This is a genomic window from Fulverythrobacter fulvus, assembly GCF_037154085.1.
Lineage (GTDB): Bacteria > Pseudomonadota > Alphaproteobacteria > Sphingomonadales > Sphingomonadaceae > Andeanibacterium > Andeanibacterium fulvum.
In genome coordinates this window covers 852,251-961,050 of record NZ_JBANRM010000001.1, presented here as the reverse complement: position 1 = coordinate 961,050, position 108,800 = coordinate 852,251, and the positions used below count along the sequence as shown (strand labels likewise).

The window sequence follows — 108,800 nt, the reverse complement described above, 5'->3', positions numbered from 1 at the left end:
CCACCACGGAAATCAGCCATTTCCTGTCATCATTCGCCGCGCAGCTGGGCGGCGGTCAGCTTCGGCATTTCGCCGGGCCCGACAGTGAAGACATCGCGCCATTCGGGATGTTTGACGTAGCGCGCGCGGACATAGGGGCAGATCGGGATGATCCTGAACCCCCGTTCGCGGGCATCGGCGACGAGATAATCGACCATCGCCGCGGCAACTCCGGTGCCCTTCAACTCGTCCGGCGCGCCGGTATGGTCCGCGCTGATCAGGCCGGGGCCGCGATGCGTGAAAGTGATTTCAGCCTCGGCATCGATCCCCGCCACTTTCCCGACATAGCGGCCATGTCGTTCGCCATCCTCGATCGTTACAGTGATTTCGCGTGCGCCGTCGGCCATGGCCCTGCTCCTTTTGCGATTCGAAAGACAAAAAGGCCCGGAGGAAGCGGTCCCTCCGGGCATCTTCAGATCATGCCGGTGCGAGTGCGCCGAACCGGCCCGAGTTGAAATCCGCGATTGCCTGGCGGATTTCGGCCTCGGTATTCATCACGAACGGGCCATAGCCGAATACCGGCTCGTCAATCGGCTCGCCGGTCATCACCAGCAGCATGGAATCGCCATCGGCCCTGATCGCCACATCGGCGCCGTCGCGAGTGAGGCGGGCGATTTCCGCTTCGCCAACGCCCTTGCCGTCGATGGTCACATGGCCGGAAAGCACAGCCACCATCGTGGTGTGGCCATCGGGTACGGGCAGGGTGGTTTCCGCATTGGCCGCAAGCCGCACGTCCCACAGGTTGATCGGGGTGAAGGTGCTGGCCGGCCCCTTGGTCCCCCAGAAATCACCTGCGATAATCCGCGCGCGCCCGCCGTCGAAGCTGACTTCGGGGATCATGTCGCGCGTGATCGCCTGGTACTTGGCGGGAGTCGCCTTGTCCTTTGCGGGCAGGTTGACCCACAGCTGCACCATGCGGAACGGGCCGCCGGTCTTCGAATAGCCGGGGGAATGGAATTCCTCATGCAGCACGCCCGCTCCGGCAGTCATCCACTGGACTTCGCCGGTGCCGATCGTACCGCCGCCGCCGGACGAATCCCGGTGGCTGACTTCACCGTCATAAACGATGGTCACCGTTTCGAAGCCCTTGTGCGGATGTTCGCCTACGCCGCGCGGGTGGCCTGCCGTCGGTTCGAAATTCCACGGTCCGGCATAGTCGAACAGCAGGAACGGGCTGATCGGGGCGGTTTCGCCATGATAGCTGAACAGCGAACGCACAGGGAAGCCGTCACCCACCCAGTGAGCGCGGTCGTTGCGGAGGATCGTTTCGAGAGTCTTCATCGCATGTGCCTTTCAAGGGGCGTATTCTGCTCGTCCGCCCCGCCCCGGGGCCTTGCCTTCTTGTTGAACGAAACATATGCGGGCACTAACATATCAACAAGTACGGTCTTTCAGGATACCGTTGTGGACGCCCCTGCAAATACGACAGACCACTGGAATTGCCCTGCGGAACGGGCGCTCGATTTCCTGTCGGGCAAATGGCGCCCCATGGTGATTTACTGGCTGATGGACGGGCCGCTGCGCTTCAACGAATTGCAGCGGCGGCTGGGCGGGATCACGCACCGCACCCTGTCCAAGACGCTCAAGGAAATGGAGGCGGACGGCCTTGTCGCCCGCAAGGATTACGGCGAAATTCCGCCTCGCGTGGATTATGCGCTTACGCCGAAGGGAGCGAGCCTGCAGCCGGTGCTGATGGCGATGGAGAACTGGGCGAAGTCCTGGCGATAATGGGCTGAAATTCGCTTGAACTGACTTGGGCGCGCCCGCTACCTCCAGTCTATGGCGGGGCAACAACTGGATATCGGGATTGCCGGATGCGGCGTAGCGGGCCTGGCTTCGGCGGTGCTCCTCCATCGGCAGGGCCACCGAGTGACCCTATACGAACGCTTCGACCAGCCGCGCCCGCTCGGTTCCGGGCTGATGATCCAGCCGACTGGCCTTGCTGTGCTGGACCGGCTGGGGCTCGCCGGGCGTATCCTGCGCGATGGGGCGCCGGTCACTCGCCTGCTTGGTCGCAACGCGGATGGGCGGGTGGTGCTGGATGCCCGCTATGGCGACCTTTCGCGCCGCGGCGCGTTCGGCATCGGAATTCACCGCGCCAGCCTGTTCGCGGCCCTTTATGAAGCGGTGCAGGCGGAAGGGATCGCCATCCGCACCGGCCGGGAAGTCACGGGCTCCGCAATGGGCGATGGCGGGCGCAGGATCGCCTTTGCCGATGGCGGATCATCGCCCGACCACGATCTCGTTGTCGATACGCTGGGATTGCACACCACGCTTGCTCCGCCCACCGGCAGATGGCTGGATTACGGCGCCTTGTGGACTACGCTGGACTGGCCTGCGGGCTCGACCTTCGATCCCACACTGCTGGAGCAACGTTATCGCGCCGCCCGGCAGATGGTGGGTGTGCTGCCGACGGGGCAGGGCAGGCTTGCCCTGTTCTGGTCGCTACGGGCAGATGCGTTGGAAGGATGGAAGGCGGCGGGTCTTTCTGCCTGGAAGGACGAGGTGCTGCGCCTCTGGCCGGAATGCGCGGTGTTGCTCGACCGGATTGAAGATCCCGGCCAGCTGACCTTCGCCCGCTATGCCCATCGCACCTTGCCCCGGCCGGTCGATGAGCGGCTCATTCACATCGGCGATGCATGGCATTCGGCCAGCCCGCAACTGGGGCAGGGGGCGAATATGGCCCTGCTGGATGCCTGGGCGCTAGCCATGGCGCTGGGTGAGGAGAGGGCGGGCGGCGAGGGGGCATTGCAGGCCCGGCTGGAACGCGCGATCGCCTTCCGACGCGGCCATGTGAAGCTCTATCAATGGCTCACGGCCCTGTTCACGCCGCTCTATCAGAGCGATGCCGCCTTGCCTGCGCTGCTGCGCGACTGGCTGCTCGCACCGCTTTCGCGGGTCGGTCCCGGCGGGGCAGTGCAGGCTGTCCTGGTGGGCGGATTGGCGGGCGGCCCGCTGCGGCGGCTGGGGTTGGACATACCGGACTATCTCGGCCTGGCCGAACCCTCTCAGCCCAGCGTGACCGTGGCCGTCCCGGCATAGCCTTTCTCCGGGCTGCCGGTGAGGTGGATGGTCTGGGCTATCCGTTCCTCCTCCGGGCCGGAAAAGGCGAAGTCGCGCGTGGCGGGCCAGCGGGAAAGGTTGGCGAGGCTGGAGCCATAGTCGCTGCTCGCCTTGTATACCTTGGCGCATTCCTCCTCTGTGAAGGCTAGTTGGGAGACGAGCAGGCTGGCATGGCCGCTTGTCGCCGCGTCGAGGCTCTCGAAGGCTTCGATATGCACATGCGGCGCGCGGCCGCCATAGCAGCCGGGCACGATGGTGGTGAAGCGCACCACGCCGTCCGCATCGCTCACCTGCATTCCGCGCAGCCAGTTCACGTCCTCGCGATTATAGAGCGAATAATCGCCCGCCGCGTCGCATTGCCACAGATAGAGCGCGTGGCCCGCCAGCGGAGCGCAGCTTTGCGCGCTGACCAGCCGGATCGCGCAATCGAGCATCACCCCCGGCGCCTCGCCCGCCATTCCCGCGAAGCTGGTGCGGATATCTTGCCGCACGAGGCCCTGTTGGCCGAAGACCGACAGGGTCTGCCCGCTGGCACGCGTGCCGTCGGCGGGGAAGGGGCCGCGAATCTCGGTCGGCGTGAGGAGGCATGTCTCGCCACTTGCGGTGCGCGCTGCCACCGTTTCCTGGCAGGCTGCCACAAGCCCGCCCAACCCGAGCGCGGCCAGCCCCAGCGCCTGACGGCGAGAGGCAAGGGCGGCAAGATCGGTGACGAGGCGGGATGTCATGGTGTCAGCCCGCATTCCCCATGGCTTCGGCGATCAGGGCCTTGGCTTCCTCGCCCTCCCAGTCGAAGGCGCCGGTCACGCGGGCTACTTCCTTGCCGCTGGCATCGTAGAGGAACGTGGTCGGCAGGTCCGAAGCGCCGGAATTGAAGCTGAGGTCGCTCTTGGTATCTAGCCACGGCTCGAGATGGGCGAACTTGCCCTGTTCGAAGAAGGGCGTGACCACTTCGGCGCCCTTCATGTCCTGACTCACCGTCACTACGCGCAGCTTGCCCGCATGTTCGCCCGCAATCGCATCCAGCACCGGCATCTCCGCCTTGCACGGCGCGCACCAGGTGGCCCACAGGTTCAGCAGCACCGGCTGGCCTTTGAGGCTGGCAAGGTCCAGCACCTTGCCCGAGGGATCGGTGGCAGTGAATTTCGGCAGGCTCTCGCCCGCGAATTTACGGCTTACAGGCCCTTCCTTGGCGCTTTGAGTCGACGCTACGTCGCCCTGTGGTTGCGCGTCGGGGCCGCTTTCCCTATCGCACCCCGCCAGTGAGACGGCAAAGCCGAGTGCGAGCGCAAGCGTGACGGATAACGAACGGGACATGAAGAAAAGCTCCAATCAGATGTGGGGCGGGCGCTTTGCCGAGGGCCCGTCTGCGATCATGCGCGAAATTAACGCCTCGATCCCGTTCGACAAGGCACTGTGGCGGCAGGACATTGCCGCCAGCAAGGCCCATGTCGCCATGCTGGGCGCGCAGGGCATTGTCTCTGCGGAAGATGCCCTTGCGATCAGCGATGGGCTGGATCAGGTGGCCAACGAATATGCCGCCAATGGCGTTCCCGAAGATTGGGACCTCGAAGACATCCACATGACCACGGAAAGCCGCCTTGCCGAACTGATCGGCCCGGCGGCAGGGCGCCTGCATACCGCGCGCAGCCGCAACGATCAGGTGGCGACCGATTTCCGCCTGTGGGTGCGCGATGCGATTGACGAGGCCGATGCCGGGCTCGCCGCCCTGCAGCGCGCGCTGGTTACGCGGGCGGGCGAGCATGCCCATTCGATCATGCCGGGCTTCACCCATCTGCAGGTGGCCCAGCCGGTCACGCTCGGCCATCACCTGATGGCCTATTACGAGATGCTGCGGCGCGATCGCTCGCGCTTTGCCGATGCGCGCGCCCGGCTCAACGAATGCCCGCTGGGCTCGGCGGCGCTGGCGGGCACGGGCTTCGCCATTGATCGGCAGGCGACGGCCAGCGCCCTGGGTTTTGCGAAGCCGACCGACAACAGCCTCGATTCGGTGTCCGACCGCGATTTCGCGCTCGATTACCTGATGGCCGCCTCGCAATGCTCGCTGCACTTGTCGCGGCTGGCGGAAGAGATGATCATCTGGGCCAGCCAGCCCTATGGCTTCGTGCGTATGCCGGATGCGCTTTCCACGGGCAGTTCGATCATGCCGCAGAAGAAGAACCCGGACGCAGCCGAACTGGTGCGCGGCCATTCCGGGCGGATCGTGGGCTGCGCCACGGCGCTGATGATCACCATGAAGGGCCTGCCGCTCGCCTATTCGAAAGACATGCAGGACGATAAGCCGCCCGTGTTCGAGGCGGCTGGGCTGCTGGGCCTGTCCATCGCGGCGATGGAAGGGATGGTCGCCAATGCCACCTTCAATACGGCACGCATGCGGCAGGCGGCCGAACTCGGCTATGCCACGGCAACCGATCTGGCCGACTGGCTGGTGCGTCAGGCCAACATTCCCTTCCGCGAGGCGCATCACATCACCGGTGCTGCGGTAAAACTCGCCGAAAGCAAGGGGGTAGCCCTCGAAGCTCTCTCTCTGGACGAGCTTCGGGCGATCGATCCCCGCATCGACGAACGCGTCTATTCCGCGCTTTCGGTCGAAGCGTCGGTCGCATCGCGCGCCAGCCATGGCGGAACCGCGCCTTCCGAGGTAGAAAAGCGGATCGCACAGGCGCGCAGCGCGCTGGAAATGGACGCATGAAGCAACCCGCAACCCTTCTTCTCCTGCCCGGTCTCGCCTTGCTTGCTGCCTGTGGGCAGACGGCCGATCTGCGGCCGCAGGCGGGCAAGGAACTGCCTCAGGCGCCCTACGGCCGGGAAGAACGCCTGACCGCCGAAGAACTTATGGAGCCCGCTCCGCAGGCCGCACCCGAACGCAGCGTGGAATTGCGCCGCCGCTCCGAAGAACGCGAGGACGATCCCTTCGATCTTCCGCCCGAATAACAGGTAACCATGGATCATTTCGAACTCAGGAACGGCGAGCTTTACGCCGAAGACGTGCCGCTGGCCCGCATCGCGGCCGAAATCGGTACGCCCGTCTATGTCTATTCCCGCGCCACGCTGGAACGCCACGCGCGGGTTTTCCGCGAGGGCCTCTCGATCCTGCCCAAGGTGCATGTCGCCTTCGCGGTGAAATCGAACCCCAATCTGGCCGTGCTGAAGATCCTCCAGCGCGAAGGCTATGGCGCCGATGTCGTCTCGGGCGGCGAGTTGGAACGTGCTCTGCGAGCCGGCATGCCTGCGGAGGACGTAGTGTTTTCCGGCGTGGGCAAGACCGCGCGCGAATTGCTGCGCGGGATCGAAGCCGGGATCGGCCAGTTCAACATCGAATCCGAGGAAGAGGGCCGGGAACTCGCCGCCATTGCCGAGGCAATGGGCGAAAGCGCGCCTTGCGCCTTGCGCGTGAACCCGGACATCGATGCCGGAACGCACGACAAGATCTCCACCGGCAAGGCCGACAACAAGTTCGGCGTGCCGATCGACGAGGCGCCGGGCATCTATGCGCGGCTTTCAGCTCTGCCCGGCCTCGATATGCGCGGCGTCGCCGTCCATATCGGCAGCCAGCTTTCCGATCTCGCACCGCTGGAAAAGGCCTTCACGCGCCTTGGCCGCCTGATCGCGGAACTGCGCGCGGCTGGCCTCAAGGTGACCCATGCCGATCTCGGCGGCGGCCTTGGCGTGCCCTACAAGGCGGGCGAAGTCATGCCGAGCCCGGCCGAATATGGCGAAATGGTCGCCCGCGTGACGAAGGACTGGGATGTTACCCTGATGTTCGAGCCGGGCCGCGTGATCGCGGGCAATGCGGGCATCCTGCTCACTTCCGTGGTGCGGGTGAAGCGTAACGGCAATCGCGATCCCTTTGTGATCGTCGATGCGGCGATGAACGATCTTGCCCGCCCGGCGCTTTATGGCTCGTGGCACGATTTCGATGCAGTGTGCCCCAGCGGCGCGAAGATGACGGCCAATATCGTCGGCCCGATCTGCGAAACCGGCGACACTTTCGCCATGGGCCGCCACATGGACGCGCTGGAAGCGGGCGATCTCGCCGTGTTCCGCACGGCCGGTGCCTATGGCGCCACCATGGCATCTTCCTACAACAGCCGCGGCTTCGTGCCCGAAGTGCTGGTGGATGGGGACCGTTACGCCGTTGTGGCCGACCGGATCGCGCCCGAAGCCATTGCCGATGCCGAGCGCGTTCCGGACTGGCTGCTGGGCTGATGCAGTCTCTTCCGCTCTTCCACCGCATTGCCGGTCAGCCGGTGATCGTGCTGGGGGAAGGGCCCGCCGCCGAGCCCAAGCGCCGGTTGGTGGAACGGGCAGGCGGCGAAGTGATCGATACGATCGAACTGGGCTGGTCGCGCGGGGCGCGGCTGGCCTTCGTCGCGTTGGATAGCCAGGCGGCGAATGAAGAAGCCGCAAAGCGCCTGAAGGCGCGCGGCGTGCTGGTGAACGTGGTCGACCGGCCGGACCTGTGCGATTTCACGACGCCCAGCATTCTGGAACGCGATCCGGTGCTGGTGGCCATCGGCACGGGCGGGGCATCCGCCGGGCTGGCCAAGCAATTGCGCCTGCGGCTCGAATCGCTGCTGCCCGCCACACTCGGCACGCTGGCCGAATCGCTGCAATCAGCGCGGGAGCAACTGCGCGCACGCTGGCCTTCGCCCGCTGACCGGCGCCAGGTGCTCGATGCGGCACTGGGGCCGGGCGGGGCGCTCGATCCTCTGCGCGAGGAAAGTGCCGATGCGGTGGAAGGTTGGCTCGACGGGGCGGAGACGGAAAAGCCGCTCGGTCACGCGATTATTGCCCTGCGCAGCGCCAATCCCGACGATTTGACCCTGCGCGAGGCACGCCTGCTGGGCAGCGCGGACGTGCTGCTGGTGGGGCAGGGCATTCCGCAGGCGATTCTCGACCGGGCGCGAGCCGATGCCCTGCGCCGCCCACTGCCCTATGAGGGCGAATTGCCCAAGGGGCTGGTGGTAGAATTGCGGCGGAACTAATCCGTATCCGCCTGTCCTTCGACAAGCTCAGGACGAACGGGTGGGGGCTAAAACGCCGCCCCGGCCAGCGCATCGATCGCTCCCTGCAGGATCACCGCTGCCGCATGGCTGTCGATTCGCTCGGCGCGTTTTCCGCGGCTGAAATCCTGCGCGATCATGTCGCGTTCGGCGCTGGCGGTGGACCAGCGCTCGTCCCACAGCAGCACGGGCAGGCCGAGCGGTTCCAGATTGCGGGCATAGGCGCGGCTTGCCTGCGCGCGGGGTCCTTCCGAGCCGTCCATATTGAGCGGCAGGCCGATCACGATGCCCTTCACACTGCGCTCGGCGATCAGCGCTTGCAGCTTGGCCTTGTCGGCCGTGAATTTGCCCCGCGGCAGGGTTTTGCCCGCCGTAGCGAAGCTCCAGCCCGCATCGCAGAAGGCCGTGCCGATGGTCTTGGTGCCGACATCCAGTGCGATCAAAGCGCCGCCGCCGGGCAGGGCTTCGCGCAGTTCGGGGGCGCGGGTGGTGATCATGCCGGCGGCGTCCACTGCTTCACCCGCGCGGTCACGTCCTGCTGCAGGTTCTTCCAGAACAGCGGGATGTCATAGACGTGGTAATTATTGCCCGGCAGCACGGCGGGGCCCAGTTCGGGCGGATCGCCGATCAGCAATATGCCGCTGGCATCGCAGCGTGCAGGTATTGCCCCGGGCGTCAGTGTACCATCGGTCATCGCGGCATTGGGCACCAGCGTGCCCAGATTGGCGCTGGCGGGCGCAGAATCGGCTGATCTGCCGGTAAGCGGATTGCTGCACAGGATCGGGCTGCCCTTGCGCGACTGGCCGTCGAAACCCGCCGAGGCGTTATAGCGTTCGAGCATCTGGCCGGTATCGGCGGGCTCGGCAAAGCTCACCCAGCCCTGGATGCAGCCCGCCTGATGCAGGACTGAGCAGGCAGGCAGGCCCAGCGCGGGCAGATCGTGTTCCAGCGAGACGGGCCAGCCGATGGCATAGACCATGGCAATGCGCTTTTGCGCAGGGGTACCGCGAATATGTTCCGCCAACAGCCGCAGCAGATGGAGCGAGCCCTGGCTATGCCCGGCCAGCACGATCGGCTCGTCGGCGGGAATCTGGGTCAGGAAATAATCGAAGGCCAGCGTGACGTCGCGATAGGCTGCGTCCAGCGCCTTGTCGGCCTTGGGATCTTCGGTGAGGAACGATCCGAATGCTGCCTGGCGATAGCGCGGCGCCCAGATTTCGCTTGCCTGCCCGAAGGGGCTGGCCATGCCTTTCAGGAACAGGCGGGCGCGGTCATTCGCGGTCGCATCCTCGAGCGAAGCGTTCCACGATCCCTTGTCCAGATAGGATGTCGGGTGGACGAAGAAGACGGCAAAGCGCGTCTCGCCCGGTTTCTGCATCGCGCCGCCCGGCTGCCAGCGCACCAGATCGTCGCCCTTGCCGGGGCGGGCGAACCACATTTGCGGATCGGCATAGGCACTGGCGGCCAGCGGCTGCTGCTCCTGGAATTCGGCCGTGGGCACGAAGGCGAAGGCGGTCAGTTCGCTGGACCAGATGCGCAGGGCAAAGAAGGTCCCGATCACCAGCACGATACCGGTGGCGACGATGTAGAGGAAGATTCGCGCGGCTTTCACTGTGCCTTTGCCTTTATGCCGGGCCTAAGCCCCGGCCTCCTGCGCTTCGCGCGCAGCATCGTATTTGGCCGAGCGCCGCTCCAGCGCGACCTTGATCATCGCCACCAGCGGGTCTGCCAGGGCGAGGCCGAGAATCCCGAACATCACCCCCATCACCAGCTGCGTGGCCAGCACCAGCGCCGGGGCGAGGTCGACCGTCTTCTTGGCGATCAGGGGGACAAGGACGTTTCCGTCGATCGTCTGGACGAAGAAATAGACGAAGATGGTGTAGAGCCCCATCTCGGTGCCGCCGGAAAAGCCCACCAGCACCATCAGCACGCCCGAAATGACCGCGCCGACATTGGGGATGAAGGCCAGAGTGCCGGTGATAAGGCCCAGCAGCACCGCCATGGGCACCGGCACGCCATCGTTCACCAGCGCATATCCGGCAAGCATCGCCCAGGTGAAGATGCCTTCCACCACCATGCCGAACAGCCGCCCGCCCAGCAGGTGGCGCAGCTTGCGCGCCATCAGCGATCCGGTGACGTAGAAATCCTCGCGCCGGTTCTCGGGCAGCATCCAGGCGATGCCGCGCTCGTAAAGCCGGGGCTCGAGCGAGATATAGATGCCCAGGAAGCCGATCAGGATCAGGCTGGCGATTCCGCCCAGCAGGCCGCTGAGGGCCCGCGTAACCGTGCCCACGCCGCTGGCGAGCTGACTGCCGAAGCTCTGCAGCGAATTGGCGTCCACCGCCACCCCGCGCGCCTGTGCCCATACGGCCCAGGCGTGAATCTGTTCTTCCACGATTCGCGGCAATTCTGCCGCCTGCTGGGCAATCGTCGTCCCGGCATAGACTACCATCCCGATGAGGAAGGCGACGCCCAGGGTGAGGACGATGGCGATGCGCCAGCCGCGTCCGATCTTCAGCACGCGGCCCAGCAGGCGCGCGCCGCCATCGATCATCGCGGCAAAAACCATGCCGCCGAAGACGACCAGCAGCGAGCGGGCCATGTAGACGGTGAGGACGGCGCCGCCCACCACCAGCACCCACATGAAGGCGCGGCGCGCTTCATAGGCGAGTTTAGGGTCGGCGATCTGCGCGGGGCTGGAGCCTACCTTGCGTTCCCCGTCCTGCTGTTTCCCATCCCGCACGGGTTTTGCGTCACTTCCCGCCATCTCCACTCCCGTTGGCAACTGCCGGTTCGGCCTTCGCGGGGCGCAGGCTAGTCCAGGCGCGGCCGTCACGGAAGGCCTTGAACCAGGTGAGGGGATTCCAGGTCATCGAACCGTCGAGCGAGAAGGTGATGAACTCCGCCCGTCCGCCGATGCTGGACAGCGGAACCGGGCCGCCCAGGCCATTGGCGATGGGCTTGGCCGGCACGCGGCTGTCCGCCGAGTGATCGCGATTGTCGCCCATCAGGAAGACATGGTCCTCCGGCACGGTGATCTCGCCATAATCGTCGTTCATCTGGATCATGTCGTCGATCACCAGATAGCTGACGCCATTGGGCAGGGTCTCGCGATAGGTCGGCGGCTCGTAATATTCCCGGCCATCGGCATCGCGGACCCGGAAATTCTCGAAATCCTCAAGGCAGGGCCGGGCCACGCCGTCGCCATCCGGGCAGGTCTGCTGATCGACCGGGATGCGCACCGGCGATACCACCTGCCGGGGAACGAGCTTGCCGTTGAGGACGATTCGCCCGTTCACCAACGCGATCCGGTCGCCCGGCAGGGCGATCACGCGCTTGATGTAGTCCTCGGGCCGGTCTGGCGGCACCGCGATCACCACATCGCCATATTCGGGCACCCGGCTGGCGATCTTCCAGTCGCTGCGCGGCAGGAAATGGAACGTGGCCGAAACCCAGCTCCAGCCATAGGGATATTTGCTGACCACCAGACGGTCGCCCACCAGCAGGTTGGGCACCATGGAAGTGGAGGGGATGTAGAACGGCTTGGCGATCAGGCTGTGGAAGGCGAGTACCGCCAGCAGCATCAGCGCCAGCCCGCGAATCTCCGCAAACCAGTTGACCTTGGGGTCCTTCTTGTCCTCCGCAGCGGCTTTTGAGGCCGGAGTGGGGGAGGCCGGGGTGGAGGAGGCGGTCGCGACAGGATCGGCGGGAGCGCCCGATTGGGTTTCGTCTTCGGAATTCACAGCTTGCGCGCCTCTATCACGACGAAGGCCTGGGCCCATGGATGGTCATCCGTGAGCGTCAGGTGAACGATGGCCGCATGGCCTTCGGGGGTCAGTTCCTGCAGGCGGACGAGGGCGCCCCCCTGCAATTCCAGCGTCGGCGCGCCCGAACGGGCATTCACCACGCCGATATCCTTCATGAACACGCCCTGCTTGAAGCCGGTGCCCACTGCCTTGGAAAAGGCCTCCTTAGCGGCGAAGCGCTTGGCAAAGGTGCCGGCGCGGGTATGCGGACGGCGGGCGGCCTTGGCGCGCTCTATCTCGGTGAACACGCGCAGCTCGAAGCGTTCGCCCCAGCGGTCGAGCGAATTCTGGATTCGCTCGATATTGCACAGGTCGGAGCCCATGCCGATGATCATCCGCGAGCCTCGTCCATCAACTCGCGCATGCGCCGCACGGCGACGTCGAGCCCGGTGAAGATCGCTTCGCCCACCAGATAGTGGCCGATATTCAGTTCGGCGAGCTGGGGAATCGCCGCAATCGGCTGCACATTCTCGTAAGTGAGGCCGTGGCCGGCATGGGGCTCGATCCCGTTCCGGGCGGCGAGGGCGGCCATATCGGCGATGCGCTTCAATTCCGCCGCGCGCTGGTCGCCCGTGGCATGGGCATATTCGCCGGTGTGGAGTTCCACGATCGTGGCGTTCAGCCGCAGCGCCGCCTCGATCTGCTCGGGCTTTGCCTCGATGAACAGGCTGACGCGAATCCCCGCATCGAGCAGCTTGCCGACGATCGGGGCGAGTTGATTATGCAGCCCGGCTGCGTCCAGCCCGCCTTCGGTGGTGCGTTCCTCGCGCTTTTCGGGGACGATGCAGGCGGCGTGCGGCTTGTGGCGCAGCGCGATCTCCAGCATTTCCTCGGTCGCGGCCATTTCCAGGTTCAGCGGCAGGTCGGTCGCGGCCTGGATGCGGGCGAGGTCCGCATCGCGGATATGGCGCCGGTCCTCGCGCAGATGAGCGGTGATTCCATCGCCGCCCACTGCCGCCACGATCTCGGCCGCGCGCACGGGATCGGGATGATCGCCGCCGCGCGCGTTCCGGATGGTCGCGACATGGTCGATATTGACACCCAGCCTCAGGCGTCCGGGGTTGAGGATAGCGCTCACAATTCCGCTTTCTCGTCAGTCCTGGCGGCTGCCGGGCTTGGTAACCGGCCTGGCCGCGAGTTCGGGGGGCAGTTCGTCTTCCGCATAGGTGGGGAAGGAAAGTTCCACCAAGGGATAGAAAGGCACCTTGAAATCGACCGAACCGCCCGAACGGTCGACCAGCGAAGCAGCGGCGATCACCTTGCCGCCGGCGGCGCGGATCGCGTCCATCGCCTCGCGGCTGGAAAGGCCGGTGGTCACGACGTCTTCCACCATCAGCACTTTTTCGCCTTCCTTGAGGCCGAAACCGCGGCGGAACTCGAACGTGCCGGTCGGCCGTTCGACGAACATTGCCTCCACGCCCAGCGCGCGGCCCATTTCATGGCCGATGATGACGCCGCCCATGGCGGGCGAGACCACCTTGGAAATCTGCTGGCGCAGGTCGCGGGGCAGCTTGGCCGCAAGGGCCGCAGCCAGGCGCGACGCGCGCATCGGGTCCATAAGGACACGGGCACATTGCAGGTAATAAGCGCTGTGGCGGCCTGAGGAGAGCTTGAAATGCCCTTCAAGCAGCGCCTCGCTGGCGCGGAACTCGGAGAGGACCTCGTCTTCGGTCATGGATGATTCTCTGTAACCCTGTTGGTGTGAAGCAGATGCCCCTTGGTGCGACTGTGCACGGGGCTGTCGAAAATTATCCCTAGAAGCGCTTGAGGCGGGGGGCAAGCGCGCGTATAGGCCCCGGCAAAACCAGCCCCATACGGGGTTCCTACGGGCATGCTTGCCCCCAAGATAACGAGCGGAAAGCGTCAGACAGATGAACTTCGGCGAGACCCTTCGTACCACGGTCACTTCCCTGAAGGCCCTCTCGCTGGGCCTTGTCGGCGCAGCGCCCTTCGCCCTGCTGCCCAAGGCAGCCCTTGCGCAGGAGGCTGCGGCTCCGGTCGCCGCTACTGCGACTCCGGCTGCTGCCGATGCGGCGGCCCCGGTTGCCGATGCGGCTGCGGCCGCTGCTCCTGCGGCGCCGACCTACACCCCGCTTGGTCCCGACATGATCAAGGGCCAGCCCGAACCCGGCGGCATGTGGCTGCAGTCGCAGCATTCGCCCATCGGTCACGATGCCAGCTGGATGCACGACTATGTGCTGACCCCCGTGATCATCGCGATCGTGGTTCTGGTTCTCGCGCTGCTCCTGTTCGTGATTATCCGCTTCAACCGCCGCGCCAATCCGGTGCCGTCGAAGACCAGCCACAACACCCTGCTGGAAGTGCTGTGGACCGGCGTTCCGATCCTGATCCTGGTGCTGATCGCGGTTCCCTCGCTCAACCTGCTGGCCGAACAGTATAAGAGCGCTCCGAAGGATGCGCTGACCGTCAAGATCACCGGCTATCAGTGGTATTGGGGTTACACCTATCCCGACAATGGCGGGTTCGAAGTGATCTCGAACATGATGCCGGAAGAAGAAGCCAAGGCTAAGGGCTTCCCGACCCACCTCGAAGTCGATCACCGCATGGTCGTTCCCGTGGGCGTTCCGATCCGTATCCAGACCACTGCGGCCGACGTGATTCACTCCTTCGCCGTGCCTTCGCTGTGGTTCAAGCTCGACGCCGTTCCCGGCCGCCTGAACGAAAAGGTTCTGCAGATCGACGAGCCCGGCATCTATTACGGCCAGTGCTCCGAACTGTGCGGCGTGCGTCACGGTTACATGCCGATCGCGGTCGAAGCCGTCCCGCAGGAAAAGTTCGAACAGTGGATCCTGTCGCAGGGCGGTGAACTGCCGAGCAAGGCTGCAGCGGCTCCGGCCGCTCCTGCCGCCGCGGTTACTCCTGCCGCCGCACCGGCTCCCGCCGAAACCGCCACGCCGGGCGCTGCCTGAGCCGTTTGAAGATTAGATCAGAAGGTCGAAAGTAAAGCCATGGCAACCATAGCCGATACCTTCCAGGCTCACTCGGAAGAGCATCACCACGACGCCGACCACAAGCCGGGCTTCTTTGCCCGGTGGTTCATGTCCACCAACCACAAGGACATCGGCACGCTCTACCTGATCTTCGCGATCTTCGCGGGGATCGTCGGTGGCGGCATCTCGGGCATCATGCGCGAGGAACTGCGCGAGCCCGGCATTCAGGTGCTCGGCCATGTGGCGATGCTGCTTAACGGCGGCGCGGTCGATTTCGACCAGCAGCTCCACCTGTGGAACGTGCTGATCACCGCGCACGGCCTGATCATGGTGTTCTTCCTGGTCATGCCGGCCGTTATCGGCGGCTTCGGCAACTGGTTCGTTCCGATCATGATCGGCGCGCCGGACATGGCCTTCCCGCGCATGAACAATATTTCGTTCTGGCTCACCTTCATGGGCTTCTGCTCGCTGATGATCTCGCCCTTCATGTCGGGCGGCACGGGCAACGGCGCGGGCGTGGGCTGGACCGTTTATGCCCCGCTTTCCACCACCGGTTCGCAAGGCCCGGCGATGGACTTCGCGATCTTCGCGCTGCACCTTGCCGGTGCGGCCTCGATCATGGGCGCGATCAACTTCATCACCACCATCTTCAACATGCGCGCGCCGGGCATGACCCTGCACAAGATGCCGCTGTTCGTGTGGTCGGTGCTGGTCACTGCCTTCCTGCTGCTGCTGGCGCTGCCGGTGCTCGCTGCCGCGATCACCATGCTGCTGACCGACCGCAACTTCGGCACGACCTTCTTTGACGCTGCCGGCGGTGGTGACCCGATCCTCTACCAGCACCTGTTCTGGTTCTTCGGCCACCCCGAAGTGTACATCATGATCCTGCCGGCCTTCGGCATCATCAGCCAGATCATCTCGACCTTCAGCCGCAAGCCTGTGTTCGGCTATCTCGGCATGGCCTACGCCATGGTCGCGATCGGCGTCGTCGGCTTCATCGTGTGGGCTCACCACATGTATACGGTGGGCCTCGACGTGAACACGAAGATGTACTTCACGGCTGCCACCATGGTCATCGCGGTGCCCACCGGCATCAAGATCTTCTCGTGGATCGCCACGATGTGGGGCGGCTCGCTTGAGTTCAAGAGCCCGATGGTCTGGGCCATCGGCTTCATCTTCCTCTTCACCGTGGGCGGCGTGACCGGCGTCGTGCTGGCCAATGGCGGCATCGACGATGTGGTGCATGACACCTATTATGTGGTCGGCCACTTCCACTACGTGCTGTCGCTGGGTGCGGTGACCGCGCTGTTCGCCGGCTTCTACTACTGGTTCCCGAAGATGAGCGGCCGGATGCACAGCGAATTGCTGTCGCACATCCAGTTCTGGATTTTCTTCGTCGGCGTGAACATGATCTTCTTCCCGATGCACTTCCTCGGGCTGCAGGGCATGCCGCGTCGTTATCCGGACTACACCCCGGCCTACCAGCACTGGAACGAGATCGCGACCTACGGCTATTACATCATGGCCCTGTCGCTGGTGGTGTTCTTCATCAACATCATCTACGCTTTCACTGCCGGCAAGAAGGCGCCGAACAACTACTGGGGTGAAGGCGCAACGACGCTGGAATGGACGCTGACCAGCCCACCGCCGTTCCACCAGTTCGAAACCCTGCCGGTGATCAAGGACGAAGATCACCACTGATAGGGGCCAACGGCAGGGCAGGCGCCCGCCAGGCCGACTGACGGTAAATAGGGTGGGGCGCGCCGCAACGGTGCGCCCCTCCTTGTAACAAGCGGCCAGGCCGCGCTGAAAGACGTATGACGACCACCACTGCAACCCAGCTCCCGGCCGACTGGCGCGACTTCTTCGCGCTGACCAAGCCGCGCGTCATGAGTCTGGTGGTGTTCACCGGCCTGTGCGGCCTGCTTGCTGCGCCGGGCCATATCCACCCCGTGCTGGGCTTCACTGCCGTGCTGTGCATTGCCATGGCCGCGGGCGGGGCAGGTGCGCTCAACCAGTGGTGGGAAGCCGATATCGATGCGGGCATGAAGCGCACTGCGCGCCGACCGCTCCCGCAGGGCAAGATGGACCCCACTTCCGCTCGCGATTTCGGCGTCGGCCTGTCAGTGGCAGCCGTGCTGATCATGGGGCTGGCAGTGGGCTGGCTCGCCGGGGCGATCCTTGCCGCTTCGGTCGTCTATTACGCCGTGATCTACACCATCTGGCTCAAGCCGCGCACGCCGCAGAACATCGTGATCGGCGGCGGGGCAGGGGCCTTTCCGCCGCTGATCGGCTGGGTGGCCGTGACTGGCGAGATCACGCTGATGCCGGTGCTGCTCTTCGCGATCATCTTCTTCTGGACCCCGCCGCATTTCTGGGCGCTCGCGCTGTTCGTGAAGTCCGATTACGCCAAGGTCGGCATTCCGATGATGCCGGTGGTCGCGGGCGAGGCTTCCACGCGCAAGCAGATCCTGGCCTATAGCGTGCTGCTGCTGCCGCTGTCCGCCACGCCGTGGTTCATCGGCGGGACCGGGGCGCTCTACGGTATTGCGGCGCTGGTGCTTTCGGCCGTGTTCCTTGCCTTGTCCTTCCCGGTGGCCTTCCGCCAGCGCATGGGCGAGGAGGATGCGATGAAGCCCGAAAAACGGCTTTTCGCCTTTTCCGTATTCTATCTTTTTGCGCTGTTCGCGGCTCTGGTTGCGGACCGGCTGCTTTCCGTGCAGGGACTAATCTGATGACCATGACGCCCGAAGAACAGGCCGAATTCACCCGTCGCCGCAAGGGGCGCAACCTCGTGGTTGCGGGCCTGCTGGTGGGTTTCGTGGTGCTGTTCTTCTTCATCACCATCGTTCGGATCGGAGGCGCGCAATGACCAGCGTCGGGCATGATGCGGCACGGCGGAAGAACCGCAAGGTCGGCTTCATGGCCTTTTCGCTGGCCGTGGCCATGCTGGGGCTGGGCTATGCCTCGGTCCCGCTTTACCGCATCTTCTGCCAGGTGACCGGCTTCGGCGGCACGCCGCAGATCGCGAGCGAGGCCAAGGCGGCGGCGGTCAACGCCACGGGCGAGACGATCTCTGTCCGTTTCGACGGCAATATCGCGCCTGACGTGCCGTGGCAGTTCAAGCCGGAGCAGGTGACGGAAACCGCCCAGCTGGGTGAGCGCAAGATCGCGTTCTTCATTGCCCGCAACAATTCGGACAAGCCGGTGACCGGGCAGGCAAGCTACAATGTCGAGCCCGAACAGGCGGCGCCCTATTTCAACAAGATCCAGTGCTTCTGCTTCACCGAGCAGACGTTGCAGCCGGGCGAGGAAGTCCGGATGCCGGTGACCTATTACGTCGATCCCGCCATCCTCAAGGACGAGAATGCGAAGGGCGTCGAACAGATCACCCTGAGCTACACATTCCACAAGCAAGACGATCCGGGCTCCTAGGATACGACCTAAGCTCTGGACCACACGCGATCAGCAGATTAAGGGGCGCTCACAAGGCTCTGTCAGGGGCGCCACGCAAGACCAACCAGGAAGCAATCCATGGCCGGCACGAAGAACCACGATTACCATATCCTTCCCCCCGATATCTGGCCGCTGACCGGCTCGTTCTCGGCGCTTGTGTTCACCACCGGCATGGTGATGTTCATGCACGAGATGGCTGGCGGCCATCTGGTTGTCGGACTGGGGCTCGCCGGCCTGATCGCCACTTTCTTCAGCTGGTTTTCCAACATCATCAAGGAAGGCCGCGAGGGTCACCACACTCCGGTGGTGCAGCTGCATCTGCGTTACGGCATGATTCTGTTCATCGCTTCAGAAGTGATGTTCTTCGTCGGCTGGTTCTGGAGCTGGTTCGATTTCGCGCTGTTCCCCAACGCGCTTACCGAGGTTGTAGGTGGGCAGTTCCCGCCCAAGGCGATCGAGGCCGTGATGGACCCGTTCGCCCTGCCGCTGCTCAACACGCTGATCCTGCTCTGCTCGGGCACGACGGTTACCTGGGCGCACCACTCGCTGATCCACGGCGATCGCGCTTCGCTCAAGAAGGGCCTGTGGCTCACCATTCTCCTGGGCGTGCTGTTCAGCTGCATCCAGGCCTATGAATATATGCATGCGCCGTTCGCCTTCGGTGGCAACACCTACAGCTCGGCCTTCTACATGGCGACCGGCTTCCACGGTTTCCATGTGCTGGTCGGCACGATCTTCCTGATCGTCTGCCTCGTGCGTTCCTATAAGGGCGATTTTACCGCCAAGGAGCATTTCGGCTTCGAAGCGGCTGCCTGGTACTGGCACTTCGTCGACGTGGTGTGGCTGTTCCTCTTCGTGGTCGTCTACATCTGGGGCGGCTGGGGTGCACCGATCCACTGATCGGCCCCGAGGTGAACCAACCCGAATCTATCAAGGAAGGGCAGCCCGCCGCAGTGCAGGCTGCCCTTCTTGGTCTTTGCCCCAGATGCGGAGCGAAGACGCTGTTCGGCGGGCCTGCCCGCTTCGCGCCGCGCTGCACCAGCTGCGATCTCGATTTCGCCCAGTTCAACGTGGGTGACGGACCGGCCGCCTTCCTAACCCTGATCATCGGCGCGCTGGTGGTGATCCTGGCGCTGTGGCTGGAATTCTCCGTCCATCCGCCCTTCTGGGTTCATGCGCTGATCTGGATTCCGGTCATCGCCGGATCGACTCTCTGGGGCTTGCGCGTCAGCAAGGCTTGGCTGCTGCAGGCGGAATATTGGCGCAAGGCGAAGGAAGTCACCGGTAGCGACGTCGGCGACGACAGGGGAGGCGACGTGGGCGGTGCTGCTGGCGGCCAATCCGCGCAGGATGGGGCCGAGTGACCCGTCGCATCCCGATTTTTGCGACCGTCGTCGTATTACTCGCCGTCGCCACCATGGTGGGGCTGGGCGTGTGGCAATTGCAGCGCGCCAGCTGGAAGGAATCGCTGCTGGCGCATTACCGGCAGGCGCTCACCATGTCCTCGCTGGCCGAATGGCCGAAGGGCAAGGCAGAGGTGGAGGGCGTCCTCTATCGCCATTCCACTGTCCAATGCGCCCGGGTTATCTCGCTCGACGCCGCGGCCGGCCATAATCAGGCGGGCGAAACGGGCTGGGCGCAGGTCGCCCGCTGCGCGATTCCCGGCGCGGGGGAAGCCGATGTCGTGCTTGGCTGGTCCGCCAGCCCGCAAGAGCGGGTGCAATGGGCCGGCGGCGAAGTGCAGGGAATCATCGGGCCGGGCCGCGATGGCGAGGCCCGCCTGATCGCATCGCCGCCGCTGGCGGGGCTGCAGGCCAATGCCGCGCCCGATCCGGCCGACCTGCCCAACAATCACATGGCCTATGCCGGGCAGTGGTTCTTCTTCGCCGTCACGGCGCTGGTGATCTACGCCATTGCGCTGCGCAGGCGGTTACGGGGCAAATAGGGTTCGATAAAATAGTTTGCCAATCGGTAAACTGATCCGTATGGTTCACCATATGGAAAACAATACTTCATCCCTCGATCTGGCGTTCCATGCCCTGGCCGACCCCACGCGCCGCGCGGTGATCGGCCGCCTGATGGAAGGGCCTGCCCCGGTCGCCGAACTTTCCCGGCCTTTCGCCATGGGCCTGCCTGCCTTCCTCAAGCATCTTCGCGTGCTGGAGGAGAGCGGGTGGATAGCGTCGGAGAAGAAGGGCCGGGTGCGCACTTGCCACATGCTGCCGGACCGGCTGCGCGCGACGGAAGAATGGCTCACTGCCCAGCGCAAGATCTGGGAAGCCCGCACCGACAGGCTGGCCGCCTATGCCGAAACCCATATCGCCGGGGAGGAGCACTCGTGAGCGCCTTACAAGCCGATCTCGCCATCTCCCGCCTGATCAAGGCGCCGCCCGCTGCCGTATGGAAGGGCTGGGCCGAAGCCGAGCATTTCGACCGCTGGTGGATTCCCCAGCCGATGGAATGCCGCTCCATCAAGCACGACCTCCGCCCCGGCGGCGGGTTCGAGACAGTGATGCGCGAGCCGGGCGGCGAATGGCAGCCGCATATGGAGGCCTGCTTCCTCGAAGTGGTGCCGGGCGAAAGGCTGGTCTTCACTACCATGCTCGGCGAGGGCTGGCGGCCGATAGAGCCGTGGCTGGGCCTCACCGCAATCGTCACACTCACGCCCGAGGATGGCGGCACGCGCTATGCCGCGCGGGTAATGCACAAGACACCCGAAGATGCCGCGCGCCATTCCGATCTCGGCTTTGCCGATGGCTGGGGGACGGTGATCGAGCAGTTGGGGAAATTGGCTGCGGAGTGGTGAGGGGGAATACCCCTCTCCAAGCTCCGCTAGTCCGCCGTGCGGCCAAGCTGCGTTATCCTCTCCCGCAAGGGGAGAGGAGGGGCGCTAAACTCCTCTCCCCTTGCGGGAGAGGATACGCAGGCTCGCGAGCTTGCTCGCTAGCCGAAGTTGGAGAGGGGGCTTGTCGCCAGCCTACTTATACATCCCCTCCCGCAAATTGATCCCATGCTCGATCCACACCTTCAGCGCGCAGAGCATCTGGGTCCAGCCGTGGCAATTGCCGTAGGAGCCGCGCAGGCCGCCTGGCGTTTCGCGCCAGCCTTCCTCGGCCACTTCCACCAGGGTGCGCCCGTCTTCGAGCGGGCGGAATTCCATGGTGACGGTGGTTTCATATTCCGCGCGGCCATCCACGGCAGCATCGCCATCCTCTGGCGTGGCCTCATTCGCGGCCCAGCGCAGCACGATGCGCTTGTCAGGCACCACTTCCACCACATGCACCGGGAAGGCGCCGGGAAAATCGTGAAAGTCCCACATCACGGTGGCGCCGGTTTCCAAACGGCCCTTGGCGCCGCCTGTGGTGAAGTAGCCTGACAGCTTCTCCGGATCGGCCACGGCTTCGAACACTTCGTGCACTGGCCGCGCGATCCGCGCCGATACCCTGAATTTCAGTTCCATTGCGCCATCCTCTCTTGAGTCGCGCTCGATTATGTTATAAAAATATAACATGTCAATCGATGGGAATATGGACGCGGTCTTCAAGGCCCTGGGTAATGCCACCCGGCGCGCGATCTGCGACGAACTGAAATTGCGCCCGCTCACCACCAGCCAGCTTTGCTCCTGCTTTGCCGAGCTGGATCGCTGTACGGTGATGCAGCACCTCAAGGTGCTGGAGAAGGCCGGGCTGGTCGTGCCGGTGCGCAAGGGGCGCGAACGGTTCAATCATCTCGATGCCATGCCTATCCAGCAGATTCACCAGCGCTGGATCGGCCCTCACGCAGCGAGTGCGGCGGCGGGGCTGCTGGCGCTGAAGGGCGCGCTGGAAGGGGAGGGCGTGGGGGAAGAGGTGTAGGCGCATTTGGGTGACGAACCTCATGCCTTGTCACATCCGTCATGCTGAGCTTGTCTCAGCATCCATTCGGCCTTTCGTGCCTTGCCTGATCCCGAGAAATGGATCCTGAAACAAGTTCAGGATGACGGCAGGATCTTTCGCCAGCGTTCGTGCCCAAGCTGGTAACGCAGCATTTTCCTACACGGCCCCATCTGTGCCATGGCGCCTGCAAGCCGATTTCGCGGTGGCTGAGTTGACGCGTTGGCAGTGCGATTTAACCGGGTGAGGGGGAGCTGAATGAAAAGTCACACACTCATTCGCGAAATGCCCGGCAGGTCATTGTTCCTGAATGATAATTCCGGGAAAGGTCACGCAGTTTCGCAGGTCGTTTCGTGTCACCTTCGCGATGCGTCTTCATCTCTCCTGCACTGCCCGCCCCGGCGCCGCCTGAAAGCATCTCGCTGCCCATCCGGGGTTTCCTTTGCCGGGCGGTGCGATTAAGGCGCGCGCCATGCTTTACGTCTCCACTCGCGGCAGCGCGCCGGCGCTCGATTTCGAAGGTGTCACTCTGGCCGGGCTGGCCTCGGATGGCGGGCTCTATGTCCCCACCGAATGGCCCCGTTTCACTGAGGCGGAAATCGCGGCGATGGCCGGGCTTCCCTATGCCGAACTGGCAGTGAAGGTGATGCAGCCTTTCGTGGCGGGCAGCCTGACGGATGAGGAACTGCTGCGCCTGTGCCGCAGCGCCTATGGCACCTTCGCCCATGACGCGGTGACGCCGCTCAAGCAGTTTGACGAACAACACTGGCTTCTGGAACTGTTCCATGGCCCCACGCTGGCCTTCAAGGACGTGGCGCTGCAATTGCTGGGCCGCCTGTTCGAAACCTTCCTGTCCCGCCGGGAAGACCGGCTGACCATCGTTGGCGCGACCTCGGGCGACACTGGCTCTGCCGCGATCGACGCAGTGGCGAACCGCAAGAACATCGACATCTTCATGCTGCATCCGCGCGGCCGGGTGAGCGACGTGCAGCGCCGCCAGATGACCACAGTGCTGGCGCCCAATGTCTATAACATCGCCATCGAAGGCAGCTTCGACGATGCGCAGGCGATGGTGAAGCGCATGTTCGGTGATACTGCCATGACCAGCCGGTTCAACATCGCGGCGGTGAACTCGATCAACTGGGCGCGCCTGATGGCGCAGGTGGTCTATTACTTCGCCTGCGGCGTGCAGCTTGGCGCGCCTTACCGCAAGGTGGCCTTCTCCGTGCCGACCGGCAATTTCGGGGACGTGTTCGCGGGCTATGTCGCGGCCAAGATGGGCCTGCCGATCGAACGGCTGATCGTGGCGACCAATGTGAACGACATTCTCCACCGCGCATTGTCGGAAGGCGATTATTCGGCCGGAACGGTCACGCCCACTGCCGCGCCTTCGATGGATATTCAGGTCAGCTCCAATTTCGAACGCCTGCTGTTCGATTGCGGCGGGCGCGACGGTCTGGCCCTTGCCGAGCAGATGCGCGGCTTTGAAGCAAGCAAGGCCATGCGCCTCACCAATGCGCAGCGCGAAGGGGCTTCCGCCCTGTTCACCAGCGCCCGCGCCGATGGGGACGAGACCATGGCCGCGATGCGCTGGGCGGCGGACCATTGCGCCGAGATCATCGATCCGCACACTGCCATTGGCCTGCACGCCGCGCGCAATGCCGGGGTGGATAAATCCGTGCCCGTGGTGACGCTGGCGACTGCGCATCCGGCCAAGTTCCCCGATGCTGTGGAACAGGCAACCGGCACGCGTCCGGGCTTGCCCGCCCGCGTTGGCGATCTGTTCGAGCGTGAAGAACGCTATGTCCAGCTGCCGGGCGAATATGATGCCATCGCCGCCTATGTGGCGGAGCATGCGACGCCCAATTCGTAACAGGCCGCCCGTCCTGAGCTTGTCGAAGGACAGTCCTTCGTTCCTGAAGTCAGGCGTGACGGTGAAGTGAAAGGCTGCCCTTCGACAAGCTCAGGGCGAACGGGTGAAGGGAGGAACGCAGAGTGGCAGATCTCGCACTTGATCCCCTGATCCTGGCGGGCGAGGGCTGGGCCGATTACGGGCTGGTCGATAGCGGCCATGGCCGCAAGCTGGAGCGCTACGGTCCGTTCCGCTTCATCCGGCCGGAGCCGCAGGCCATGTGGACCCCGCGCCTTGCGGAGTGGGACGCGGATGGCGAATTCGTGCCCGGTTCGGACGAGGATGGCGGCGGGCGCTGGCATTTCTTCCGCGAAGTGCCGCGCGAAGGCTGGCCGCTGGAATGGGAAGAAGTGCGCTTTACCGCGCAATGCACGCCCTTCCGCCATCTCGGTTTCTTCCCGGACATGGCGCCGGTATGGCACTGGATGCGCGGGCAACTGATTGCTCCTCCCCCAGCGGGGGAGGGGGACCGTCCGCAGGACGGTGGAGGGGGATTGCATTCGGGCACGCCCCCACCGTCAGGCGCTGGCGCGCCTGCCACCTCCCCCGATGGGGGAGGATCTTCGACCCTCAACCTTTTCGGCTATACCGGCGTGGGCACACTGGCGCTGAGCAAGTGCGGCCCTGTCACGCATGTGGACGCCAGCAAGAAATCGGTCGCGGCGGCGCGGGAAAACGCCTTTCTTTCGGAGATGCAGGACCGCCCGGTGCGCTGGCTGGTGGACGATGCCGCCAAGTTTACCGCGCGCGAGGTGCGGCGCGGCAGGCGCTATGACGGGATCATTCTCGACCCACCCAAATTTGGGCGCGGGCCGGGCGGGGAAACCTGGCGGATCGAGGAGCATCTCGCTCCGCTGATCGCCGATTGCCGCAGCCTGCTGGACGAAGACAGTAGCTTCCTGTTCCTCACCGCCTATGCCGTGCGCATGTCGAGCCTGTCGCTGGCGGGGCTGCTGATGGAGTATTTCGCAGGCCTGCCGGGCCGGATCGAACATGGCGACCTGGCCGTGCGGGAAGACGGGCCGGATGGGCGCCTGCTGCCCACGGCGATCTTCGCGCGCTGGACTCGCGCCGAGTGAGCGGAACTCCCGAGCCTCATCCGCTCGATGTCGTGCCTCCGGCGCGGATCGCGGCACTGGTGGAAGAGGTCGGGGTTCGCAAGGTCGCGCTCGGGTTTATCGAAACCTTCACTCTGGCCGTCCTGGCCGGAGCCTTCATCGCCTTCGGCGCAATGTTCTACACGGCGGTCGTCACTGGCAGCGAACTGGGCTTCGGGCCCACCCGGCTGCTCGGCGGCATGGCCTTTTCGCTCGGGCTGGTGCTGGTGATTGTCGGCGGGGCGGAACTGTTCACCGGCAACAGCCTGATTGTGCTCGCCCGGGCGAGCGGGAAGATCACCACCGCCGCCTTGCTGCGTAACTGGGCGATCGTTTGGTTCGGCAATCTGGTGGGTGCGGTCGGCACGGCGCTTCTGGTGCATCTGTCCGGCGTTCTGGACATGGGCGACGGGGCCGTCGCGGCAACCGCCCTGTCAATCGCCGATGCCAAGCTCGCGCTCGATCCGGTGGAAGCCTTCGCACGCGGCATATTGTGCAATGTCCTCGTCTGCCTGGCAGTGTGGATGTGCCTTGCGGCCCACAATGTCTCGGGCAAGGTGCTGGTCATCCTCTTTCCGATCACCGCCTTCGTGGTGCTCGGCTTCGAGCATTCGGTGGCCAACATGTATCTGATCCCGGTTGCCATGCTTCATTCGGGCCTGTTCGACATGGCGGGGCTGGCGGCCAATCTCGCACTCGTGACGGCGGGCAATATCGTGGGCGGCGGGGTGCTGGTGGCGCTGGTCTACTGGCTGATTTACCGCCGGCCGCATTCCGCCTGACGGACCAAATTGCGGGTGCGATGCTGGACATCGACGCGTTCCGGTGCGAAGGGCGCGCAAATTCGTAAGCAGGGCAACGATGTCTGACAGCCTTTACCTCGAAGTCGCCGATTTCGAACATGACGTGCTCACCGGGATCTATTCGGAAGAGACCGGCAAAGCCCAGCCTTTGCGCTTCAGCCTGCGGGTGAAGCTCAAGGCGGCGGATCGTTACGAGCCGGAAACGCCGCTCGATGCGAGTCTCAATTACATGGACCTGAAGTTCGCCGCTTCGGAAGCGCTGGGCGATTCCCGCCACTATCAGCTGATCGAAGCCGTGGCGGAGCATATCTGCGACACGCTGTTCCTGCGCGACGAGCGCGTGGAGGAAGTCGTGGTCAAGATCGTGAAGCTCGCGCTGAGCGAGGCGAACGAGCAGATCGGCATCACGCTCACGCGGCAGCGCCGGTCCGCCTGATGCAGGCCGTGCTGCGCATTCAGGGCCTGCCCGAAGCGGCGCTCGATGCCGCGGCGGCCTTTCATGCGCGATACCTGCCTGCGGTCCGCAAGGAACTGGCCAGCGGCGCCGAGGCGCTGGCGCTGGTCTTTCCCGAAGCGCCCTATGACCACACCGGCTGGCGCAAGGCCGCCATTGCCGATCTTGCCCGCGAAGCCGCGCCCAAGCGCGTCAACGGTGTGGAAGGGCCGGAAGGCGAGGCGGTCGAGGCCGTGCTGCAATGGCTTGCTCATGCGCCGGGCATTACCGGCCAGCTTCTGCCCGTCGATCCCGCTGCCGGGAATCGCGAGGCAGGCAATTTCCCGAATTAGTGCTATATGACACTCGTGAGCACTTCTTCGGCCCCACTGGTGGACGCCTTCAACCGGCGGATCACCTATCTGCGCCTCTCGGTGACGGACCGGTGCGATCTGCGCTGCACCTATTGCATGCCGGAGAAGATGACCTTCCTGCCGCGCAAGGATGTGCTGAGCCTGGAAGAACTGCACAGGCTGGCATTGGGCTTTATCGATCGCGGCATCACCAAGATTCGCCTGACCGGGGGCGAGCCGCTGGTGCGGCGCGACGTGATCGAACTGGTTCGCGCGCTGGGCCGCAAGCTGGGCGATGGGCTGGAAGAACTGACCCTCACCACCAATGGCACGCAGCTTGAACAGTTTGCGGATGATCTGGCCGCTGCGGGTGTGCGGCGGATCAACGTCTCGCTCGACACGATGGATGGAGAACTGTTCCAGCGCCTCTCCCGCCGTGACAAGCTGAACGACGTGCTGCGCGGCATTGCCGCCGCACGCGAGGCCGGGCTGAAGGTCAAGCTCAACACCGTCGCGCTGAAGGGCCTCAATCAGGAGGAAATCCCCTTCCTCATCGAATGGGCCCATGCGCAGGGCCATGACATCACGCTGATCGAGACCATGCCGCTGGGCGAGGTGGAGGAAGAGCGGGTGGATCACTACCTGCCGCTCCCGGTTGTCCGCGACGAACTGGAAAAGCGCTGGACGCTGCTTCCCACAGACGCGACCACCGGCGGCCCGTCGCGCTATGTCGATGTGGCCGAAACCGGCGGGCGGCTGGGCTTCATTACGCCGCTGACCAATAATTTCTGCGCCGGCTGCAACCGCATCCGCGTCACCGCCACTGGCCAGCTCTATGCCTGTCTCGGCGGGTCGGAGCAGGTGGATCTGCGTGCGGCTCTGCGGTCTGACGATCCGGAACGGAATCTCTCCGAAGCGCTCGATCTGCTGATGCGGATCAAGCCGGAGAAGCACAATTTCCGCATCGAACGCGGCTCCGCTCCGGCCCTGCCGCGCCACATGTCGCTGACGGGCGGCTGATCCGATGGCAGTGAAGTTCGTCTTCCTCGGCAAGCTTGCCGATCTCGCCGGTACGCATGAGCGCATTTTCGCCGAAGCCGATGGCGTGGTCGACTGGACCGATCTGCTCGCCTGGCTGGAAGTCTGGAGTTCTCCCGCTCTTTCCGCCGCCGTGGCGGGAGAAAAGGTGCGAATCGCAATCAATGGCGAATTGCTGAAGGACAAGGCTGCGCTCGCCGCGAAGGATGGGGACGAGGTGGCCTTCCTTCCTCCCGTCAGCGGGGGCTGAGATGCGCGATGTGCGCCTGCTCGCCGAGCCATTCGATCCCGGCGCGGAGATAGATGCCTTTTCCGCTGTCCATGCCGAGGCTGGCGGCGTTGCGGCTTTCGTGGGCAAGGTCCGCCCCACCGATGGCTGCGAAGCACTGGAGCTTTTTCATTACGAGCCGCTGACCCTGCCGGGCATGGAAGCCCTGGCGGATGCCGCGCTGGCCCGATTCGAGTTGGCGGGCATTTTGCTGACTCACCGGGTGGGTGTGCTGGCCCCGGGCGAGCCGATCGTGCTGGCCGTGGCCGCCGCGCGCCATCGCCGGGCCGCGATCGAGGCGGTGGATTTCGCCATGGATCACCTCAAGAGCGATGCCTGGTTCTGGAAACGGGAAAAGCGCGCCGACGGCTGGCACTGGATCGAGCCGCGTGCGCAAGATCACTCGGATCTCGCACGTTGGCAGCAGCGCTGACGGCTGCGGTCAGTCAGCGACCTGGGAATTGAGCGAATCGAGCAGCCGGTCTTCTTCGGCGATGAGTTTTTCGACATCGGCGCGGGCCGATTCGACTTCGGCCAGTTCTTTTCCCTCGTTCTGGCCCTCAACAAAAAGCAGGTCGAGTTCGGCCAGCGGGATCATCGTTTCGCTGCGGATGCCCGTAAGATCGGCCAGCGCCACCTGTGCCACCGACCATTGTTCGGCGCCATTTGTCGCGCCGCGTGCTGCGACCACCGGACCGCGCGCCTTTTCGGCCGCGACCAGGAAGCGCTTGTGCGTCTCTTGCGCTTCGCTGCGCAGCCGCTGCACGCGATCCAGCGTTTCCGGGCCCTGAGGCGCAGGAACGAAGGGCTCTGCCTCCACCGGTCGGAACACACCGCTCACCCGTTCCGCCTCGCGGATGGCGAGAGAAGGATAGACGCCATCGTCTTTCGCGCATCCCGCCAGGGCAAGCGCGGCGGCGGTAAGGAGGGGCAGGGCAAACTGGCGTGAGGTCATGCGCGGAGCCATAGCATGGTGGGCATACCTTTCCAGCGTCTTGAGAAATGCGGCTCTGCGGCGTTGACAGGAAGGGGCGCTTCTACTAACGGCACCCATCTTTCCGGCGCCCTTCCGGGGGCGCGCGGCGCGTCGCTCAATGCTCGAGATTCGGTTTTCCGGATTTCGGTTAAAAGGCGGGGCGGCACAGCAGTAGAATGGATGCAGGTACCATGTTCGCAGTAGTGCGCACGGGCGGCAAGCAGTATCGGGTTGCCGCCGGAGACAAGATCGCGGTTGAAAAGCTCGCTGGCGAAGCCGGTGACACGATCGTGCTGGGTGACGTTCTTCTCGCCGGTGACGGCGGTGAACTGAGCGATGCCGGCAAGGTGACGGTGTCGGCCGAAATCATCGCCCAGGCGAAGAGCGAAAAGGTGATGGTGTTCAAGAAGCGCCGCCGCCACAACTATCGCCGCCGCAACGGTCACCGTCAGCAGATGACCCTGCTGCGCATCCTCGCCGTTGGCGAAGGCAAGGCTCCGGCTGCCAAGAAGGCTGCCGCGCCGAAGGCTGAAGAAGCCGCTCCCGCCGCTGAGGCCGCGCCGAAGAAGGCTGCTGCCAAGAAGCCCGCCGCCAAGAAGGCGGATCAGGAATAAGTCCCGAGTTACGGAGTAAGACGAGATGGCACATAAAAAAGCAGGCGGTTCGTCCCGTAACGGCCGCGACTCGGCGGGCCGTCGCCTTGGCGTGAAGAAGTTCGGCGGTCAGGAAGTGATCGGCGGCAACATCATCATCCGTCAGCGCGGTACCCGCGTCTATCCGGGCGTCAATGTTGGCATGGGCAAGGATCACACCCTGTTCGCGCTCGCGGAAGGTCGCGTGCGATTCCACGACGGCAAGCTCGGCCGCAAATACGTCTCTGTGGACGTAATGGCTGAAGCCGCCGAATAAGCGGACGGTTCATTGAAAGGGCCGTCCTACGGGATGGCCCCGCCGGAGTCTGAATCCGGCCGTCAGAGGGAGAGGGGCCCAGCCCGTCTCCCTCTTTTCATTTCACGTCTCCCTCGCAACGCTTGGCCGAAAAGCTTGTGCTTTCGGCAATAGTCCTGTCACGTTCCGCAATCAGTGGGGCGTGGCAGCGTGAGAGGAGAATGCCATGTTTCACCGTAGCGAAAGATTGCTGCTCAGGCCGGGCTGGCTGGAAGATGCGGGCGAGTTGACGGTTCGGATCGCCGATGAGGCGATCGTCCGGAATCTTGCCCGGGTGCCGTGGCCCTATCGGCGGGAAGACGCCGAAAGCTGGCTGTCGCGGCCTGCCAATCCCAGGCTCCCTTCATTTCTGGTGACGCTTCCCGGCGCCGGCGGCAGCCCGATCATCGGTTCCTGCGGCCTGCATGAGGAGGAGCACGGGCTCGAGATCGGTTACTGGATCGCGCGCGACTGGTGGGGCAGGGGCTTCGCCACGGAAGCGGCGCGGGCAGTGCTGTCGATTGCCAGTTCGCTGGGCCACAGGCGCGTCCACAGCTGCCACGCGGTCGATAATCCGGCATCCGGGCGCGTGCTGCGCAAGGCGGGCTTTGTTCCGACCGGGCGGGTCCGCACGATCCATAGCCTTGGCCGGGGCGCCGACCTTTCGGCCATCGAGTTCGTCACCGAACTGGATGGCTGTGTAGGCGGTGACGATCCTGCCATGATGCCGCGAGCGGCCTGACCCCCTCTCCCTGAAACTCGCTTCAGTGTGAGCGGGGGTCGCGCTCGCGCGCGAAATCGCCTCAAGCGGCGGCGGAAGCCTCGCGGAAAGGCGCTGCCGTATCGGGCATCACCGCGTCCGGATATTCGCTGTCATAAAGCTGGATAAGCGCGCGGTCGTCGGTCTTCCATGGGTGGAAGCCGGGCAGAAAATACGCCAGCCAGCCGGGAAAGATGCAGCGCAGCACGCCTGGGCGCCCGACAAGATAGAGCCCGACGCGCCATTTCCACTTCCAGCCGGTAAGTCCGTCCTGAGCCAGGAAATCCAGCGTATCGAGAATCCGGCCCTTCACGAAATTGCGCCCGGCCAGGATCATCAGCAGCGATTTCACCCACCAGCGCCTGAAGCGCGTCCAGTTGCGGGTGGCATGCAGCCAGGTGTCATAGGCGACGCCCTTGTGCTCGATCTCTTCCACAGCGTGCCAGCGCCACAATTCTGCGACTTCCGGCTCCGCCTTGCCGTATTGCTCGAGGTGAGTGAGCGTGTGGCGGGCGATGATAGCGGTGAAGTGTTCCAGTGCCATGGATGCCGCGAGATTGGCGATGCACGGGCGGCCCTTGGTGGCCGACAGAGTCTCGTTCAGCCGGTGTTCGATCTTCGAGAGGTCATAGCCCGCCTCGGTGAGGAAGCGGTTGAAGGCCATATGTTCGCGGGTGTGGTTGATTTCCTGCCGCACGAAGGCACGGATTTCCGCCGCCAGCTTGGGCGGAACGCCCTCGCGATGGGCCTTCACATGTTCGATGAAGAAGCTCTCGCCCACCGGGAACGCGACCGACAGCGAATTGTGCCACGCCGTTGCCACCGGATTGCCGTCCAGCCACCAGCGCTGAGGCTTCGAGCCGCGGCAGAAACGCCTGTCACGCGGACGGATTGCCAGATCCGCCGGAGTGGCCGTATCCTTGCCGAGTGGCGCCGGGGCCTCTAGGTCGAATTTGAACGGTGCGGACATGAGCGAATTATCACCGGATTAGCTTACTATTATGTCAACGAGGAAACGCCTGACTCCCGAGGAAAGCCGGCTTGCCGCGCTGGAAGCCGCGCGCGCGCAGCTGATCGAGGCAGGCCCGCAGAGCGTTACGCTCAAGGCCGTGGCCGCCAGGATCGGCAGGACGCATGCCAATCTCCTCCATCATTTCGGCTCCGCGGCAGGACTGCAGCGAGCCTTGGGTGGTTATCTGGCCGAGACTGTTTGCCAAACCATTGCCGACGCAGTGCGTGCTACCCGCAGTGGCGAGGGCAGCCCGCGCGACGTGGTGGACCTGACTTTCGATGCTTTCGACATTGGCGGGGCAGGGGCGCTGGCCAGCTGGATGCTCGCTTCAGGCAATGAAGACGCGCTCGATCCGGTGATCGAATCCATCCACGCGCTGGTGGACGAACTCACGCCTCAGGACGCCGTGCGGGAAGACGAAGCCGCGTCTGTCCGTCAGACGACGCTTACGCTCGTGCTGCTGGCTCTGGGCGATGCGTTGATGGGCGAGCGTATGGCAGTATCGCTCGGCTTGCCGCGGGGCTCGGCCAGGACACATGCCGAAGCCCTCCTCATGGCTCAACTCACCGGCCAGCGATAACCGGCGGGCATTAACCCTCCGCATTCTCCCCATCCGCCGCGATCGCGCGAGCCTGCCATTCCGGCAAAAAGGCGGGATCGATATCGTCCACCCGCAAGTGATCGACCGCAAGGCCGAGCGCCGGATAGGCAGCCTTGCGTCTCTTTTCATCTGAGTTTTCGAGCGGAACGACCACCAGCCTGCGATTGACCTTCTGGCGCCAGTTCATCCGGGCGGTATTCTCCTGCCCGACATAGCAGCCCTTGGTGAAGCTCACGCCGTTGAGCTCGGCGGCGTTGGTTTCCAGCCACAGAATGTCGCCCAGTTCGGCACGGCCTTCGGGAATACCCAGCGACAGGCGATGGGCAAGCCATGCCTCGTCCGCGCTCTCGTCATCTTCGGAAACAGGGGCGATCCAGCGCTGGCCCAGCGCCAGCATCCGCGGATCGCGCGCGCCACCGTCACCGGGCTCGGGCTCCCAATGGATGCCATGGGCATCGTCGCGCCCGATCGCGATTTTGCGCCTCAGCCGGTAGAGCGAGAGGCGCTTCACCAGTTCCTCCGCCGCATCGGTCTCGCAATCGAGCAGCAGCCCGTCGCCAGCTGGCCAGACGAGAAAATCGAACATCGCCTTGCCCTGCGCACTCAGCAGCCCGGCCCATACTGGCAATAGCCCGGTGACGTCATTGGTGACGAGGCCTTGGAGAAACCCCCTGACATCCTCGTCTGCCTCCAGCGGAGTGAGCCTGACGAGCGAGCGGGAGAAGAGCCGGGTCTGTGCCATGGGGTGTAGGTGGCGGTGCGGGCGGGAAAATCAATCCCCCAGAAGCTTCGCCATGCTCCGCCGCCCGCCTGCCGCAGGTCGGGGAAGGGTGGGATAGGATGGATCGTCAAGCACGGAGGAAATGAGAAAATCCTCCACCGCCTGGAGCTGCGGCTCGTTGCGCTGCGGGTTGCGGTAATAGACCAGGCGCCAGTCCTCGAGCGGATAGAGCAGCGCGACATTGCGATGCTCGTTGCGCAGGATCGGCTCCAGCGTGGCGCCCACGCAATTGCCGCGTTCGAACATGGCGGACATGACATCGAAATATTGCGTGCGCCCCGCGACTGTCTGCGGCTTGATTCCTGCCTGTGCCAACAGGGACAGGACCAGGTTCTCATAGGGCGTACCGGCCGGAGGCAGGACGAAGGGCAGGGCGCTGATCTCTTCGGTGGTCAGGAGGCGGTTCTTGCCTTTCAGAAAACTGCGATGGCCAAATACGCCGCAGCGAATCCGTGCCAGTTCACGCATGCCGGGCCCCAGCGGGCGGGCGAGCTGTTCCTGAAACAGTGCGAGATCGTAATGGTCCCGTTCCACCACTTGCCCCGGAAGATCGGAAATCGTGGGCGAAACGAAGTCGAGGTGAATCGAGGGGTGCGCTTCGACAAAACCATCCAGTTTCGGCCTGACGCAGTCCTTCAGGATGTAATTTCCGATCATTACCCTGAGCCGCAACTCGCCCGGAGGTGGCGTATTTCCGGCCCGGCGATGCGTGGCAAGCTGCTCTGCCGCGCGCCAGAAATCGCCTAAATCCGCCAAAAAAGCGGCACCTTCCTTGGTGAGCTGAGGCCGTTTGCCGGGCTCCCGCGACAATAATCGCGTGCCCAGCTGATTTTCTAGCGCTTTCAACTGGTTGCTAACCGATGCTTGCGATATTCTCAGTTCATCGCCGACGAGCCGGAAGCTCCGCAACTTGCAGAGGAGCTCGAATATTTCGAGCTGGCGGAGAGTGAAAGGCAGCCCGGGCATGTGTTTGAAGTGGATGGTTATAACTTTTCAGTGATGATTTGTCATCACTTTGGGATGTGTTGCCTCAAATTGGGGGGAACCAATATGGGCGCTGAGCTTTTCAATCGCGTGATTAAACGACAAGGAATGGAATCAGAAGCAAGCCAGACAGACGGGCAGGATACGGACGATCGTCGCAGGGATGGTCGAACAACTGCTGTCTATCGTCCGGTATTGCTTGAGGCCGAGGGCTTCACCGGCTTCTGCCTGCTGCGCAATCTTTCGCCCAGCGGCATGATGGGTGTGGCCTATGCGGATTTCGCCACTGGCGAGGTGGTGAGCGTGCAGTTCATGCCTGGCCATGTGGTGAGCGGCAAGGTCGCCTGGTCGAAGGAAGGCAAGATCGGTGTCCAGTTCGATGAGGAAATCGATCTGGCCGCTGCGCTCAAGAACATGGGCAGTACCCATGTCGAGAGCCAGTTAAATCGGGCGCCGCGCCTTCCGATCCAGTGCGACGGAGAAGCGCTGCTCGGCGATGTCCGCATCAAGCTGGAGGTGAAAGACATCTCCCAGCGCGGCATCAAGGCAGTGATTCCCACGGTACGCCCCGGAGATGAGGTGACCGTGATGTTGCCGGGGATGGAGCCACGCAAGGCGGTGGTGCGCTGGTCGCAGCTGAATGTTGCCGGGTTGAATTTCATCCGGCCGGTCGGCTTCGAGGAATTGGCGCGTTGGGCAATCTTCTGTCAGGCGGAAGGCTGCGCCACCTGCGAACGGAAAACCGCCTGAGCGGCGGCCGAACGCTTTTAGAGATCTAGCGGGCGCCAGCGGTCGAACCGGGCCGCCTGCCCGCCAGCGGAGCCCTTCGGGTCGAAGAGGTTCCAAACAGTCGCCCGCTCGATCCGGAAGCCCCCTCCGGATCGGGCGGTGCGCACTCCCGCATAATCGTCGATGAAGCCATGCTCGCTTACCCGGGCAAGCATTTGCGCGCGTTCGTCGCGGGCCAGCGGCTTTGCGGAAAGGCGCGAAGGCAACTGGATGAACTCGGCGGCCGGAAACTCGAACAGGGTAAGCGCCATGCGATTGGCGTAGAAGAAGATGGGATCGGCCTCGGTCCCATGGGCGACAACTACTGCGGGAACATTCCACAGCGCACTCGCGACATCCGCGCAGGGCGGAACGAGATCGCGCCCGGTGAGCCGGCGGTAGCTGGCCGCGATCCACTCGATGCGCTCCGGCCCCGCATGGATTTCCACCAGGCGACGCTCCGCTTCCCAGTCACGCGTTTCGCTGTTGCATTCCTCGCTCATGCGAAGCTGCTAGCGGCGCGGGCCGCGAAACGATAGGGGGCAGGCATGGCCGACTCCACCATTATCACGATCCGCCGCCCCGACGACTGGCACGTTCACCTGCGCGACGGCGCGGTTCTGGCGGGCGTGCTGCCTTACACGGCGCGTCAGTTCGCCCGTGCGATCGTGATGCCCAACCTTACGCCGCCGGTGGTCAATGTCGCCGATGCGGTCGCCTATCGCGAACGCATTATGGCCGCGCTGCCGGAAGGCATGGATTTCACACCGTTGATGACGGCCTATCTCACCGACGATACCGATCCTGAAGAACTGGCGCGCGGCCATGCCGAAGGTGTGTTCACCGCCGCCAAGCTCTACCCCGCCAATGCGACGACCAATTCCGCGCGCGGAGTCAGCAATGTCGCCAATCTCCTGCCCGTTTTCGAAAAGATGCAGGACATCGGCATGCCGCTGCTGATCCATGGCGAAGTGACCGATGCGGAGATCGACATCTTCGACCGCGAAGCCGTGTTCATCGAGCAGATTTTCGCCGATCTCGTGCGCACTCTACCGGAACTCAAGGTCGTGCTCGAACATGTGACGACCGAGGAAGCGGTCGCCTTCGTGGACGCGACCGGGCCGAATGTCGCGGCTACGATCACGCCGCAGCATCTCCATATCAACCGCAACGCCATGCTGGTGGGCGGGATTCGCCCGCATGCCTATTGCCTGCCGGTCGCCAAGCGCGAGAAGCACCGGCTGGCGCTGCGCCGCGCGGCGACGGGCGGCTCGCCCAAATATTTCCTCGGCACCGATACGGCGCCGCATGCCCGCCACCTGAAGGAAGCTGCCTGTGGCTGCGCTGGCATCTTCAATTCCCCATTCGCGCTGGAGAGCTATCTGGCCGTGTTCGAGGAAGAAGGCGCGCTCGACCGGTTCGAGGGCTTTGCTTCGGAACATGGCCCGCGCTTCTACGGATTGCCGCTGAACGAAGGCACGGTGACGCTGGAGAAGGCACCGGTCGAAGTGCCCGAGGTGGTTGACGCCAATGGTACGTCGCTCGTGCCGTTCCATGGCGGGCAGACGCTCGGCTGGCGTTTCGTCGGTTAAGGTTTCACGGGTTAAGGCGTCAGAAGCTGAGACGTCAGGCGGGGCGAGGAATTCTTCGCCGCCGCAGGAACAGATCCCACACGAACAGGGCCATGGCAGCCCAGATCAATACGAAGCAGCCCAGTTGGGCAGGCTTCAACTCCTCGTGGAACCAGAACAGCCCCAGCAGGAAGACGATGGTGGGCGAGAGGAACTGCAGGAAGCCGATCAGCGTATAGTCCATCCGCCGGGCTGCCGTGGCAAACAGCATCAGCGGCACTGCCGTCATCGGCCCGCCCAGCGCGATGGCGCCCGCAAGGCCCCAGCCTTGCGCCATGGACGAACCGGCGGGCTGCGCTGCATAATATCCGGCGATGGCGATGGCAGGCAGGATCAACAGCAGGGTCTCCACCATCAGCCCCGTGATCGGGCCGACATTCACGGTCTTGCGGATCAGGCCATAGAGGCCGAACGTCACGGCCATAGTCAGGCTGAACAGCAAGGTACTGAGAGCGCCGGCGGCCAGCAGAGCCACGCCGACCGCGGCGAGCGCGACCGCGCCCCATTGCGGGCCGCTCAGCCGTTCCTTCAGCACCAGCAGCCCCAGCAGCATCATCACCAGCGGCAGGATGTAATAGCCCAGGCTGGCGGCGTAGACGTGGTCCGTCTGGATGGCGACGACGTAGAGCACCCAGTTGATCCCGATCATCGCCGAACTGCCCAGCAGGGCCAGAACGGATTTGCGCTGGGAAAAGGCGGCGCGCAATTCGCCCCATTGCCCGCGCCAGGCGATCACGGCGGCGCATAGGGGCAGAGTGAAGATGATGCGCCAGGCCACGAATTCGATGGAGGGCACATCGTGCACCAGCCCGAGATAGAGCGGCATGATGCCCCAGATCGCATGGGATCCCAGCGCGAAGGCCAGCCCGTCGATCCGGTGAGGGTGCTGCGAGTCGGTCGCCATGCGATTGCTGTTCCCGGGCGCTTGCCGCCTCGTTTGCTTGTTCGGGCAGGGGTTTAGGTGGGGTGGCAAGCGGCTGCAAGTCTCACGTCCTGCATGCAGTTCAGGCGGAATTGCGCGGTTGTCCTCCGTTAAGAATCGAGGGTGTAAACAGATGCTTGCCGGCCAGCCCCATTCAAGGCCGGCAAAACTGGACCGTCGAGAGGGCGGTCCGCACATCGGGCCGGTAGTCTCCCCCGCTCCTGGCCGGCCTAGGGTCTCCGCAGTGTCCCCCGCGAGACCAATACATAGGCGCCCTCCCGGTACGCATGAGCCGGGACGGGCGCCTAGCCTTTTTCGGTCAGGGTGACTTTCTCAAAGAACTGTGGCGGCGGCGCCCGGCCCTGGCAGGGCTGGCCAAGCGCAACGATTGCATGCAGGAATTTCCCGTTGCGGGACATGGCTGTGATCCCGCCTCGGCAAAGATGGCAAACCATCTACACCGTTCAACTTCCTTTCTGCGGAGAATCCACACCATGCTACGCACGCCTTCGTTCCTGCTTCTCGCCGTCGTGCCCGCGCTGGCGCTCGCGGCTTGTGGTGGCAAGGATGACAAGGCGGAGACGCCCGAAGGCACCGCAGATGCGGAGCTCGCTTCCGCGCTGGGCGACGAAATCATGGTTGATCCCGATCTGGCCGGGCAGAACAGGGCCAATTCCGCTGTCTCGGCCGGGCTGCGCGACGGTGCGCTTCCGCCGGAAATGACCAGCCCGGAAGCGATGGAGCGCGCTCGCGGCGAAGCACTGCAACTGGTCGGCGGGCCCGGCAAGCTCAAGAAAGCTCCTGCGGCCCAGCCTGTGTCGGGCAAACTGCCCGAAGGCTCGGCGCTGGCGGTGGCAAGCCGTGCCGCCGCCGCACCGGGCGGGAATGGCAATTGCGCCGATCGCGCCCAATATACGATGGAATGGGCGGCAAAGCTGCCCGCAGCCTTCCCGGTCTATCCGCAAGGCGCCGTGCAGGAAGCAGCGGGCACCGATGAAGGCAGCTGCGCGCTGCGCGTGGTCAACTACGTCACCGCCATCCCGCTCGATGAAGTGATCGATTTCTATTACACGCGCGCCGCTGCCGGCGGCTTCACCGCTCAGCGCGTGAAGGAAGATGGCGACGACGTTCTGGGCGGCGTGAAGGGCAAGGCGTCCTTCGTGCTCTATGCCCGCCCTCTGGCCAAGGGCGGCACTGAAGTCGATCTGGTGACGAACGGCCGCTGACGGGGCGGGGGCAGGGCGCCCCCGTATTCCCCTCAGTTCGGCTTGAAGCCCACGCCCACGCTGGCGCGCGGCTGGTCCATCTCGACACTGGCCACCGGATAGGCGCAGTAATCCGCCGCATAGAAGGCCGCCGGGCGGTGATTGCCCGAAAGGCCGACGCCGCCGAACGGCGCTTCGGATGAGGCGCCGTTGGTCGGCCGGTTCCAGTTCACGATCCCCGCACGAATATTGGCCCAGAAGCGGTTGTAATCCTGCGGCGTGCCGCCGAGCAGCGAAGCCGAGAGGCCAAAGCGCGTATTGTTCGCCTCCGCGATCGCCTCGTCGAAATCGTCGACCTTCACGATCTGCAGCAGCGGACCGAACAACTCGATATCGGGCCGTTCGGGAATATTGGTCACATCGATGATCGCGGGCGAGAGGAAGGGCAGGTCGTCCTGCTTGCGGCGCATGTGCCGGATCGGCTTGCCGCCCTGCGACATAAGATAGAGGAAGCTCTCCGTCAGCTGATCGGCGGTGTTGTTATCGATCACCGGCCCCATGAAGGGGGCGGGATCGTCGAACGGTGCGCCCACCACGATTCGGTCGGAAAGCTTGGCGATTTTCTCTACCGCCTCGTCATAGAGCGAGGACTTCACGATAAGTCGCCGACCCGCCGTGCAACGCTGGCCCGCAGTGGTGAAGGCAGACTGGACCACCAGCACCGCGACATCGTCCAGCAGCGGCGTGTTCCACAGTACCATCGGGTTGTTGCCGCCCATTTCCAGCGCGACAATCTTGCCCGGATTGGCCGCCAGCTTGCGGTTGATCGCGATTCCGGCATTGGCGGAACCGGTGAACAGCACCCCGTCGATCCCCGGATGGGAGACGACCGCCTTGCCTTCCTCCGGCCCGCCGATCAGCAATTGCACCACTTCGGGGGGAATGCCGGAGCGGTGGAAGCAGCCGACCAGGAACTCGCCCACCGCCGGGGTCTTTTCGCTCGGCTTGAAGACAATGGCGTTGCCCGCGATCAGCGCGGGCACGATGTGGCCATTGGGCAGGTGAGCGGGGAAATTATAGGGCCCCAGCACCGCCATGACGCCATGCGGCTTGTGCCGCAGCGCCTGGGTGCCCTGCAGGGCGCTGTCATATTTGCGCTGGCCGGTCCGTTCCGCATAGGCGCGGATCGAGATCTCGACCTTGTTGATCACGGCTTCCACTTCCGTGCGGGTTTCCCACAAGGGCTTGCCGGTCTCGCGCGCGATCAGCTCGGCAAAGGCCTCGTTGGCCTTGCGCACTTCATTGGCGAAACGGCGGACCATTTCGATGCGGGTGGCAAGGGGCAGGGCGGCCCAGGTGGGCCATGCGCGCCGGGCGCGGGCTACGGTTTCGTCAACATCGCCTGGCAGGCCCCGCCACAGTTCCACGCCGGTGGCCGGTTCGTGCGAGATAATCGCGTCGCTACTCACGAGATAGAGTTCCGATCAGACATCCTTGCGCCGTTGCCGCAGGATTGCGGCGACGGCAACCTTTCCGATCCTTTGCGCCAGAGACGAGAAAGTTACAAGCGGAACCGGGTGAGAGGGCTGCGCCTGAATATTGCAGATATGCGGACGAACACGCTTCGCGAATATACATATATGTTCACATCAAAATTTGCATTTTGTCGAAATCAATGTCTCGCGCGCAATATTCGGTTCGAATCGACTCGAAGATTTGAAGTGATTTGGAAGTGGATTTCGGAACCCGAGCGGGGCCGCGAATGCTGCGCTCATCGAAGTAGGAAATGTTCCTTTTCGAGGCGAGTTTCGGCCAAAAATGCACAAATACAATCGTCTGTAATTCATCCAAACCGGATTGGTCCCCCGTGCGACGGAGCAGGTTGTGCGTTGCGGCGCAACGAGCCGCTGGTGTAGAAACGGTTATCTGCAAATTAACGTTTCCTTCGCGGGGACCGGCTCGTCCTGCGCGAAGTGCCAAGGGGGCAATATATGAAGAGTGATGTCGTGAACGGCGCGGCTGCGCCGGGTCTCAAGGCTGCGCGCAGTCGCAAGGCTCTGGCGGTAACCACCGCGCTGGCCGCAGGGTTGTTGGCGTCGCCCATGTTCTTTAATGAAGCGCGGGCGAATGAGGAATGCGGCGGCGTTCCGAACACGTCGGGGGTTCACACGATTTCGTGCGGACAGGGTGATCCGAACTACAATTCGACGGGCATCACTTATAGCAATGGCAATACCGATGATGCCGGCGCGATCATCATCAATTTCGATAACACCCAGGTTGATCGCAGCGGCATTTTGTCCAGTACTGCTGTATCCATCTCGACAAATGAAAATAATAACTACCTTGATATCAATGTCGATCAGGTTGGTGCGGGACCGGCGCCGTTCTTTGAGGGCAATGACGCACTTGGCACGAGCAATGGTTTCCAGGCTACGACCTCGGGTTCCAGCGCGCCGATCACATTTGATGTGAATCAGGAGGTTGTGGGGGGCGTCAACGGTACCGGTGCCACGTTCAACGGCGGTAACTCTGCAGGCGGCAGTTCTTACGGCGTACTGCTGGGCACGACCGGCGCCGATTCCACCATTGATATCAACATGGATAATTCCACGGCGAAAGGTGGCAATCTGACTATTGCCGTCGGTTCGACGATGGGACTCGGGGCAACGAGCACTGGTTCGAATGCGGGCGTCACTCTGGATGTCACCGATTCAAGCTTCACCGGCGGTAGCGTCACTGCTGCGGCGGGCAATAGCTTTGGTATTGGGATATCTACTACCGGAAACGGGTCGGATATCGATTTCACGCTCGATAACGTCACTGCAACCGGCGGTAACGGATCGGCTGCTGCGGTCACGACACACGGTGTCGATCTCGCGACGACGGGGGATGATGCGGCGGTGAACGTCGACCTCACCGACGTTACGATCAAGGGTGGCAACGTCAATAATGGCTTGGGTAACGTCACCGGTTTCGAAGTCACGACCGATGGTGACAATTCGGGGATCGACTTCTCGCTCGATGGTGGCTCGATCGCCGGGGGGGCGATCACGGGCGTGTCTGGCGGAGTGGGCCACGGTGTCAGCCTTGAAACCGATGACATCGATTCAGACGTTACGTTCGACCTCGTGTCTGGCTCGATCACCGGCGGTACTGGCGGTACGGTATTCCTCGGCCACGGTGTGAATATCGATACGTCCGACGCAGGTTCGGACATCGATTTCGAAACCGAGGCTGAAACCACGATCAGCGCCAGTGCGGGCGATGCGGTCCATCTGGTCGCGACCGGCGGCGGCAATGTCGACGGCGTACTTGGCGGCTCAGCCACTTCCACCGATGTTCTCGGCACGACCGGCACCGGTACTGGCCTGTGGGGTGAAGCCTCGGGTGGCGATGGTTACGTCAAACTGACGGTCGAGGACGGCGGCTCTGCTACCGGCACCGCTGCTGGTGTGTTCGGCCGGGCGGCCGGTGCGGGTGACGTCACGATCCAGGTTGATGGCGATGCAAGCCAGACCTCGACCGAGGCTGCGGATCTCGGCATGGGTCTGCCTGTCGGCGTGGGCGGCTGGGCAACCGGCAGCGGCGATGTCGAGATCACGCAGGGTACCGGCAGCACGGCCACTCAGGTGGGTCATGTTCCGGGCCTCGACATCGAAGGCGTCGGTATCATGGCGCTCAACACCGGAACCGGCGACGCCACCGTCACTGCTGACGGCACCGTCAATGCAACCGGCTTCGGCGTGGCCGCGGTCGCTACCGGTGGTGGTAACGCCACCGCGAATATCGGCGGTGAAGTCAACGTCAACGGTGCGACCGGGGACTCGCTTCTCGGCACGCTCGGCTTCGGCACGCTCGGCAATGGCACTGTTGGGGGGCTTGCCTTGTCCACCAGCGGTGCTGCGACCGTCAATCTCGATGGCGGCAACATCAACGGCCTCACCCCCGATTTCGGGCTGATGTCGGTGGTGCTCGGCGGTACGTCGGATGCTACGGTGAATGTCGGCGCGAACGCGCTGGACGATTCCGAAGTTCACGCCAACCTGGTTGGCGTATCGGCAATCAATCTCGGCTCGGGCGATGCGATCATCACGGAAACCCCCTTCGATGAAGGCGGCGAATTCGAAGATCCGAACGACATCATTTCGGGCGGGATCGGCGTGCTCGGCTTCTCGGCCGGCGGCAACGTGGATATCGAATCCGGCGACGTGAACTCCGGTTCGGCCGGCGTTCTCGGCGTTTCCGGTGGCGTGCTTGGCCTTTCGCTGGCCGGCGATGTCGGCATCGAAACCAAGGGCGATACCACCACGCTCGGCAGCGTCGGCGTCGGTGCCTTCGCGGCGAACAATGCCACCATCGATCTCGACGGAAACACGGTCACCGCGGATAGCGGTTACGGCGTGATCGGCGCGGCCCTCGGCGATGTGGACATCAACGGCGAAGGCAGCACTGTTCATTCGCTTAACACCGGCGTGCTGGGTCTTGGTACCAACGTCGAAATCGACTCCGGCACGGTAACGTCGCTCAACGATTCCGGTGTGGTCGGCGTGGCGCTGGGCGGCAACGCCACCGTCACCAGCCATGGCAAGACGACTGCCGATAACGGCCTGTTCGGCGTTGCCGGTATCGCGATCGGCGGCACGTCGACGGTGACGGTCAACGGGGATATCGATCCGCCGACGATCGGCGCCGCCTCGCTTGCCTTTGGCGGCGATGCAAATCTCAACGTGGCCGACGGGGTCGACATCTTTGCCGACGAACTCGGCCTGGTTGCGGCTTCGGTGGGCGGCGATGCCGATATCGAGGCAGCAGGCTCCTGGATTTCCAGCGGCGGCGCTGGCGTGGTCGGCACCGCGATTGAGGACGGCGGCGTAGGCGGCGACGTCTACATCGATACCGGCACGGTCTATGCGGGTGGCTCGGGCCTGGGCGGCATCGGCGTTGCCGGTCTCGCCATCGGCGGTAGCGTCGATATCGACACGCATGACTACACCGGCACGCTCAATGGCGACTTCGGCGTGATCGGCGTCGCGGTTGGCGGCGATGTCGATATCGGCATCGGCGGTAATGTCGATGCGCTGAGCGGCGCCGGCGTTTCCGGCGTTGCCTTCGGCGGCGATGTTGCGATTGATAGCACCGGTTACACCGTCACGTCGGCCTATACCGGCCTTGGCGCCCTGGCGCTGGACGGCGGCGTCGATATCGACGCGGGCGACGTCAACACCACCGCAGCCGGCTTCGAAGGCAGCGGCGTGGTCGGCATCGCGGTGGATCTCGGCACGGGCAGCGGGGATGTCGATATCGCCGCACATGGCGACATCACTGCCGATAACGGCATGTTCGGCATCGCGGCCCTGGCGACCGGCGGCAACGCGCTCGTCACGATGGATGACGATATCACCGTTTCCGCTCTCAATGGCGCAGGCGTGACTGCTGTCGCGCTTGGCGGTGACGCAACGATCACCGGTGCGGGCTCCAATGTCGAATCCATGTATGTCGGCGTGGGCGCACTGGCCATCGACGGCAACGCCACGGTCGATAGCGGCACGGTCCACACTTCGGGTGCGACCGGCTTCGAAGGCAGCGGTGTGATGGCTGTCGCGATCGGGGGCAATGCCAGCGCAACCAGCCATGGCAAGACTTCGGTCGATGACGGCCTCTTCGGCGTCGCTTCCATCGCGGTGGGCGGTAATGCCACCACGGTCGTGGGCGGTGATATCGATCCGCCGGATATCGGTGCCGCGGCGCTCGCCATTGGCGGCAATGCGGACCTCGATGTGCTGGCCGATGTCAGCGTTGAAGCTGACGATGTCGGCCTGCTGGCAGTGGCCATCGGCGGCAATGTCGATATCGATGCGGATGCGACTTCGATCGTGACCAGCGGCGATGCCGGCGTGGTCGGCACTGCGTTCGGCGGCGATGTGAATATCGACACCGGCACGGTCTACGCCAATGGCACCGGCATTACCGGCGTCGGGATCACCGGCGTGGCGCTGGGCGGCGAAGTCAACATCACCACCCATAATCTGACCGATGCGGATGGCCTGTTCGGCATCTTCGCCCTTGCGGACGAAGACGTGAACATCGACATCACCGGTCAGACCGTGAATGCGCTTTACGGCTTCGGCGTGGTCGCCACCGCAGGTGACGATGTGGACGTTGATGGCGTGGGCAGCACGATCAATTCGAGCCTGACCGGCATTCTCGCGACCGCCACTGGCGGCAGCACCTGGGTCGATAGCGGCACGATCGTTTCCACCAGCGGCTCGGGCATCTTGGCCAGCGCTTTCGGCGGCGACACGGATATCGTGCTCCATGGCAATATCACTGCCAATGGCCTCGCCGGTGTGAACGGACTGGCTTCGGTCGATGTGAACATCGATCTCGGCACCAACACGGTCATCAACACCGCCGGTATCGGCGTGGGTGCCGAAGCCGGGGAAGATGTGGTGATCCTCGGCGCCGACAGCACGGTGAATTCGGAACTGACCGGCGTCCTCGCTCTGGCAGGCACCAATGTCGATATCGAATCCGGCACGGTCACGGCCGCCAACGGTTCGGGTATCTTTGCCGTCGCGACGACCGGCTATGTCGACATCGCTGCCTTCGGCGACGTCACGGCCAATGGCTTTGCCGGTATCAATGCGCTGGCCGGTACCACGGCCACTGTCGATCTGGGCGAAAATACCATTACCAACACCGCCGGCTTCGGCGTGGGTGCCACGGCGCTCGCCGGTGACGCGATCGTCATCGGTGCCGACAGCACGGTGAATTCGCTCGACAGCGGTATCATCGCTACTGCCTTTGGCGGCGATGCTACCGTCGACAGCGGCGTCGTGACCTCGACCAACGGCTCGGGTGTGCTCGCCACGTCGTTCGGCGGCGATGCTATTGTCACCACGCACGGCAAGATCACGGCGGATAACGGGCTCTTCGGGGCTTCGGCTACGTCGTTCGGCGGCGCTGCAACTGTGACCGTCAACGAAGTGATCGATCCGCCGGTAATCGGCGCATCCGCCGTGAGCTTCGGTTCCGGTGCCGCCACCGTTACCAACAATTCCGACATCGAAGCCGATTTCATCGGCATCAATGCCGCGAATTTCGGTGGCGGCGACGTGATCGTGACCAATAACGGCACGGTGGGTGCAGGTGCCAATCCGGCGCCGGTCTTCGGCATTTCGGTGCTGAATGACGGGCCGGGTGCCACCACCATCACCAACGCGACCGATGCGGAAGTGTACGCGCTCGGCGCAGCGGTGTTCGCAGTTGCCAATGATGCCGATCCGGTCGCGGTGGACGATATCTCCATCGTCAATGACGGCCTGCTTCAGGGCGATGGCGATCTGTTCGCCACCGTCATGTCGTGGAGCGACGGTTCGCTCTCGCTCGCCAATGGCGTGAACGGCATCATCACCACCGACGAAGTCGATCCTGAAAGCGGTGCGGCGATCTGGGCCTATTCGGAAGCGTCCACCATCGGCATCGACAATGATGGCTCGATCATCGGCAACGTGGCGCTTGCGGCGCTCGGTGCCGACGCGGTCAGCGGCGTCAGTGTGCAGATCGACAACAACAATACCGGCGATTGGACCTTCTCGGGTGAGAATGCCATCTATGGTCTGGGCGATGTCGTTCTGAACAATGCCGGCAAGATCAACGCGGTCGACGCGTCGCTCTCGACCTTCCAGTCGGATGAAGGCGATATCGCGATTGCCAACTCGGGCATTTTCAGTGCCACGGGTTACGAGCATGACTTCGAGTTCATCCATCCGCTGGGCAGTGCGACCTTCGACAATACCGGCAAGGTCGTGGTCGATGGCGGGCTGAACTTCATCGGCCTCGATGATTTCAACAATGCCAAGCTCATCGACATGGTGGACGAGGATACGGACGATTACCTGACGACCACGGGTAATTATAACGCCTCAGGCACTGCGGTCTTCGCGTTCAACGCGGAGCTGGAGGCCAATGGTTCTGCCGATTATCTGGTGATTGGCGGAGATGTCTCGGGCACGACGCATCTCACGGTCGACGATCTCTCGGCCGCCGTTCCGGGTGAATATGTCGATGCCGACGATGCGATCGTCTTTGCCTATGTGGGCGGGGCCGTGAGCACCTCGACGCCGGACTTCACCACCGATGGCGGTATCGACAAGGGCCTGTTCCGCTTCGACGCCTATCTCCGCGATACTCCGAAGAATTCCGACGGGTATGAGGAATGGGTGCTGGCCAGCAATCTGGACCGCGAAGCCTTCGACCTTTCGACGATTGCCTATGGTGCCCAGAATTTGTGGAACGTCACCACTGGCACCTGGCTCGACCGTAATGCCGATCTGCGCAATGGCTTCGGTGACCACGCGGAAGGCCAGGCCGGGAATGTCACGCCGGGCGTGTGGGGCCGGGTGTTCGGCGCCAACATCGAACGCGACATGTCGAACACCGTCGGCGCGCCCTCTGGCCTGTCTGGCGGCGGCGTCTACACTTACGACGATCAGATCTCGCAGGACTTCTTCGGCCTGCAGATGGGTGTGGACTTCGGCAGCGAGAGCGTGTCGGCCAAGGGTAAGGACCGGGCATGGCTGTTTGGCGTGCTGGGCGGCTGGGTGCAGTCGGACTTGAAGTTCGACATGTCGAACACGGCCATCACCTATGATCAATGGTCGGTCGGTGCCTATGCCACTCGTCTCGATGGTCCGTTCTTCGCGGACCTGCTGGTGAAGGCCGACTTCGGCACGCTCGACTACTCGATGAACGATGGTGTCTTCGGTGACGCCTTCACCACGCATTACACCACGCTCGGTGCTACCCTTGATCTGGGTTACAAGCTGGCGCTGGGTTCGGGCGGCGCGTTCTTCGAGCCCAAGGGCACGGTAAGCTACGGCAATACCAAGTTCGACAACGACCTGCCGACCCTGCTGGGTACCGGGATCGATGTGCTGGACTCGGACAGCCTGCGTACTCGCCTGGGTGGTCGTCTGGGCTACACTGCCAAGTTGGACAGCGGCACGGTGGTTGAGCCCTATATCGAAGGCAACTGGTGGCATGAGTTCGAAGGTGATTACGTCACCAACCTGCTCAGCAACGGTTCGACGCTGCCTGTCGGCTACAATGTCGAAGGCGATCAGGGCGAAATCCTTGGCGGCATCAGCGTCAGCAACGGCAATAATGGCTGGAGCTTCTTCCTGAGGGGCGGCACGCAGTTCGGCGAGCAGGGCTTCGCTGGGTATACGGGTAATCTCGGCGTTCGGAAGGCATTCGGCAAGGCTGCTACGCCTCCGCCGCCTCCGCCGCCGCCCCCCCCGCCGCCTCCTCCGCCCCCGCCTCCGCCGCCTCCGCCCCCGCCGCCGCCTCCGCCGGTGTGCAACAAGGGCCCGTACATCGTGTTCTTCGACTGGGATAAGTCGGACATCACGCCTGAGGCTGCGACGACCCTGGACAGCGCTGTGACTGCCTATGGCAATTGCGGTACGGTTCCGATCATGCTGGCTGGCTATGCTGACCGTTCGGGCAGCACCCAGTACAACGTAGGCCTCTCGAACCGCCGCAACGCTTCGGTTCAGACCTACCTTGTCGGCAAGGGCATCCCGTCCTCGGCGATCAGCAGCGAAGGCTTCGGTGAAGCGAACCCGCGGGTTCCGACTGCCGACGGCGTCCGCGAACTGCAGAACCGCCGCGTCGAAATCACCTACGGTCCGGGTTCGGGCAACTAAGCCCGATCCGAACCGCAAGGTCCGACAAACGAAAGGCCCGGAGGGAAACCTCCGGGCCTTTTGCTGTCTGTGTTCGCCATGGGCCTGAAGGTCAGCTGGGATTGGGCTGACAGGCTAAGCGCGTTCACACCGTCGGAGGCTGATGACCCGCGGGAATAGGGACCTCGCCGAGAGCTTCACCCATCTGCCGCAAAGCTGCGACCTTGGCGTGAAGCGGCGCCCAGTCATCACGGCTTGCGATCGCTTCCCAGATCGCCTCGACCTCTTCGATCAGCATCGATTGGGGGGCGTCCCCGGCCCAATAGTCATGGTCCGAAGGGAGGGGGACATAGGCGGCGAGCACTTCGCCCAGAGCTCCGCCAGCCTTGCGGCCGCCGCGATAGGCGAAGAAGAATGCGTCCGGCCCCGTCGCCTCTTCCCGCATGGCCTGTTCCGCTGCGGCGATCAGTTGGGCGTCTTGTTCGACGCCGCGGGATTCAATGCCAAGCCGCCAGCAGAAGCGACGCGCCATCGATGCATGATAGAGCGCAGGGAAGCGCTCCAACGCCGCGACAAGCGGAGGGGCCTCGCTCAATTGCCGCAAAGCTATGGCCAGTTGCGCGCAGTTCCAGTGGATGGCCTCTGCCTGACGTCCAAAGGCATAGAGCCCCTGCTGGTCGAAATAGGCGGCCGTGAAGCCCGGCTCCCAGCGCGGCAGCCAGCGCCATGGTCCGTAATCGAAGCTCTCGCCGGTGATGTTCATATTGTCGGTGTTGAGCACGCCGTGGACGAAGCCGGCCGCCATGTAGGAGGCTGCGAGGTCGGCAAGCCGTTCCACTACCTGATGGAACAGGATGACGGCGGGTTCATCGCGGCCCGGTGCGTCTTCTGGCGGCAGCGGGCCGGAGAATTGCTCGAGGCAGTAGGATACCAGTTGTTCCATCTCCGCCTTTGCCTCGAAGGCGGCAAGGCGTTGGAAAGTGCCGATGCGGATATGGCTGTGGCTCAGCCGCACGAGCACGGCGGAGCGGGTTGGGGAGGGCTCGTCTCCGCGCCAGAGTTCTTCCCCGGTCTCGATCACCGAGAAGGTCTTGCTGGTATAGGCGCCCAGCGCTTCGAGCATCTCGGTCGCCAGAATCTCCCGCACCGCGCCCTTAAGGGTGAGGCGGCCATCGGCCGTTCGGCTGTATGGCGTAAGGCCCGAACCCTTGGTGCCCAGATCCAGCAGGCGGGGCGGTTGCCCATAATTCGGCCCGTCGCGCAATTGGGCAAAAGTGAAGCCGCGCCCGTCACCCAGATCGGGATTGTACACCCGGAACTGGTGCCCATGATAGCGCAGCGCCAGCGGGCGGGGCAGATTATCGGGCAACGGTTCGAAATGTCCGAAATGGCGGACCCATTGCTCGTCGGAAAGCACATCGAGGCCGACTGCACGGTCCCACCGGCGGTTGCGGAAGCGCAGTTCCGCTTTCGGGAAATCGGCTGGAAATACCTCGTCGCCAAGCCATTCGGCGAGCTTGAGGATTTGCGGGTCTGCCCTATAGGGGGCTGGTGGCGGTTCTGCTCGCATCCCGCTCTAGTGGGGGCTGGGTGGGCCGTGCGCAAGGAGCCGGCTGAGAAGGGGTGCAGCGAATATGGCAGATGGCGCCGCTTTTCAGGACGGGTTCTGGACCTCGCCTGACGGCCTCAAGCTGCATTATCGCGATTATCCCGGGCGGGCCGATCGGCCACCGTTGCTCTGCCTGCCGGGTCTCACCCGCAATGCCCGCGATTTCGAGCCTGTCGCGGAGGCTTTTGCCGGCGATTGGCGCATGATTTGCCTGGATCTGCGCGGCCGGGGCGAGAGCGATTACTCGAAGGATTCGGCGACTTATAATCCGTTGCAATATGTCGCGGATATCGATGCGCTGCTCGATCAGGCGGGGATTGCGCGTTTTGTCGCAATCGGCACTTCGCTGGGCGGCATTCTCACCATGCTGCTTGCCGCGGGCGGGGCGGAGCGGATCGCCGGAGCAGTGCTCAACGACATCGGGCCAGTGCTGGAGCCGGCAGGTGTCGCGCGTATCCGCGAATATGTCGGGCAGGGGCGCAGTTTTCCCACCTGGATGCATGCGGCACGGGCGCTGAAAGAATCGGGCGGGGCCATCTTCCCCGATTTTGCGATCACCGACTGGCTGGCCATGGCCAAGCGCGTGATGGCTGTCGGCGGCAATGGTCGTATCGCTTTCGATTACGACATGAAGATCGCCGAGCCCTTCAATGCGCCTGCGGCCAATGCGGATTTCGATCTCTGGCCGGCCTATCGGGCCTTGGCGGGGCGGCCAGTGCTGGCGATCAGGGGGGCGTTGTCTGACCTTCTTTCGGCCGCGACATTGAAGCGCATGGCGAAGGAAGTGCCAGGCACCGAAACGCTGACCCTCAAGCGCGTGGGCCACCCGCCCACACTGGCCGAACCGGAAGCAGTCGCGGCGATTGCCCGGCTGCTGGCGAAGGTCGAATGAACGCCAGGCGCGTCCTGCACTTGCATTCGAGTTTCGATGCGGGCGGGAAGGAAGTGCGCTGCGTTCGCCTGATCAACGCCTTCGGGAGTGAATTTGCGCATACCATCGTCTCGGCGGAGCGCGGCGCGATGGCTGCGGCGAAGCTGATTTCCAGCGCTATAACAGTCGATTATCCGGGTAATTTCCCCTCGCTTGTCGGATCGCCCGCGCTGGGACGCCTCAAGGAATTGGCGCGCGCGATGGCGGGTTTCGACCTCGTGCTCACCTATAATTGGGGCGCGATGGATGCAGTGATGGCGCACGGCCTGTTCGCGCGATCGCTGGGGCTGCCACCCTTGATCCACCATGAGGATGGCTTCAATTCCGACGAGGCCGAGCGCCTCAAGACACGCCGCAATATCTATCGCCGTCTGGCCTTGCGGCGGGCTTCGGCGCTGGTCGTCCCCTCGTTCCGGCTGGAGCGGATCGCCCGCGAGGTGTGGCATCAGCCCGCCCGCCGGGTTCACCGCATCGCCAATGGCATTCCCACTGCAGCCTATGCCGTGCTGCCTGCGCCGGATGCCTTGCCGGGGCTGGTGAAGGGTGAGGGCGAGAAGTGGATCGGCACGCTGGCTGGGTTGCGTGCGGTAAAGGACCTGCCCGCCATGGTGCGGGCCTTCGCGCCGCTTCCGCCCGAATGGCGGCTCGTTATCCTGGGGGATGGGCCGGAACGCGAGGCGATTCTGGATGAAGCGCGCCGCCTGGGAGTTGCCACGCGCGTCCATCTGCCGGGCTTTGCGCCCGATCCTGCCAAGGTGGTGGGCCTCTTCGATATCTTCGCCCTGTCGTCGAGGAGCGAGCAGTTTCCGATTTCCGTGGTGGAGGCAATGGCGGCCGGTTTGCCAGTCGCGGCGCCGCAGGTGGGCGATGTGGCGCAGATGGTCGCGAAGAAGAATGCGCCTTACATCGTGCCTAAGGGAGACGAAGCCGCGCTTGCCGGGGCTTTCGCTGCCTTGGCCGCCGATCCTGCGTTGCGGCAGGCAATCGGGCAGGCCAACTGGGAAAAGGCCCGGGAATCCTATGATGAGGGCGCGATGCTGGCCGCATATCACGCGCTTTACGCCGGTGCGATCGAGGAACACGGCCCGCGCTGAATGGCCTTGTGCTTAATGGTCGGTTCACCCGGGAAGCGGCACGGTTCTGCCCCAGTTGAGGATGGGCGGGTATCCGCCATTGCGGTATCGCCGCGAGGCCCCTAAACAGCCCCCGAAACAAGGAATTCACCGAGCAGAAGGCTCCCGCGTGGCTCTTACACCGACTACCCCCAAGACCGATGCCGAAAAGCGTGCTGATCGCGACTCGAAGCAGCAGGATGCGCTGCTGCGCGAAGTCGACGATGCGCTGCGTCAGGATCAGTTCGCCTATTTCGCGAAGAACTATGGCAAGCAGGTTGCCGGCGTGGTGATCGGCGGCCTCGCGCTGTTCGGCGGCTGGCTGCTGTGGACCGAATATAGCGAAGGCGGGCACGACGAAGTGTCCGAAGAGCTGGTCAAGGCGCTCGATCAGTTCGATGCCGGGAATAACGATACGGCGGCCAAGGCGCTCGAAAAGCTGGAAAAGGATGGTGGTGACGGTGCCGCCGCCGTGGCCAAACTGATGCGCGCCAGTGTTGCCGTGCGCCAGAACAAGATGGTGGAAGCCGCGCGCCTTTATGGCGAAGTCGCCAATGATGGCGGCGTTCCGGACCCCTATCGCAATCTCGCCACGATCCGTCAGATCTCGATCAATTACGACAAGATGAAACCTGCGGAAGTGGTCGAAAAGCTCAAGCCGCTCGCAAAGCCCGGCACGCCTTATTTCGGCAGCGCGGGCGAGTTGCTGGGCGCGGCCTATCTCGACATGGGCAAGCCGGACCTCGCCGGGCCGCTTTTTGCCGAGATTGCCAAGGATGAGAATGCCCCCGATTCGCTGCGTTCACGGGCGCGACAGCTTGCGGGGATGATGGGCGTCGATGCCATCGTGGATGTCGACGAGACGCTGAAGGACCTGCGCCGGGAGGGTGAAGAGCCCGCGGCGGCGCAGTAACAGTTGCGAGAATGATAAAGCCTATGAACCGCATCTCTACCCGGCGCCTGGTGGCGCTCCCCATGCTGGTCGTGATGGCCACCGCGCTGTCGGCCTGTGGTGTTTTCGGCGGCAAGGACAAGCCCAAGACGCCCACCGTCGGCAATCGCGTGCCGATTCTCTCGCGGATCGAGGCTGGGACGACTGTCGACCCCGCACTCTCCGCAACTTCGGTGGTGGTTCCCGCGCCGCAGGTGAATGCCGATTGGAGCCAGGCAGGCGGTACAGCTTCCAAGAGCTACGGTCATCTCGCCATCGCAGCCAATCCCACCGAATTGTGGACCGCGCGGATTGCCGGTTCGGGCAAGAAGCGTCGTCTGGCGGCTTCTCCGGTTGTCGGTGGCGGCACGCTTTACGTGGTCGATACCGATGCCGTGGTTCACGCACTGGACGCCAATACCGGCAGCCAGAAATGGACCTACAAGATGCCGGTTCCCGGCAAGGTCGAAAGCTCGGCCTTTGGCGGCGGCGTCAGCTATTCGAACGATCGCGTCTATGCCACCAATGGCGTGGGCGATGTGGTCGCGCTGGATGCGGCGAGTGGCAAGCAACTGTGGTCCGTGAAGCCCTCGGGCCCGCTGCGTGGTGCGCCTACCATCGCGTTCAACACGATCTTCGTGATGACGCAGGATAACCAGATCATCGCGCTGAACCCGGCGGACGGCACGGTTTCGTGGAATGAATCCGGTTCGGTCGGCCAGGCGGGTGTGTTCGGCGTTGCCGCCCCGGCGGCCGGGCAGGGCACCGTGATCGCCGGTTACAGCTCGGGCGAGCTGGCGGCCTATCGCTATGAGAACGGCCGCGAGGTTTGGGCTGACGCGCTTTCGCGCACCAATATCTCCACCGAAGTGGGCGCGCTGACCGACGTGGACGCCGATCCGATCATCGATTCGGGCCGCGTCTATGCACTGGGGCAGGGCGGCCGCATGGCTGCCTATGAACTGGTCACCGGCCAGCGCATCTGGGAGCTTAACCTGGCGGGCATTTCCACTCCGGCGCTTGCCGGCGAATGGATCTTCACCCTGACCGACGATGCCCGCATGCTGGCCATTGCCCGCAGCAACGGCAAGGTGCGCTGGCTGACCCAGTTGCAGGAATGGAAGAAGCCCAAGAAGCGGACCGACCGCATCTTCTGGACCGGCCCGGTTCTGGCAGGGAACAAGCTGTGGGTCGCCAGCTCGCGCGGTGAAGTGCTGACGCTGGATGTGATGACCGGAACGCCTACGCCGTTCCGCAACCTTAAGACGCCGGTCTCGCTGGCGCCGATCCTGGCCAACCAGACGCTGTATATCCTGGACGACGACGGGACGATCCGCGCCTACCGCTGATTGGCCTCGGGCCGGGTGAACCGCGGGAGTGACAGGGGCGTTACCCGCCCCTTAACCCTTTTCCCCTATGCGCCCATGGCATGAGCGCGCGTCCCGAACCTGCCCCCATTGCCGCCACAAGGCCGCCCCGGAGCGACGTTTCGCCCTGGGTGGGGCTGGTTGGCTTGCTGGGGCTGTTCGTCTGGATCGCGATCTGCCGCAACTGGCCGCAGATCGCCGATGCGCTGAACCTTCCCGGCCCGCGCGAGCGTATGTCCGGCGCCTATGCCGCCCTTGCATCCATGCTGCTCATCGGCGTTCTGATGGCAGCATGGTCGGTGCTGGTGGAGAAGGTCCATCTGCGCCCGTCGACTGGCATCGACTGGAAGAATCCACGCCCGCTTTCGGATGTGATCGAAATTTCCGTCACCAAGCTGGCGGGGCTCTGGTCCACCTGGGCGATCATCGGTTTCCTCTATTGCGTGTGCCGCTGGTATTGGGACGGGCAATATCTCTTCGCGATGGAAGTGATCGGCGTTTCGGCCATCCCGCTCTTCGTGCTGTCCGTTCCCTATGTGCTGTGGCTCAATCGTGTGCTGGTGAATCCGCGCGATGGGGCCTGGCATTTCGGAGCCATGCTGATCGGGCGCGAAGCGTGGGATGCGGAGCAGGTGAAGAAGCACTGGCGCGCATGGGCGATCAAGGCCTTCTTCGGCGCCTTCATGATCTCCATCCTGCCGCCGGGCTTCGCCAATATCGTGAATGCCGACATTCCCGCGCTGCTCGATAATCCAGGGCGGTTTGGCGGCGTACTGTTCGAACTGCTGTTCTTGATCGACGTGCAGATCGGCACGGTCGGTTATCTCTTCACCCTGCGCCCGCTCGATGCCCATATACGCAGCGGCAATCCCTTCCTCGCCGGCTGGCTGGCGGCATTGATGTGCTATCCGCCCTTCGTCTGGGGTGTGATGTCGAATGACGGGGTGATCGGCTACGAATATCACACGGCGGACTGGGCTTACTGGTTCCAGGGCCATGCCACCCTGATGTGGGTGTGGGCGGCCTGGCTGGGCTTCCTGACGGCAGTCTATGCCTGGGCGACAGTGGCCTTCGGTATCCGCTTTTCCAACCTCACCTATCGCGGAGTGCTGACCAACGGGCCCTATCGCTTCACGCGCCATCCGGCCTATCTGGCGAAGAACCTGTTCTGGTGGTGCTCTACACTGCCCTTCTTTGTCACCAATGGTTCGCTGGTGGACGTGGTGCGCAACACCTTCTTCCTCGCCTGCGTCAGCGGGGTCTATTACTGGCGCGCCCGCACCGAAGAGGCCCATCTGCTGGCGGAAGACCCGAAATATCGCGAATATTACGATTGGATGGCCGAGCACGGCCTCATCACCAGCCGGCTGCGCAAGGTCCTGCTCCGGTTCCGTCGCCGTCCGCCCGTGGCCTTGCAGCCGGCGGAGTAACGGCTGCGCCGTTCGTCATCCCGACGAAGGCCGGGATCGCTGGCCAAGTGCGCCCGGATGACAGCGGTCCCGGGTCAAGCCCGGGACGACAAAAGAAATCAGAAGCTCTCTTCGTACACCCGCGTGATGTCGCTGCCCCACGGGCCGTTATAGAGGTTCAGCAGGCGCTGCGCCGGAACGATGCCGCTTTCGGCGATCTCGAACAATTCGTTCAGATAGCCAGTCTCATTGTCACCGGCTGCGTTGAGCTTTGCGCGCGCGGAGAGGCCGGAGCGTGCGATTTCAAGCACTTCGCGGGCGATGTCCTTCAGCTTGCGGCCTCCGGGGATGGGCGCATCCAGCGCGTGCTTGGGCACTGCATTGCGCAGGGCCTCACGCTCTTCCATCGTCCAGTCCTTCACCAAGTCCCATGCGGCGTCTAGCGCGCCCTGATCGTAGAGCAAGCCCACCCACAATGCGGGAAGCGCGCAGATGCGGCCCCACGGCCCGCCATCGGCGCCGCGCATTTCGAGGAAGCTCTTGAGGCGGACCTCGGGGAAGGCGGTGGACAGGTGATCCTGCCAGTCGTCCTCGGTCGGCAATTCGCCGGGCAGGGCGGGCAGTTCGCCCCTCAGGAAGTCGCGGAAGCTCTGGCCCGCAGCATCGATATATTTCCCGTCGCGGAAGACGAAATACATCGGCACGTCGAGCATGTAATCGACATAGCGTTCGTAACCGAAGCCATCCTCAAACACGAAGGGCAGCATGCCGGTGCGCTGCGGATCGGTGTCCGACCAGATGTGGCTGCGATAGGAAAGGAAGCCATTGGGCTTGCCTTCGGTGAAAGGCGAATTGGCGAACAGCGCAGTGGCCAGCGGCTGCAGTGCCAGGCTGGTGCGGAACTTCTTCACCATGTCCGCTTCGCTACCATAGTCCAGATTGACCTGGATGGTGCAGGTGCGCAGCATCATGTCGAGGCCCATCGTGCCAACGCGCGGCATGTGCCGCATCATGATGGCATAGCGGCCCTTGGGCATGACGGGCAGTTCTTCGCGGGTCTTGTCGGGCCACATGCCCAGGCCCAGGAAGCCGACACCGAACTTTTCGCCGATTTCCTTCACCTGCCCCACATGGCGGCCGGTTTCGGCGCAGGTCTGGTGCAGGTTCTCCAGCGGCGCTCCGGAAAGCTCCAGCTGGCCGGCCGGTTCGAGGCTGATCGCCCCGTCGGCGCCGGACATGGCGATGACGTTGTCGCCTTCCTCCACCGGTTCCCAGCCATATTCCCTGAGGGCCAGCAGCATGTCGCGAATGCCGCCCTTTTCCTCGTAGGAAGGGGCGTGGTGATCGCTTTGGGCGAAGACGAGTTTCTCGTGCTCCGTCCCGATCCGCCAGGCGCTGACCGGCTTCTCGCCGGCCTGCATGGGGGCGACGAGTTGGTCGCGGCTTTCGATCAGCCGCTCCTCTCCATCTGACGCTGTGCGCGTGCTCATAGCGGCGCCGTTAGGGCACTAAAGGGCGCTGCGCCAGCGCAAATTGTCAGTGTCATTCTTGCCAGTCTCCGGCCGCTGCCATCCATAGGGCGGTGGCGGCAATCGCTGCCGTTTCGCCGCGCAGGATGCGGGGGCCAAGGGTGATTGCTTTTGCCGCAGGATGGGCGCGGATCGCCTCGCGTTCGGTATCGTCGAAGCCGCCTTCCGGGCCGATCAGAAGGGCGGCAGGGGCCTGTTTCGCGGCGAAGGCAGCATGGGCGGGATCGCCGCCCAGCTCATCGGCGAAGAACAGCACTCGGCCATCTTCCCAGCCCTTGAGCAAGGCGTCGAGCTTCACTGGCTCGGCAATGCGGGGCAGGGCAGTGCGGGCGCATTGCTCCGCCGCTTCCGCCACCAGCGCACGGGCTCGCTCCAGATTGAGCTTGTCGGCCACGCAGCGCCTTGTGAGTACCGGCTGGATCACCCGCACGCCCAGCTCGGTGGCTTTTTCCAGCACGAGGTCGAAACGATCCTTCTTGAGCAGCGCCGCGCACAGGGTGAAGTCGGGCACATCCTCCCGCTCGCGCAGGCGTTCGGCCACTTCCAGCACCACGTCACGCTTGCCGGTGGAGGCGACGCGGGCGGCCCATTCGCCGGTCTCGTCATCGCACAGGATGACGATGTCGCCTTCGCTCACGCGCATCACCCGGGCGAGATAATTCGCCGGATTGCCGTGCAAGGTCACAGCAGTCCCGGCCGCGAGCGGACCGGGAACGAACAGGCGCGGCGCGCTGCGCGGCGGCCAGGCGGGAGTGGCGGGCATGTTCGGAGTGCTTTGTCTGAGTTCGGGGCCGCTTACTTCAGGATCTCGCGCAGAAGGGTCTCCCACTGCTTCACGCCGGGATCGATCGTGGCGACGGGCAGACGTTCGTTCAGGCCATGGGCGAATTCATCGTCCGGCCGCATGAAGATCGCCGAAACGCCATAGCTGGGAATGCCGAGTGCCCGGAAATACATCGAATCGCTCGCCCCGGCGCTCATCTGCGGCACCACGGTGAGCCCCGGCGCGCGCTGGTGCACGGCCTTGGTGATGGCATCCATCATGTCCTTGCGCAGCGGGCTTTCGGGCGACTCGATCGAGCCATCGTCCATCATTTCCAGCGTGATGCGGGGATCGTCGATCACTTGCTTGAGGATCTCGCCCGCCTGAACGCGGGACGTGCCGGGGAAGATGCGGCAATTGATATTCGCGGTGACCGACTGAGGCAGGGCATTGGCCGCGTGGCCGCCATTCACCATGGTCGGCACGCAGGTAGTGCGCACCAGGCCGACATATTCCGGGCGGGCCGAGAGGCGCTCGGCCGCGGCGGTGTTGTTCGGATCGGCGGCGAAGGCCACCATCGCTTCCGCCACTTCCTCGGGCGCATTGGGCGCTGTCCCTTCCCAATAGGCCTTGGTCAGCGGGCTGAGTTGCGGCGGGAAGCGATAGGCATCGACCTTGGCCAGCGCGCGCGACATGGCGCCGATGGCATTGAAGCTGCCGGGGCGGCTGGAATGGCCACCTTCGTCGGTGACGGTCAGCTTGAAGTCGGCATAGGACTTCTCGGCCGCCTGCACGCTGTAGACGATCGGCTGAAAATCGTTCGACAGTTCCCCGCCGCCGCCATCGCCATTGATGACCATTTCGGCGTCCCTGAGCGTTTCGGCCAGCTTGGCGGTGGAGCGCATCAGCGTCTCCTCGTCGCCCGAAATGCCCAGCACCAGATCGCGCGAGGGCACCCAGCCGGACCGCTTGAGCTTCATCACGGCGGCCAGCATCATGGCTGTATCGCCCTTGTTGTCCGAAGCACCGCGCCCGAAGACGTAGCCGTTCTCGACCACGGCCTTGAAGGGATCGCGTTCCCAATCTTCCGGCTTGGCTTCCACCACGTCGAGGTGGACGTTCACCACCACCGGCTTGGCCTTGCGGTCCTTGCCCGGATAGCGGGCAATGAAATAGCCGGTATCGGTGCCGTCGACCGGAGTGAAGGAAATGTCCTTCGGATCGAAACCGGCCGCCATGAGACGCGCGGTGAGCTTCTCCACCAGCTTGGGCACATTGCCGCGCCCGGCAACGGTGGGCACCTCGATCGCTTCCTTCAGGATCTCCAGCGCTTCCTGTCCCGCCGGGGTAGTGGGCAGCGCCTGCGCGTGTGCCGTTGCGGGCAAGGCCAGGGCAAGGGCGGAAACGGCGATCGGGAGGAAACGCATCGGGGAGTCCTTGGGAGGGGCTGAACGGAGCGCCTTTGTTGCGCGATGCGTTGCCTTGCGCAACCCATGTCGCGCACAAGAGGTTGCGCCTAACAGACAGGGGACGCCCTCCTTTCGTGCATGGCGCGAATGGGCTAGGGCGGCGGGCATGACCCAACCCGCACCGGCCAGCGAGATCGTTCCCGATAGCGAGCACAAGGGCCTCGTCGCCCGTCTGCCGCTGCCGCTGCGTGACTATGCCTCGCTGGCCCGGTTCGACCGGCCGATTGGCTGGTGGCTGCTCTTCTGGCCCTGCGCTTGGGGCGTGTGGCTGACGGGGGCAGGGGTGCAATGGCAACTCGTGCTGTGGATGCTGCTGGGGTCTGTCGCCATGCGCGGTGCGGGCTGCGTCTATAACGATATTGTCGATGCCGATATCGACCGGCAGGTGGCGCGTACTGCCCAGCGCCCCGTGGCGAGCGGGCGCGTAAGCCGCACGGCTGCCTGGGCGTGGCTGCTGGCGCTCTGCGCTGTCGGCCTTGTGGTGCTGCTGCAATTGCGCCCTGTCGCGCAGCTGGTGGCGCTGGGCAGCCTTGCGCTGGTCGCGGCCTATCCCTTCATGAAGCGCATCACTGGCTGGCCTCAGGCATGGCTGGGGCTCGTCTTTACCTGGGGCGCGCCGGTCGGCTGGATCGCCTTGCGAAGCGACCGGCTGGACGTGCTGGCCGCACTCTATGCCGGGGCGATCCTGTGGTGCATCGGCTATGACACGATCTACGCCTTGCAGGACCGGGAAGACGATGCGCTGGTGGGCATTGGCTCCAGCGCATTGTCGCTCGGCAAGAATGTCCGCGCCGGGGTGGGCGGGTTCTTCGGCAGCGCGGTGTTCTTCTTCGGTCTTGCGATCTGGCTGCTGCGGGAGGACTGGCTGGCGCTGCTGGCGCTGGCCCCGGCCGCGGTTCATTTCGCGTGGCAGGTGTTGACGCTCGATCCGGAGGATGGAGCCAACGCACTGCATCGCTTCCGTTCCAACCGCTTTGCCGGGTTGCTGGTGGCGGCGGCCTGTTTCGTGGCGGGGAATGCGTGAGGGAAAGCCTTACCCACCCCCGCTCAGCCTGAGCCTGTCGAAGGCCACGGGAAACCGCTCGCACTAGGGGCGACTGGCAGCGCGCGTCCTTCGACAAGCTCAGGATGGGCGGATGTGGTGGGCGGCTCAGGATAAGCGGGGTGGCTGAGGGGGAGTGGGTTTACCGATAACTTACCACTTCGAACTCGATCCCGTCCCAGTCGAAGAAATAGAACCGCCGCCCAGGCGCATAATCCGCATGGTTGAAGGGCGTTAGGCCGGCAGACTTTACGACTTCTTCTGCTGCACCGAGATCATCCACCAGCAGGCCGACATGATTGAGCGGCGCGCCCTTGGCGTAACGCGCATGCGGCTTTTCGTCCGTGTAGAGCGCCAGATAGGTCATTTCGTCACCGACATGGATCGTCCATCCGCCCATGGCGGATTCCCCGCGCCAGCGTTCATGCCAGCCGAGCAGGTCCTGCAGCAGGGCGGATGAGCGTTCAGGATCGGAGACGGTGAGGTTCGCATGTTCGAGCAGGCCGCGAGCGCGCGTTTTCAGGGTCATAAGGGCAATTCCTTCATCCAGTTGTCTTACGTGCGCGTTAGCCATTGCGAGCTGCGAATCGCCGCGCTTGCCCCTTCTGCAACCTCAAGCTAAGTTGAGGTCAAGCTATGGGTTCGCACATTCGGGTCCGGGGGATTTCTGAAATGGGCAATGATCAGTTGATACCGATCGGAACACTCGCCCGCCGCACCGGCGTGGCGGTTTCGGCTATCCGTTTCTATGAATCCAAGGGGTTGCTGACCTCGCTGCGGACGGGGGGGAACCAGCGGCGCTTCCTGCGCTCCGACATTCGCCGGGTGGCCTTCATCCTCATTGCCCAGAAGCTGGGGCTGGGGCTGGCGGAGATCGAGGCGGAACTGGCGCAATTGCCGCAGGGCCGCACTCCCACGATCAACGATTGGCAGCGCATCAGCAGGTCCATGCGCGTGGCTATCGACGAGAAGATCAAGCTGCTTACCCGCACGCGCAACCAGCTCGATCAATGCATCGGCTGCGGCTGCCTCAGTCTTCACAAATGCCAGCTCTACAACAAGGATGACCGGATGGCGGCACGCGGCCCGGGGCCGCAACTGGTGTTGGGATAGGGACGACTCTGTTCCGGCGCGCAGCTTACATTTTTATCCGGGCGTAATTGCCTTTTGCGGCAAATAATGTATCCGGGTAAAAATATCTGAGCGAAGGGCCGGTGATGGAACAGGAAAAACGCCGCGCGGCCATAGCGGCTTACAAGGAACGAGACGTCATACCCGGCATTTATGCCGTGCGGTGTACCGCAACCGGCGAGTGCTGGGTGGGGCGGGGCCCCGATCTTTCGACGATCCACAATCGGCTGTGGTTCAGCCTGCGTCTCGGCTCATGTCCGCATCGCACCTTGCAGCAGGCATGGCGGGAAAATGGGGCCGAGGCATTCACCTTCGAGCGGGTCGAAGAACTGGACGCGGAAGAACTGGCTTTCGCGTTCGATCGCGTGATGGGTGAACGCCACGATCACTGGTGCGATCAGCTCTCAGCCCGGCGGATCTGAGCTCCCGCTGCCGGTCACTCCGCTGCCAGCAATTGCTCCGCCCCGCCAAGGTCCACGCTGACGAGGCGGCTGACGCCTTTTTCCACCATGGTCACGCCGAACAGCCGGTGCATGCGGCTCATGGTCACGGCGTTGTGAGTGACGATCAGATAACGGGTGTCGGTTTCCTGCGTCATCGCCTCCAGCAGGTCGCAGAAACGGTCGATATTTGCGTCGTCCAGCGGTGCGTCGACTTCGTCCAGCACGCAGATCGGTGCAGGATTGGTCAGGAACAGGGCGAAGATCAGCGCCACGGCGGTGAGCGCCTGCTCGCCGCCGGATAGCAGAGTGAGCGACTGGAGCCGCTTGCCCGGCGGCTGGGCGTAGATTTCAAGGCCGGCTTCGAGCGGATCGTCGGAATCGACCAGCGCCAGATGGGCATTGCCGCCTTCGAACAGGCGCGTGAACAGGCGCTGGAAATGCTGGTCCACTTCCTCGAACGCCGCGCGCAGGCGTTCGCGCCCCTCGCGGTTGAGATTGCCGATGGAACCACGCAGGCGATTGACCGCTTCGGCCAGTTCAGCCTGTTCGGCGGCGCTGGCGCCGTGTTCGGCTTCGATCTTCTCCAGTTCCTCGGCCGCGACGAGATTGACCGGGCCGATGCGTTCGCGTTCGCCCGTCAGCCGGTCCATCGTGGCGGTTTCTTCCGCCGATCCGGCCACTTCGCTCGCCTCGAACTGGAAGCGGCCGCACAGCAGCGGGGGCGAGCACTGGAAGCGTTCGCCCGAAAGGCGCGACATTTCCTCGCGCCGGGATTCCTCGTTTTCCGCACGTGCAGCGGCACCGGCGCGTTCCTCGCGCGCAGTGGACAGAGCCTCGTTGAGCCGGGCGAGCAGGCTGTCGGCGGCCTGCGCTGCCTGCGTCACGGCGGCGAGTGCGGTTTCAGCTGCATCAAGTTCTTCCGCCAGCCGGGCGCGCACTTCATCGCCGCGCTCGATCTCCGCCATCAGCGAGGCGGGCTTGGCCTCGATCACCGCGCGTTCCTCGGCGATTTCCTCGAAGCGGCGCTCCATGTCGGCGAGGCGCCGGGTGGCATCGCCTGCGCGCGCTTCCCAGCCCTTGATGTCGGCGGCACGCGCTGCGCGCCGTTCGCGCGCAACAGCGAGTGCCTGGTCATGGGCGGCAAGGGCCGCTGCGGCGGACTGCATGCCTGTGCGGGAGGCCTCATGCTTCGCCTGCGCAGCTGCAAGGGCGGCACGGCCGGTCTCGGGATGGGGCAGGGCGGCGCGTTTTGCCTGCGTGGCGGCGAGTTCAGCCTCGGCAGTCTGGCGTTGTTCGGCAAGGTCGGCCTTGGCCGTATCCAGTTCCACAAGCCGGGCGGCGTGGCGTTCCCGCGCGGCTTCCGCCTGATCTAGCGAGCGCAGCGCTGCACGTTCCGCCTCGGACGCCTGTGCAATCTCGCGTTCGGCCGCGATCAATGCCTGCTGCAAGGCGCTCAGTTCGCTTTGCGTGGTCGCCTGCCGCTCTTCAGCCTCGGCTGCGGCGGCTCGCTTGGGCGGCAATTGTCCTTCCAGTTCGACAAAGCGGTTCTCCGCCTCCAGCCGAGCCGCTTCCGCCGCACCTTCCCCGCGCGCGAGGAAACCGTCCCAGCGCCGCAGGAAGCCGTCCTTCGTCACCAGCCATTCGCCCGGCTTCAGCGCACGACCATCGTCGCTATCCGCCACATGGACGAGGGCAAGCCGCGCGGCGAGTTGGGGCGGGCATTCGGGCACATGGGCGGCCAGATTATCCGGCACTGGCGCGGGTGCGTCGCTGCCTGCCCAGAAGCGGCCTTCGGTTCCGGCATCGGGCTTGCCCAAAGGCGCCTTGGCGTCACGGCCGAGCACGGCGGCGAGCGCGCGTTCGAAGCTGGGGGCGGCGCGTACCTTGTCCAGCGCAGCGGGCAGGCCATGCTTGTTGGATGCCTGCTTCGCCCGCGCCTCACGATCGCGCTGCAAGGCATTGAATTCACGTTCAGTCCCCGCCAGTTCCGCCTTAGTCGCGGCCAAGGCGCTGGCAGCCTCGTCGCGTGCGGCGGAAAGCTCGTTCTTGCGTTCCTGCCGGGAGGTCAGCCCGTCGCGCAAATCGGCAAGGCGCTTAGCTGCATCCTCTGCGGCCTGCCTTGCGCAAGTGACTGCCTCTTCCGGATCGCCTGCGCTGGACAATGCCGCGCGCATATCGTCCTGCCGCCGCGCCTCGGCTTCCAGACGCGCAAGCCGCGCCCCGGCTTGAGCGACTTCCGCTTCGGCGACACGCCATTCGGCCTCGACTCCGGCGTGATCCGCAGTGGCGCGGGCAAGGTCCAGTTCGGCGGCGCGGGCTGCGGCTTCCGCCCTTTCGGCCGCGATCAGGAAGGAGGGGCGGCGCGCCTCATCGTCCTGCAAATCCTTTTCGGACTGGGCCAGTTCCGCTTGCAGCCGGGCCAGCGCCTCGGCCGCGTCGCGCGTCAGCCGGTCAGCCTCGCCGCGATCCTCCTCGAGCCTGCGCTGCTGGCGCTGGAGGTCGGCCAGACGCTGCTCGGCGGCTTCCAACTGGGTAGTGAGCGCGGCCATGCGGTGACCATGGGCCGTGGAATCGTCGCGCCGGTCCGCCAGTTCCTCGCGCGCATCGGCAAGCTTCTGGGCGAGTTCGGCCTGTGTCTTCTGGGCCTCAGCCGTATCCTTCTGAGCCACGCTGACGCGCTCGTCAGCCGCGCGGGCGGCCTTGCGGGCCTCGTCGGCTGCCGCAGCGGCATCGCGCCAGCGGGCGAAGAGCAGGCGGGCCTCAGCCAGTTGAATCTTTTCGGACAGCGCCTTGTAGCGTTCAGCCTGCTTTGCCTGCCTGCGCAGGGAGGCGATCTGCGTGTCCAGCCCCGCCATCAAATCTTCCAGCCGGGCGAGGTTCGCCTCGGTCTGGCGCAGCTTGCTCTCCGCATCCCGGCGGCGGACGTGGAGGCCCGCGATACCGGCCGCCTCTTCCAGCATCATGCGGCGTTCGGCCGGTTTGGCGGCAATGACGGCGGCGATCTTGCCCTGGCTCACCAGTGCCGGGCTATGCGCTCCCGTGGCGGCATCGGCGAAGACCAGCGCCACGTCCTTGGCGCGCACGTCCCGCCCGTTGACGCGATAGGCGCTGCCTGCGCCTCGTTCGATCCGGCGGGTGACTTCCAGTTCCTCGCCATCGCCGCTTTCGGCATGCAGCACGACTTCGGCAAAGGCGCGGGGCGGACGCTGGGCGGTGCCGGCAAAGATCACGTCTTCCATCCCGCCCGAGCGCATGGATTTGGGCGAGTTTTCGCCCATCACCCAGCGGATCGCTTCGAGCAGGTTGGATTTGCCGCAACCATTGGGGCCGACGACGCCCGTCAGCCCCGGTTCGATGCGCAACTCTGCCGGTTCTACGAAGCTCTTGAAACCGCTGAGTTTGAGCTTCCTGATCCGCATCGCCGTCCTTTATGCGGGCCCGTCAGCGCGCGCCGGCATTCTGGAGGACCGGTTCCACCGCTTCCCAGGTGGTGAACTGGATCCGCTTGCCGTTGAGGAAGAAGGTGGGCGTGCCCGTAATATCGAGGTCCTTCGCGTCCTTGTCCGAACGGTTCACGATTTCGGTGATCTTGTTCACGTCGGACAGGCACTGCATCGCCTGATCGCGGCTGATGCCGCGCTGGGCGAAGAAGTCGTACAGGCCGGCGGCCTCGGCAATGCCTTGGAAGCGTTCGCCGCCCGTCTTCTGCATTGCAGCGGCGTAGACGGACTGGTTCTTGTTCGCAGTGTCGAAGATCGGGCTCAGATTGGCCCAGGCCTGCTCCGCCAGCGGATGGAACGCAGCCGCGCCGCTGCAGCGCGCGAGCGTGGCGATGGTAAGGTCCAGCGGTTCGCGGATGAGGTTGCGGATTTCATAACTCAGCACGCCGCTGGCGACGTAATCGTCACGCAGCTTTTCCGCGCCGTCCACCGAGAATTCAGCGCAGTGCGAGCAGGTGTGGCTGGCATATTCCACCAGCTTGAGCGGAGCGTCGGGATTGCCGATGCGGAACCCGCCCTCCGGCGTTTCCGCCGCGACATCGGCCCATTGCTGCCCAGCGGGCGGGGCGATGTGGGCGATCGGCTCGGCGGCTTTCGGCAATTCGCCTTCCGCATCGTCGCTGCTGCCACAGGCCGCGAGGACCAGTGTGAGCGGAAGGGCGACGGAAAGGGCGGCAATTCGGCGGAAGTTCTTCATGGCATCCATCGTGATCAATCCCTTGAGGCTAGCCCATCGTGCGTGAGCATAGAAGCGAAGAGGGCAGCGCGGCGCTGGTTTTGCACAGCTTAGCCCCCCGATTTGATGTCAGAGCCGCGCGTCGATCTGCGGCTTGAGCAGCGACCAGTCATAAGTTGCGATCAGCTTCACCCCGTTGAGGATAAAGGTGGGCGTGCCGGTGATCTTGAATTTGGTCTCATCCGCCTTGTCTTGTTCGGCAAGGCGTTGGGCCAGCGCGTTGTTGTTGAGGCATTGATCGGCCTGTGCGCGGGTCAGGCCCTGTGTGGCAACCAGCGGATAGAAGCCGAAATCGGACGCGATGGCGCGCCGCGCGGCGGCCTTGTCCTGCGCATACCAGCGATCCTGCTGCGCCTTGGAGGACGAAGTCAGGGTTCGGGCGATCTGGTCGAAATTGCGGAAAATGGCCTGATGCGTGGCGAAGAACTTACCCGGGGCCACGCATTCGGTCAGCATGGCGGCAGTAAGGTCCACCGGATCGCGCAGCGCGTGGCGCACTTCGAGCGAGACCTTGCCCGACTGGATATAGGAAATGCGCAGTTCTGCGGCGGCTTCCTTTTCGAAATTAGCGCAATGCGGGCATGTGTAACTTTCGAACGTGGTCAGCTTCACCTTGGCATTGGGATTGCCCAGCAGGTGGCCGCCATCGGTCTTGCTGACTGTCACAAGCCAGTTGGGCGTGGCGCCCACGCTCATCAGCGCGATGCCGACTACTGCAGCGGCACGGATCAGACCCTTCATTGTTCCCCTTCCTCTTGCGCACCCAGGCTGCGCGCCAAACTCTCCAGCACCGTCCGCAGTTCCGGATCGCCGATGTCGCGCAGGCTTTCGCCCAGTTCCATCGGGATCGGCTTCAGGGAGGGCGGCGGCGAGCCGGTTTTGCCCGCGCCGCGTTGAGCATAGGGCGCCTTAACCGCGCCTTGCCGCAATTTCACCCGCGCAACCGCCTTGTAGCCGAAGAAACGGTTCACTCGCTCGATGATCTCGGGGATCACGTGCTGGATCAGCGGCGCATGGGCCGGAGCGACAGTGAGCTGCAGGATGCCGTCGCTCTTCTCGCCGGGCGGAAAGCGGATCGATTCGGGCACGCAGACTTCGGCGTGCTTGGGCCCGACGATCTCCGGCCAGCGAGTGACGACGCTGGACTGGATGAAGCCGAAGCGGCGAAAGGCCGTGCGGCCGATATCGGGCATGAGGTCGGAAATGGCGCGCGCCGGGCCGCCGCGCGGGCGCTCGTAGCGCTTCGCGACCTTCGCCTTCGGGGGCTTTCGCCCGGCTTTTCCATCGTCCCGTTCCATGATCGGCTTCGCCATGCCATAGCGCCCCGATGGACGCCAGCGCGACGATTTCAGAGCTGCTTCTCGGCTGGTATCGCACTCATGCGCGCAGGCTGCCGTGGCGCGCCTTGCCGGGCGAGACGCCGCCGGAACCCTACCGCGTGTGGCTGTCCGAAGTGATGCTGCAGCAGACTACCGTTGCGGCAGTGATTCCCTATTTCGCAAAGTTCACCTCCCGCTGGCCCACGGTCGAGGAACTGGCCGCCGCGCCGGAGGAAGACGTGATGGCCGCCTGGGCGGGGCTCGGCTATTACTCGCGCGCTCGCAATCTGGTGAAATGCGCCCGCGCCGTGGCGGAACTGGGCGCTTTCCCGGAAACGGAGGAGGGCCTGCGCGCCCTGCCTGGGCTGGGCGCCTATACGGCGGCGGCCGTGGCGGCGATTGCCTTCGGCCGGCGCGCCGTGGTGGTGGACGCCAATGTCGAGCGCGTGGTCGCAAGGCTGTTCGCGATCGACGATCCGCTTCCCGGCGCCCGGACGGCAATCCGCGAGAAAGCGGACCTCATTACCCCGGACAGGGACGCAGGCGATTTCGCGCAGGCGATGATGGATCTGGGCGCGACGATCTGCAGCGCGCGCGATCCGCGCTGCCTGCTCTGCCCGCTGGCGAGTGTCTGCAAGGCACGGGCGCAGGGCGATCCCGCACGCCTGCCGGTAAAGGCGGCGAAGAAGGCCAAGCCGGAGCGGGTCGGCACGGCCTTCTGGATCGAGCGCGCAGGCAAGGTCTGGCTGGTTACGCGGCCCGGCGAGGGCATGCTGGGCGGAATGCGGGCCTTGCCGGACGATGGCTGGCACGCGCGGGCGGATGGCTCGGGCGAGGCTCCGGTGGACGGGCATTGGCGCGATGCAGGCGCAGTGCGGCACACCTTCACGCACTTCCACCTCACCCTGCGGCTCAAGGTGCTCAAGGGCATGGAAATGGACGGTGAAGGGGAGTGGTGGCCACTCGCCCGGCTGGAGGATGCAGGCCTGCCGACGCTGTTCGCCAAAATTGCCCGGCTGGCGGTGACTTAGGGGGGCATCGCCCCCTAAACATTCCCGTTCGTCCTGAGCCTGTCGAAGGACACGCGCCGCGTTTCCGGCAGGGGAGCGACGCAATCGGTACCGTTTGTTTTTCGTCGGGACTTGGTGTCGCGCGCGTCCTTCGACAGGCTCAGGACGAGCGGAGACAGGTGATCGCAATCACCACACTCCCCAGAAATCGCTTTCCTACAGCACCCCGAATGGCGTTTATCCTGCGCGATGAAGCGCCGATCTGCACATATCTCCGCCCGTCAGAAGGCTGCAATCACCCGGCCATTCGAAACGCTCAAAGCGCGCCAAAACGAAAGGTCACACTCCATTTCGCGCCCGGTGCCGGAAAGTGGCGCAAAGCCGGGCTTTATGGAGGTGTTGCTCGAGGAGTTTCACCGGGCGTTCCGTGTCACTTTCGGGAGGCTTTCCTCCGCCGGATCACACCAGCCCGCCGCCCAGCATCAGCCGGATCACGGCGATGGCGAACACCACCAGGCAGAAATTACGCCCGTGATTGTGGCGCGACAGGGCGCCGATGCCCACGCCCAGAACGGCGATGGGCAGCACGATCCAGTTGCCCCAGCCGAGCAGCGGAATCTGCGAGGGAATGGCGAGAGCCAAGGCGACGATGCCGATCAGGATCGAGATCAGGTTGAGCATGTGTTCTATATGAATAACACACCATCGCATTGCAAGCACCTGTCACAAAGCGCCGCCTTGCGCGCGTCACGCCTGCTGCCTAGGCATGGCAAAACGAAAACAGTTTGGAGAGGCCGCGTGGAGTCTACCATTCAGCCCAGTCTGTCGCGTCGTCGCATCCTGCAGGGCGGCATTACGCTCGGCATCGGGGCGGGGCTTGGCGGCTGGCCGCTTTCCGCCTTCGCCGCCGGTGTCGAGGAACCATGGCCCAATCTGCGCGCCATGGCGCGCCGCTATGTGGAAAGCCACAAGGTCGCCAATATGCTGGCCTATATGGGGCAGGGCGGCGGGGTGCCCCAGATGGTGGCCGAAGGGCGCGACATGATGGGCGGGCCGCGCAAATCCGATGCGGACAGCCTCTATCGCCTCTATTCCATGACCAAGCCGATCACCGGCATGGCGGTGATGATCCTGATCGAGGAGGGTCGCCTCCATCTCGACCAGCCGCTGGCCGAAATCCTGCCCGCCTTCGCCGATGTGAAGGTGCAGAAGGTCTATGACGGGCCGGTGAGCGAGGACAATCTCGAGCCGCTCGCCCGCCCGATCACGATCCGGCATCTGCTCACGCATACGGCCGGGCTCGGCTATTCGGTGGTGCAGCAGGGGCCGATCAAGGATCTGATGGAAGAGCGCGGGGTGATTTCCGGGCAGGTCAGCCGCATCCCGATGGAAGGCTTCATGCGGGGCAAGCCGGTGGAAAGCCTGGCCCTGTTCGCGGATCGGCTGGCCGAAATTCCACTGGTCTGCCAGCCGGGCACGCGCTGGATATATTCCTGCGCGCTGGACCTGCTCGGAAGAGTGATCGAACTGGCGAGCGGGGAGACCTTCGACGCTTTCCTGAAAGACCGAATCTTCGATCCCTGCGGCATGACGAGTACGTGGTTCCGCGTGCCCGAAAGCGAGGCGGGGCGCCTGACCACCACCTATGCCGTGGTTAAGGGCGAAGTCCTGCCGCTCGATCCGGGCACGGCCTCGATCTATCTCGATCACCCGGCCTTTCCCTTTGGCGGATCGGGGCTGGTGGGCAGCCCGCGCGATTATGACAGGTTCCTCAGGATGCTGGCCGGTTACGGGCGGATCGAGGGCAGGCGCGTGATGAGCGAAGCGGCAGTGCGCATGGGCACGTCCAACCTCTTGCCGAATGCCGAAGTGACCGTAGGCACTTCCGTTGCCGGTTATGGCTTCGGTGCGGGCGGAAGAGTCGGCTGGGCCGGCGGCACCAGCGCGTTCGGCTGGGCAGGCGCCGCGGGCACAGTGGGCTTTGTCGACATGGCGAGCGGCCTGCGCGGCGGGATCTACACGCAATACATGCCCTCCACTGCCTATCCGGTATATGCCGAGTTTGAAAAGGCGGTCGAATCCGATCTCGCCGCAAGGAAGGGAACCGCATGAGCTGTTGCGTCTCCGCCATTGCCTTTGCCGGGTCCGGGCTCGACCGGGCGGATCATATCCGTTCCGATCCCGAACGGCTCGCGGTGCTGAAAAGCCCGCAGGCCAGCCTGCTGCTGATGGACGGGCTCGCGCCGGAATTGGGCGCGGATAATCGCCTCGCCTGGGGCAAGCTGGCCGACGCTCCGGACGATGCCGAACTGGTGTTCCTCGGCCTGCGTCACGGCTTCGGCTGCTTTGCCGCAGTGCCGCTGCAGGGCGATACCAGCCCGGCCTATGCCCACCGCAAGTCCTGGCAGGCCATCGCCGCGATGAGTGGGGAAGACATGGCCATCTATGGCTGTGCCCGCAGTCTGGTGGACTGGCATGCCCGCCATCGCTTCTGCGCCAAATGCGGCGCGCCTTCCGTGCTGGCCAAGGGCGGCTGGCAACGCAATTGCGTGAACGAGAATTGTGCTGCCGAGCATTTCCCCCGCGTCGATCCCGTCACCATCATGCTGGTGGAACATGAGGGCAAGTTGCTGCTGGGCCGCCAGTCGCGCTTTCCGCCCGGCAGCTATTCGGCACTGGCGGGCTTCGTCGAGCCGGGCGAAGCGATCGAAGAGGCCGTGGCGCGCGAAGTGCTGGAGGAAGCGGGCGTGAAAGTGCGCGACGTGACCTATATTTCCAGCCAGCCCTGGCCGTTCCCCTCGCAATTGATGATCGGCTGCCATGCCTATGCCGATTCCGCCGCGCTGATTATCGACCGCACCGAACTGGACGATGCCCGCTGGTTCACGCGCGACGAAGTGGCCGAAGCGATCGAAAAGAACCGGGAAAGCACCAGCTTCTTCCCGCCTCCTCCTCAGGCGATTGCCTATCACATGCTGACATGGTGGCTTGCGAAATGAGTGCCGGGCAACTTCCCAAGGTCGCGGTCGACATCTGGTCCGACGTCATGTGCCCGTGGTGCGCCATCGGCTATACCCAGTTCGCCAAGGCGCTGAAGGAGCTGGAAGGGGAGATCGACGTCGAAGTGCGCTTCATGCCTTTCGAACTGAACCCCGACATGCCGCCCGAGGGCCGCAGCCAGGCCGAACATCTCGCCGCCGTCTATGATCGCAGCCCGGCAGAGGTCGCGGAAATGCGCGAGCAATTGCTGGAGGTCGCGGCGCATGCCGGCTTCCCGATGGATTATGACGGGGAGGGGGAGCCGCCCGAACCGTGGATGTGGAACACTTTCGATGCCCACAAGCTGCTGCGCTGGGCGCTGACGGTGGAAGGGATGGAAGCGCAGACGGCATTGAAGCTCGCCCTGTTCCGCGCCCATTTCCAGCAGCGCCGCCGGATTGGCAAGCGGTCCGTCCTGCTCGACGTGGCCGAGAATCTCGGCTTCGACCGCAAGGCGATGGAAGCGGCGCTGGACGATGAGGCGCTGGGCATCGCCGTGCGGCTGGAAGAACGCCGGGCACGCGAATCGAACATCAATTCGGTGCCCAGCTTCATCATCAACGATCGCTATCTGGTGCCTGGTGCGCAGGAGCCCGAAGTCTATCGGGAAACCCTGCGCAAGGTCGTGGAGCTGTCGCAGGCGGGGTAGGTCGCTCTCAGCCTGATAGGATCGTCATTGCGAGGGCCGAAGGCCCGAAGCAATCCAGAGCGCCCCAAAGACGCCGCCCTGGATTGCTTCGCTACGCTCGCAATGACGGTTCAGGCATAGGCCGGGCAGCACAGGGCCTCGAGTTCCTCAACCACGCTGCTTTCGCGCATTTCACGTTCCACTTCGGTGCCGAGTTGCAGCGCGCCCCGATGGATCGAGCGATCGTAGAGCACACGCTCCAGCGCATCGTGGATTTCGTGCGTTTCGGCCATGGGCGGCAACATCAGCCCGGCGCCATGGGCCACGATGCGGGCGGCATTGCCATCCTGATCGCGGCCATGCGGGATGACCAGCACCGGCAGCTTGTGCGCCATGGCGCGGGCCAGAGTGCCGTGGCCGCCATGCGTGACGACAAGGTTCGCCTCTTTCAGCACCGCATTATGCGGCGCGCTGCGGACGAGCACGGTGTTGGCGGCAGGGGTCAGTTCCTCGGGATCGACGGCGGGCCCGAGCGTGACCAAGGCGCGCACCGGCAGAGTGGCAAGCGCATCGATCACCCGCTGCATGATCGCCACATGGTTCTGGAAGGTGGTTGAAAAACCGACCAGCGCCAGGGGGCGGGCATCGTCGGCGGGCCAGGGGGACTGCCATTTGCCGGTCCAGGCCAGATCGTCGAGCTGCGGGCCGACATAGCTGTACCGCCCGTGGTCGCCTTGCGGCGCGAAGTCGAAGAAGCGGCTGATGCCGATCAGCACTTTGCGGGCAGGCTTGAGCTGATCCATCAGCGAGGCCAGCGGCGGCAGGGCCAGCAGGGCACGCGCTTCGTTGAGCTGGGGCAGGGCGCCGTCGAACACCGCGCTGGCGGCGGCGAACATCGCCCCGGCCTGCGCCTGCTGGTCCGGCGTCATGTCCGCGAACCGCACCGGGCCGGCGGGCGGCGCATCGGTGAGCGGGAACATCAGCGAATTGCACGGCATCAGCGCCATGGGCTGGTCCAGAGTCTCGCAGGCGGCCATGACGCCGAACAGCAATTCGCTCGAGATCACGAGGTCGGCGGGTTCGCGCCGCAATTCGTCGATCGTGTCCAGCGCATAATCCAGCGCGCGCCCGGTGAAGACGGCATCCAGCGCCTGCGCGAAGCCTTCCAGCGGATTGGCCTGGGCCCAGTCGAGAATCGGATCGCTCTCGCGATTGCGGTCGGCGCGGCTGGGGGCGCGGGTCCAGGGGATGAAGCGCGCGCCGATGGCTTCGCTCTCCAGCCGGTTGCACTCGTCACTCATCACGCGGACATCGTGCCCGGCATCCATCAGCTTGCGCGCCACGGTGAGCTTGGGCCCCACGGAGCCGCCGCCTTCCCAGGTCGCGATGAGGAATTTGCGGGCGGATTTGTCGCAGGTCATGTCAGGCCTCCGTAAGCAGGGTGGGGCGTTCCAGATCGCCCGGTTCAAGTCCAAGCGCGTCGGCCGCCATTTCCAGCATCGCCTTGCGCAGTTGCTCCACGCTGCGGCCCATATCGGCACGCAGCAATTTCCAGACGTAGAGGTCCAGCGCGATCACCAGCCGGTCATGCACGGCCTCGCGCCTTTCGGCCGGGACAAGCGGCAGCCAGCGGGCGAAGACATCGCCCACCCACTGGCGGTGCGTGGCCCGGCCGCGATCGGCGATGGTGCGGATCGCCGGATAGCGATCCTCCTGCGAGAGCAGGCGCATCATCAGCGGGCCGACCGCCTCGTATTCGCCGATCAGCGTATCCACGGCCCCGCCGACATCCTGTGCGGCAGGGGCGCGTTCGCCCACGATCTCTTCCTGCATCCGGTCGCTGGCGGCCTTGAGCAGCCCTTCCTTGCCGCCGAAACGGCGGATGACGGTCTGCACCGTGACCCCGGCTTCCTTCGCCACGTCGTCCAGCCGGATCTCGTCGAACCACTGGGTCTGCAAATGGGCCATGAAGGCGTCGACGATCCGGTTGCCCGTTTCCTCTGCCGCTTTGGCCCGTGCCGACTGGCGATAGTCGCGCGTCTTGCTCGATTCGTCTTTCATGTGAGTTTGAGTAACATGAAAAATAGGATGTGCAAGTTTTATGTTAGTATGGCTTACATGAAATAAGCACGGGGCATGACTCTCCTCCGCCGGAAGGCACGGTAAAGTCTGATTTTCCGAGGATTCAGAGCGCGCGGATCGACGCAGCGAGAGCGATGTGAGTCAGGGCAAAGCCCGCAAATGTCGCTGCCAGCACCGGATGACCCAGCGCCATTATCGCCGCGGTAGCGCCTGCGAAGACCGCCAGCTTGAACGCGGCCAGCACCACGCCCTTCAGGCGGCGGGGCGATTTGGGCGCCGCCCAGCGGCTCCAGGCCAGCGAAATAGCACCGGCACAGGCGATGGATGACAACAGTTGCAAGGGCAGGGCGCCAGCCAGCGACCAGCCGAAGACGGAGAAACCCGCAAGTGCAGCCAGTTCCAGCAGCGCCGCCATGGCGGCGTTTGCCGTTCGCAGCATCGGTTTCAGACCAGACCCAGCTTGGCGAGGTCCTTCACCAGCCTGCCGGGAAGCACATCGCCTTCCATGGCCCCTTCGCCGAGGTCGGGCGGGGCGTTTTCTTCCTCGAGATAGCGCCAGCCCTGATGCGCCCGCTTGGCGCGCGGCTCGACCGGGATCAGTTTTGATTCCAGCACGATCCACCAGCGGCCATTATCCTCGCGCTGTTCAAAGCGCAGGATCGGGCTGCGGCCCACCAGAGCATGGTCGTAGATCCAGTAGAGCGATCCGCCTTCCAGTTCCGCCAGTCGCTTGGGCACATAGCGGGTGGTGAGGCGCATTTCCGGCCCCTCTTCCTCGAACCAGCTGCGCAGATCCTCCATGGATTGCGCGCCATAGGCGATCTTGGTGAGGTGCAGCGGCATGTCAGCCGGTCAATCCGCTCAACGTCGCGAGGCCGAGGAAGGCGAGGAAGCCCATCGAATCCGTCGTCATGGTCACGAAGATGGAACTGGAAATGGCGGGGTCGACCTTCAGGCGCTCCAATGTCAGCGGCACGAATACGCCGGCCAGCCCCGCGATCACGATATTGGTCAGCATGGCCGCCGCGATCACGCCGCCAAGGGCCGGATTGTGGAACAGCAGGCCCACCGCAATGCCGATCACCACGGCCACGGTGCTGCCGTTGAGCAGGGCAATGCCCAGCTCGCGCCGCACGGCGCGCCAGGCGTTGGAGGCAGTGAGCTGGTTGGTTGCCAGTGCGCGCACGGTCACGGCCAGCGTCTGGGTGCCCGCATTGCCGCCGATTCCGGCGACGATGGGCATCAGCGTGGCAAGCGCGACCATCTTCTCGATCGTGCCTTCGAAAGTGGCGATGATCGTGCTGGCCAGCGTGGCGGTAAGCAGATTGGCGATCAGCCAGCGCACGCGCGCGCCATAGGCTTCGCGGATCGGCTCGTTGATGTCGCCTTCGCCCGCACCGGATAGTAGCAGCACGTCCTCGCCCGCTTCTTCCTGAATGATGTGGACGATATCGTCGACCGTCAGCTGGCCTACCAGACGCCCGCTTTCATCCACCACGGCGGCGGAAATCAGCGCGTATTTCTGGAACAGCAGCGCGACTTCTTCCTGATCCATCGCGACCGGAATCAGCGTCTGGTCGCGCTTCATCACATCGGTCAGGGCGATGTGGCGCGGAGTGCGCAAAATCCACGAAAGCTGGCAGGTGCCGACCGGCTTGTGTGTGTGGTCGACGATGAACACTTCCCAGAACTCGGTGGTCAGATCGTCGCGCTCGCGCAAATAATCGATCAGGTCGCCGACACTCATGTGCTCGGGCACCGCGATCAGCTCGCGCTGCATCAGGCGGCCGGCGGTCTCTTCCGGATAGGATAGCGCGCTTTCGATCGCGGCGCGGTCTTCCGGGTCCATTTCCGCGAGGACGGCGGCCTGGTCTTCCTCGTCGAGGTCTTCGATCAGCTGGACGGCATCGTCCGTATCCAGCTGTTCGGCGATTTCGGCCACGGCCCCGGGCGCCAGCTCCTCGACCATGCTTTCGCGGACATAGTCGTTGAGTTCGGCGATCACCTCGCCGCTCATCAGGTCGGTAATGGCGGCGGCCAGCTTCGCGCGTTCGGGCCGTTCGAGCAGTTCGAACAGGTCGGCGATGTCGGCGGGGTGGAGCGGCTCGACCAGTTCGTAGACCTGCGCCTCGTCGCCTTCCTCGAGCGCATCGGAAACGGCACGGACGAAATCGGCCTTCAGGCGGTTCTCATTGTCGAACTGTTCGCGCTTCTCTTCCCCGGTGCCAGCTTCGGCGGCCGGTGCGCGTTCCAGTTCTTCGAGTTCCTCTGGGCTCATTGGTCCCTCCTATTCCGGTGGGAGGCAAAAGCAAGGTGGGGTGACTTATTGACGGCAGGGCCTATATCGGCGGCCGAACTTTAGGAGATAGCCCGATGGCCGACGAAACCCTTACCTTCTCGCTCGAAAGCGGCGATGTCGTGATCAAGCTGCGCCCCGACCTTGCGCCCGGCCACGTGGCCCGCATCACCGAACTGGCCAAGGAAGGCTTCTATGACGGGGTGGTTTTCCACCGCGTAATCCCCGGCTTCATGGCCCAGGGCGGCGACCCGACGGGCACCGGCATGGGCGGTTCCGACAAGCCGGACCTGCAGGCCGAATTCAATGACGAACCGCATGTGCGCGGCGTGTGCTCCATGGCACGCACCCAGGCGCCGCACAGCGCCAACAGCCAGTTCTTCATCTGCTTCGACGATGCCCGCTTCCTCGACAAGCAGTACACCGTCTGGGGCCAGGTCGTCAGCGGCATGGAACATATCGACGCGCTGCCCAAGGGCGAGCCGCCGGCAAATCCGGGCAAGATCGTGAAGGCAACGGTGGCCTGATCGCCCGACAGGGCACAGGCTGATTGCATTCAGGGCGATCCGGTGCGGTCTTCAGGGCCGCGCCGGGTCGCCTTTTTGCTGGGATTGTGTGGACAGAACTAGCGCTATTGGTGAAATTCAGCCGGGAGCAGGTTTCCGGATCTTTAGCTGGGTGTGGGTTTTACTGCTGTCGTCATCCTGAACTCGTTTCAGGATCCATTTCTCCGGATCGTCCAGCAGCCTGTTGGGAAAGATGGATGCTGAAACGAGTTCAGCATGACGAGTTTTCAATAGTTCGTTCTCTTCCATTTGCCGCGATGCGCGAGGCGGCTTGCCGATAGCGGGTGACTATTCGATCAGCGTTTATCCGCGCCCTACAGCCCCGATTCGATCATCCAGTCATGGAACAGCTTCACCGGCCGCGTATCGAGCGATTTGGGCCGGCAGACGAACCAGTAGGAATAGGGGCTTTCCACTTCCACATCGTAGAGCTTGGCCAGCTTCTTGCCGGTCGCGCGGCGATAATGGTCGTCATGCATGATCGCGATGCCCAGGCCCTGCGCGGCCGCTTCCAGCATCAGCTGGCCGGAGTCGTAATGGTCTATCGCGGCGGGCTGCAAGGCCTGGAAGCCCAGCGCTTCCTTCCATGCCTCGAAGCTCTCGGGCAGGTCGTTGTGGATCAGGAAGGTCTGCTTGGAGAGCGTTTCCAGATCGGGCGAGGGGCCGATTTCGGCGGCGAGCGCCTCGCTGCAGATCGCATGGACCCGGTTATGGTCCAGCCGTACGGAATAATAGGCCTCGTCCGGATCGGCCGTCACGATGATGGCAGCGTCCAGCGTGTCGCCCACGCGGCCGAGCAGGTTGGGGCCGGTATCGATGTCGATATGCAGGCGCGGGTGCAGCTTGCGCAGTTCCAGCAGGCGCGGGAACAGGCGCTGGCTGCCGAACAGCGGCGAGACGCCCAGATGCAGCCGCAGCAGCTGCAGGTTTTCCGATTGCGCTTCCACTGCCTGGGCCAAGGCTTCCAGATGCGGATTGATCGCTTCGTAGAAGGAGCGCCCGTCATCGGTCAGCTTCATGGCCTGATGGGCACGGGTGAACAGCTTCTTGCCCACGAATTCCTCAAGGCTCGTCACCCGGCGGGAAAGCGCCGAGGGAGAGAGGCCGAGTTCATTCGCGGCAGCGCGGGCAGAACCCATGCGCACGATGCGCACGAACGCTTCGAGCGCACGTAGAGGGGGAAGGCGGCGTGTTACCATGAAGTACTACAGTTTGTCAGAAAAACCCGGTCTGTCGAGAACCAGCCGGAAAATAGTTGCGAAAAATACAATTTGAAGAGGGGGACCTAGTCCTCTTCCTCAAAATTGCGTCGCGGCGGATGCAGGCGTAATCTTGTTACGTGGGTTTCGTCCCCCGCTGTAACTTCGATCCGCCAGCCGCTGGGATGTTCCAGAATCGCGCCGACTTCGGGCACCTGACCGGCCAGCACGAAGGCGAGCCCGCCCAGCGTGTCGACCGCTTCCTCCACTTCGGCAATGCGCGGGTCCTCGACCGTTTCGGCAACGTCGTCCAGTTCCGCGCGGGCGTCGGCATCCCACATGCCTTCGCCGATGGGCACGATCAGCGCCTCGGGCGCGTCGTCATGCTCGTCCTCGATTTCGCCGACGATTTCCTCGACCAGATCCTCGATGGTGATGATCCCGTCGACGCCCGAATATTCGTCCACCACTACGGCAAGGTGCGTGCGGCGGGCGCGCATGTCGGCCAGCACGTCCAGCGCATTGCGCGACTGGGGCACATAGAGCGGCTGACGCAGCAGGCCGGTCCAGTCTTCCGGCGGCGTCTGGCCGGTGGCGATGATCGTGAAGACGTCCTTGATGTGGATCATGCCGATCACATCGTCCAGCGTCTCGCGATAGACCGGCATGCGCGAATGGCCGTGCTCGGCGAATCTGGCGACCAGTTCCGTCCAGCTCGCATCCGCCGGAACGGCAATGATCTCGCCGCGCGGAATTGCCACGTCGTCGGCATCGTGTTCGCTGAAATGCAGCAGGTTGCGCAGCATGGTGAGTTCGAGCGGCGACAGGTCGCCATTGGTCTTCCCGGCGTCGCCGCTGGGATGCTCGTCCTCATGCTCGGCAATGGCCTCCTCCAACTGCGCACGCAGCGAGGTCTCCCCATTGTCTGCATCGAAGAAGCGGCGGATGGAACCCCACAAGCCGCCTTTACTGTCCGCGTCTCCATTGCTGGATTCGCCCGTCCTGCCCGTGTCGGACATGGCCTTGCTATTATCTCCTGTCATTGCTCGCGGTCGCCATATGGGTCTGCAATTCCCATTAGCGCAAGCGCCTTTGTTTCCAGCGCTTCCATAGCGTCCGCATCGGCGGGAGATATTTCGTGGTCATGACCGGCCAGATGCAGCAATCCATGGACGATCAGATGAGTCGCGTGATGTTCCAGCGGAACGCCCTTTTCCGCCGCTTCGCGCGCGCAGGTCTCATGGGCGAGGGCGATATCGCCCAGCAATTCGGGCGGGCCTTCCGGGGGCAGGGCAAGCAGGTCCTCGCGCTCCAGCATGGGGAAGGACAGCACATTGGTCGGCTTGTCGCGCTGGCGCCATTCGCGATTGAGCGCGTGGATTTCCTCGTCCGAGGTGAAAATCAGGCTCACGCACAGGCGCGGATTGCCCAGCTCCGGCGCGACCTGCGCCAGGGCATCCACTGCCGCTTCGGCCAGTTCTTCCCATTGGCCGGCGGGCCAGGGCTCTTCGATGTCGATTTCGAGTTCCAAGATTTCTCCGTCGTCCCCGCGAAAGCGGGGACCCCGCTATAATTCATGCGTTGAGTGTGTCGAACAGATCATCCCAATCGGGATTCATCGTTTCGATCAACTCGATTTTCCAGGCGCGACGCCATTTCTTGATCGCCTTCTCACGAGCGATGGCGTCCTCGATCCGATCATGGAATTCCATATAGACCAACCGGGTGAAGCCATATTTCGCCACAAATTCCGAGCCGGTGCCCGCTCGATGCTGGACCATGCGGGCCGCCAGATCTCCCGTTACGCCTGTGTAGATGCCGCCGCGATAGCGGTCGCCTGTCATGTAGATCCAGCCGCCCTTACTCATCTTTCGTCATTCCCGCAAAAGCGGGAATCCCGCGATTTGGAAGGGCAGGTGATATCGGGAATTGTCTGTTGGCTGAAAAGACAGCGGGACCCCCGCTTTCGCGGGGGCGACGAAGTTACCCGTCCTTGCCCTCGTATGCCTCGACGATCCGGCCGACGATCGGGTGGCGCACCACGTCGCCGGAGGTGAAGCGGGAGACGGCAATGCCGTCCACGCCTTCCAGCCGGGCCACGGCATCGTTCAGGCCGCTCATGTTCGGGCCGCCGGGAATGTCCACCTGTTTCGGGTCGCCGCAGATCACCATGCGGCTGTTCTGGCCGAAGCGGGTGAGGAACATCTTCATCTGCTCGCGCGTGGTGTTCTGCGCCTCGTCCAGAATGACGAAAGCATCGGCCAAAGTGCGGCCGCGCATGAAGGCGATGGGCGCGATTTCGATCTCACCGCTGGCCAGCCGCCGTTCCACCTGTTCGGGCGGCATGCAGTCATACAGCGCGTCGTAGAGCGGGCGGAGATAGGGATCGACCTTCTCCTTCATGTCGCCGGGCAGGAAGCCCAGCCGCTCGCCAGCTTCGACCGCGGGGCGGGAGAGGATCAGGCGCTGCACGCTGCCGGTGATGAGCTGGCTGACGGCCTGAGCCACGGCCAGATAGGTCTTGCCGGTACCCGCCGGGCCCAGCGCGAAGATGATGTCTTCGCGCGCCAGTGCCCGCATATAGTCGATCTGCGCGGCGGAGCGCGGCACGATCGTCTTCTTGCGGGTGCGGATCATGATCGGCGGGCGTTCCGCATCGCCGGAGATGATGCCTTCCAGCGTGGGTTCGCTCGACATGGCGATGAGCGATTCGATGGCCCCGGCATCGAGCTGCTGCCCGGTGAGCAGGCGTTGATGCATGCCTTTCAGCACATCGCGCGCACGCGCGACGGCATCGTCCGGCCCTTCGATCTGCACCTTGTTGCCGCGCGCCGCGATATAGACGCCCAGCCGATTTTCGAGCTGGACCAAATTGGCGTCGAATTCACCGAACAGCGCGCCCAGCACGGTCTGCTCGTCGAACTCCACTTCCACCCTGGCGCGGCGCGACGGATCGCGGCGATCTTCGGGATGGGCGAGTGCCGCGTAACCGGCACGATCTGCTTTGCGGGCCATGCGCTCCTTTCGGTCTGTAACTGGGAAGATAATACAGGAGTGGACGAGGGCAAGCGGGCGGGCCGCTCGTGCCGGTGGAAAACCACGCGGATGTTGCTTTTGTGCGTCGGGCTGGGAGCAGTCTGCCGGTTTGAGTCATGACAGGGAAAGAACTGCTCAGGCATCTATCCGTATATCCTACAGGCAGCATTGGAGAGCACCCATGACACAGGACTTTTCCGGCAAGGTAGCCATCGTCACCGGCGGGGCATCGGGAATCGGCGCGGCGATCGCGCTTGATCTGGCAGCGCATGGGGCGAGGGTGGTCGTGGCCGATTACAATCTGGAGGGCGCGCAGAAACTCGCGGCGGAAGCGGGCAATGGCGCGCTGGCCTTCAAGGTGGATACGGCCGATGCGACGCAGGTGAAGGCCATGGTCGATTTTGCGGTGGAGCAGTTCGGCAGGCTCGATCTTGCCGTGAACAATGCCGGGATCGCCGGGGCCGACAAGCCGGTGGGCGAGATCGAGCTGGAGGACTGGCACCGCGTGATCGGCGTGAATCTGCACGGCGTGTTCTATGGCATGCGCTACCAGATACCGGCCATGCTGCGCAGCGGCGGCGGCTCCATCGTCAACATGGCCTCGATCCTGGGTTCGGTCGGCTGGCGCGGGGCGGCAGCTTACGTCACGGCCAAGCACGGTGTGTGCGGGATGACCAAGTCGGCCGCGCTCGAATATTCCGCCCAAGGTATCCGCGTGAATGCCGTTGGTCCGGGTTTCATCGAAACCCCGCTGATCGAAAATGCCATGACGGACGAGGCGCGCGCCGCGCTGGTGGGTATGCATCCCATCGGTCGTCTCGGGCAACCGGAGGAAGTGGCCGCGCTGACCAATTTCCTGCTCAGCGACGCGGCCAGCTTCGTGACCGGCGCCTATTATCCGGTGGACGGGGCCTATCTCGCCCAATGATCCTGGCGTGAAGGCGTAGCGGCTCAGGCAATGGCGGGTTGCAGCAGGCGGCCGGAAATCGAGTTCGGCCCCGCTTCGGCCAGTTCTACCGTCACGATGTCGCCAATCGCGGCCTCGCCCTCGAAATGGACCGATTGCAGCCAGGGCGACTTGCCCAGCCACTGGCCGGGGTATTTGCCCTTGCGCTCCACCAGCACAGTGCAGGTCTTGCCTACGGAAGCCTGATTGAAGGCAAGCTGGTCGCGATTGAGCGCGGCCTGCAGGCGCTGCAGACGCTCGTCCATCACGGAAAGGGCGATCTGGTCCGCCATCGTCGCTGCGGGCGTGCCGGGGCGGGGGGAATATTTGAAGCTGAAGGCGGCGGCATAGCCGACGGCGTCGACGAGACCGAGTGTTTCCTCGAACTCGGCATCCGTCTCGCCGGGGAAGCCGACGATGAAATCGCCGGACAAGGCAATGTCGGGCCGGGCGGCACGCACACGTTCCAGCAGGCGCAGATAGCTGTCGACCGTATGGCTGCGGTTCATCGCCTTCAGCACCCGGTCGGAGCCGCTCTGTACCGGCAGGTGCAGATAGGGCATCAGCTTGTCGATCTCGCCATGGGCGGCGATGAGGCCGTCGGTCATGTCGTTCGGGTGGCTGGTGGTGTAGCGAATTCGCTGCAATTCCGGTAGCTTGGCGAGTGCCCTGATAAGACCGTCGAGCCCGAGGGTGCGGCCCTTGTCGTCCTCGCCGGTCCAGGCATTCACATTCTGCCCGAGCAAGGTGATCTCGCGTGCCCCGGCTTCGGCCAGCCTCTGCGCTTCGGCAATCAGATCCTTGTAAGGACGGGAAATTTCTGCGCCGCGCGTATAGGGGACGACGCAATAGGTGCAGAACTTGTCGCACCCTTCCTGCACCGTCAGGAAAGCGGTCGGCCCGCTGCGGCGGCGGGCGGGCAGGGCAGCGAACTTGGCGTCGGCCGGCATGTCCGTATCGGTCGCGCGTTCGCCATGGGTGGCCTTTTCGAGCATCTCGGGCAGGCGGTGATAGGCTTGCGGGCCGACCACCATGGAGACGGCAGGGGCGCGGGCCATGATTTCCTCGCCCTCGGCCTGCGCAACGCAGCCGGCCACGGCGATCAGCGGGCTGGACCCGTCCTCGCGGCGCAGGCGGCCGATGTCCGAATAGACTTTCTCTGCCGCCTTCTCGCGGATGTGGCAGGTATTGAGCACGACCAGATCCGCATCCTCGCCCTCGGGCGCGGCGGAAAGGCCGCGTTCGGCCAGCAGTTCGGCCATACGCTCGCCGTCATAGACGTTCATCTGGCAGCCGAAGCTCTTGACCCTGTAGGTCCGGGGGGGCGGGCTCTGTCGCATGGCGGCGGCGTTTAGGGGAAATGCGGGCCGGAGTGAAGGGGGTGACGGCTCAGCGGGCCAGTGCCCGATGCAGCGCCTCCTGCGCGGCGATTGCCATGGTCTTGCGGCTGGCAAGCTGTTCGCCCGTAAGCGGCGGAAGGAAATGCACAGTCAGATGCAGCGGCCGCAGCCGCGCGAGGATGCGCTTGAAATTGTCGAGCCCGTGTTCCTCGCCCACCCAGGCAATGCCGGGCACTTCGTCATAGGCCAGCAGCACTGGCTGGACGGCAACGCCTTCCGGCAAGGGGCTGACGGCGGAGAACAGCGCGCTCTTGAACGGCAGCAGGCCGGTCCCGTCGCTGGTGGTGCCTTCGGCGAACAGGGTCAGCGTGCCGCCATGGTCGATCGCATGGCGCACATCCTCCACTTGCCGGGCGATGCTGGCCCGGTCGTGCCGGGCGACGAACACCGTCTCGTTCAGGCGGCAGAGGAACTTGAGCAGGGGAAAGGCCGAAAGCCCGTCATGCGCCACAAAGGCGCTGCCCGCCGTCTGGGCGAGGGCGGGAATGTCGAGCCAGCTCACGTGATTGGAAACCAGCAGCGCGCCGCGCACCGGGCGGCCGCGCCGTTCGATCTGCAAGCCGCAGATCGCGCCGATTCCGGTAAGGAAAACGCGCGGCCAGAACCGGTCCAGCCGCAGCGCTTTCCACAATCCATGCAGCGGAAGACACAGGGCGAGCAGGGCCACCATCAGCACGAGCCTGACGGAGATCAGCAGCCAGCCGAGCGGTTTGATACGGGGCGGATCGAGGGCAAGGGCGCCACTCATCACGGCCGTTCCGTCAGTCCTCTCGGTCGAGCCGGACGCCGTAAAGCTCCATGCGGTGATCGACCAGGCGATAGCCCAGCCTTTCGGCGATCACACGCTGCAGGGCTTCCAGCTCGGGATCGACGAATTCCACGACCTTGCCGGATTCGACATCGATCAGGTGATCGTGATGGGCCTCGGGCGCGGCTTCATAGCGCGCGCGGCCATCGCCGAAATCATGCCGGTCGAGAATGCCTGCTTCCTCGAACAGGCGCACGGTGCGGTACACCGTCGCGATCGAGATCTTGGGATCGATCGCGGAGGCGCGCTCGTGCAGCAGCTCGACATCGGGATGATCCGTGCTTTCGGAAAGCACACGGGCAATGATGCGCCGCTGCTCGGTAATCCGCAGTCCCCGCTCGTTGCAGAGCTGCTCAATATCAATGGGTTGATTCAACGCTAGCCCCGTCAATCAAAACGCCCCACGGGTTGTAGACCCATGGGGCGTTTTTTCAACCTGCAGTGAGACTTTGTGAGACTCAGGCTTCCTTTTTGCGGCGACCGCGCTTCTGGCCGGGCTTGCGGCCGAGGCCGATCTTCTTGGCCAGCTCGCGGCGCTTTTCCGCATAATTGGGGGCAACCATCGGGTAATCGGCGGGCAGGTTCCAGCGCGCGCGATATTCCTCCGGCGTCATGTTGTAGGCCGTCATCAGGTGGCGCTTGAGCATCTTCATCTTCTTACCGTCTTCCAGGCAGATGATGTAGTCGGGCTTCACGGACGCACGGACAGAAACGGCGGGTTCCAGCGGAGCGACTTCGGGTTCGACTTTCTGGCCAAGACCGGCGAGGGCGCCGTAGATATTCTGGATCAGGCTGGGAAGTTCTTCGACCGCGACGCTATTATTGCTGACATGAGCTGCGACGATATCCGAGGTGAGCGTGATCAGCGTCTCGGTCATGTCATTTTCGATGGTGTCCATAATGTCCTCAATTCCAGCGAGAGGGGGGCTCGCTTACGTGTTTTTCCGGTATGGGACCGGATTTGGCGCCTTGCATGAAACAAATTCGAAATTCAAGTGCAGTGCGGGGAACGGTGAAGAACTGTCGTCCTCGGTCAAGTTAAGCCTTTATGATCTAAAGCCCTAACGCAAAGGTAATGGCGTCGATCCCGGCAATCGAACCCCGATTGTAATAATTCGGACGGCGACCCACAGGCTCAAATCCATGACGGAGATAGAGCGCCTCTGCCGGGTTGCCGTCGCGCATTTCAAGGAACATGCGCGTCACTCCGCGCATGCGCGCGTCGGCGATCAGGCGCTCCATCAGCGCGGAAGCGACTCCCATTCGCCGGAAATCGGGCAGGACCGCGATCAGCAACAGCTCTTCTTCGCCCGCAGCTTCTCGCGAAAGAGTAAATCCTGCCGCTTTCCCAAAAACATCAGGAACTTGCAGATCGGCATCGAGCAAAAGATGGCGGCAATTCCCCATGATCAACGCGTCGCTGACCTGCCTGCGGGTCCAAGCTTCGCCGAAGGCGGGATCGAACGCGCCTTCCATCACTTCCATGATGTGATCGACGGGATCTTTGGGGGCACTCATGCCGCCGCTCCCGGCAGGCGGGCATCGGGCGCGCGGCCGTAGATTGGGGAAAGCGCCGGAGTGAGCAGCGCGGCCGGCAGGAGGGGCAGGTGCCCTGCCTCGGGCCAGAGGGGCAGGGCCGCGCCGCTGCCCTTGGCGGAGACAAGCGCTTCGGACTGCGTCCCGGCGATCAGCGCATGGCAGGGGCGGGTTGCCGCGGCATCGGGGCGCAGCGATTCAAGCGGGCCTTCGGGCATGCCTTCCGCCGAGAAGTCCTGCAGGAACCATTCGCCATGGCCGCCGGTCATGCAGACGGTGACCGGCTGTGTGCCCCTATCTCCCCGCGCCATGGCGGCAACCAGCGCCAGAGTAGGATAGCCAAGCACTTCCGCCCGCCAGGCAAGGCCCAGCGCCCGCGCGGCGGCAAGGCCGATACGCACGCCAGTGAAGCTGCCGGGGCCAAGCGACACGCAGATCCGGTCCGTACGGCCCCGTTCGGGCAATTGCGCGATCATCGGAACCAGCTGTTCGGCATGGCCGCGCCCGAGCATGCGGAACTCCCCCGCAACCCAGTCATCGCCTTGGAACAGGGCTACGGAGCAGCCCTCGGTGGCGCAATCTATGGCAAGTGTCTTCATTATGCTCTGCGCTAGCGCGTCAGAGCACGCGGTTGAAGACCTCGAAATCGGGCCTTGGACTGCGAGGGAAGATGGTGGCGGGGTCGCCATAGCCCAAAGTCGAGATGAAATTGGACTTCCACCTGGGCTGATCGGCAAAGAATTCCGCGTCAACAGCCGCATTGTCGAAGCCCGACATCGGGCCGGTATCGAGCCCGAGCGCGCGGGCGGCGAGAATGAAATAGGCCCCCTGAAGCGTCGAATTGCGCAGGGCGGAAAGTTCGCGGCCCGGTTCGTTCCCGTCGAACCAACTCTTCGCATCGGCATGGGGGAAGAGCCACGGCAATTGCTCGTGGAAATCCACGTCCATGGCGATGATCACGCTGACCGGCGCCTTGCGGATCTTGTCGCCGTTGCTGCCCCCGGCGTGCTTCGCCAGCCTTTCCTTGGCCTCCGGAGTGGTGAGCCAGACGAGCCGAGCAGGAAGCTGGTTGGCCGAAGTCGGCCCCATCTTCACCAGATCCCAGATCGCGTGCAGCTGCTCGGTGCCGACCGGCTTATCGAGATAGCCATTATAGGTCCGCGCGGTGCGGAACAGCTGGTCGAGCGCGGCGTCCGACAGGGGCTCACCCATCTCAGGCGGCCCGCACTTCGGTGACTTCGGGGACGTAATGCTTCAGCAGGCCCTCGATCCCGTGCTTGAGCGTCGCGGTGGAGGAGGGGCAGCCCGAACAGGCACCCTGCATGGAGAGATAGACCACCCCTTCGCGGAAACCGCGATACTGGATATCGCCCCCGTCGCCGGCCACTGCCGGGCGCACGCGGGTTTCGATGAGTTCGCGAATCTGCGCCACGATATCGGCGTGGGCCGGATCGTCGCCCAGATCTTCGTCTTCCGGCGGCACGGCAATGTCGGCGGCAGTGCCGGCATGGAACAGCGGTGCCTGGCTGATGAAATGATCGAGCAGGATCGCCACGACCTGCGGCTTGAGCGCTGACCAGTCCGCGCCGGGTGCGGCGGTGACGGAAACGAATTCCCGCCCGAACAGCACATTGACCACTTCGCCGGTGCCGAACAGGGCATCGGCAAGCGGGGACGCTTCCGCAGCTTCGGGTGAAGCGAATTCCCGCGTGCCGGTAGCCATCACGGCCTGTCCGGGCAGGAATTTGAGCGTCGCGGGGTTCGGCGTGGTTTCTGTCTCGATATACATGGGAGTGAATTTAGGCGCAGGGCCCCGGTGCGGCAAGGTAGAGCTTGTTTTGCACCATTCACTATCCCTTCATGCCCTCACTCCTTAAAAGGACGCCATGAATATCCACTCGCGCGCCGTGCGGCTGCTTGCGCCCTTCCTTGCCCTGCTGGTTGCGGTCACTCCCGCAGTGCAGGCGCGGGACGAGGTTTCGACTGTATTCGTCCCGTCGACTGCCGCAACGGTTCCGCCTGCATCGCTCAAGCCCGACGATCCGTGGATCTATCGCGGCGGCGATATCCCGCATGACAAGGACTGGCTGTTCGGCGAACTGCCCAACGGGCTGCGCTACGCCGTTCGGGAGAATCTCGTGCCGGGCCAGCAGGTTTCGATCCGAGTGCGCATCGACGCCGGCTCGCTCAACGAACAGGAAAGCGAGCGCGGCTTTGCCCACCTGATCGAGCACCTCACCTTCCGCGAGTCGAAATATCTCGCCAACGGGCAGGCGATTCCCACCTGGCAGAGGCTGGGTGCACGGCTGGGATCGGATACCAATGCGATCACCTCGCCCACCCAGACAGCCTATCAGCTCGATCTTCCTGACGCGACCGACGCCAAGCTGGATGAGAGCATGAAGCTGCTGTCCGGCATGATCCGCGAGCCCTTGCTGAGCGATGCGAACATTGCCGCCGAAGTGCCGATCGTGCTCGCGGAAAACCGTGAGAATGGCGGGCCGGGCAAGCGCTTTTCCGACGCGTCGAGCGCCTTGTTCTACAAGGACCAGCTGCTGGCGACCCGCGCGCCGTCCGGGACGGAGGCAACTCTCCAGGCTGCTACAAGCGCAGCCCTGAAGGCATTTCACAGCCGCTGGTATCGCCCCGAAAACACTACCATCGTGATCGTGGGCGATGGCGATCCCAACCATTTCGCCCGGCTGATCGAGCAATATTATTCCGACTGGAAGGGCAAGGGCGCACCGGCAAAGGCGCCCGATTTCGGCAAGCCCGTCGCCCCCAAGGGCGCGCCCAAGGTCGCAGGCCTCGACAGCCCGATGGGCGAGACGCGCGTGATGGTGGAGCCCGATCTGCCGCGCGGCATCATCGTGGCGGTGCTGCGGCCCTGGGGCAAGCCGACCGACAATCTGGAGTATAACCGCCAGCTGATGATCGACCGGGTTGCCGAACAGATCATCAACCGGCGGTTGATGGAGCGTTCCCGCGCAGGGGGCAGCTTCGTCCTCGCAAGCGTGGAACGCCGGGAAATGAGCCGTTCCGCCAATGTGACCTTCATCAATGTCACGCCTCTGGGCAATGACTGGAAGGCCGCGCTGAACGACGTGCGGGCAGTGATCGCCGATGCACTGGAAACGCCGCCGAGCGAGGAAGATATTGCTCGCGAGTTGTCCGAAATCGACGTGGCCTTCGCCGATATGTACGATCAGCGCATCAACCAGCCCGGAGCCCGGCTGGCCGACGATCTCGTCAATGCGGTCGACATTCGGGAATCGGTCGCCTCTCCGGAAACCTTCCTCAATGTTCTGCGCGAGATGCGCAGCCGCTTCACGCCGCAGGCAGTGTTCGAGCATTCCAAGCAGCTCTTCAAGGGCACGGTGACCCGCGCGATCCTGCTGACGCCCAAGGCTGGCGAGGTCACGGAAGAGCAGCTTCGCAGCGCTCTGCTGGAACCGGTCGCAGCCGATAATGGCGCCCGTGTCGCCACCGGGGCATTGAGCTTTGCCGATATGCCTACCATCGGCACGCCGGCGCAGCCCGTCTCGCGCCACCTGATCGGCGTGCGCGAGATCGAGCAGCTCGATTACGCCAATGGCGTTCATGCACTGGTCTGGCGGACGGATAACGAACCGGGGCGGATTACGGTGCGCGTGCGGTTCGGCAGCGGTTATCGCGCCTTCGCGGCCGAGGATGCGCCCTATATCAGCCTGGGCCAGTCGGCGCTGGTCGCCTCGGGCCTTGGGCCGCTCGGTGCCTCGCAGCTCGATGCCATTGCCTCGGGCCGCAAGCTCGGCTTCGATTTCTCGATCGACAATGGCGCGTTCCAATTCGAGGCACAGACCCGGCAGGAAGATCTGGCCGACCAACTGTGGCTGTTTGCCGCAAAGCTGGCCTTGCCGCGTTGGGATGTGCCTGCGTTCGATCGTGCCAAGGCACTTGGGCAGCTGGGCTATGACAGCCTCAATGCAGATCCGATGAGCGTGATGAACCGCGATCTCGACTGGATTCTCGACAATCGCGATGCCCGTTTCGCGACCCCGACCCCGGCCCAGCTGGGTGGGGCGACTCCGGAGGGCTTCCGCCATGTGTGGGAACCGCTGCTGCGGCAGGGGCCGGTGGAAGTGATGGTCTTTGGCGATATCGATCCGGCAGCGACCGAGGCGGAACTGGCGCGCACTTTCGGCGCCCTGCCGCCGCGCGCGCCAATCCCGCCCGAGGCACTGGCGCGGGGCGTGTCCTTCTCGCCCGTGCCGGCTGAACCGGTGGTGCTGCATCACAATGGCGAGGCTGATCAGGCCGCCGCCGTGGTCGCCTGGCCGCTGGGCGGCGGGGTAAAAGGCGTGCCGGTATCGCGCGAACTGACGGTGCTGGGCGATATCTACAACAACCGCCTGCTCGATGCGATGCGCGAGAAGGCCGGGGCAAGCTATACGCCCTTCGTCATGGCCAGCTGGCCGACGGATATCGACAGTGGCGGGCGCTTCATGGCGCTGGCACAGCTCAAGCCCGAGATGGTGCCCGAATTCTTCGCGGTGGCTGACAATATCGCTGCCGATCTGGCGAAGAACGGCCCGGATCAGGACGAGATCGTCCGGGTGACCGAGCCGATCCTGCAGCAGCTGTCGCGCTCGCTTTCCGCGCATGGCATCTGGATGAACCTGGTCGAAGGAGTGACGACCCAGCCGGAGCGGATCGCAACCGTCGGTTCGCTGTTCGATGACTTCACGGTGACCACGCCGGAACGGATGAAGGAACTCGCCGGTCACTTCCTCCCCGCCGGACAGGGGATGCGCGTGGCGGTGATTCCGCAGGGCCAGCAACTGGCGCGTTCGGCCCCGTCCGGGGCCGGAGCAGCGGCGGCTTCCGCGGCGCCCATGCCGCTGGCTCCCTGAGATCGAATATATCGATCAGAGTAGTTGAGAGTGTAACCTTTGCAATCTGGCGCGCGAGCGCCTATTTGCGCCGCCTTCCCATAACAGGCAGAGACAAAAAGTGGCTAAGAGCTGGACCCCCGAGGGCTGGAAGAACTTCGAAGCGAAGCACCTTCCGGTCTATGAAGACGAAAAAGCGCTGGATGCGGCAGTGGATACGCTGTCGGCCTATCCGCCGCTCGTCTTTGCGGGCGAGGCGCGTGCTCTCAAGGCCGAACTGGCCGAAGTGGTCCATGGCCGCGGTTTCCTGCTCCAGGGCGGGGACTGCGCCGAAAGCTTTGCCGAGTTCCACCCGAACAACATCCGCGACACGTTCCGCGTGCTGCTGCAGATGGCTGCGGTGCTGACTTTCGCCAGCAAACAGCCGGTAGTGAAGGTGGGCCGCATGGCCGGCCAGTTCGCCAAGCCGCGCAGCGCCCCCACCGAGACGATCGGCGGCAAGGAACTGCCGAGCTATTTCGGCGACATCATCAATGGCATCGATTTCGAGGATGCCCAGCGCCGCAACGATCCGGAGCGGATGATCCGCGCCTACAGCCAGTCGGCGGCGACGCTGAACCTGCTGCGCGCTTTCGCGGGCGGCGGTTATGCGAACCTGCGTCAGGTCCACAAGTGGACGCTCGATTTCATGGGCCGCAGCCCCTGGGCCGACAAGTTCCGCGACATCGCCGACCGCATTGGCGAGGCGCTGGACTTCATGGAAGCCTGCGGGATCGATCCGGAACACGCGCCGCAGCTGAAGAGCGCGAGCTTCTACACCAGCCATGAGGCGCTGCTGCTTCCCTATGAGCAGGCGCTGACCCGGCAGGATTCGCTCACCGGCGACTGGTACGATACCAGCGCGCACATGCTGTGGATCGGCGACCGCACCCGTTTCGACGGTTCGGCCCATGTCGAGTTCCTGCGCGGGGTGCAGAACCCCATCGGCATGAAGTGCGGCCCCAGCCTGGAGCCGGACGCTCTGCTGCGCATGCTCGACACGTTGAACCCGAGCCGCGAGGCCGGCCGCATGACGCTGATCAGCCGTTACGGCCATGACAAGGTGGAAGCCGGTCTGCCCAAGCTGGTGCGGGCCGTGAAGCGTGAAGGCCATCCGGTGGTGTGGAGCTGCGATCCGATGCACGGCAATGTCGTGAAGGCGGAAAGCGGCTACAAGACCCGTCCGTTCGACCGCATCCTGTCGGAAGTGAAGGGCTTCTTCGCGGTGCACCGGGCCGAAGGAACCCATGCCGGCGGCATCCATGTGGAAATGACCGGGCAGGACGTGACCGAATGCACCGGCGGTGCCGTTGCGATCACCGACGAACGTCTGGCCGATCGTTACCACACCCATTGCGACCCGCGTCTCAACGCGGCGCAGTCGCTCGAACTGGCATTCCTGCTGGCCGAGATGCTCAATCTCGAAGCGCAGCAGCGTCAGGCCGACGCCGCCTGATAAATTGACCCGATTTTGGGTAGGATAGCGGGCTCCGTGTTTCGGCACGGGGCCCGTTTCTTTTGCCGTCCGCAAAACGGTAGCCGTTCGGTTTACCATAGCTTCACTCCTCGCGGTTATCCGTCGACGATTGAGGAGGAGGCATTGGACAGCAAGATCGTCAAAGACGGGCTGTTTGCGGCGGGGGTGGCGCTGGTCTGGCTGGCAAGCGCGATGGCCTCCGTTTCGCTGCGCGATGCCGGTGGCGCTGTGCTGCTGTTGTGGCTGCCCAGTGCCTTGGCCGTCTCCGCGCTCTATGTGGCAAAGCGCGGGCAACGCCTGCCGGTGATTGCCGCGCTGGCAGTGGGCAATCTGGTCTTCAATGCCTGGGTGGGCGTCGGGTTCGGCGATTCGCTCGGCTATCTCGTCGCCAATCTGGTGGAGCCGGTGGTGATCGTCACCATCGCGCATTTCGTGATCGGCCGCCGCAAGCTCGAGGCGCTGCGGCTGCGCGACATGACCCTGCTATTCCTGGGCGTGGTCCTCGGCTCGCTGGCGAGCGGGATCATTGCCCTGCCGTTCCGGCCGCATCAGGATTCCGTGCAATTCATCTGGTGGATATTGACCACCACGCTGGGCACTACGGTCGGTGCGCCGATCCTGCTTTATTTGCATGACTGGCTGCGTCGCCGCCGCGAGGGTGAGCGGAGCGCCGCCGAACGGCGGCCGGTGTGGCTCATAATCTCCATGATCACCCTGTTTGCCCTCTCGTGGATGGCATTGGGCTTCAGCCACGTCTCGTTGATCGCAGTGGTCGTGTCGGCGCTCGTCCTGATCGTGACCCGGTATGGCCAGATCGGCGCTTCGCTGGGGACCTTCGTCTTCGGTCTGGCCGGCACGCTCCGCTCGATCGGCGGGCACACTCCCTCGGCCTCCTATCTCGAATTCACGCCGTTCGAGGCCGGGATCATCCTGCAGCTCGTGATGTTGCTGATGATGGCCACTTCGCTGCCGCTGGCGGCACTGTTGCTCGACAATGACCGGCTCGCCCTGCGGCTCAAGGCGCGCAATGCCCGCATGCGCGAGAACCTGCTGATGCTCAACATGGCCGAGGAAGTCGGCCGGATCGGACGCTGGCGCTACGATCCGCGCACCGGCGAGCAGGACTGGTCGCGCCAGATGTATCTCATCAACGGGCTCGACCCGACCTTGGGGCGCGACCCGGGCGACCTTACCGCCATGCTGCCCGACGGCGGCGCGGAACTGTTCGGCCAGCTGGCGCATCATGCGAAGGACCGCGCGCGCTACAGCTTCGAATATCGCATCCGTCCGCCCACGGGCGACGAGCGCATCCTCAAGATGTATGCGACCAACGAATTCACCGAAAGCGGCCAGCTGGCCTGCATGTTCGGCGTGGTGATGGATGTGACGGAACATCACCAGCGACAGGAAGCGCTGGATAAGGAGCGGACGCGCGCCATGCGCCTTGCAGCGGAAGCGCAATATCTGGCGCATACCGATCCGCTGACGGGCCTTGCCAATCGCCGCCGCACCATCACTCAGCTTCAGAAGTGTATCCGCCGTTCGGAACAGGACGGGCGGCCCACCGCGCTGATCCTGTTCGACATCGACCATTTCAAGCGGGTCAACGATACGAGCGGCCACCAGACCGGCGACGACGTGCTGGTGCGGATTGCCGACATCGCGCGTGCGCAGGCCCGCGCAAGCGACCTGATCGGGCGCATGGGCGGCGAGGAATTCGTCTGGCTGCTGCCCGGCGCGGGACAGGAAGAGGCGCAGGCTGCGGCCGAGAGGCTGCGTCACGCGATCGAGCAGGAAAGCGCCGAAGGCGGGCTGCCGCAGGTCACCGCCAGTGTCGGCTATGCGCTGTGGCGGGAAGGGGACGATGCCAACAACCTGCTCGCCCGCGTCGATGCCGCACTTTACGAAGCCAAGGAAGCCGGTCGCAACACTGTCCAGCGCGCTGCCTGAGGTTTTGCGTCGCCGGGCGGTGTTGTCGGCGTCAAACTCTGATTGACGCGCCAGTGCCGCGCGGCCACTCTCCCGCAAAAGCTAATCGCGAATAAATCCGCGAAATTTGGGGGAGATAAGCCTGATGGCCAGCAGCACGGCCGGGATACCCGGCGCGCAGGAGAATCGTTTCGACGTCGAAGCCTTCATTGACGGGCGCCGTATCGGCGGCCGGGAAGTGATGATGCTTGTCGTCTGTTCGCTGGTCCTCTTCATCGACGGCTTCGACATGTATTTCTTCGGCAAGATCCTGCCTGCCATCGCGCATGGGCTGGATGCCAAGCCGGCCGACATGGATGTGGTGATCTTCTGGACCTATGTCGGCATGGCCGTGGGCGCGTTCCTGATGCCCCCGCTGGCCGACAAGGTGGGGCGGCGTCCGGTGCTGGGCCTGTGCGCCCTGTGCTTCGGCGTGCTCTCGATCATGGGCGCCTATGCCCAGACGGTCACGCAGATGGCGGTGCTGCGCGGCGTTTCCGGCATCTTCTTTTCCGCCATGCTGCCCATCGGCCTGGCACTGCTTTCGGAAATGACGCCGCGGCGCTGGCGTGCTGGCTTCATGGCCATGGCGCTGGTGCTGTTCTCGGCAGGCAATGCCGCCAGCGGGGTGATCGCGGCCTGGCTGCTCGATCTCTATGGCTGGCAGATCGGCTTCTGGGTCGGCGGCGTGCTCGGCTTCGTGGCGGTGCCACTGCTGATGCTGATCCCGGAATCGCTTGCTTTCCGCCTGGCCCGCAATCCGCAGGACCCGAAGATCCCGGCCACGATCAAGCTCCTCGATGCGAGTGCGCCGATTTCTGCCGGATCGACTTTCCAATATGGCAACAGGCCGCCTCGCGAGAAGAGCGGCGCCGGGCCCTTGGCTCTGCTGCACAAGCCCTATTTCCTGCAGACGATGATCCTGTGGGTCGCGTGCTTCATCTCGCTCGGCAATATCGCGCTGCTGACCAACTGGATGGCCACGTTCTTCCAGGAACTGGGTGGCATTCCGATTCAGGAATTCGCCGTGTCCGCGATGATCTCCTTCATCGGCGGAGCCACCGGCACGCTGATCATGGGCTTCCTGATGGACCGGGTGAACCCCTACTGGCTGATCGCGGCCTTCTTCCTGGTTGAGGCAGTCGCCCTGTTCCTGCTGGGGCAGGTGCCGTTCAGCAGCGGGATATTCCTTGGCGCATTGATCGTGTGGAACTTCACGCAGGTCGGTGGACAGACGGGGATCAACAATCTCGCCACACTGAGCTACCCGCCCGAAATGCGTTCGAGCGGGATCGGCTGGGCAGGCGGCTGGGGCCGCGTGGCCGGCATCGTGCTGGCGCCCTTTGCCGGTGCTGCCGCGCTGCGGATGATGCTGCCGCTGGAGACGATCATGACGCTGATCGCCACCATGGCAGTCGCAGTGGCAGTGCTGATCGTGGCTTTGGGAATCTTCGCGCCCGCTTTCGGGCCCAGAGCCGCTTCGAGGAACTGAGGACAAGGGAAGCCGGGGGCGGGCGAGCTGCAGCGGCAGACATTGCCGCAATGCAACCCCCCTCTTGGCCCACCCCCGGGACCCCTCGGGCGGGGTCCAAGCCGCAGTGCGGTTCCCCTAGCTGTCGATGCCGAAGTGATCCGCCAGTTGCTGGCCGGTGAAGCCGTAACTGGGGGCATTGGGATCGAACAGCATGCCCTTGCTCCATTCGGCATAGGCATTCTGCAGTTCCGCGAAGCGCGCTGGGTAGCGGTCCTTCAGATTGGCGCGCTCGAGCGGATCGGCAAAGACGTCGAACAGGAAGGTGTTTCCGGCGATTTTGAGATATTTCCATCGGCCACGCAGCGCCGCTTCCTGGCCCTTGTTGGTGAAGCGCCAAAACAGTGTGCGTTCGGGCATGGTTTCGCCCCTGATCGCGGGAAGGATATCGCGCCCATCGCTGGGAAAGGCCGGGTCCTGCTTGCCTCCGCCAGCGGCGAGGAAAGTGGGGAGCCAGTCCATCGAGATGATCTCGCTTTCGCTGGTGGTGCCGGCCTTGGTCACGCCCGGCCAACGCACGATAGCGGGAATGCGCAGCCCGCCTTCGAGCAGTTCCGTCTTGCGGCCGGTGAAGGGCCAATTGTCGGAGAAACGCTCCCCCCCATTGTCGCTGGTGAAGACTACCACGGTATTCTCGTCCAGCCCCAGTTCCTTGAGCCGCATGAGTACCCGCCCGACATTCTCGTCGAGCGAGAGCATCATCTTCTTGTAGGTCTCCATCGTGCCGCCATCGTAATGGCTGAAGCCACCGGGGATCTTGGCGATGCGGTCCGCCTCGGCCTTGCCTTCCTCGTCATTGGCCTCCCATGGCCAATGCGGCGCGGTGAAGTGGAGCGAGATGAAGAACGGCTGCTTGTCCTCGGCCCGGCGCTCCAGCGCGGCGATGGCGGCATCGCCCAGCAGGTCGGTCATATAGCCGGTCTTCTCGACCGGGGTGTCGCCGTCCCACAGGTCTTTCGCATCGCCGAAGCCGTGGCGGAAATAGTCTACGCCTCCGCCGCGCAGGCCCCAGAATTCGTCATAGCCGCTTTGCAGCGGGCCGTATTTGGGAAGATTGCCCATGTGCCATTTGCCCACCAGCGTGGTCTTGTAGCCGGCCTTGCGCAGCAGCGAGGGCAGGGTGGGGTGTTCCGGGGGAAGGCCCACGTCGCCAGGGCCGAGCGGCTCCTGCAAGCCCACGGGAATGCGATATTGGTAACGGCCGGTAATCAGGCCCACGCGCGTGGCGGTGCATACCGCGCTGTTGGCATAGGCATGAGTGAAGCGGATGCCTTCCGCCGCCAGCCGGTCGATATTCGAAGTCTTGTATTCGCGGCGGCCGTAGCAGGAGAGGTCGGCATAACCCATGTCATCGGCCATGATGTAGAGGATGTTGGGCTTGCCGCTGGTCCCGGCCTTCTGCGCGGAGCAGCCGGGCAGCACCGAAAGCGCGGCCGCCCCGGCCAGCCCGGCCACGGCGGTGCGGCGGGTAATCGCGGCCCGGTTCGTGTTGGAGTGCTCCGCACCTTCAGCCATGTTCTTCATTCCTCTCCGAAAATTCCGCCCGGGACTTGCCTTTCCCGGCCAGACGCGATGTAGTCTTTGCGACTTGCGTGCAGTCCGCAACGGGGCCATCCTCTTAATATGAATACGGGTTCTCATTTAGGCGTCAAGCATCCCGTTGCGATGGGTGAGTGGGACATGCCCGCTCCAATGCAGGAACGCAGCCGCAAGACGGCGGAACGCTTCATCCAGGCGGCGCTGCAATTGCTGCGGGAAAAGACCTATGCCGAGCTTTCGGTGGCCGAACTGGCCCGCAAGGCCGGGCGCTCCGTGGGCGTTTTCTACCAGCGCTTCGGCAGCAAGGACGATTTCCTGCACGTCCTGCTTTCAGCCTATTTCCGGGATTCCCTCGGCTGGCGGGAAAAGGTCACTGCCGACGGCACTCCGGCGGAAATCTATGCCGAGATTCTCGCGCGCGGTTATCGCGGTATCGTCGAGAACCGGAACCTGTGGCACGCCGCGCTGGAACGCTCGGCCGCCGATCCCGAATTCTGGGCCACCTATCATTCCTTCCGCGAGCGGGTCGGCGTGATGACGCTGGGCATTGTAGAGGCGGCAGCCGGCAGGCAGTTCGATGCAGGCGAACGGCGCCGGCTGGCCATTGCCGGGCAGGTGTTCAATTCGGTCATCAACAACCAGATCATCAACGGGCCCGGCCCGCTGCGGCTGGAGGATGACGATTTCCTGCCCGAACTGACGAAGATCGCGCTCGACCTCGCGCCGTTCTGAGGCAGCGGGTCAGCCTGCCGGAAACTGCAGCAGTTCCAGCTCGTGCCCCCAGGGATCGAGCACGATGCCGACCTTGACCGCGCCCATCTCGAACGCCGGAACGATCGGGTTCGCACCCGCTTCGACTGCCTTGGCGCAGAGTGCATCGATATCGTCGGTGACGAGGCCGACCGGGCCATGGCCGGGGCCGACCGACACGTCCCGCCCGTCCTTATAGGCAACCAGCAGCAGGTTGGGCCCCGCTTCCTGGCCGGGCAGCGCCATGATGTGTTCGAGGAACGCATCTTCGTCGAAAGTCTGGGTAATCTCGAACCCGAACACTCCGCGATAGAAGGCTAGCGCCGCGTCCATGTCGGGCACATTGAGCTTGAAGAAGCTGAGCTTCACGGTGGGGGCGGGCATCGGGATCCTCTCGCAACTTGATTGTCTTTTGCGCAGGCTATCGCCGGGAAGGCCGGTGGGGAAGGGGCGAGATCTCTCCTTGACGATTTAGAACATTAGAACTAACTAATGTTCAGCAGGAGAGACTCCATGACTGCCATTGCCCCGCAAATCGACCGCCCGCTTGAAGCCGCATCCGCGCAGGTTGCGCGCGCGCAGGCGGAACCGGCGCTGCGCCCGGTGGTGCAGGCCTTCTTCGACGAGCCGACCTATACCGTGTCCTATGTCGTGCACGATCCAGCGACCCGCGAGGCTGCCGTGATCGACCCGGTGCTGGATTACGATCCGGACGCCGGGCGCACCTCCCATGCCTCGGCCGACCGGATCGTCGATTACGTCCGGGCACAGGGCCTTAAGGTCGCCTGGCTGATCGAGACCCATGCCCATGCAGACCACCTCTCTGCCGCGCCCTATCTGCAGGAGAAGCTGGGCGGCAAGCTGGCGATTGGCGAGCATATCGTCACCGTGCAGGGCGTGTTCGGTAAGCTGTTCAACGCCGGGCCGGACATGGCCCGCGACGGTTCGCAATTCGATCATCTGTTCAAGGATGGCGAGACTTTCCGCCTCGGCAATCTGGAAGGGATCGTGCTGCACGTGCCGGGCCATACCCCGGCGGACATGGCCTATATCATTGGCGATGCGGGCTTCGCGGGCGATACGCTGTTCATGCCCGATTACGGCACGGCGCGGGCGGACTTCCCCGGCGGGGATGCGGCGCGCCTGTTTCGCTCGATCCGGCGCTTGCTGACTCTCCCGCGCGAGACGCGGCTGTTCATGTGCCATGACTACAAGGCGCCGGGGCGCGACACCTATGCGTGGGAGACCAGTGTGGGTGCCGAGCGGGACGGCAATGTCCATGTCCATGACGGGGTGAGCGAGGAAGAGTTCGTCGCCATGCGTACCAAACGCGACGCGACACTGGCCGTCCCTCGGCTGATCCTGCCTTCGGTGCAGGTCAATATCCGCGCCGGGCACATGCCCGAGCCGGAGGAAAACGGCGTGAGCTACATCAAGATTCCGGTCAACGCGATCTGACGGAGGCGGGCAGGCCATGATCGACCAGATCCACTATATCCTCGCGATCCTGAGCGGCGTGGCAGTGGGTTTCACGCTCGGCCTTGTCGGCGGGGGCGGGTCGATCCTGGCAGTGCCGCTGATGGTCTATGTCGTGGGGGTGAAGAGCCCGCACGTGGCCATCGGCACCAGCGCGCTGGCAGTCGCGGCCAACGCGCTCGCAGGGCTTGCGAACCATGCCCGCGTCCATAACGTCAACTGGCGCTGCGGCGGCACTTTCGCCACGGCCGGAGTGCTGGGCGCGCTGGCGGGCTCGACTCTGGGCAAGGCGGTGGACGGGCAGAAGCTGCTGTTCCTGTTCGCCCTGCTGATGATCGTGGTGGCCATTGCCATGTATCGCGGCCGCAGCGGGGAAGGGCCGGAAAACGTCGCCTGCAATCGCGACAATATGGGCAAGGTTCTGTCCTATGGCTTCGGCACTGGCGCGCTGTCCGGCTTCTTCGGGATCGGGGGCGGGTTCCTGATCGTTCCGGCGCTGGTCGCCTCCACATCCATGGCGATTTACCGCGCGGTCGGCACTTCGCTGGTGGCCGTCACGGCCTTCGGCGTGGCGACTGCTGCTTCCTATGCCTTTTCCGGTCTGGTCGACTGGCCGCTGGCAGGCGTGTTCATTGCAGGCGGTGTAGTGGGCAGCTTTGCCGGCACTGCCGCCTCGCGCCGCCTTTCGGCGCAGAAGGGCCGCCTCAACACCCTGTTTTCGGGGCTGATCATGGCTGTCGCCCTCTACATGCTTGCACGCAGCGCAATCGCGCTTGCGGGATAATCATGCGCCAAACCATAGGAAGAGAAAGGGCTTATCTGCTATGGCCGCGATCGCTGACAAGGACCGAAAATGCCGCTCCATCGGGCGGATGATCGCCGAGGGTAGAGGAGTTACCGAAAGCTGCCGCGTCTTCGGCATTTCGGAGAAAACCTACTACCGCTGGCGCAACGAACAGGCCGCGGCCGGGAGTAAGTGATCCATGTTCGATCAGGCAGACGCGCTGTTGCTTGCACGAGTGCAATTTGCATTCACGGTGAGCTTCCATTTCATCTTCCCCGCCTTCTCGATCGGGCTGGCAAGCTATCTCGCAGTGCTCGAAGGGCTGTGGCTCAAGACGGGCAAGGGCATCTATCTCGACCTCTTCAAATATTGGCTAAAGATCTTCGCGGTGGCCTTTGCCATGGGCGTCGTCTCCGGCATCGTCATGTCCTATCAGTTCGGCACCAACTGGGCCGAATTCTCCGACAAGGCGGGCCCCGTCATCGGCCCGCTGCTCGCCTATGAGGTGCTGACCGCCTTCTTCCTTGAGGCAGGCTTCCTTGGCGTGATGCTGTTCGGGCTGGAACGCGTGGGCAAGAAACTGCACTTCATCGCCACCCTGATGGTGGCGGGCGGCACGGCGGTTTCGGCCTTCTGGATTCTCAGCGTGAACAGCTGGATGCAGACGCCCGCCGGGTTTGAGATGGGCGCGAACGGCCAGTTCCTGCCGGGGCCGAGCTGGGTGGACATCGTCTTCACCGCCAGCTTCCCCTATCGCCTCGTCCACACGGTGATCGCCGCCTATCTCACCACTGCATTCGTGGTCGGCGGGGTGGGGGCCTGGCACCTGCTGAAGGACAAGACGAACCAACACGCGCGCAAGATGTTTTCCATGGCAATGTGGATGGCCGCGCTGGTCGCTCCGGTGCAGATTTTCGCCGGTGACATGCACGGGCTCAACACGATGGAGCATCAGCCGGCCAAGGTCATGGCGATGGAAGGCCATTATCAGAGCCACCCGGACGGGGCGCCCTTCATCGTGGCGGGCATTCCCAACAGCAAGGAACAGCGCGTCGACTATGCAATCGAGATTCCCAAGGCATCCTCGCTGATCCTCAAGCACGATCCCAATGCGCCACTCGCAGGACTGGACACGATCCCGCCGGAAAATCACCCGCCGGTCGGCCCGGTATTCTGGGCTTTCCGCGTGATGGTGGGGCTGGGCTTCGCCATGCTGGGGCTGGGCCTGTGGAGCCTCGTCGCGCGCTGGAAGAAGTCGCTTTATGACTGGCCGCTGCTGCACCGTGCCGCGATCCTGATGGCGCCTTCGGGCTTTGTCGCGGTGATCGCGGGCTGGATGGTCACGGAAATCGGCCGCCAGCCCTATACGGTCTATGGCCTGTTGCGCACGGCGGATTCTGCCTCGCCGCTCGATGCGCCTGCCGTGGGCGCGTCGCTGCTGGCCTTCGTGGTGGTCTATTTCGCCGTCTTCGGCACGGGCACCTGGTATATCCTGCGCCTGATGCATGGTGCGCCCAAGGTGCATGAACCGGGTGTGCGGCGGACGGAAAAGGGCCCGATCCGCACGGCGGGCATCACCCCCGGACCGGCGCGCGCCGTGGGCGGCCCGATCATCGAGCAGCCCGCGAAGGAGGACGGAGAATGAGCTTGGACCTCACCGCCATCTGGGCCTTCATCATCGCCTTCGCCGTCTTCGCCTATGTGGTGATGGACGGGTTCGATCTGGGCATCGGTATCCTCTTTCCCAGCTTCAAGGTGGGCGAGGAACGCGATCAGGCGATGAATTCCATCGCGCCCGTGTGGGATGGTAACGAAACCTGGCTGGTGCTGGGCGGGGGCGGGCTGTTCGCTGCCTTCCCGCTGGCCTATGCCATCATCCTTCCGGCCACTTATCCGCTGGTCATCGCCATGCTGCTGGGCCTTGTGTTCCGGGGCGTGGCCTTTGAATTCCGCTGGCGCGATCCGGGCCATAGGCCGTTTTGGGACATGGCCTTCAGCGGCGGGTCGCTGGTGGCGGCATTGTCGCAGGGCATGATCCTCGGCGCGATCCTGCAGGGGATCGAAGTGGACGGCCGCGCCTATGCCGGCAGCTGGTGGGATTGGCTGACGCCTTACACCCTCCTCACCGGTCTCGGCACAGTGGCGGGCTATGCGCTGCTCGGCTCGACCTGGCTGGTGTGGAAGACGGAAGGCAGCACGCAGGCTCATGCCTACAGGCTGGCCCTGCGCTCGACGCTTGCCACGCTGGCCCTGCTGGGCGCGGTCAGCCTCTATACCCCGCTGCTCGACGCGCAATATTGGGAGCGCTGGTTCGCCATGCCCAATGTGCTGTTCGCCGCGCAGGTGCCGCTGCTGACGGCCATCATCGCGGGCTTCCTGCTGTGGGGCCTGAAGAAGCAGTGGCAGGCGGCGCCGTTCCTGCTGTCGCTGGGCTTGTTCCTGCTCGGCATGGCAGGGCTGGGCGTTTCCATGTGGCCTTTCGTGGTGCCCGATACGGTGACCATCTGGGATGCCGCCGCGCCGCCGCGCAGCCAGGTGTTCATGCTGATCGGCGTGGGCCTGACCATGCCGCTGATCATTGCCTATACCGGCTGGGCCTATTGGGTCTTCCGTGGGAAGGTGGGCAGCGAGGGGTATCACTGATGGGGCAGGTCCCGCATCTGGACGCCGATGACGCGCCCCTGTGGCGCCGCCTCCTGTGGATGGCGACGCTGTGGGTTGGCAGCGTTACGGTGCTGGGGGCGGTGGCCTATGGCATCAGGCTGTGGCTGAAGGTGTGAGGTAAGGCGTCAGGCTGCTCACACCTTCGTCATCCCAGCGAAAGCTGGGATCGCTGGTGGCTTGGGGGCTGGCTTGCGCGCTGGGCATCCACTCAAAGGCGAACGATCCCAGCTTTCGCTGGGATGACGAGCGGGGCAATGCTGCCCGCATCGGAAAACACTTTCCTACAGGCCCCCAAATGGCGTTTATCCTGCGCGATGAACCGCCTTGCCCCAGCCTTTCCTTGCGCCTCGAACGCCGCCTCGCTCAAGCGTCACCGCCCTCGATCGGCCTGCACGAAAACCCGAAATGGAAAGTCACACTTCCGCGCGCACTCGCGGCCGGAAAACGGCTCGAAACTGCGGCTTACAGGGGGTGTTACACACTACCTTTCACAGGTCGTTCTGTGTAACACGAGGGTGACACTTCACCCGTTATCTCCGGGCAGGAAACCAAGCGAACCGCCGCCGGCCGGCAACCCCGCACAAGGGGGGGAGAGCCGGGGTCACTCCATGCCGGCGACGGCTCGCAACTGGTATGCGGCGGCGATCACGCGGCCCTGCGCGCCGGACAGGGCGGCCTCGGCCTCGATCGCTTCCCGCTGGGCGTCGAGCAGGGCAAGTTGCGGCTTCGCTCCTGCTTCGACTTCAAGCTTGGTTCCGCGCAGAGCCTCTTTCGCGGCGGCCTGCCGCGCTTCGGCGGCCGTCAGCATCAGCTTCGCGGTTTCATATCCGTCATGCGCCGTGATCGCGGCCTGCTCGGTTCGCAGGCGGGCCATGTCGTAATCGGCCTGGGCGGCATCGGCTTCCGATCCCGCAGCGCGCGCCTTGGCGCTGTTGCGGCCGGAGGAGAAGAAGTTCCACTTCACCCTCAGCCCGGCGGAATAGGAATCCGCGGCGTAGCCGGGGAAGAACTGGTCCCTCACGCTGGCGGCCTCGGCATAGGCGCCGACCATCGGCAGCGCTTCGCCCTTGGCCATGCGGTGCTTGCCCTCGGCCGCTTCGACAGCCTTTTCGGCGGCAAGCAGTTGCGGATTGCCCGCCAGTGCCATCGCCATGGCTTCCTCGCGCGTCGCAGGCACCTGCGGCGGGGCGGGGAGCACTTCGTCGAGCGTCACGGCATCGAGGCCGGTCAACGTCCGCAGGCCTGCCATGGCGGCCTTCAGGCGCCCGTCGGCGGCGGCATAACCGGCATCGGCTTCCGCCAGCCGGGCCTTCGCCTGGGCCAGATCGGTAGAGGTCGCCGCGCCGACCTTGAATTTCAGTTCGGACTGGCGGACCACTTCGGCCAGCGACAGGCGCAGCAGATCATAGCTGCCCAGCAGGCGCTTGGCCGAAATGGCTTCCGCATAGGCGGCGGCCACTTCCACCCGCAGATTGAGCCGGGTCTGGCGCGCCATCAGTTCGGCCGCCTTGGAGCCGCCACGCGCCGCGTCGATCCCGCCGCCGGTGCGCCCGAAAGTGAGTAGCGGCATTTCCGCCGTCACCTGCGCCGTGCGCGGCGTCACGTCATCGGCGGAAAGGCCGAAGAAGCCCTGCGGATCGATCCGGCCGAAGCCGATCTGGCCCTGCGCGTTGAGGTCAGGGCGGGTCTGCGCCCTGGCGTAATCGAGCTGGGCTGCCGCCGCCTCGGCCCGCGCATCCGCCCCGGCGATCGCGGGAGAATGCTCCAGCGCGATCGCGGTCGCTTCGTCGAGGGACTGGGCACCGGCCGGGGGGGAAAGGGGGAGTAGACCCAGTCCGGTGCCCAGAAGGACGAGATGGCGGAATTTCATGGCGGCCCCGCTCGCAAGCTCAGTTGAAGGCCGTGCCGCTGCGCACGCCCAGCTTCCTGAAGATCATTGCTGCCGGGCAGAAGCCGGTGAAGCTGGCCTGCAGCATATTGAGCCCGGCGAAGATCGTCAGCGCGATCCAGTAGGGATGGACAGTGAGCGACAGGATGGAACTCAGCAGTACCACCACGCCTGCGAAGGCCATTACGGAACGGTCGAGGTTCATCGCTTATCCTCCTGATCTGTCAGTTGAAACGCAGCTTCTTCACGCCCAGCACATGCAGGGCCAGCTTCTCGTAGAAGGGCTCGCTCTCGCCGCTGCGGACCTTGTGCAGGAAGTATTTCTCGAAGCCGATCTTGGCCAAGTGAACCCACTTGCCTTCGCTCGCCCAGTTGACGTTGCGGGGCGGGATCTGCGGCTTGGCGACGAAGGCCACGCCGCTATCGCCGAAGTCGGCCAGGCAGATGGCATTCCAGCTCGCCTCATGCGTCGGTTCCTGCCCGGCGAGGATTTCCTTCAGGTTCTGGGCAATGGCGGTGACCATGCTTTCGATCATGAAGCCGGTCTTGGGCACGCCCACGGGCAGCGGAGTGGGGCCGACCGGCGGGATCGCGATGCACACGCCCAGGCCGAAGATGTTGGGATAGGTGGTGTTGCGCTGGTGCTTGTCGGTGATGATGAAGCCGCGCGGGTTGGAAAGGCCTTCGATGCCCATCACGGCTTCCACGCCGCGGAAGGCCGGCAGCATCATTGCCCAGCCAAAATCGAGATCGTGCGCCTTCTTGAGCGAGCCATCCTCGTTCACTTCCTCGACATGGACCTTGCCGTCCTCGACCGAGGTGACCTTGGCGTTCGTGATCCACTTGATGTGGCGGTCGCGCATTTCGCTTTCGAGCAGGCCCTTGGTATCGCCCACCCCGTCGAGGCCGAGATGGCCGATATAGGGTTCGGGCGTGATGAAGGTCATCGGCACGCGGTCGCGGATTTTGCGGCGCTTGAGCTCGGTATCGAGGATCATCGCCATTTCGTAGGCCGGGCCGTAGCAGCTCGCGCCTTGCACCGCGCCGACTACGATCGGCCGGGGATTGGCGCAGAGTTCCTCGAACTTCGCATAGGCCGCCTTGGCATGGGCAGTGACGCAGATGCTCTCGGTATGCCCATTGGGGCCGAAGCCGGGGATCTCGTCGAAGCCGAGTTCAGGCCCGGTGGCGATCACGAGATAGTCGTAAGCGACCGAGGAGCCGTCGAGCAGCTCAACCCGGTTTTCCTTTGGGTGCACCTTGGCGGCGCCGACCGAATTATAGGCAATGCCGTGCTTCGCCATCACCGGGGGCAAGTGGACGCGAATCGCCTCGGGCTCGCGCCAGCCGACGGCGACCCAGGGATTGGAGGGGGCGAACCAGTAATCCTCACCCTTGTTCAGGACCGTGAGTTGCGCGGATTTCCCCAATGCCTGGCGGATTTCATAGGCGGCGATCGTGCCGCCAAGGCCTGCTCCGAGGACGACGATATGCGGTTGGTCAGACATCTCGGCTTCTCCCATTACGATCTTGCTAATATAACGAATGACGCATATAAGCAATCCATAATTTAATCGGAAAGGATTCGAATCATGGGCCTGTTCGGCAAACCCAAGCACAAGGAACTGACGCCTGCGCAGCTGAAGAACATGCTGGATCGCGGCGAAGTGCAGGTCGTCGACGTGCGCGAACCTGATGAATTCCAGCAGGGACACATTCCGGGGGCGCTCAACATGCCGCTCTCCAGCTTTTCGCCCGACAAGCTTCCCGAGTCGCAGGGCAGAATTCTCGTGCTAAACTGCCTCGGCGGCAAGCGCTCCGGCATTGCGCTCGATCAATGCGGTTTGGCGCAATCCGCGGTGGATACGCATCTTGCGGGTGGCTTCGGCGCCTGGGCGCAGGCCGGCCTGCCGGTGGAACGCTAGGACAAGCGGCGAGGGGGCCGGACAATGATCGGTAAGACACATCTGCGTCTGGGCATCGCGGCGGCGTTGCTGGCGCTGCCTCTGGCAGGTTGCGGCAGCAGCGAGAGCGAGCCTGCTCAGGTCCAGAAAGCCGAGGGTGAACGCTTCACTGTCCAGCTTGCCGATACGGGCGACTGGAAGGATGTGAGCGCTGAAATCTCCACCGTCGATCAGGCGCAGGTCCTTGCCCGCATTCCCGGCATCCTCACGTCGCTCTCCGTCAAGGAAGGCGATCTTGTTCGCAAGGGGCAGGTGATCGGGCGCATCGTCGATAGCCAATTGGGTTATCAGGCGGGCGCCTTTGGCGCGCAGGCCGCTGCCGCGCAGGCACAGGCCGCCGCCGCCAAGGCCGAACTGGAACGTGTCCAGTTCCTCTATGACAATGGCGTCTATGCGAAGGCGCGACTGGATCAGGCCAGGGCCGCCGCCGATGCCGCTCAGGCACAGGTCAGCGCCGCCCGCCAGCAGCAGGGCGCCGTCAATGCCGTGGCCGGGCAGGGCGCCGTGGTGGCTCCTGCCTCTGGCCGCGTGCTGCTGGCCGATGTTCCGGCAGGCTCGCCAGTGGCTCCGGGCATGCCGATTGCGGTCATCACGGCCGGGGCAATTGTGCTCAAGCTGGAACTGCCGGAATCCCTTGCCGCGCAGGTCCATCCCGGTTCGCGCGTGCTGGCCCAGATGCCGGGTGCTGCGGATGTGACTGGCACGATCGTGAAGCTCTATCCGGCCGTCATGGGCGGTAAGGTTCGCGCCGATGTCGAAATCGCGGGCCTTGACGGGTCGCTGATCGGCCGCCGCATTTCCGCCAAGGTCGAAGCAGGTAGCCGCAAGGCGCTGCTGGTGCCCGCCGATTACGTCACAACTGCCTATGGCCTCGATACCGTCTGGGCGGTGGGCAAGGATGGCAGCGCGGCCAGCGTGCCGGTGCAGACCGCTCCGTCGACCGAGAAGGGCAAGGTGGAGATACTCTCCGGCCTTTCCGCGGGTGACGTCATCGTGAAGCAGGCCGCGAAATGAAGCCGTCGGTTTCCTTGGGCATCTCCGGGCGACTGACCCGGGCGACGATCCAGTCGCCGCTCACGCCGCTGCTGCTGCTCGCCGCGATCCTGGTTGGCGTGATTGCGACGCTGACTATCCCGCGCGAGGAAGAGCCGCAGATTTCGGTCCCCATGGTGGACATCCGCGTCACCGCGCCCGGCCTTTCGGCCAGCGATGCAGTGGAAGTGGTGGCCAAGCCGCTCGAGACCATCGTGAAGAGTGTGGACGGCGTGGAGCACGTCTACACCCAGGCCGAAGACAATGGCGTGATGGTAACGGCGCGCTTCGTGGTCGGGTCCAATCCCGAAGACGCCGCAACCCGCATCGACGAAAAGCTGAACGCCAATATGGACCGCATCCCCGTGGGCATTCCCGCCCCGCAGGTGACGGTGCGCGGCATCAACGACGTTCCGATTGTCGTCCTCACCCTTTCTCCCAAACCGGGCGCACCCGGCGCTTGGAACGAACAGGCCCTGGGCGAACTCGCCGGCAGGCTGCGGACCGAAGTCGCCAAGGTGCCCGATGTCGGCCTGACCTTCATCACCGGCGGCCAGCGGCAGGCGGTGCGGATCGCGCCCGATCCGGCGAAGTTGCAGCTTCATC

At 64.2% G+C, this 108,800-nt stretch carries 115 protein-coding genes and 1 tRNA gene (2 of these 116 running past the window's edge); 62 read left to right on the top strand and 54 right to left on the bottom strand.

All coding sequences use genetic code 11. The annotated features are described in order from the left end of the window. Positions 1-6 (top strand) — tRNA-Val (locus tag WFP36_RS04705); it begins 70 nt to the left of the window's first position. 23 nt (positions 7-29) lie between these two features. Here the strand turns inward: WFP36_RS04705 and WFP36_RS04700 are convergent. Together WFP36_RS04700 and WFP36_RS04695 are read right to left on the bottom strand one after the other, a co-directional pair. Then, positions 30-386 (bottom strand): GNAT family N-acetyltransferase, encoded by a 357-nt coding sequence (locus WFP36_RS04700; protein ID WP_336978289.1) that lies wholly within the window; start codon positions 384-386, stop codon positions 30-32. A 70-nt stretch (positions 387-456) separates the two neighbouring features. After that, positions 457-1,320, bottom strand: coding sequence for a pirin family protein (locus WFP36_RS04695; protein WP_336978288.1), 864 nt, complete (start codon positions 1,318-1,320; stop codon positions 457-459). Between the two features lie 123 nt (positions 1,321-1,443). Between WFP36_RS04695 and WFP36_RS04690 the strand changes: the two genes are divergently transcribed. Further along, positions 1,444-1,767 carry a winged helix-turn-helix transcriptional regulator gene (locus WFP36_RS04690; RefSeq protein ID WP_336978286.1) on the top strand — a complete coding sequence of 108 codons (324 nt, stop codon included), beginning with the start codon at positions 1,444-1,446 and terminating at the stop codon, positions 1,765-1,767. Positions 1,768-1,818: 51 nt separating this feature from the next. Continuing rightward, positions 1,819-3,081 (top strand): FAD-dependent oxidoreductase, encoded by a 1,263-nt coding sequence (locus WFP36_RS04685; protein WP_336978284.1) that lies wholly within the window; start codon positions 1,819-1,821, stop codon positions 3,079-3,081. Here WFP36_RS04685 and WFP36_RS04680 read toward each other — a convergent pair. Both WFP36_RS04680 and WFP36_RS04675 read right to left on the bottom strand, forming a co-directional pair. Continuing rightward, complete coding sequence (locus WFP36_RS04680) at positions 3,048-3,827, bottom strand: dioxygenase family protein (RefSeq protein ID WP_336978283.1); 780 nt, start codon at positions 3,825-3,827, stop codon at positions 3,048-3,050. The two genes, WFP36_RS04685 and WFP36_RS04680, sit on opposite strands and share 34 nt — an antisense overlap. A 4-nt stretch (positions 3,828-3,831) precedes the next feature. Beyond that, positions 3,832-4,416, bottom strand: coding sequence for a TlpA family protein disulfide reductase (locus WFP36_RS04675; protein ID WP_336978282.1), 585 nt, complete (start codon positions 4,414-4,416; stop codon positions 3,832-3,834). Between WFP36_RS04675 and argH the strand changes: the two genes are divergently transcribed. Genes argH through WFP36_RS04655 form a run of 4 tightly spaced genes read left to right on the top strand, consistent with a single transcriptional unit; the run spans position 4,415 to position 8,108 of the window. Continuing rightward, the gene (argH, locus tag WFP36_RS04670; protein ID WP_336978280.1) at positions 4,415-5,812 is read left to right on the top strand and encodes an argininosuccinate lyase; all 1,398 of its coding nucleotides are present in this window, start codon (positions 4,415-4,417) and stop codon (positions 5,810-5,812) included. The two genes, WFP36_RS04675 and argH, sit on opposite strands and share 2 nt — an antisense overlap. Continuing rightward, positions 5,809-6,054 (top strand): hypothetical protein, encoded by a 246-nt coding sequence (locus WFP36_RS04665; RefSeq protein ID WP_336978278.1) that lies wholly within the window; start codon positions 5,809-5,811, stop codon positions 6,052-6,054. The genes argH and WFP36_RS04665 overlap by 4 nt, the downstream gene beginning before the upstream one ends. Positions 6,055-6,063: 9 nt before the next feature. Next, positions 6,064-7,329, top strand: coding sequence for a diaminopimelate decarboxylase (gene lysA / locus WFP36_RS04660; protein ID WP_336978276.1), 1,266 nt, complete (start codon positions 6,064-6,066; stop codon positions 7,327-7,329). After that, complete coding sequence (locus WFP36_RS04655) at positions 7,329-8,108, top strand: precorrin-2 dehydrogenase/sirohydrochlorin ferrochelatase family protein (protein ID WP_336978274.1); 780 nt, start codon at positions 7,329-7,331, stop codon at positions 8,106-8,108. Before lysA ends, WFP36_RS04655 begins: the two co-directional genes overlap by 1 nt. 47 nt (positions 8,109-8,155) lie before the next feature. On the opposite strand, the gene ruvX is transcribed toward WFP36_RS04655, so the two are convergent. The 7 genes from ruvX to pyrE are packed head-to-tail and all read right to left on the bottom strand — an operon-like array spanning position 8,156 to position 13,607. Then, the gene (gene ruvX, locus WFP36_RS04650; protein ID WP_336978272.1) at positions 8,156-8,623 is read right to left on the bottom strand and encodes a Holliday junction resolvase RuvX; all 468 of its coding nucleotides are present in this window, start codon (positions 8,621-8,623) and stop codon (positions 8,156-8,158) included. After that, positions 8,620-9,738: a DUF3089 domain-containing protein gene (locus tag WFP36_RS04645; protein ID WP_336978270.1), complete on the bottom strand. Its 1,119-nt coding sequence runs from the start codon at positions 9,736-9,738 to the stop codon at positions 8,620-8,622. The genes ruvX and WFP36_RS04645 overlap by 4 nt, the downstream gene beginning before the upstream one ends. 24 nt (positions 9,739-9,762) lie before the next feature. After that, positions 9,763-10,893 (bottom strand): AI-2E family transporter, encoded by a 1,131-nt coding sequence (locus WFP36_RS04640; RefSeq protein ID WP_336978269.1) that lies wholly within the window; start codon positions 10,891-10,893, stop codon positions 9,763-9,765. After that, the gene (gene lepB / locus WFP36_RS04635; protein ID WP_336978267.1) at positions 10,880-11,869 is read right to left on the bottom strand and encodes a signal peptidase I; all 990 of its coding nucleotides are present in this window, start codon (positions 11,867-11,869) and stop codon (positions 10,880-10,882) included. The genes WFP36_RS04640 and lepB overlap by 14 nt, the downstream gene beginning before the upstream one ends. After that, positions 11,866-12,267: a holo-ACP synthase gene (gene acpS / locus WFP36_RS04630; RefSeq protein ID WP_336978265.1), complete on the bottom strand. Its 402-nt coding sequence runs from the start codon at positions 12,265-12,267 to the stop codon at positions 11,866-11,868. Before acpS ends, lepB begins: the two co-directional genes overlap by 4 nt. Further along, positions 12,264-13,010 (bottom strand): pyridoxine 5'-phosphate synthase, encoded by a 747-nt coding sequence (locus WFP36_RS04625; RefSeq protein ID WP_336978263.1) that lies wholly within the window; start codon positions 13,008-13,010, stop codon positions 12,264-12,266. Before WFP36_RS04625 ends, acpS begins: the two co-directional genes overlap by 4 nt. Positions 13,011-13,025: 15 nt before the next feature. Further along, complete coding sequence (gene pyrE, locus WFP36_RS04620) at positions 13,026-13,607, bottom strand: orotate phosphoribosyltransferase (protein ID WP_336978262.1); 582 nt, start codon at positions 13,605-13,607, stop codon at positions 13,026-13,028. 196 nt (positions 13,608-13,803) lie between these two features. Here pyrE and coxB point away from each other — a divergent pair, with 196 nt between their 5' ends. The 10 genes from coxB to WFP36_RS04570 all read left to right on the top strand — a co-directional run bounded on the left by coxB (position 13,804) and on the right by WFP36_RS04570 (position 21,145). After that, complete coding sequence (gene coxB / locus WFP36_RS04615; RefSeq protein WP_336978261.1) at positions 13,804-14,862, top strand: cytochrome c oxidase subunit II; 1,059 nt, start codon at positions 13,804-13,806, stop codon at positions 14,860-14,862. 39 nt (positions 14,863-14,901) lie between these two features. Next, positions 14,902-16,584 carry a cytochrome c oxidase subunit I gene (gene ctaD / locus WFP36_RS04610; RefSeq protein WP_336978260.1) on the top strand — a complete coding sequence of 561 codons (1,683 nt, stop codon included), beginning with the start codon at positions 14,902-14,904 and terminating at the stop codon, positions 16,582-16,584. A 116-nt stretch (positions 16,585-16,700) separates the two neighbouring features. After that, complete coding sequence (locus WFP36_RS04605; protein ID WP_336978258.1) at positions 16,701-17,618, top strand: heme o synthase; 918 nt, start codon at positions 16,701-16,703, stop codon at positions 17,616-17,618. Further along, complete coding sequence (locus WFP36_RS04600; RefSeq protein WP_336978257.1) at positions 17,618-17,755, top strand: hypothetical protein; 138 nt, start codon at positions 17,618-17,620, stop codon at positions 17,753-17,755. Before WFP36_RS04605 ends, WFP36_RS04600 begins: the two co-directional genes overlap by 1 nt. After that, entirely contained in the window at positions 17,752-18,318 is a 567-nt protein-coding gene (locus WFP36_RS04595; RefSeq protein ID WP_336978255.1) for a cytochrome c oxidase assembly protein, read from the top strand. The genes WFP36_RS04600 and WFP36_RS04595 overlap by 4 nt, the downstream gene beginning before the upstream one ends. 99 nt (positions 18,319-18,417) lie before the next feature. Beyond that, positions 18,418-19,239, top strand: coding sequence for a cytochrome c oxidase subunit 3 (locus WFP36_RS04590; RefSeq protein WP_336978253.1), 822 nt, complete (start codon positions 18,418-18,420; stop codon positions 19,237-19,239). 29 nt (positions 19,240-19,268) lie between these two features. Continuing rightward, positions 19,269-19,703: a DUF983 domain-containing protein gene (locus tag WFP36_RS04585; protein ID WP_419716617.1), complete on the top strand. Its 435-nt coding sequence runs from the start codon at positions 19,269-19,271 to the stop codon at positions 19,701-19,703. Continuing rightward, on the top strand, positions 19,700-20,284 hold the full coding sequence (locus WFP36_RS04580) for an SURF1 family cytochrome oxidase biogenesis protein (protein ID WP_336978248.1): 585 nt from the start codon (positions 19,700-19,702) through the stop codon (positions 20,282-20,284). Before WFP36_RS04585 ends, WFP36_RS04580 begins: the two co-directional genes overlap by 4 nt. Before the next feature lie 52 nt (positions 20,285-20,336). Further along, the gene (locus WFP36_RS04575; RefSeq protein ID WP_336978246.1) at positions 20,337-20,681 is read left to right on the top strand and encodes an ArsR/SmtB family transcription factor; all 345 of its coding nucleotides are present in this window, start codon (positions 20,337-20,339) and stop codon (positions 20,679-20,681) included. Next, positions 20,678-21,145 (top strand): SRPBCC family protein, encoded by a 468-nt coding sequence (locus WFP36_RS04570; protein WP_336978245.1) that lies wholly within the window; start codon positions 20,678-20,680, stop codon positions 21,143-21,145. The genes WFP36_RS04575 and WFP36_RS04570 overlap by 4 nt, the downstream gene beginning before the upstream one ends. Before the next feature lie 171 nt (positions 21,146-21,316). On the opposite strand, the gene WFP36_RS04565 is transcribed toward WFP36_RS04570, so the two are convergent. Further along, positions 21,317-21,799 (bottom strand): SRPBCC family protein, encoded by a 483-nt coding sequence (locus tag WFP36_RS04565; protein WP_336978244.1) that lies wholly within the window; start codon positions 21,797-21,799, stop codon positions 21,317-21,319. 49 nt (positions 21,800-21,848) lie between these two features. On the opposite strand from WFP36_RS04565, the gene WFP36_RS04560 reads away from it, so the two are divergent. From WFP36_RS04560 to WFP36_RS04520, 9 genes are all read left to right on the top strand, one after another. Beyond that, a complete protein-coding gene (locus tag WFP36_RS04560; protein WP_336978242.1) occupies positions 21,849-22,193 on the top strand; it encodes an ArsR/SmtB family transcription factor in 345 nt (114 codons plus the stop codon). Between the two features lie 490 nt (positions 22,194-22,683). Beyond that, the gene (gene thrC, locus WFP36_RS04555; protein ID WP_336978240.1) at positions 22,684-24,084 is read left to right on the top strand and encodes a threonine synthase; all 1,401 of its coding nucleotides are present in this window, start codon (positions 22,684-22,686) and stop codon (positions 24,082-24,084) included. Between the two features lie 122 nt (positions 24,085-24,206). Beyond that, complete coding sequence (locus WFP36_RS04550) at positions 24,207-25,202, top strand: class I SAM-dependent rRNA methyltransferase (RefSeq protein WP_336978238.1); 996 nt, start codon at positions 24,207-24,209, stop codon at positions 25,200-25,202. Further along, positions 25,199-26,002 carry a formate/nitrite transporter family protein gene (locus tag WFP36_RS04545; protein WP_336978236.1) on the top strand — a complete coding sequence of 268 codons (804 nt, stop codon included), beginning with the start codon at positions 25,199-25,201 and terminating at the stop codon, positions 26,000-26,002. The genes WFP36_RS04550 and WFP36_RS04545 overlap by 4 nt, the downstream gene beginning before the upstream one ends. 79 nt (positions 26,003-26,081) lie before the next feature. After that, positions 26,082-26,459 (top strand): dihydroneopterin aldolase, encoded by a 378-nt coding sequence (locus tag WFP36_RS04540; protein ID WP_336978234.1) that lies wholly within the window; start codon positions 26,082-26,084, stop codon positions 26,457-26,459. Beyond that, positions 26,459-26,809, top strand: a complete 351-nt coding sequence (locus WFP36_RS04535) for a Rossmann fold domain-containing protein (protein ID WP_336978232.1) — start codon at positions 26,459-26,461, stop codon at positions 26,807-26,809. Before WFP36_RS04540 ends, WFP36_RS04535 begins: the two co-directional genes overlap by 1 nt. Before the next feature lie 6 nt (positions 26,810-26,815). Next, positions 26,816-27,829 carry a GTP 3',8-cyclase MoaA gene (gene moaA / locus WFP36_RS04530; RefSeq protein ID WP_336978231.1) on the top strand — a complete coding sequence of 338 codons (1,014 nt, stop codon included), beginning with the start codon at positions 26,816-26,818 and terminating at the stop codon, positions 27,827-27,829. A gap of 4 nt (positions 27,830-27,833) precedes the next feature. Then, on the top strand, positions 27,834-28,097 hold the full coding sequence (locus tag WFP36_RS04525) for a MoaD/ThiS family protein (RefSeq protein ID WP_336978229.1): 264 nt from the start codon (positions 27,834-27,836) through the stop codon (positions 28,095-28,097). Between the two features lies 1 nt (position 28,098). Further along, the gene (locus tag WFP36_RS04520; protein ID WP_336978227.1) at positions 28,099-28,548 is read left to right on the top strand and encodes a molybdenum cofactor biosynthesis protein MoaE; all 450 of its coding nucleotides are present in this window, start codon (positions 28,099-28,101) and stop codon (positions 28,546-28,548) included. A 9-nt stretch (positions 28,549-28,557) separates the two neighbouring features. Here the strand turns inward: WFP36_RS04520 and WFP36_RS04515 are convergent, their stop codons facing one another. After that, positions 28,558-29,070 (bottom strand): hypothetical protein, encoded by a 513-nt coding sequence (locus WFP36_RS04515; protein WP_336978225.1) that lies wholly within the window; start codon positions 29,068-29,070, stop codon positions 28,558-28,560. Positions 29,071-29,282: 212 nt separating this feature from the next. Here WFP36_RS04515 and rplU point away from each other — a divergent pair, with 212 nt between their 5' ends. From rplU to WFP36_RS04500, 3 genes are all read left to right on the top strand, one after another. Next, the gene (rplU, locus tag WFP36_RS04510; protein WP_336978701.1) at positions 29,283-29,705 is read left to right on the top strand and encodes a 50S ribosomal protein L21; all 423 of its coding nucleotides are present in this window, start codon (positions 29,283-29,285) and stop codon (positions 29,703-29,705) included. Positions 29,706-29,730: 25 nt separating this feature from the next. After that, entirely contained in the window at positions 29,731-30,000 is a 270-nt protein-coding gene (gene rpmA / locus WFP36_RS04505) for a 50S ribosomal protein L27 (RefSeq protein ID WP_054530411.1), read from the top strand. Positions 30,001-30,205: 205 nt separating this feature from the next. Then, positions 30,206-30,760: a GNAT family N-acetyltransferase gene (locus WFP36_RS04500; RefSeq protein WP_336978221.1), complete on the top strand. Its 555-nt coding sequence runs from the start codon at positions 30,206-30,208 to the stop codon at positions 30,758-30,760. A gap of 61 nt (positions 30,761-30,821) precedes the next feature. On the opposite strand, the gene WFP36_RS04495 is transcribed toward WFP36_RS04500, so the two are convergent. Beyond that, the gene (locus tag WFP36_RS04495) at positions 30,822-31,748 is read right to left on the bottom strand and encodes a metal-dependent hydrolase (protein ID WP_336978220.1); all 927 of its coding nucleotides are present in this window, start codon (positions 31,746-31,748) and stop codon (positions 30,822-30,824) included. A 31-nt stretch (positions 31,749-31,779) separates the two neighbouring features. Here WFP36_RS04495 and WFP36_RS04490 point away from each other — a divergent pair, with 31 nt between their 5' ends. Next, positions 31,780-32,370, top strand: coding sequence for a TetR family transcriptional regulator (locus WFP36_RS04490; RefSeq protein WP_336978219.1), 591 nt, complete (start codon positions 31,780-31,782; stop codon positions 32,368-32,370). Between the two features lie 10 nt (positions 32,371-32,380). Here WFP36_RS04490 and ygfZ read toward each other — a convergent pair whose 3' ends face one another. Both ygfZ and WFP36_RS04480 read right to left on the bottom strand, forming a co-directional pair. Further along, complete coding sequence (ygfZ, locus tag WFP36_RS04485; RefSeq protein WP_336978218.1) at positions 32,381-33,133, bottom strand: CAF17-like 4Fe-4S cluster assembly/insertion protein YgfZ; 753 nt, start codon at positions 33,131-33,133, stop codon at positions 32,381-32,383. Positions 33,134-33,163: 30 nt separating this feature from the next. After that, complete coding sequence (locus tag WFP36_RS04480) at positions 33,164-34,138, bottom strand: LysR family transcriptional regulator (RefSeq protein ID WP_419716610.1); 975 nt, start codon at positions 34,136-34,138, stop codon at positions 33,164-33,166. Here WFP36_RS04480 and WFP36_RS04475 point away from each other — a divergent pair. Beyond that, complete coding sequence (locus WFP36_RS04475) at positions 34,037-34,906, top strand: PilZ domain-containing protein (protein ID WP_336978214.1); 870 nt, start codon at positions 34,037-34,039, stop codon at positions 34,904-34,906. The genes WFP36_RS04480 and WFP36_RS04475 overlap by 102 nt on opposite strands. 17 nt (positions 34,907-34,923) lie before the next feature. Here the strand turns inward: WFP36_RS04475 and WFP36_RS04470 are convergent, their stop codons facing one another. Continuing rightward, positions 34,924-35,427, bottom strand: coding sequence for an MEKHLA domain-containing protein (locus tag WFP36_RS04470; RefSeq protein WP_336978212.1), 504 nt, complete (start codon positions 35,425-35,427; stop codon positions 34,924-34,926). 45 nt (positions 35,428-35,472) lie between these two features. Here WFP36_RS04470 and pyrC point away from each other — a divergent pair, with 45 nt between their 5' ends. After that, positions 35,473-36,516 (top strand): dihydroorotase, encoded by a 1,044-nt coding sequence (gene pyrC / locus WFP36_RS04465; protein ID WP_336978210.1) that lies wholly within the window; start codon positions 35,473-35,475, stop codon positions 36,514-36,516. A gap of 34 nt (positions 36,517-36,550) precedes the next feature. Here pyrC and rarD read toward each other — a convergent pair whose 3' ends face one another. Beyond that, the gene (rarD, locus tag WFP36_RS04460) at positions 36,551-37,459 is read right to left on the bottom strand and encodes an EamA family transporter RarD (RefSeq protein WP_336978208.1); all 909 of its coding nucleotides are present in this window, start codon (positions 37,457-37,459) and stop codon (positions 36,551-36,553) included. Between the two features lie 512 nt (positions 37,460-37,971). Between rarD and WFP36_RS04455 the strand changes: the two genes are divergently transcribed. Next, positions 37,972-38,703, top strand: coding sequence for a hypothetical protein (locus WFP36_RS04455; protein WP_336978206.1), 732 nt, complete (start codon positions 37,972-37,974; stop codon positions 38,701-38,703). 32 nt (positions 38,704-38,735) lie between these two features. Here the strand turns inward: WFP36_RS04455 and astD are convergent, their stop codons facing one another. Together astD and WFP36_RS04445 are read right to left on the bottom strand one after the other, a co-directional pair. After that, positions 38,736-40,151: a succinylglutamate-semialdehyde dehydrogenase gene (astD, locus tag WFP36_RS04450; protein ID WP_336978204.1), complete on the bottom strand. Its 1,416-nt coding sequence runs from the start codon at positions 40,149-40,151 to the stop codon at positions 38,736-38,738. Between the two features lie 175 nt (positions 40,152-40,326). Next, on the bottom strand, positions 40,327-40,614 hold the full coding sequence (locus WFP36_RS04445; RefSeq protein ID WP_336978202.1) for a hypothetical protein: 288 nt from the start codon (positions 40,612-40,614) through the stop codon (positions 40,327-40,329). Between the two features lie 59 nt (positions 40,615-40,673). On the opposite strand from WFP36_RS04445, the gene WFP36_RS04440 reads away from it, so the two are divergent. After that, a complete protein-coding gene (locus WFP36_RS04440) occupies positions 40,674-48,395 on the top strand; it encodes an OmpA family protein (RefSeq protein WP_336978712.1) in 7,722 nt (2,573 codons plus the stop codon). A gap of 124 nt (positions 48,396-48,519) precedes the next feature. Here WFP36_RS04440 and WFP36_RS04435 read toward each other — a convergent pair whose 3' ends face one another. Further along, the gene (locus WFP36_RS04435) at positions 48,520-49,944 is read right to left on the bottom strand and encodes a protein adenylyltransferase SelO family protein (protein WP_336978200.1); all 1,425 of its coding nucleotides are present in this window, start codon (positions 49,942-49,944) and stop codon (positions 48,520-48,522) included. A 64-nt stretch (positions 49,945-50,008) separates the two neighbouring features. Here WFP36_RS04435 and WFP36_RS04430 point away from each other — a divergent pair, with 64 nt between their 5' ends. The 5 genes from WFP36_RS04430 (at position 50,009) to WFP36_RS04410 (ending at position 55,754) form a co-directional block, all read left to right on the top strand. Beyond that, complete coding sequence (locus tag WFP36_RS04430; RefSeq protein WP_336978199.1) at positions 50,009-50,875, top strand: alpha/beta fold hydrolase; 867 nt, start codon at positions 50,009-50,011, stop codon at positions 50,873-50,875. Continuing rightward, positions 50,872-52,008, top strand: a complete 1,137-nt coding sequence (locus WFP36_RS04425; RefSeq protein WP_336978197.1) for a glycosyltransferase — start codon at positions 50,872-50,874, stop codon at positions 52,006-52,008. Before WFP36_RS04430 ends, WFP36_RS04425 begins: the two co-directional genes overlap by 4 nt. A gap of 148 nt (positions 52,009-52,156) precedes the next feature. Beyond that, positions 52,157-52,939 (top strand): tetratricopeptide repeat protein, encoded by a 783-nt coding sequence (locus WFP36_RS04420; RefSeq protein ID WP_336978195.1) that lies wholly within the window; start codon positions 52,157-52,159, stop codon positions 52,937-52,939. A 23-nt stretch (positions 52,940-52,962) separates the two neighbouring features. Beyond that, positions 52,963-54,306: a PQQ-binding-like beta-propeller repeat protein gene (locus tag WFP36_RS04415; RefSeq protein ID WP_336978194.1), complete on the top strand. Its 1,344-nt coding sequence runs from the start codon at positions 52,963-52,965 to the stop codon at positions 54,304-54,306. 80 nt (positions 54,307-54,386) lie between these two features. Beyond that, positions 54,387-55,754: a methyltransferase family protein gene (locus WFP36_RS04410; RefSeq protein WP_336978192.1), complete on the top strand. Its 1,368-nt coding sequence runs from the start codon at positions 54,387-54,389 to the stop codon at positions 55,752-55,754. Positions 55,755-55,852: 98 nt separating this feature from the next. Here WFP36_RS04410 and WFP36_RS04405 read toward each other — a convergent pair whose 3' ends face one another. Genes WFP36_RS04405 through WFP36_RS04395 form a run of 3 tightly spaced genes read right to left on the bottom strand, consistent with a single transcriptional unit; the run spans position 55,853 to position 59,452 of the window. Further along, positions 55,853-57,223 (bottom strand): glutamate--cysteine ligase, encoded by a 1,371-nt coding sequence (locus WFP36_RS04405; RefSeq protein ID WP_336978191.1) that lies wholly within the window; start codon positions 57,221-57,223, stop codon positions 55,853-55,855. A gap of 52 nt (positions 57,224-57,275) precedes the next feature. After that, positions 57,276-58,025, bottom strand: a complete 750-nt coding sequence (locus WFP36_RS04400; RefSeq protein ID WP_336978190.1) for a 16S rRNA (uracil(1498)-N(3))-methyltransferase — start codon at positions 58,023-58,025, stop codon at positions 57,276-57,278. 32 nt (positions 58,026-58,057) lie between these two features. Next, positions 58,058-59,452, bottom strand: coding sequence for a M20/M25/M40 family metallo-hydrolase (locus WFP36_RS04395; RefSeq protein ID WP_336978189.1), 1,395 nt, complete (start codon positions 59,450-59,452; stop codon positions 58,058-58,060). A gap of 148 nt (positions 59,453-59,600) precedes the next feature. Between WFP36_RS04395 and ubiA the strand changes: the two genes are divergently transcribed. Continuing rightward, the gene (gene ubiA, locus WFP36_RS04390; protein WP_336978188.1) at positions 59,601-60,518 is read left to right on the top strand and encodes a 4-hydroxybenzoate octaprenyltransferase; all 918 of its coding nucleotides are present in this window, start codon (positions 59,601-59,603) and stop codon (positions 60,516-60,518) included. Between the two features lie 160 nt (positions 60,519-60,678). Here ubiA and WFP36_RS04385 read toward each other — a convergent pair whose 3' ends face one another. Continuing rightward, on the bottom strand, positions 60,679-61,065 hold the full coding sequence (locus WFP36_RS04385; protein WP_336978186.1) for a VOC family protein: 387 nt from the start codon (positions 61,063-61,065) through the stop codon (positions 60,679-60,681). Positions 61,066-61,208: 143 nt separating this feature from the next. On the opposite strand from WFP36_RS04385, the gene soxR reads away from it, so the two are divergent. Together soxR and WFP36_RS04375 are read left to right on the top strand one after the other, a co-directional pair. Next, complete coding sequence (soxR, locus tag WFP36_RS04380; protein WP_336978184.1) at positions 61,209-61,649, top strand: redox-sensitive transcriptional activator SoxR; 441 nt, start codon at positions 61,209-61,211, stop codon at positions 61,647-61,649. 104 nt (positions 61,650-61,753) lie between these two features. Further along, positions 61,754-62,089 carry a GIY-YIG nuclease family protein gene (locus WFP36_RS04375; RefSeq protein WP_336978182.1) on the top strand — a complete coding sequence of 112 codons (336 nt, stop codon included), beginning with the start codon at positions 61,754-61,756 and terminating at the stop codon, positions 62,087-62,089. 14 nt (positions 62,090-62,103) lie between these two features. On the opposite strand, the gene WFP36_RS04370 is transcribed toward WFP36_RS04375, so the two are convergent. The 4 genes from WFP36_RS04370 to WFP36_RS04355 all read right to left on the bottom strand — a co-directional run bounded on the left by WFP36_RS04370 (position 62,104) and on the right by WFP36_RS04355 (position 67,644). Then, a complete protein-coding gene (locus WFP36_RS04370; RefSeq protein ID WP_336978180.1) occupies positions 62,104-65,529 on the bottom strand; it encodes a chromosome segregation SMC family protein in 3,426 nt (1,141 codons plus the stop codon). 22 nt (positions 65,530-65,551) lie between these two features. Continuing rightward, positions 65,552-66,316 carry a thioredoxin domain-containing protein gene (locus WFP36_RS04365; RefSeq protein WP_336978178.1) on the bottom strand — a complete coding sequence of 255 codons (765 nt, stop codon included), beginning with the start codon at positions 66,314-66,316 and terminating at the stop codon, positions 65,552-65,554. A 99-nt stretch (positions 66,317-66,415) separates the two neighbouring features. Further along, a complete protein-coding gene (locus WFP36_RS04360) occupies positions 66,416-67,087 on the bottom strand; it encodes a thioredoxin domain-containing protein (RefSeq protein ID WP_336978176.1) in 672 nt (223 codons plus the stop codon). After that, positions 67,084-67,644: a DUF721 domain-containing protein gene (locus tag WFP36_RS04355; RefSeq protein WP_336978699.1), complete on the bottom strand. Its 561-nt coding sequence runs from the start codon at positions 67,642-67,644 to the stop codon at positions 67,084-67,086. The genes WFP36_RS04360 and WFP36_RS04355 overlap by 4 nt, the downstream gene beginning before the upstream one ends. 29 nt (positions 67,645-67,673) lie before the next feature. Between WFP36_RS04355 and mutY the strand changes: the two genes are divergently transcribed. Continuing rightward, positions 67,674-68,696 (top strand): A/G-specific adenine glycosylase, encoded by a 1,023-nt coding sequence (mutY, locus tag WFP36_RS04350; protein WP_336978174.1) that lies wholly within the window; start codon positions 67,674-67,676, stop codon positions 68,694-68,696. A gap of 438 nt (positions 68,697-69,134) precedes the next feature. On the opposite strand, the gene WFP36_RS04345 is transcribed toward mutY, so the two are convergent. Further along, positions 69,135-69,356 carry a hypothetical protein gene (locus tag WFP36_RS04345; protein ID WP_336978172.1) on the bottom strand — a complete coding sequence of 74 codons (222 nt, stop codon included), beginning with the start codon at positions 69,354-69,356 and terminating at the stop codon, positions 69,135-69,137. Positions 69,357-69,473: 117 nt separating this feature from the next. Here WFP36_RS04345 and WFP36_RS04340 point away from each other — a divergent pair, with 117 nt between their 5' ends. Genes WFP36_RS04340 through WFP36_RS04330 form a run of 3 tightly spaced genes read left to right on the top strand, consistent with a single transcriptional unit; the run spans position 69,474 to position 72,363 of the window. Then, a complete protein-coding gene (locus WFP36_RS04340) occupies positions 69,474-70,787 on the top strand; it encodes a serine hydrolase domain-containing protein (RefSeq protein WP_336978171.1) in 1,314 nt (437 codons plus the stop codon). Then, the gene (gene nudC, locus WFP36_RS04335; RefSeq protein ID WP_336978169.1) at positions 70,784-71,674 is read left to right on the top strand and encodes an NAD(+) diphosphatase; all 891 of its coding nucleotides are present in this window, start codon (positions 70,784-70,786) and stop codon (positions 71,672-71,674) included. The genes WFP36_RS04340 and nudC overlap by 4 nt, the downstream gene beginning before the upstream one ends. Next, positions 71,671-72,363, top strand: a complete 693-nt coding sequence (locus WFP36_RS04330; RefSeq protein ID WP_336978167.1) for a DsbA family oxidoreductase — start codon at positions 71,671-71,673, stop codon at positions 72,361-72,363. The genes nudC and WFP36_RS04330 overlap by 4 nt, the downstream gene beginning before the upstream one ends. Before the next feature lie 110 nt (positions 72,364-72,473). Here the strand turns inward: WFP36_RS04330 and WFP36_RS04325 are convergent, their stop codons facing one another. The 5 genes from WFP36_RS04325 to mgtE all read right to left on the bottom strand — a co-directional run bounded on the left by WFP36_RS04325 (position 72,474) and on the right by mgtE (position 76,702). Next, the gene (locus tag WFP36_RS04325; protein WP_336978165.1) at positions 72,474-73,763 is read right to left on the bottom strand and encodes a glycosyltransferase; all 1,290 of its coding nucleotides are present in this window, start codon (positions 73,761-73,763) and stop codon (positions 72,474-72,476) included. 1 nt (position 73,764) lies between these two features. Then, positions 73,765-74,403, bottom strand: a complete 639-nt coding sequence (locus WFP36_RS04320) for a TetR/AcrR family transcriptional regulator (protein ID WP_336978163.1) — start codon at positions 74,401-74,403, stop codon at positions 73,765-73,767. A gap of 124 nt (positions 74,404-74,527) precedes the next feature. Then, complete coding sequence (locus tag WFP36_RS04315; RefSeq protein WP_336978161.1) at positions 74,528-74,863, bottom strand: YrdB family protein; 336 nt, start codon at positions 74,861-74,863, stop codon at positions 74,528-74,530. 5 nt (positions 74,864-74,868) lie between these two features. Continuing rightward, entirely contained in the window at positions 74,869-75,267 is a 399-nt protein-coding gene (locus WFP36_RS04310; protein WP_336978159.1) for a DUF1489 family protein, read from the bottom strand. A 1-nt stretch (position 75,268) separates the two neighbouring features. Continuing rightward, positions 75,269-76,702: a magnesium transporter gene (mgtE, locus tag WFP36_RS04305; RefSeq protein WP_336978157.1), complete on the bottom strand. Its 1,434-nt coding sequence runs from the start codon at positions 76,700-76,702 to the stop codon at positions 75,269-75,271. A gap of 95 nt (positions 76,703-76,797) precedes the next feature. On the opposite strand from mgtE, the gene WFP36_RS04300 reads away from it, so the two are divergent. Then, positions 76,798-77,247: a peptidylprolyl isomerase gene (locus WFP36_RS04300; RefSeq protein WP_336978155.1), complete on the top strand. Its 450-nt coding sequence runs from the start codon at positions 76,798-76,800 to the stop codon at positions 77,245-77,247. 117 nt (positions 77,248-77,364) lie between these two features. Here WFP36_RS04300 and WFP36_RS04295 read toward each other — a convergent pair whose 3' ends face one another. From WFP36_RS04295 to WFP36_RS04270, 6 genes are all read right to left on the bottom strand, one after another. Beyond that, entirely contained in the window at positions 77,365-77,535 is a 171-nt protein-coding gene (locus WFP36_RS04295; protein ID WP_336978153.1) for a hypothetical protein, read from the bottom strand. 65 nt (positions 77,536-77,600) lie between these two features. Continuing rightward, positions 77,601-78,485 carry a LysR substrate-binding domain-containing protein gene (locus WFP36_RS04290; RefSeq protein WP_336978152.1) on the bottom strand — a complete coding sequence of 295 codons (885 nt, stop codon included), beginning with the start codon at positions 78,483-78,485 and terminating at the stop codon, positions 77,601-77,603. Positions 78,486-78,571: 86 nt separating this feature from the next. Beyond that, entirely contained in the window at positions 78,572-79,504 is a 933-nt protein-coding gene (locus tag WFP36_RS04285; RefSeq protein ID WP_336978697.1) for a hemolysin family protein, read from the bottom strand. A gap of 20 nt (positions 79,505-79,524) precedes the next feature. Continuing rightward, positions 79,525-80,016 (bottom strand): rRNA maturation RNase YbeY, encoded by a 492-nt coding sequence (ybeY, locus tag WFP36_RS04280; RefSeq protein WP_336978150.1) that lies wholly within the window; start codon positions 80,014-80,016, stop codon positions 79,525-79,527. Between the two features lie 43 nt (positions 80,017-80,059). Then, positions 80,060-80,353 (bottom strand): GIY-YIG nuclease family protein, encoded by a 294-nt coding sequence (locus WFP36_RS04275; RefSeq protein ID WP_336978149.1) that lies wholly within the window; start codon positions 80,351-80,353, stop codon positions 80,060-80,062. A 115-nt stretch (positions 80,354-80,468) separates the two neighbouring features. Beyond that, on the bottom strand, positions 80,469-81,500 hold the full coding sequence (locus WFP36_RS04270; protein WP_336978147.1) for a PhoH family protein: 1,032 nt from the start codon (positions 81,498-81,500) through the stop codon (positions 80,469-80,471). A gap of 202 nt (positions 81,501-81,702) precedes the next feature. Here WFP36_RS04270 and WFP36_RS04265 point away from each other — a divergent pair, with 202 nt between their 5' ends. Beyond that, positions 81,703-82,449 carry an SDR family NAD(P)-dependent oxidoreductase gene (locus WFP36_RS04265; protein ID WP_336978146.1) on the top strand — a complete coding sequence of 249 codons (747 nt, stop codon included), beginning with the start codon at positions 81,703-81,705 and terminating at the stop codon, positions 82,447-82,449. Between the two features lie 23 nt (positions 82,450-82,472). On the opposite strand, the gene miaB is transcribed toward WFP36_RS04265, so the two are convergent. The 8 genes from miaB to WFP36_RS04225 form a co-directional block, all read right to left on the bottom strand. Beyond that, complete coding sequence (gene miaB, locus WFP36_RS04260; protein ID WP_336978144.1) at positions 82,473-83,807, bottom strand: tRNA (N6-isopentenyl adenosine(37)-C2)-methylthiotransferase MiaB; 1,335 nt, start codon at positions 83,805-83,807, stop codon at positions 82,473-82,475. 49 nt (positions 83,808-83,856) lie between these two features. Then, a complete protein-coding gene (locus WFP36_RS04255) occupies positions 83,857-84,615 on the bottom strand; it encodes a lysophospholipid acyltransferase family protein (protein ID WP_336978142.1) in 759 nt (252 codons plus the stop codon). A gap of 13 nt (positions 84,616-84,628) precedes the next feature. Further along, positions 84,629-85,051: a Fur family transcriptional regulator gene (locus WFP36_RS04250; RefSeq protein WP_054530366.1), complete on the bottom strand. Its 423-nt coding sequence runs from the start codon at positions 85,049-85,051 to the stop codon at positions 84,629-84,631. 82 nt (positions 85,052-85,133) lie between these two features. Further along, positions 85,134-85,574, bottom strand: a complete 441-nt coding sequence (locus WFP36_RS04245; RefSeq protein ID WP_336978140.1) for a Ros/MucR family transcriptional regulator — start codon at positions 85,572-85,574, stop codon at positions 85,134-85,136. A gap of 154 nt (positions 85,575-85,728) precedes the next feature. Beyond that, complete coding sequence (locus WFP36_RS04240; RefSeq protein WP_336978138.1) at positions 85,729-86,193, bottom strand: GNAT family N-acetyltransferase; 465 nt, start codon at positions 86,191-86,193, stop codon at positions 85,729-85,731. Then, positions 86,190-86,810, bottom strand: a complete 621-nt coding sequence (gene tsaB, locus WFP36_RS04235) for a tRNA (adenosine(37)-N6)-threonylcarbamoyltransferase complex dimerization subunit type 1 TsaB (RefSeq protein ID WP_336978137.1) — start codon at positions 86,808-86,810, stop codon at positions 86,190-86,192. The genes WFP36_RS04240 and tsaB overlap by 4 nt, the downstream gene beginning before the upstream one ends. Before the next feature lie 19 nt (positions 86,811-86,829). After that, entirely contained in the window at positions 86,830-87,423 is a 594-nt protein-coding gene (locus tag WFP36_RS04230) for a malonic semialdehyde reductase (RefSeq protein WP_336978134.1), read from the bottom strand. Position 87,424: 1 nt separating this feature from the next. After that, positions 87,425-88,000, bottom strand: a complete 576-nt coding sequence (locus tag WFP36_RS04225) for a NifU family protein (RefSeq protein WP_336978133.1) — start codon at positions 87,998-88,000, stop codon at positions 87,425-87,427. A 97-nt stretch (positions 88,001-88,097) separates the two neighbouring features. Between WFP36_RS04225 and WFP36_RS04220 the strand changes: the two genes are divergently transcribed. From WFP36_RS04220 to WFP36_RS04205, 4 genes are all read left to right on the top strand, one after another. After that, positions 88,098-91,103 carry a M16 family metallopeptidase gene (locus WFP36_RS04220; RefSeq protein WP_336978132.1) on the top strand — a complete coding sequence of 1,002 codons (3,006 nt, stop codon included), beginning with the start codon at positions 88,098-88,100 and terminating at the stop codon, positions 91,101-91,103. A 100-nt stretch (positions 91,104-91,203) separates the two neighbouring features. Continuing rightward, positions 91,204-92,577 carry a class II 3-deoxy-7-phosphoheptulonate synthase gene (locus tag WFP36_RS04215; protein ID WP_336978130.1) on the top strand — a complete coding sequence of 458 codons (1,374 nt, stop codon included), beginning with the start codon at positions 91,204-91,206 and terminating at the stop codon, positions 92,575-92,577. A 144-nt stretch (positions 92,578-92,721) separates the two neighbouring features. Next, positions 92,722-94,548: a sensor domain-containing diguanylate cyclase gene (locus tag WFP36_RS04210; protein WP_336978128.1), complete on the top strand. Its 1,827-nt coding sequence runs from the start codon at positions 92,722-92,724 to the stop codon at positions 94,546-94,548. Between the two features lie 124 nt (positions 94,549-94,672). Beyond that, positions 94,673-96,058, top strand: a complete 1,386-nt coding sequence (locus WFP36_RS04205) for an MFS transporter (RefSeq protein ID WP_336978126.1) — start codon at positions 94,673-94,675, stop codon at positions 96,056-96,058. 117 nt (positions 96,059-96,175) lie between these two features. Here the strand turns inward: WFP36_RS04205 and WFP36_RS04200 are convergent, their stop codons facing one another. Beyond that, entirely contained in the window at positions 96,176-97,612 is a 1,437-nt protein-coding gene (locus tag WFP36_RS04200; RefSeq protein ID WP_336978125.1) for a sulfatase family protein, read from the bottom strand. Between the two features lie 165 nt (positions 97,613-97,777). On the opposite strand from WFP36_RS04200, the gene WFP36_RS04195 reads away from it, so the two are divergent. Continuing rightward, positions 97,778-98,368, top strand: a complete 591-nt coding sequence (locus WFP36_RS04195; protein ID WP_336978124.1) for a TetR/AcrR family transcriptional regulator — start codon at positions 97,778-97,780, stop codon at positions 98,366-98,368. A gap of 9 nt (positions 98,369-98,377) precedes the next feature. Here WFP36_RS04195 and WFP36_RS04190 read toward each other — a convergent pair whose 3' ends face one another. Next, positions 98,378-98,770 (bottom strand): VOC family protein, encoded by a 393-nt coding sequence (locus tag WFP36_RS04190; protein WP_336978122.1) that lies wholly within the window; start codon positions 98,768-98,770, stop codon positions 98,378-98,380. Positions 98,771-98,899: 129 nt separating this feature from the next. Between WFP36_RS04190 and WFP36_RS04185 the strand changes: the two genes are divergently transcribed. Genes WFP36_RS04185 through WFP36_RS04160 form a run of 6 tightly spaced genes read left to right on the top strand, consistent with a single transcriptional unit; the run spans position 98,900 to position 103,426 of the window. Continuing rightward, positions 98,900-99,844: an MBL fold metallo-hydrolase gene (locus WFP36_RS04185; protein ID WP_336978120.1), complete on the top strand. Its 945-nt coding sequence runs from the start codon at positions 98,900-98,902 to the stop codon at positions 99,842-99,844. Between the two features lie 16 nt (positions 99,845-99,860). Beyond that, a complete protein-coding gene (locus tag WFP36_RS04180) occupies positions 99,861-100,646 on the top strand; it encodes a sulfite exporter TauE/SafE family protein (RefSeq protein WP_336978119.1) in 786 nt (261 codons plus the stop codon). Between the two features lie 40 nt (positions 100,647-100,686). Beyond that, positions 100,687-100,842: a helix-turn-helix domain-containing protein gene (locus WFP36_RS04175; protein WP_156313580.1), complete on the top strand. Its 156-nt coding sequence runs from the start codon at positions 100,687-100,689 to the stop codon at positions 100,840-100,842. 3 nt (positions 100,843-100,845) lie between these two features. Continuing rightward, the gene (locus tag WFP36_RS04170) at positions 100,846-102,291 is read left to right on the top strand and encodes a cytochrome ubiquinol oxidase subunit I (protein WP_336978115.1); all 1,446 of its coding nucleotides are present in this window, start codon (positions 100,846-100,848) and stop codon (positions 102,289-102,291) included. Next, a complete protein-coding gene (cydB, locus tag WFP36_RS04165) occupies positions 102,288-103,289 on the top strand; it encodes a cytochrome d ubiquinol oxidase subunit II (RefSeq protein ID WP_336978113.1) in 1,002 nt (333 codons plus the stop codon). Before WFP36_RS04170 ends, cydB begins: the two co-directional genes overlap by 4 nt. After that, a complete protein-coding gene (locus WFP36_RS04160; RefSeq protein WP_336978112.1) occupies positions 103,289-103,426 on the top strand; it encodes a DUF2474 domain-containing protein in 138 nt (45 codons plus the stop codon). The genes cydB and WFP36_RS04160 overlap by 1 nt, the downstream gene beginning before the upstream one ends. A 485-nt stretch (positions 103,427-103,911) precedes the next feature. Here WFP36_RS04160 and WFP36_RS04155 read toward each other — a convergent pair whose 3' ends face one another. From WFP36_RS04155 to WFP36_RS04145, 3 genes are read right to left on the bottom strand one after another with little or no spacing between them, the layout of a single operon-like run. Then, entirely contained in the window at positions 103,912-105,180 is a 1,269-nt protein-coding gene (locus WFP36_RS04155) for a TolC family protein (RefSeq protein WP_336978111.1), read from the bottom strand. Between the two features lie 19 nt (positions 105,181-105,199). Beyond that, complete coding sequence (locus tag WFP36_RS04150) at positions 105,200-105,403, bottom strand: YgaP family membrane protein (protein ID WP_336978109.1); 204 nt, start codon at positions 105,401-105,403, stop codon at positions 105,200-105,202. 19 nt (positions 105,404-105,422) lie between these two features. Then, positions 105,423-106,706, bottom strand: coding sequence for an NAD(P)/FAD-dependent oxidoreductase (locus WFP36_RS04145; RefSeq protein ID WP_336978107.1), 1,284 nt, complete (start codon positions 106,704-106,706; stop codon positions 105,423-105,425). An 84-nt stretch (positions 106,707-106,790) separates the two neighbouring features. Between WFP36_RS04145 and WFP36_RS04140 the strand changes: the two genes are divergently transcribed. The 3 genes in view from WFP36_RS04140 to WFP36_RS04130 are tightly spaced (at most 24 nt apart) and all read left to right on the top strand, a layout consistent with a single transcriptional unit that may run on beyond the window. Next, positions 106,791-107,123 (top strand): rhodanese-like domain-containing protein, encoded by a 333-nt coding sequence (locus tag WFP36_RS04140; RefSeq protein WP_336978105.1) that lies wholly within the window; start codon positions 106,791-106,793, stop codon positions 107,121-107,123. A 24-nt stretch (positions 107,124-107,147) separates the two neighbouring features. Further along, the gene (locus WFP36_RS04135; protein WP_336978103.1) at positions 107,148-108,176 is read left to right on the top strand and encodes an efflux RND transporter periplasmic adaptor subunit; all 1,029 of its coding nucleotides are present in this window, start codon (positions 107,148-107,150) and stop codon (positions 108,174-108,176) included. Next, on the top strand, positions 108,173-108,800 hold the 5' portion of the coding sequence (locus WFP36_RS04130; protein WP_336978101.1) for an efflux RND transporter permease subunit. Its footprint extends 2,606 nt past the window's final position; 628 of the gene's 3,234 nt are visible here — the first part of the coding sequence; it begins with the start codon at positions 108,173-108,175; the stop codon falls past the right edge of the window. Before WFP36_RS04135 ends, WFP36_RS04130 begins: the two co-directional genes overlap by 4 nt.

What these genes read in the sequence shown, in the direction of transcription:
- WFP36_RS04175 (WP_156313580.1), top strand. Translation starts at nt 100,687, where the DNA reads ATGGCCGCGATCGCTGACAAGGACCGAAAATGCCGCTCCATCGGGCGG.
- WFP36_RS04150 (WP_336978109.1), bottom strand. Translation starts at nt 105,403, where the DNA reads ATGAACCTCGACCGTTCCGTAATGGCCTTCGCAGGCGTGGTGGTACTG.
- WFP36_RS04425 (WP_336978197.1), top strand. Translation starts at nt 50,872, where the DNA reads ATGAACGCCAGGCGCGTCCTGCACTTGCATTCGAGTTTCGATGCGGGC.
- coxB (WP_336978261.1), top strand. Translation starts at nt 13,804, where the DNA reads ATGAACTTCGGCGAGACCCTTCGTACCACGGTCACTTCCCTGAAGGCC.
- WFP36_RS04435 (WP_336978200.1), bottom strand. Translation starts at nt 49,944, where the DNA reads ATGCGAGCAGAACCGCCACCAGCCCCCTATAGGGCAGACCCGCAAATC.
- WFP36_RS04640 (WP_336978269.1), bottom strand. Translation starts at nt 10,893, where the DNA reads ATGGCGGGAAGTGACGCAAAACCCGTGCGGGATGGGAAACAGCAGGAC.
- WFP36_RS04480 (WP_419716610.1), bottom strand. Translation starts at nt 34,138, where the DNA reads ATGCCCGGGCTGCCTTTCACTCTCCGCCAGCTCGAAATATTCGAGCTC.
- WFP36_RS04695 (WP_336978288.1), bottom strand. Translation starts at nt 1,320, where the DNA reads ATGAAGACTCTCGAAACGATCCTCCGCAACGACCGCGCTCACTGGGTG.
- WFP36_RS04190 (WP_336978122.1), bottom strand. Translation starts at nt 98,770, where the DNA reads ATGCCCGCCCCCACCGTGAAGCTCAGCTTCTTCAAGCTCAATGTGCCC.
- WFP36_RS04255 (WP_336978142.1), bottom strand. Translation starts at nt 84,615, where the DNA reads ATGAGTGGCGCCCTTGCCCTCGATCCGCCCCGTATCAAACCGCTCGGC.
- WFP36_RS04205 (WP_336978126.1), top strand. Translation starts at nt 94,673, where the DNA reads ATGGCCAGCAGCACGGCCGGGATACCCGGCGCGCAGGAGAATCGTTTC.
- WFP36_RS04590 (WP_336978253.1), top strand. Translation starts at nt 18,418, where the DNA reads ATGGCCGGCACGAAGAACCACGATTACCATATCCTTCCCCCCGATATC.
- tsaB (WP_336978137.1), bottom strand. Translation starts at nt 86,810, where the DNA reads ATGAAGACACTTGCCATAGATTGCGCCACCGAGGGCTGCTCCGTAGCC.
- WFP36_RS04310 (WP_336978159.1), bottom strand. Translation starts at nt 75,267, where the DNA reads ATGCCGCTGCACCTCACCAAGATCGCCTATGGCGCGCAATCCATGGAG.
- rplU (WP_336978701.1), top strand. Translation starts at nt 29,283, where the DNA reads ATGTTCGCAGTAGTGCGCACGGGCGGCAAGCAGTATCGGGTTGCCGCC.
- WFP36_RS04195 (WP_336978124.1), top strand. Translation starts at nt 97,778, where the DNA reads ATGCCCGCTCCAATGCAGGAACGCAGCCGCAAGACGGCGGAACGCTTC.
- WFP36_RS04540 (WP_336978234.1), top strand. Translation starts at nt 26,082, where the DNA reads ATGTCTGACAGCCTTTACCTCGAAGTCGCCGATTTCGAACATGACGTG.
- WFP36_RS04315 (WP_336978161.1), bottom strand. Translation starts at nt 74,863, where the DNA reads ATGCTGCGAACGGCAAACGCCGCCATGGCGGCGCTGCTGGAACTGGCT.
- pyrE (WP_336978262.1), bottom strand. Translation starts at nt 13,607, where the DNA reads ATGACCGAAGACGAGGTCCTCTCCGAGTTCCGCGCCAGCGAGGCGCTG.
- WFP36_RS04355 (WP_336978699.1), bottom strand. Translation starts at nt 67,644, where the DNA reads ATGGAACGGGACGATGGAAAAGCCGGGCGAAAGCCCCCGAAGGCGAAG.
- WFP36_RS04360 (WP_336978176.1), bottom strand. Translation starts at nt 67,087, where the DNA reads ATGAAGGGTCTGATCCGTGCCGCTGCAGTAGTCGGCATCGCGCTGATG.
- thrC (WP_336978240.1), top strand. Translation starts at nt 22,684, where the DNA reads ATGCTTTACGTCTCCACTCGCGGCAGCGCGCCGGCGCTCGATTTCGAA.
- WFP36_RS04220 (WP_336978132.1), top strand. Translation starts at nt 88,098, where the DNA reads ATGAATATCCACTCGCGCGCCGTGCGGCTGCTTGCGCCCTTCCTTGCC.
- WFP36_RS04600 (WP_336978257.1), top strand. Translation starts at nt 17,618, where the DNA reads ATGACCATGACGCCCGAAGAACAGGCCGAATTCACCCGTCGCCGCAAG.
- soxR (WP_336978184.1), top strand. Translation starts at nt 61,209, where the DNA reads ATGGGCAATGATCAGTTGATACCGATCGGAACACTCGCCCGCCGCACC.
- WFP36_RS04135 (WP_336978103.1), top strand. Translation starts at nt 107,148, where the DNA reads ATGATCGGTAAGACACATCTGCGTCTGGGCATCGCGGCGGCGTTGCTG.
- WFP36_RS04685 (WP_336978284.1), top strand. Translation starts at nt 1,819, where the DNA reads ATGGCGGGGCAACAACTGGATATCGGGATTGCCGGATGCGGCGTAGCG.
- WFP36_RS04385 (WP_336978186.1), bottom strand. Translation starts at nt 61,065, where the DNA reads ATGACCCTGAAAACGCGCGCTCGCGGCCTGCTCGAACATGCGAACCTC.
- WFP36_RS04285 (WP_336978697.1), bottom strand. Translation starts at nt 79,504, where the DNA reads ATGTCCGACACGGGCAGGACGGGCGAATCCAGCAATGGAGACGCGGAC.
- WFP36_RS04395 (WP_336978189.1), bottom strand. Translation starts at nt 59,452, where the DNA reads ATGCGTTTCCTCCCGATCGCCGTTTCCGCCCTTGCCCTGGCCTTGCCC.
- ruvX (WP_336978272.1), bottom strand. Translation starts at nt 8,623, where the DNA reads ATGATCACCACCCGCGCCCCCGAACTGCGCGAAGCCCTGCCCGGCGGC.
- WFP36_RS04605 (WP_336978258.1), top strand. Translation starts at nt 16,701, where the DNA reads ATGACGACCACCACTGCAACCCAGCTCCCGGCCGACTGGCGCGACTTC.
- WFP36_RS04325 (WP_336978165.1), bottom strand. Translation starts at nt 73,763, where the DNA reads ATGACCTGCGACAAATCCGCCCGCAAATTCCTCATCGCGACCTGGGAA.
- cydB (WP_336978113.1), top strand. Translation starts at nt 102,288, where the DNA reads ATGAGCTTGGACCTCACCGCCATCTGGGCCTTCATCATCGCCTTCGCC.
- WFP36_RS04365 (WP_336978178.1), bottom strand. Translation starts at nt 66,316, where the DNA reads ATGGATGCCATGAAGAACTTCCGCCGAATTGCCGCCCTTTCCGTCGCC.
- WFP36_RS04700 (WP_336978289.1), bottom strand. Translation starts at nt 386, where the DNA reads ATGGCCGACGGCGCACGCGAAATCACTGTAACGATCGAGGATGGCGAA.
- mgtE (WP_336978157.1), bottom strand. Translation starts at nt 76,702, where the DNA reads ATGAGCCCAGAGGAACTCGAAGAACTGGAACGCGCACCGGCCGCCGAA.
- nudC (WP_336978169.1), top strand. Translation starts at nt 70,784, where the DNA reads ATGAGCTGTTGCGTCTCCGCCATTGCCTTTGCCGGGTCCGGGCTCGAC.
- WFP36_RS04145 (WP_336978107.1), bottom strand. Translation starts at nt 106,706, where the DNA reads ATGTCTGACCAACCGCATATCGTCGTCCTCGGAGCAGGCCTTGGCGGC.
- lysA (WP_336978276.1), top strand. Translation starts at nt 6,064, where the DNA reads ATGGATCATTTCGAACTCAGGAACGGCGAGCTTTACGCCGAAGACGTG.
- WFP36_RS04415 (WP_336978194.1), top strand. Translation starts at nt 52,963, where the DNA reads ATGAACCGCATCTCTACCCGGCGCCTGGTGGCGCTCCCCATGCTGGTC.
- WFP36_RS04170 (WP_336978115.1), top strand. Translation starts at nt 100,846, where the DNA reads ATGTTCGATCAGGCAGACGCGCTGTTGCTTGCACGAGTGCAATTTGCA.
- WFP36_RS04520 (WP_336978227.1), top strand. Translation starts at nt 28,099, where the DNA reads ATGCGCGATGTGCGCCTGCTCGCCGAGCCATTCGATCCCGGCGCGGAG.
- WFP36_RS04515 (WP_336978225.1), bottom strand. Translation starts at nt 29,070, where the DNA reads ATGACCTCACGCCAGTTTGCCCTGCCCCTCCTTACCGCCGCCGCGCTT.
- WFP36_RS04140 (WP_336978105.1), top strand. Translation starts at nt 106,791, where the DNA reads ATGGGCCTGTTCGGCAAACCCAAGCACAAGGAACTGACGCCTGCGCAG.
- ubiA (WP_336978188.1), top strand. Translation starts at nt 59,601, where the DNA reads ATGACCCAACCCGCACCGGCCAGCGAGATCGTTCCCGATAGCGAGCAC.
- WFP36_RS04495 (WP_336978220.1), bottom strand. Translation starts at nt 31,748, where the DNA reads ATGTCCGCACCGTTCAAATTCGACCTAGAGGCCCCGGCGCCACTCGGC.
- rpmA (WP_054530411.1), top strand. Translation starts at nt 29,731, where the DNA reads ATGGCACATAAAAAAGCAGGCGGTTCGTCCCGTAACGGCCGCGACTCG.
- moaA (WP_336978231.1), top strand. Translation starts at nt 26,816, where the DNA reads ATGACACTCGTGAGCACTTCTTCGGCCCCACTGGTGGACGCCTTCAAC.
- WFP36_RS04270 (WP_336978147.1), bottom strand. Translation starts at nt 81,500, where the DNA reads ATGGCCCGCAAAGCAGATCGTGCCGGTTACGCGGCACTCGCCCATCCC.
- WFP36_RS04665 (WP_336978278.1), top strand. Translation starts at nt 5,809, where the DNA reads ATGAAGCAACCCGCAACCCTTCTTCTCCTGCCCGGTCTCGCCTTGCTT.
- WFP36_RS04560 (WP_336978242.1), top strand. Translation starts at nt 21,849, where the DNA reads ATGTCAATCGATGGGAATATGGACGCGGTCTTCAAGGCCCTGGGTAAT.
- WFP36_RS04275 (WP_336978149.1), bottom strand. Translation starts at nt 80,353, where the DNA reads ATGAGTAAGGGCGGCTGGATCTACATGACAGGCGACCGCTATCGCGGC.
- ygfZ (WP_336978218.1), bottom strand. Translation starts at nt 33,133, where the DNA reads ATGGCACAGACCCGGCTCTTCTCCCGCTCGCTCGTCAGGCTCACTCCG.
- WFP36_RS04405 (WP_336978191.1), bottom strand. Translation starts at nt 57,223, where the DNA reads ATGAGCACGCGCACAGCGTCAGATGGAGAGGAGCGGCTGATCGAAAGC.
- miaB (WP_336978144.1), bottom strand. Translation starts at nt 83,807, where the DNA reads ATGCGACAGAGCCCGCCCCCCCGGACCTACAGGGTCAAGAGCTTCGGC.
- WFP36_RS04410 (WP_336978192.1), top strand. Translation starts at nt 54,387, where the DNA reads ATGAGCGCGCGTCCCGAACCTGCCCCCATTGCCGCCACAAGGCCGCCC.
- WFP36_RS04400 (WP_336978190.1), bottom strand. Translation starts at nt 58,025, where the DNA reads ATGCCCGCCACTCCCGCCTGGCCGCCGCGCAGCGCGCCGCGCCTGTTC.
- WFP36_RS04370 (WP_336978180.1), bottom strand. Translation starts at nt 65,529, where the DNA reads ATGCGGATCAGGAAGCTCAAACTCAGCGGTTTCAAGAGCTTCGTAGAA.
- WFP36_RS04345 (WP_336978172.1), bottom strand. Translation starts at nt 69,356, where the DNA reads ATGCTCAACCTGATCTCGATCCTGATCGGCATCGTCGCCTTGGCTCTC.
- ctaD (WP_336978260.1), top strand. Translation starts at nt 14,902, where the DNA reads ATGGCAACCATAGCCGATACCTTCCAGGCTCACTCGGAAGAGCATCAC.
- WFP36_RS04225 (WP_336978133.1), bottom strand. Translation starts at nt 88,000, where the DNA reads ATGTATATCGAGACAGAAACCACGCCGAACCCCGCGACGCTCAAATTC.
- WFP36_RS04265 (WP_336978146.1), top strand. Translation starts at nt 81,703, where the DNA reads ATGACACAGGACTTTTCCGGCAAGGTAGCCATCGTCACCGGCGGGGCA.
- rarD (WP_336978208.1), bottom strand. Translation starts at nt 37,459, where the DNA reads ATGGCGACCGACTCGCAGCACCCTCACCGGATCGACGGGCTGGCCTTC.
- WFP36_RS04320 (WP_336978163.1), bottom strand. Translation starts at nt 74,403, where the DNA reads ATGAAAGACGAATCGAGCAAGACGCGCGACTATCGCCAGTCGGCACGG.
- pyrC (WP_336978210.1), top strand. Translation starts at nt 35,473, where the DNA reads ATGGCCGACTCCACCATTATCACGATCCGCCGCCCCGACGACTGGCAC.
- WFP36_RS04300 (WP_336978155.1), top strand. Translation starts at nt 76,798, where the DNA reads ATGGCCGACGAAACCCTTACCTTCTCGCTCGAAAGCGGCGATGTCGTG.
- WFP36_RS04440 (WP_336978712.1), top strand. Translation starts at nt 40,674, where the DNA reads ATGAAGAGTGATGTCGTGAACGGCGCGGCTGCGCCGGGTCTCAAGGCT.
- WFP36_RS04375 (WP_336978182.1), top strand. Translation starts at nt 61,754, where the DNA reads ATGGAACAGGAAAAACGCCGCGCGGCCATAGCGGCTTACAAGGAACGA.
- WFP36_RS04565 (WP_336978244.1), bottom strand. Translation starts at nt 21,799, where the DNA reads ATGGAACTGAAATTCAGGGTATCGGCGCGGATCGCGCGGCCAGTGCAC.
- WFP36_RS04230 (WP_336978134.1), bottom strand. Translation starts at nt 87,423, where the DNA reads ATGGGTGAGCCCCTGTCGGACGCCGCGCTCGACCAGCTGTTCCGCACC.
- WFP36_RS04180 (WP_336978119.1), top strand. Translation starts at nt 99,861, where the DNA reads ATGATCGACCAGATCCACTATATCCTCGCGATCCTGAGCGGCGTGGCA.
- WFP36_RS04245 (WP_336978140.1), bottom strand. Translation starts at nt 85,574, where the DNA reads ATGGACACCATCGAAAATGACATGACCGAGACGCTGATCACGCTCACC.
- WFP36_RS04200 (WP_336978125.1), bottom strand. Translation starts at nt 97,612, where the DNA reads ATGGCTGAAGGTGCGGAGCACTCCAACACGAACCGGGCCGCGATTACC.
- WFP36_RS04470 (WP_336978212.1), bottom strand. Translation starts at nt 35,427, where the DNA reads ATGAGCGAGGAATGCAACAGCGAAACGCGTGACTGGGAAGCGGAGCGT.
- acpS (WP_336978265.1), bottom strand. Translation starts at nt 12,267, where the DNA reads ATGATCATCGGCATGGGCTCCGACCTGTGCAATATCGAGCGAATCCAG.
- argH (WP_336978280.1), top strand. Translation starts at nt 4,415, where the DNA reads ATGAAGAAAAGCTCCAATCAGATGTGGGGCGGGCGCTTTGCCGAGGGC.
- WFP36_RS04185 (WP_336978120.1), top strand. Translation starts at nt 98,900, where the DNA reads ATGACTGCCATTGCCCCGCAAATCGACCGCCCGCTTGAAGCCGCATCC.
- WFP36_RS04680 (WP_336978283.1), bottom strand. Translation starts at nt 3,827, where the DNA reads ATGACATCCCGCCTCGTCACCGATCTTGCCGCCCTTGCCTCTCGCCGT.
- WFP36_RS04490 (WP_336978219.1), top strand. Translation starts at nt 31,780, where the DNA reads ATGTCAACGAGGAAACGCCTGACTCCCGAGGAAAGCCGGCTTGCCGCG.
- WFP36_RS04595 (WP_336978255.1), top strand. Translation starts at nt 17,752, where the DNA reads ATGACCAGCGTCGGGCATGATGCGGCACGGCGGAAGAACCGCAAGGTC.
- WFP36_RS04295 (WP_336978153.1), bottom strand. Translation starts at nt 77,535, where the DNA reads ATGGAAGAGAACGAACTATTGAAAACTCGTCATGCTGAACTCGTTTCA.
- WFP36_RS04160 (WP_336978112.1), top strand. Translation starts at nt 103,289, where the DNA reads ATGGGGCAGGTCCCGCATCTGGACGCCGATGACGCGCCCCTGTGGCGC.
- WFP36_RS04655 (WP_336978274.1), top strand. Translation starts at nt 7,329, where the DNA reads ATGCAGTCTCTTCCGCTCTTCCACCGCATTGCCGGTCAGCCGGTGATC.
- WFP36_RS04575 (WP_336978246.1), top strand. Translation starts at nt 20,337, where the DNA reads ATGGAAAACAATACTTCATCCCTCGATCTGGCGTTCCATGCCCTGGCC.
- WFP36_RS04240 (WP_336978138.1), bottom strand. Translation starts at nt 86,193, where the DNA reads ATGAGTGCCCCCAAAGATCCCGTCGATCACATCATGGAAGTGATGGAA.
- WFP36_RS04500 (WP_336978221.1), top strand. Translation starts at nt 30,206, where the DNA reads ATGTTTCACCGTAGCGAAAGATTGCTGCTCAGGCCGGGCTGGCTGGAA.
- mutY (WP_336978174.1), top strand. Translation starts at nt 67,674, where the DNA reads ATGGACGCCAGCGCGACGATTTCAGAGCTGCTTCTCGGCTGGTATCGC.
- WFP36_RS04155 (WP_336978111.1), bottom strand. Translation starts at nt 105,180, where the DNA reads ATGAAATTCCGCCATCTCGTCCTTCTGGGCACCGGACTGGGTCTACTC.
- WFP36_RS04455 (WP_336978206.1), top strand. Translation starts at nt 37,972, where the DNA reads ATGCTACGCACGCCTTCGTTCCTGCTTCTCGCCGTCGTGCCCGCGCTG.
- WFP36_RS04290 (WP_336978152.1), bottom strand. Translation starts at nt 78,485, where the DNA reads ATGGTAACACGCCGCCTTCCCCCTCTACGTGCGCTCGAAGCGTTCGTG.
- WFP36_RS04535 (WP_336978232.1), top strand. Translation starts at nt 26,459, where the DNA reads ATGCAGGCCGTGCTGCGCATTCAGGGCCTGCCCGAAGCGGCGCTCGAT.
- WFP36_RS04525 (WP_336978229.1), top strand. Translation starts at nt 27,834, where the DNA reads ATGGCAGTGAAGTTCGTCTTCCTCGGCAAGCTTGCCGATCTCGCCGGT.
- WFP36_RS04330 (WP_336978167.1), top strand. Translation starts at nt 71,671, where the DNA reads ATGAGTGCCGGGCAACTTCCCAAGGTCGCGGTCGACATCTGGTCCGAC.
- WFP36_RS04675 (WP_336978282.1), bottom strand. Translation starts at nt 4,416, where the DNA reads ATGTCCCGTTCGTTATCCGTCACGCTTGCGCTCGCACTCGGCTTTGCC.
- WFP36_RS04430 (WP_336978199.1), top strand. Translation starts at nt 50,009, where the DNA reads ATGGCAGATGGCGCCGCTTTTCAGGACGGGTTCTGGACCTCGCCTGAC.